The following is a 109,860-nucleotide window of genomic DNA, read 5'->3' on the forward strand; positions in this document are numbered from 1 at the left end:
TATCGGGCCGTCCGTATCCGGTCGACGCGCCTTGCTGCTGTCGGCAGTGGCCGCATCAAAACGTCTTTCCGACCGCATCGCGGTCAGCTTCGAGACCGTTCGCCCTCGCACCTATGCCGATGGCTACGCGCTCGACAAATCAACTCGTATCGGCACGCCCGTGCCCAACAGACTTTAAGGGGCTATCATGCAGCGCAAGGTCAACTTTACCGCCAATCAGCAGGTGACGCTGGAAGACTACGATAACCTCGGAAACTTCCCGCGCGAAAGTCTCGACAACGTCGTCAAGGATCTCGGCGGTTTTCCGGTTGGGCGCTATTCCGGCTTTGTCGTCGAGCAGACCGGCCAGTCTGTCGTGCGCGTCAGCGTCGGCCGGCTGTTCGCCTCGTCCGGCGCCATCTTCGGCTTCGACGCAGAAGGGGGCCAGACGCTCGATTTCCTGCAGCACCTGCCGGCCGTCTCCCAGAAGATCGCCACCGTCATCGTCTACGGCAACACGATCAACACCGATGTCGAGCCGCGCACGCAGCTGGTCGATGTCGAAAGCGAAGACATCCAGGGTGTGGAACTGGCGACCGAGAACCGCCGCCAGGCCTATGTCGATTTCATCCTCGGCCAGGAAAACGCCACGCCGCAGGCGCCGGCCATCCAGTCGAACTACATCGCTGTCGCCAATGTGCTGCTGACACCTTCCGGTGTTGCCTCGATCACCCGCATCACGGCCAACGAGGTCACGTCGATCTATGGCAACTCCGAACAGATCGCCGACCATACGCGCCGATTTGCCCAGGTCGGGCCGCAGATCGATACGCTCAAGACCGATATCTCCGGTCTTGCCGCCGCCCTGCGGGCCAAGGCCGATTTTGCGATGGTTTCGGCCATGTCTTACGACCTGGCGCGCGTCAAGGAACGTGTCGATCTGCCGGACGATCATGCCGCCTATGGCAGCGATATCTTCTGGACCGACGACGAAAGCGATACGGCGCATCCTGATTATTCGGCCCGCACCGAACAGGGGCTGCGCTTTCCGTCAGCAGCGGAGGCGGTCGTTGCTCTTGAACTCGACAATCCGATCGAAGACCGCGTCATCGTCAACAATGGCATGGCCTTGCCGAAGTTCTCGCCCATCGTCCGGTTCTCCGCTGTCGGCAAGGACGGCGAATATCCGCTGACCAACACGACACAACAGACCGTGCAGCTGGTGCAACGCACCGAAGCGCGCACCGTACGCCGCTACTCCACCACCGAAACGCAGGGCGGCTCGAATGACAGCTGGTGGAAGACAGCCGCCAGCGTCAATGGCATGTCCCAGTCGCAAGTCGGCGCGATCTTCAGGCGCAACGGCGAGCTTTACGAGGTCGTGAACTACTACACCAATTACGATCCTCTTTACGCCTATTCCTATCTGGCCGGCACCCGACAAGCCTATGAACGCGTCACGCTGAGGAAATTCACCGAAGAGACGATGTACGACTATTATACCGATCGTGTCGTCTCGACCGAGAACGTCACGGGCTCGGTGGTCGCGCAGACGATGCTCAATTCGCAGGACGGCTATCTCGTCGGCTTCAACTGGTTTTTCACCCGCAAGGCGGCGGCCGGCGATGTTCGTTACATCGTTTGCGAGATGAAGAACAACGAGCCGGACCTCAATGCCGTGCTTGTCTCCAACGTAGTGCCGCCGGCGTCGATCGCCATCTATCCCGCCAAGACGGAAGTGCGGTTTAAACCTATCTTTCAGCCGAAGGGCAAGCGTTATGCCGTGGTGCTGATGTCCAACGGCGCTCACTTTGTCGCAACCGTCTCCGGCAACAAGCTGGCACAGGGCAACATCCAGTACATGATCGACGGCAGCTGGATCCAGGGCGATCCGTCCGTCGACATGGCTTTCGAGGCTGTCTATGCCAGCTTCGCCTCGCCGATCGTGCAGGTTTCGCTCAAGGCTTTGGAACTTGCCGGCGGCATCGACAGCGTCAAACTCAATCTCGACGCTCTCATTCCTGACGGCAGCAAGCTCGATTTTGACGTGCGCGTCGGATCGAAGTGGGTGCCGATCCGCGATGCAGCGGCGCATGTGGCGCTTCTGAGTAACCTGCCGTCGATCCTGCCGATCCGGGCGAACTTTATCGGCACCACCGATGTCATGCCGGCGCTTGGTCTCGGCGAGGACCGAACCGAGGTGACGCTGTCGCGGCCGGACGAAGATCTTTGCCACATCTCCACGGTGCGCACCATGCCGGCGCCCATGGACGAGGCGACGGTTACCCTGCTGGTCGAGAACTGGGACAGTGACGATCACGACATCGATGTCGTCCTGCTCACCGGCGGCTCGTACACGACGACGGTGACGCCATCGGCGCAGATCATCCAGGCAGATCCTGCCCGTGAGAATGCGGTCAAGGTCGTGGCGAGCTTCACGTTCGGCTCTCCGGTGTCGAGCTTCAAGATCAAGATCACCGGCGAAACAGGCGGCTCGGCGCGGGTCTACCACGTCTCCGAACGCGTCGACGTCGAGTTTACCTAAAAGGAGAGCACCATGGCCAAAGCGCCGGCGAAACCCGCCAATCCGTATGACGATCTCGATGACGATGCCCGCTACCAGGTCGAGATTGCCGCCCCGTTCAAGGTCGGTCGCGCCTGGGTGCGGCCAGGCCAGAAAGTTACCCTGACCGGTCGCATCATCAAGGACAATGCCGATGGCGTCTCCGCAGTTCAGCCGCTCGATCGCTGACCAGCTCGGGTTAAAACCGTCCGGTCAGTTCGGCTACGAGGCGATCTCCCGCCTGCTGCTGATCCTCGAAAACCGCTTCAAGCCGCTGGAGTTGGCCGCAGGCTCCAGCGAGCAGGTGGCGGAGGATCTGCGCACATTCGTTCTGGGGCGTGTCAACGATATCCTTTTGCCGGCAATCCAGAAGGTGTTCACGCTGACCGAACGCGGCTTCCTGGTGGCGCGGTCGGCTTCGCCCGCAACACTTGGCAACGGCAACGTCCTGACGCTGCTGATCAACGATCCGGCCGAGCGCGACCTGTTTACCCCGGCGCCCTTCGTGGCGCTGACGCGCGCTGCGACGCCGGACGACTACGCCATTGCGCGCACCATCGCCTACGACCGCGACCACGGCGAATACCTTTGCGAGGTTGTTGCCTTCGTCGGTGAGGCTGGCCCGCATTCCGATTGGGTGATAGGCGCGCTTGCCGGCTCCACCATCGCCGGACTGACGGTGCTTGGCGATGTCATTGCAGCCCGTGCCGCGGCCGTTGCTGCCGCCGCAGTCGCCGTCCCCGCGGCGTCGACGGCCACCACAAAAGCTGCAGAGGCTGCAGCAAGCGCCCAGACCGCAGCCCAGATCGCGGCATACTTCGAGCAGCTGGAAGATGTCGATCTTCAGGAGGTGGCAAATGCGATCACCGAGGCGCAGCAGTCGCTGACCGAGGTCCAGGAACAGATCGATACCTTCCTGTCTGGCGGTGTGCCGGCGGCATCCGTCACAGAGAGCGCAACCCGTGTTTTCGTGACGCCGGCGCAACGGACCGAGATCGGTCAGCTGCGCGCGGATCTCACCACCATGGACGGCAACTTTAATGGGGGCACGTTTTGAGCCGCGCCGCCCTGCCTACAGAAGCCGTCCGCTTCACGCCCGGCTATTCCTGGCGGCTTGATCTCGACATCCGCTTCGACGGCGAGCGGCCGGATGACTGGCCGGCCTGGACGATCCGGATGCATATCTGGACGGCCGGGCAAGCCTTCACGCTGACCAACGACGCCGGCGTGACCTTCGCGGAGATCGCCGGCCTTCCCGGCGGGGCAGCCGTCATTCCCGTCATCGTCATGTCGGCCGCGCAGACAGAGGCGCTTCGCGATGTCACGGCGCCAATCCAATACCTCATCGACCTCAAGGCGCCCGAGGGTGAGGCCGAAGACTATTTTGCCGGGGCGCTGGCAAAACAACCAGGACCGCCGGCGGAGTTGCTCACATGACCAGGATCGCCGTCACCATGCAGTGCCGCAGGATCACGGCCAGTGCCGAGATCCGCCACGTCGTCACGGCCTACATGCCGCCGCTGCGCGAGGTTGTGGCGCTGCAGGTGCCGGCGCGGCGCGGGCCACCAGGGCGGCAGGGTGATCCAGGCGAGCAAGGGCCGCCAGGTACCCTGCAGAACTCTGGAACAATAATCTTTAATGGGGGTCATTTCTGATGCCGACAGTTGTAATGGATGGCGTGTTCAAGGTCACGCGACGAGCCTCTGGCGGCGCGGCCGGTGCGCCGTCATCGCTCCTGTCAGGACAGGTGGCCTACAACGAGACTGACGACACCGTTTATATCGGTTTCGGTGACGATGGTTCTGGCAACGCCACGTCCATCCGCGCATTCGCGGGCGCCGGCACGTTTGCCACGAAGGCATATGTGACCGACGCCATGTCAGAGACCGGCGCCGGCGACATGCTCAAGTCCGAGTATGATAGCGACGATAACGGCAAGGTCGATGCGGCCGACAGTGCCGACCATGTGCCGTGGAGCGGTGTCGACGGCAAACCCGGCAACGCGACCAGCAGTGTGGACGGCTTCATGTCGTCGACCGACAAGGGCAAGCTCGACGGTATCGCTTCGAACGCAAACAACTATTCCCATCCCTCCGGTGACGGCAATCTGCATGTCCCGGCGACGGGCACCGGCAACAACGGCAAGTTCCTCAAGGCCGGCGCAACGGCCGGTTCCGGCGCGTGGGACAATGTCACCAAGGCGGACGTCGGCCTCAGCAACGCCGACAACACGTCGGACGCCAACAAGCCGATTTCCGACGCCACGCAATCGGCCCTCGATGCCAAGGCGCCGCTGGCATCGCCGACCTTCACCGGTACGCCGGCGGCGCCGACTGCTTCGTCTGGGACGAGTTCGACACAGATCGCGACGACGGCGTTTGTCGCCGGCGCCATCGCGGATCTGATCGACGGTGCCCCCGGCGCCCTCGACACACTCAAGGAACTTGCCGACGAACTCGGCGACCAGGACGATGCGCTTTCGGCGCTTGTCACCACCGTCGCTGGCAAGCTGGCCAAGTCCGCCAATCTGTCTGATCTGACCGACGTCGCTGCGGCTCGCGCCAACCTTGAACTCGACAACATGGCGCAGCAGTCGTCGAGCAATGTCAGCATCAGCGGTGGCACGATCTCTAACGTCGTCTTTGACGGAGGCACATTCTGATGGGTGCTCTTCTTGTTCCCAAAGGCACCCGTTCGACGTTCAACAGCAGGGTTTCGGCCAATGCTCTCGTCGAGGGCCGGCTGTACTTTCTGACGGACGACAAGCGCCTGGTCGTCGCCACCGGCGCCAACACGTTCGTTGAAGTCCAGCCCTATGACGTCGATACGGCCAAGCTCGATCTGGCCCAGACGTTTACGGCGGCACAAAGGGCAGCGTTCGCCACGCTGACCGATGCTGCGACGGTCACGCCCAATTTTGCTTTGGCCAATGACTTCCTGTGGACGATTGCCGGCACCAGGACGCTTGCCAATCCGACAAACCTTGTGGCTGACCAGAAAGGCGCGATTATCATCACCACCTCTGGCGCCAATCGCGGCATTACCTGCGGAAGCTACTGGAAATTCGCAGGCGGTACAGCTCCGGTCCTTTCCACGGCTTCCGGCGCGGTCGATCGTCTCGACTATCATGTGATCTCTTCGACGGTCATCCACGCCAATCACGTCAAGGATTATCGCTGATGTGGACCGGATCCATGATGATGTCGGGCGGCGTTCCCATATTGCCGTATCCCGCCGTCAATTTGACGCCGGGAACCATGCCAGACGGAGAAATTGGATATTCGACCGGTGCTGGTGGTGACTATCCGGCGCGAGGATCGATTTCTGGCCAGCCAATCCCCGTTACTGGAGTGACGTTGATCGACTTCGTCCGTGAAGGGCCATCTTCGACTTGGGTGCATTTCGCTACCCCTTCGGTTGGATACGACTTCCTCTCGCTCGTGTCGGGCCGGAAGCTGTATGTAAATGGCGTCGGATATAGCCCTTCCAACCCATGGCAACTTTACGGTCCGGCTACATGGCGAGCGTACTTCCCCACCGCGGCGCTCGTCGCCGGTACCGTCTACTCCATCCAGCTCGGACCATGACCATGGCGATCACGGCAACCTATAGCACGCCCGCATCCGAATGGACGCGCAGTCTCGACTACGCTTTCAGGCAATGGTCGGCGAAAATACCCGGTAATGCTCAACTGGATGTGGCGATCGCTTTCGATCCGTCCATGCATTACCTGGCCAGCTGCCTGATGATCAACAACGTAAACCTCGGGTCGTTGGGTGGAAAGAAGGTCCTCATTCCTTCGGCTGCCGCCAAGCTGCAGGATTGGACGGGCACCGGGCGGGATTTTCTGATCACAATCAATCCGACCTATCCATGGCACTTCGGGCCGGGAAACCCGCCTGGCGCATACTGTGCGGAGAGTGTCATGACCCATGAGATCGGCCATGCCTTGTTCATGGCCGAACTCCGAGCAAACGCCGACGGCTCGAAGGCCACGCCTTACATGCTGTGGCGCGATGCCCAGCCGCCGGCCATGTTCGCAAATGACCAGCATTTCGCCGGCGGCGACAGTCTGATGACCGTGGCTCTCAATATGGGCGCTCGAAACGTCATCACGGATACCGACATGGCGGCAGCGAAAGCCTGCGGTCTGCCGATCCCCGGAGCCAGCAGGATTTACCTTGCGCCAGGTGGCAGGGTGGATGTTCCCGGCGCGATCGGCGTGTGGCTGGGGAGTTTTTCGGCCTATTCCTGCCGCACCAGCGGCATGTCGATGGTCGAAATGCCAGGCGACAACGCCCTGACTTCCGTGCAGGAGCAGCTCTACCGTCTCTATCGCGCCACCATGGGCCGGTGCCCGGACCTTGCCGGTTATCGGTTCTGGCTGGGGCAGAATATGAGCCTGCTTGCATGGACTGCGGCGTTCATGACGACGCCGGAGTTTCTGGCCAAGAACCCGGCCAATCCCGCCAGCGATCGCCCCGGCTTCGTCCGGGGCCTCTATCGCAATATTCTCGGCCGCGATCCCGAACCGGCGGGACTGCAATGGTGGATCGACAGCGACTTCGATGCGGTCGGCCTTGTCGCCAACATCGCCCTGTCAGGCGAAAACGCCATCGGCGTGCCGATGTTTACGATGTGAGGGATACGACTTCCAACAGACCGCGATGGCTTCTTTTTCTTTGAAGCAAGGCCTCCACAATCATTAGGTGATATGCAAATGTTGTACCTATGGGCGCGTTCATTCAGTTTTTTGGAAAACTTGGCAGCATCACTCTTGCTGTCGCGGCGGTCGTACTAGCTATGGCAGCTGTATCCGCTACTGAAGCCGTGTCTAACCTGTCAAGTTGGGCTGCGCTATTGGGCATGGACTGGTTGGCTGAGATTGTCCGGTATCCGGCGTTTGATTTCTGGCTCAGTGTGATTGGTTTCTGTCTAATAACTGCCGTGGTGTCTGTGCGGGTTACTTTTTGGCGCCTATCGCACTCCTTGACAGGAAGACCGTCGCACAATGTCTCGCAACCGAAGCACTCGGTAACTGGCATAAGGGGAGACGCCACACTCGCCTTGTCTGCATTCGCAGCGCTGGAGCCGGACAATCGCAGAGTAGCCATTTTTTGGACATCTCCCGTGACTGCTCAGGGTTTGAGCCTTGCCGTGGATTTTCGTCCCGCTCGAGGACCGACCACCAGAGTGGTACTGATGCATCACGTCGATGTAGTCGAGAAACAGCGCGTAAAATCATTTCTGTTCGACGCAAGTGGTCAAACATGGCGATGGGCCGGCCCTGCAAATGAGATTGTTTTGTCCGGGGCCTTAACTTGCCTACTGGTGCTTGTCGGCTCGGAAGGCGACATCGCGGCATGGCGGTTCGCTGTCGCTGATAGAGAGTTCAGAGAGGTGCCCAAGGTAATTGGCGAGAACCTCTTCTTGAGACCGCTGGATTAAATCCAAGGGTGGTCAGCCCGACCACGGCAAACTTGCCTGAAGCTGGCCAAAAAAAGAGGCGCCCGAAAGCGCCTTTAGTTTGGGCCGCCAAGATGGATCAGAGGCGGGTGACGCCGTCTTGCCGCCGGCGGCTTGCGCCGGACTGAACTGAATTCGAACTTCACATCACACCCAGCCGCCGGCGCCCGCCGAGCGGCTTTTTTGTTGCCTTACAAGGAGACCCGCGTGGCCGACCTTTCGTACTTCCATGGCGTTAAGCTTGAAGAGAGCCCGGATACGCCGGCGCTCCTGCGCCTAAGCAATTTCGGCGCTACCTACATCAACGGCACGGCTCCTGATGCGGACGCAGCTGTATTTCCCCTCGACACACCGACGCTGGTGACTTCGCTTTCCGCCGCGACCGCGCTTGGCGCAGCTGGAACTCTGCTTGCGGACCTTACGGCGTACTTCGGGGAGGGCGGTTCGCTTGCCGTGGTCAATCGTGTCGAGCACAGCGACACGCCTGCTACGCTCCAGGAAAACCTGATCGGTGACCCGGTCGAGCGCACCGGCTTGTACGGCGCTTTGCGCGCAAAGAGCCTGGGGCTGCCGCAGCCGCGCGTCATTATCACCGCGGGTGACACCGGCGCATATGTCGAGGACGGCGTTGTGTCGGTCACGGTAACGGCGGGCGGTTCGCTTTACACGAGTGCCCCGACGGTTTCGTTCTCTGGCTCTGGTGACGCAGTCGCGACTGCGACGATCAACAAGCACAAGGTCAAGTCGCTCACAATCACAAACGCTGGCGCGGACTACGCATCTGCCCCGACGATCACGATCGCGCCTCCTCCGGCTGGCGGCGTGCAGGCGACAGCAACGGCGACTGTTACTGGTGGCGCGATCACCGCAATCACCATGGGCAATAACGGCTCCGGCTATGTTGATCCTCCGACAGTCACCATCTCCGGCGGTGGCGGTTCTGGTGCAATCTTGACTGCTGTGCTCGGCGGCCCTGTTACCGCTATCACGGTCACTGAACCCGGCGAGGATTACGGCTCGACTCCGACTGTTACGCTTTCCAGCGGCGGTGGTACCGGCGCAACGGCCGTGGCCAACCTCGGCGACGTCGCCAGCCCGTTTGTTTCGGCGCTCAACACGATCTGCCCGCAGATCCGTGCCCGCGCTTACATACATGGCCCGAATACCACGAACACCGAGGCTGTTCGCTTCCGCAACACGGTCAACGGCGGTCGCATCCTGATCATCGACCCGAAGGGCTTGAAGAACGTTGACGGTACGCCCGTCCAGGTTCCAGTTGCCCCGGTCTTTGCTGGCGTGCGTTCTCGTGTCGTTGCGTCCGCCGACGGCGTTTCCGGTTCGGTGTCCAACAAGATCATCCGCACGCTCGACGGCGTGGCGCGCACGATCCAGTATCCGCAGGACTCAAACTACCTCAACGAGCGTCAGGTCTCCACGATCATCAACGAGCGCGGCGGTCTCCGGACCTGGGGTAGCAGGCTGGCCACTGACGACCCGCTTTGGGAATTCGACAGCGTCCGCGCCACGGCCGACATGATCAACGAGGCGCTTGAGGATCTGTACTTCCTCTACGTCGACCGGAAGTTCACGAAGTTCAATCTGAAAATGATGATCGAAGACGGCAATGCCGCGCTTCGAGTTTTCAAGCTGAACAACGACATCCTCGGCGGCCGCGTCTGGCTTTCGGAACTCAATACGCCCGTCCTCAACGCGCAGGGCAAGGTGTTTCTGAACGTCGAGTTCGAGCCCGTCGTCCCGATGGAACAGATTCACATCACCACCCACCGCAACATTCTCTACTTCCAGCTTCTGCTGGATGAGGTTCGCGGCGCGATTGAAAACGGCCCACTGACGCTGGCCGCATAAGGAGCCCAAACTATGGCAAGTAATCTCCCGCGGCTCCTGCTGCGCAACTGCGTCCTGTTTGTCGATCGCGAGAACAAGATCGGCCAGATCGGCGATGTCACACCGCCTGTTCCTCAAGAAAAACTTGAGGAAATGCGCAACGGCGGCATGATCAAGCCGCGCGAGGTCAAGATGGGCTACGAGAAGCTGGAATTCAGCTTCAAGATGCCTGGCTTTGACCCGCAGGTTTTGAAGCTGTTCGGCCTGAAGCCTGGCGCTGAAAACCCCTTCATGATCACCGGCGCTCTGGTCGACGAGGACGGTACGGTTCACTCCGCTGTCCTCACGATCCGCGGCTTCCTGAAGCAGGCGGATGCCGGCACCTGGAAGGGTGGCGACATGGCAGAGGCTGATTACCAAGTTGCTGTGAATTACTACAAACTCGAGATCGACGGCGAGGAAATCTACGAGATTGACGACTTCGACATCCGCGTGGGTGGCGTCTCGCAGTACGCCGACATCCGCAACGCTATGCTTGTCTAGTCGATCAGGTTGGCCCGTGCGATATCGTTCGGGCCAGCCCTGATCGCGGCATTCCGCAACGGCGTGATCGCCACGGATATATCTTTGACATCTCTTCCGAGCAGGTAAGGCATCGCACCCAGGAAAAGGGCGTGCGCATCTTGCAGTTCAAGGGTCGTCTCGCTGTAGCGGATCATGTTGCCCAAAGCCAAAGTGGCGCCAGGGAGATCAGCTTCAGCAAGCTTCGCTGCCACGCTGCGAGACCAGTCGTTTATCCAATCGGCAATCAAGGCGCCCTCCATGACCGTTCGTACAATCACTCCGGCGGCCGGCGAACTCGTCGGCCTGTCAGTCAACGCATCGTTCATATTGGTCAGTGACGCTGAGCATCTGTCAAGCAGCACGCTGTTTCTCAGTGCTGGCCAGGTGCCGAGCGGTTGCGCATCGGTGGGCTTCCACCTTGGCGACAGCGACTACGGCCGCGAGATGGTCGCGGCTGTGCGCGCCACAATCCAGCACATCAACCGACGCTGGGGACTTCTGGGCGACTGGAAGCCTCGCGAATTCGAATTCACCGGCCAAAGCGCCGCACCTTTCCGAAAGAGGAATTCCACATGAAATACACCCTTTCTTCGCCCGTTGAATTCAACGGTATTGAGTACAAAGAACTGACTTTCCGCGAGGCCACTACCGGCGATCTGATGGCGTCCGACGCCGTCAAGGGCGAGAACAGCAAGATGTTTGCAATCCTGGCTTCTATCTCCGACGTTCCGCTGCCCGCATTCAAGAAGATCAAGGTCAGCGACCTTAACAAGATCATGAAGGCCACGGCGTCTCTCATGGGGGAGCCGGAAGAGTCGACGGAAGCTGGGGCCTAGCAGCCTCCCTCGTTGCGTCGACATTGAGCACGCCGATCGATGCGATCGAGCGGTGGCCGCCTGAGAAAACGCTCTCCTATTACGAACACGCCATCGAGATCCGCAAGCTGTTTAGCGGCCAGATGCACTGACGCGAGGCGCCTATGGCCGTTTTGAAGAGTACCCTTAAGCTCTCGCTACTTGATGACGTTAGCGCACGAGCACGCCGGATTACTGGCGTGCTGAATGACCTGCAGCGACGCCAGACGGCGTTCATGACACCACTTCGCAGCGGCCTGGGCTCGCTCCTTGCTCTTGGTGCCGGATACATCGGCGTCACGAGCGGTGTGGATTCCACCGTCGGCGCGGCAATGCGCTTCGAGTCTGCATTCGCGGATGTGCGCAAAGTTGTCGATGGCACTGACCAGCAGTTGGAGTTCATACGCCAGACCATCAAGCAAATGTCGACCGAGCTTCCAATCGCCTCGGAAGACATGGCGGCGCTGTTTGCGGCAGCTGCAGAATCCGGCATCGCCACTGCGGATCTCAAAGACTTCGCCACTATGGCGGCTCGTGTAGGTATAGCTTTCGATATGAGCGCAGGCGAGGCGGGTGAATCCCTTGCCAAACTCAAGACGCAGTTGGGTCTGACGGTCGCTGAGACTGGTGACATGGCTGACGCCATCAATCACCTGTCGAACAACATGGCCAGTAAGGCCAGCGACGTGACGGACTTCATGCTTCGTGTCGGCGCGTTCACAAAGATTGGCGGCCTGGCAAAAGAACAGACCGCGGCACTCGGCAGCGCCATGATCGCGGCCGGCGCAGATCCTTCCACGGCTGCGACTGCAATGCAGAATGTCGTGAAGGCCATGACGCGCGGGGCATCGGCGAAGAAGTCGCAGAAAGCCGTAGCCAAGGCGCTCGGCCTCAATCTGCCGCAGCTTGCCAAGGACATGCAGAAGGATGCACCGTCGGCCATCAAGAAGGTGCTGGCCGCTATCGGCAAGGCGCCAAAAGACCAGCATGTAGCGCTGCTTTCCGATTTCTTCGGCGACGAGGCGAAAGCCTTTGCGCCGCTGATCGGAAATATCGGCTTGCTCGACCAGGCGCTGGATAGCGTCAACGACAAAGCGAAGTACGGCGGCTCGGCATTCCGCGAATATGTGGAGCGCGCCAATACCACGGCCAACGTGTTACAGTTGCTGCGAAACCGCGTCAACAACGCCTTTGAGAGTTTTGGCGAAAGCATGCTGCCTTCAATCAAGGAGGCGGCGCAAGGCGTCAACGATGTGCTCGATACCATGGGCGAACGCGCGACGGCCTTCGACAAGATATCGACGGCTTTCCAGGGGTTCATGCAGGGCTTTGCGCCCGACAGCAACATTCGCACGTTCATCAACGACCTCGGGGATCTGCTGTTCGGCAAGGCCGACGGAAGCGCGGCTGCTGATGCGTTGGGTCGTATCTTTGCGAAGTTTAAGCAGTGGGGTGAAGACTTTCGATATTTCTCAGATCAGGTGCGGAACAGCCCTATAGTGAAGTTTCTTGCCCCGCTGATGGAGCAAGGCTTCAAACTAATGGTCGCTTCGGTGGGTTTTGCGATTGCCGCTAGAAGCTTGCGACTTCTTGGATCTGCCCTCTACTTCCTGTCTGGGGCATCCACAGTCGCGGGCATCCTAAAGACGGTGGCTGGCATCCAGGGGGCGTTGAACGCTTCGACGGCGGCTGGTGGCCTTCAAGGCGCGGCTGCTACCAGCGGTACGGCATTTGGAACATTGTTCGCAGCTGCAGCCGGCGTTGCGATTGCCGCCGGCCTGTTGGTGACGCTCCGCGATCTTGATCCGGAGGGCAATCTTGGCGGGATCACCAAGCCTGTCGATGACTTCATTGAGAAGCATACCGGTTGGAATCCGGCGAAGGATGGATTGTCGCCGTGGGATGTTTTTGAGGGACTTGGCAAAGTCCTGCCGGGCTTTTCTGGCGTGCCAGCGATCTGGAACGATTGGTGGCCAGGTCAGAAGGAACCGTCGGCGGCTTTAACGCCTGTATCGGTGTCGGCGCAGCAGGCGATGGACAATGCCATCGGCGCAAGAAACGCCGGCATAGGTGGCTCGACGACCGACACGTTGCCCGGCAAGACCGCTGACGACCTCGGCGTCACGCAGCCTATGAAGATCGATCCCGGCTCAATTGCCGCGCTTCTGCAGCCGTCAGGCACGCAAGATGTGCGCGTAACCAACCAGCAGCCGGTCAGCGTCAACGTGTCGGCGCCAATTACCATCACGGGCGTCATGGATCCGCGCGCCGCGGCGGCAGCCGCTACCAGCGACCTGGGCGCAAAGACTAAAGCCGCAGTCGAATCCAGCCTTGGTGGTGGCGGAGGCTTTTGACATGACGCAACTTTAATGCGAGGATTCAAAATGCTTCGAGTCCTCGCATTCCTTCTTTTCGCCACGCCGGTCGTTGCCGCCGACATAAGCGGTCGTGCTTCGGTGGTGGATGGTGACACGATAGAGATCAGCGGCGAGCGCATCCGCCTCAATGGCGTTGATGCGCCCGAGTCTCGACAAACATGCACAGATGCGGTGGGCCGTGAGTACCGATGCGGCAAGGATGCGGCGTTCGCGCTTGATGAGTTCCTTGCCGCATCGCGGCCCACTATATGCGTCGCCCTCGGCAAAGACCGCTATAAGCGCGTAATCGCCGACTGCCAGCGTGCGGATGGTGCAAGCGTCAACTCCTGGCTGGTCGCCAACGGCTGGGCGCTCGATTGGGTTAAATACAGCAAAGGCCGGTACGCCTCAGAGCAACTGTCTGCAAAGGCCGATAGGCTTGGCATCTGGAGAGGTGAGTTCCAGCTGCCATGCGAATTCCGCGCGAAGGGCGGCAAGGCAAAGTGCTAGACTGACTCAGAGATTGCAGTAGGCGACGGTGTTTCCATCGCTGAAAGGAGAGTAGATTTCAATTTTCCATCCGCCTTGGAAGACACGTCCGTTTTTGCGCGCCGCGGCTGACAACTGATTGCAGATGATTTTTGCCTCTGCGCCGCGCACGTCCATTGTGATTTGAATAGCAGAATTCCAGCCCGAAACGTCGCATGGTTTAGAAGCAATACCGGACGCATCAACTGCAGCACAGATTAAGTAGGCGGCGTCTATGCTGCTCTCTGGTGTCGCGATAACCGCCGTTTCGGGAACGCTCATGTCTGGCGTCTCCTTAACCTCACATTCCCGATCGCCGCGTTTAGCCAATTTCGATATCGTGTCAGGGTAGTCTCGCAGAGGACTTTCTGAAGCCTTCGCATCGATGAGTTTTGTGCGTTTGCCGTTGACTTCACCTTTTGGTTTTCTTTTTAGCGAAGCGATTGCGTCTTGATCGATTGCGATGAGGCGATTCCCAATAGCGACGACAACTCCTTGCCATGACGGGGAGCAGTAAAGCTGCACGTCGTCGGGCTCTATGTCGGTTGGACGCATCAGCAGTTTGGTAACAGGAACCAGCTTGAAGTCATGCACTTCTGTTGTTTTCTTGCCCTTCCCAGGGACTGACAACTTAAGTTCTTGGCATACGGCGCCGCTTGCAACCAACGTCAAGCAAGCAGCCACTATCAATTTCCGCATTCCACCACCCTCCACATAACACAACCCTACCGCGCCAATGTCGGCTGCGCAAGGATCACCTATGTCCGGACAAACATCCATGATGCTCGGGCCGTTTGGCTTTGAGGCGCTAGGCTTTGGCTACGAGGGCGTCGGTCGGCGCGTACAAACTCCGTGGGCTGATATCCAGGTCGTGCAATCGCTCAATCAACAGCAGTGGACTGGCCCGACCTCCGACGAGGTGACCATTAAGGGTGTGCTCTTTCCAGTGGAATTCGGCGGGCAGGGTAGCCTCGATGGCATCATCGCAGCGGCGAGCGCCGGCGTGCCTCTTATGCTCGTATCGGGCGACGATGTTGAGGGCATCATCCATGGCACTTTCACCGTCCAATCCGTTGACGAAGACCGCAGCTACCACACGCTATTTGGCGGTGCCAGGCGCAACGCCTACTCGATTTCGTTGAAGCGCTATAGCGGCGGTCTTGGCGGAGGATCGATAGGCGCCGCCGTCTCCAGTCTCATTAATCTGCTGGGGTGATCATGCCACAAACCTACACGACCAGGCAGGGCGAAACGGTCGATCTCGTCTGCTCAAAGTTTTACGGCCGCACCCGCGACGTTACGGAATCCGTTCTTGCCGCCAATCCCGGCTTGGCCGCCTTGGGGGCCGTCCTTCCACTCGGGACACAGATCGTAATGCCGGATATCGAAGCGCGCCCAGCCGCTACTAAGCTCATCAGCCTCTGGGACTAACATGCATCCACGCATTGAAGTGACAATCGACGGCAAGGCTGTCGCAGGCGCGTTCTATGAGCGGCTGGTTTCGATCACCGTTACAGATAAGGAAGGCATAACTTCCGACACGGTCGATATCGAGCTCAACGACGGACCGCCGTCGTTCCTGGCGATCCCGCGTAAGGGCGCCATCATCGACGTTAAGCTTGGTTATGGAGCGCTGCGCAGCCTGGGCCAGTTCACGGCTGACAAGGTGACGTGCAAATGCCTGCCTTACAGCATGTCTATTTCTGGCAAGGCGGCGGACCTGCGCAGCGGCAAACTCAAGGAGCCGCAGGAGCGCCATTGGGACAAAAAGAAGCTCAAGGACATCATCGGGGAGATCGCATCTGAAAGTGGGCTCTCTGCCTCCGTGGATTCCGAGATCGGCAATTTTGAATACGAATGGCTGGCGCAGCAGGACGAATCCAACACGCAGTTCTTGCGCAGGCTTGAGAAGCGCCACAACGGGCTGTTCGCGATCAAGAACAAGAAGCTCATCTTCGCCAAGCGCGGGTCTGGCCTTTCGGCAGGCGGACTGTTTGGTGGCTCCGTTGTCGTCACGCCCGCGATAATCATCAACGGCTCGTGCTCTTTCGAGGCCAACGATCGCACGAAGTATAGCAAGGTCGTCGCCTACCACCAGGACAAGGACAAGGCTGAGCGCGTCGAGATCGAGGCCGACGCTGACGCCGATGGAGATAGCGTCTACCGCATTCCAGAGCCATTCGCCAACGTCGCAGAGGCCGACAAAGCCGCCCAGGCGAAAGCCAAAGATTTGAAGCGCGGCGAGGGCGCTGTGTCTGTCACGGTCGTCGGAGATACCGGTATTTCCGCTGGCTCGCCTCTGTTGTTTTCGGGCGTTCGTCCAGGCCTAGATGGCGCGCCATACATCATCGATACTGCCACACACACCTTCAGCAAGGCTGGATATACGACACAGATCAGCGGGAAGCTCTACGACGGCAAGTCGGGATCTGGATCGGGCTCCGGGACAGGGTCGGACGCTGCGACGAACGACAACAACCCAGCAGCCGCAGCGGAGAAGGTCGCGCCCAATACGGTCGAGGGCACTCCGGCGACGCCCACCGGCTGGGCAGCCACTGCGCGCAACGGCTCAACCGACTCGAACTGACCACCGGGCGCAAAGCGTGCCGTTGACCCTAATCTATTTCCTTCAAGAGGTATCACCATGCCCATCACGACCACGTCGAAGCGTGGACGCGCGTTCATTCGCGCCCACGAAGGCAACCCCCTGACCTGCTATCTGGACCCGGTGAAGGTGCCCACAATCGGGACCGGATTCACCATGCGCTCGGCGTCCGTCAAGCGCGCGCTGGCGAAGATCGGGATCACAAAGCTGGTGCCGGGAAAGACGAAGATCACGGCCGAGCAGTCTGATGCGATTTTCGCCGAAGTGCTCGCTGCTGAATTCGAGCCCGCCGTTGTCAAGAAGTCTCCTTCGGAGCGCGCTCAGCACCAGCTGGACGCCGCGGTGTCGGCCAACTTCAATCTCGGCGTCGGCGCCATGGATTGGGAGTGGGCCAAGCTGTGGCGCGCCGGTAAATTGTCGGAAGCTGCAGCCTATCTTGGATCCCACTACAACACGGCCGGTGGCAAGAAACTTCCCGGTTTGGTCCGTAGGCGCAAGGAAGAGGCGGCTCTGTTTGCCAAGGGCAGCTATGCGGGCATCTCCATGGCCGAGCCTGAGGGCGTCCCGCGGCAGGCAACCGAAAAGAAGCCTGCGTTGCAGGACCCGGTTGTCCGCGAGGCGCAGGAAATCCTGTCGGCGAAGGGCTTCAATCCCGGCGCGATCGACGGTTGGATGGGCCAGAAGACCAAGGATGCCCTGATCGCCTACCAGAAGGCGCACCCGCATCTCGTCGCCGACGGCATCCTCGGCCCTGCAACGCTGACGCAGCTGCGCCGTGACGCCGGCACCGCCAAGGAAGTCGTCACCAAGGCTGCATCGAGCGGCGCGGGCACTGCGCTTGTCGCATGGACTGCCGGCCTGCCATGGGGCTGGATTGCCGCCGGTGCGGTCATTCTGGCTGTCGGATACGTGGCGTACCGCAATCGCGATATCATTGCCCGCCACATCAACACTTGGCGCGGCATGGAGGCGGCTGTCTGATGCTCGCGATGCTTCTGAAGTGGGTCGCAAGCGGCCCACTCGATCGCGTGTTGACCTCGCTCGACAAATCGATCGACAACGAGACGGAGCGCCAGCGCATCGCTGGCGACGTCATCGCGCGGTATGTGACGACGGAGGCGGAAACCCGCGCCGCGGCAATGCAGTCCAGAACCTTCTGGATCATCTGGGCGTTGTTCGCGGCACCGGTTGGCATTTGGCTTGGCGCCATCTGCCTCGACAGCGTTTTCCTGTTCTCAGGCCAGATCGCCGACCTTCCGCCATCCGTAAAACCATATGCTTCCCAGATCATTGCGGCCGTGTTCGGTTCCGGTGGCGGCGTCGCCGGCATCCAGGCCATCGCCACAGCGCTGCGAGGTAAGAAATGAACATCACAACTGAGCTCGTCGGGTTCGTCCTCGCCATTATGGGCGCGGTCAGCGGCATCTGGTGGCGCATCGAAGGCAAGGTCAAAGGCGCCGAGGACAAGGCGGACAAGGCCAGCGCGGACCTGGCCGCCCACAAGCTCCATGTCGCAGAGGCCTACGCCACGAAGGCCGGCCTGTCGGAGCAGACTTCGCAAATCATGAAGGCAATCGACACGGTCGGCGTCAAGATCGACCGGACGAATGAGCGGCTGGACAATTTGATGTCGGCTAGGGTGAGGGAATAAAAAACCCGCCGAGATCATCGGCGGGTTCAAGTTTAATCCGGTAAAGCAAACTTAAACGTCGAAAGTCACGCCTACGAAATCGGCAGATGTCAGGCCACCTTGGGCAACGCCAGTAACCGTAGCAACAAGCTCAACTTCGCCTGCCGTGATCGTGTCATCAGCAGAGTCGGCATAGTAAACATAGGCATTATTGTTCTGATAAGCGACCAGGAAGCCGCTCCAGGCGCCGTTGTCGTCGATATTCAGTTCAATTTTATCGGCCGAAAGGGGGATGATAAGTCCGAAGAGATTGCCATCCGTGCGAAGGCCATTAAACAGATCGTTCGTCGAACCGGTGGAAAGATCTCCACCCGACATGCCAAATTCGAACTCAATCACTCCGAACTGAGAGCCATTCTGTATGTTGAGAGTACCATCGGTAAAAATACCTACCCTAGATGCGATCTCGCCAAAAGCGTCGGCATCAGAAGTCGTATTGGCGTTGTTGTACACGAGTTTATCATCGCCGGACGTGAAGCCGTTGATCGTGTCGCTGGAAGAGCCAACTGTGGCCAACAGAACCTGATCGGAACCAGAACCGGCACCTTCTAGTTCGATCGTGTCATGACCGGCACCACCATCAAGGAAATCGTCGCCCAAGTTGCCAAAAAGCTGATCATTGCCGTCTTCGCCATAAAGGTAGTCATTACCCTGGCCGCCGTGCAACCGGTCTTCGCCAACGCCGCCATAAAGGGTGTCATCGCCTTTATTGCCCTGAAGAACATCGTCGCCGTCGAGGCCATAGATGACATCGTCGCCGTCATTGCCATGCAGATAGTCCTTACCGGTACCGCCGTAAATCCAGTCATCGCCGGTGCCGCCAATTAGCCCCTCTCCCGAATCCATGCCGGTTCCACCGTCGCCGCCCAAAATGGTCAGTCCTCTGGAGAGGTGAGAGAAGTTGGCATTATCGATATCGCCATCACCCTTTGCCGTAATCTCAGAAATTGCGTTGAGTTGGCCATCGGTGACGGTTTCAATGTTCGCAAGAGTATCGTCGAGCTTCGCGGTGTATCCCTGGTAAAGCGCGTCATTTCTAGCGCCTTCGATAATTCCAGGGATTCTAACCAGATCCTTGACTTCGATTGAGCCGAGGTCATCGGGTCCATATGCAAGATTATATGCTGCAGGCTCTGTGCCTGGTGCGTAGTCGTAAAGCAACTGTTCAAGAGTAAAGGTGGAGACGCCGCCACCGCCACCACCACCGCCAGTGCCGGGTTCGTTACCACCTTGCTCATCCAGCAGCAACAGGATCGCCGCATCTGCATTAGCGCCTGTGCCGGGGTTTTGCGTGTCGATGGAAGCGAGATAATCGCGGCCAACTGCCGCCGCGTCAGCGCCTGCGTATGCCTCAACCTCGTTGGTCTGATCGAGATGGCTGGTGAACAGGTTGGCAGCAGCAATCTTTGCGTTGACCGTGTCGAGATCTTCGTTCTTGGCACCGTCAAGGATGGCAATCGCGATGTTGTTGATGTTCAGACGGCCGGCTTCAAGTTCGCCGACATAGAAGTCAACGCCTTCAGCTTCGCCGTCGCGCTCGAACAGAGACTGATAGATTGAGTTGATGATCTGCTCATTGGTCATGCCGGTAAAACGGCTCTGGTATTCTGTGGTAGAAGCCAGATCGCCGATTGCCGTCAGGTCGGCGCCATTGTTCGTGGCTTCATTGAAGAATGCAAGGCCGGCCGGGTCGGCCGGACGACCGAAGAGCGCGACATAAATGCCTTGGATGGTAGCCATGGTGAGATCCACTCCCTCTTTTACTCCCCCGCCGTCATGCGGGTTGACTTTAATTAAACGTAGTCGCGATCGTTAATCAATCATTAAGTTTACGATTGGTTAATATGCTTGGAGTCGAACTCGCCGGTTTGCCCCTTCGCCTTGTGTAACGACTATTTTTGGTTAGGAATTTAAAACTTTGTCTGTAGTATCGATTTCGCGTATCTCGATGGTATAGTCGCGATATATATTATGTAACCCACACGCGGAATCTAAAATGTTCTGGTATTGAGGAGGGATAATTGAACGAAGGAATCCTCAGGCGCATCGAGAAACGGATGAGTGAACTAGATCTTACTCAGTCTGAAGTGTCTAGAATTGCCGCAATCGATAGAAGTTTTCTTAAAAATTTGCGTTCATCTATAAAATCTGGCTCTCCTTATGGTATATCAGTTCTTACACTTCAGAAGCTCGCCCCGGCGCTAAAGACGACGGCGTCATGGCTTGCTGAGGGTGCCCCACATCACACTGTCAATTTAACTGCGCCAGCAATGCCCCAAAATATAACGGTGAACAAGGTGCCTGGAGCAGTCATCATAGCGGCCGGATGGACGCCCGTCTCATCTTGGGCCGCCGTTAAAGAAGGCGCAGAAATCTTTCCCATAATGTGTCAAGTGGCGCATGAAAACCAAATTCTTTTTGAAGTGCAATGCGATGATATTCGACGAGTTGCAAGTAGAGGTGACTTCTTGGTGGGAGACATCAGCGAAACAGCCAAAACCAGTCTTTCGAATGGTTCGATCGCGGTTATCGACCGCACGTCAACTGCTGGCGAAAAGGTAGCGCGGGTCGTCTGTCAGGTGAGGCGAAGACGGGACAATTTTGAACTTTGGTCACTATCGGATAAGCAGTTGCCGCTCGGGGGCTTTGCGGCTGAAGCTCTTCACAAAGGCCTTGATCAATATTCAATCTACGCCAAAGTGATTGGTGTTGTTTCAAGGCTGGGCGACCTGTGAATGTTAGACGAAATTCTGGATCGGGTAGATCGTCGATTGGATGCGGTGGGAATGACGGCCGCCGAAGCTTGCTTAAAGGCCGGTCTAAGTAGAACATTCCTAAGTCTGACACGCCGCGCCGTTAGCAAGGGTAAGGCGCATGGAGGATCTGTGACGCTTTTCCATCGATTGGCCAGTGTTTTGGATACATCTGTTGGCTGGCTAATTGATGGCTCTGGAGCAGAACAGATCACCGACAGGGCTCCTAAAATTGGAGAGCATTGCCGATCAGGGACATTGAAGTCTGCATCATGGGATGATGTCTTTGGAACGCGCGGGACCCCTTTATTGGGTTATATCCACGGCCTTCCGTTGGGGACTCAGATTTCTCTGCGTCTGGAATCGTCGCAGCTTCTAGATCTAGGCGGCGAAGGTGATATCCTACTGTGCGTTGTTTGGCGCCCCGGAGATCCGATTAGGGACCAGGAATTGTTCCTTGTCGAGAAATCTACGGTATGGGGAAAATGGAGGCGCCAATCGGTATGCAGAGCCGTAAAAACAGAAAAAGGCTTCGATGCATACTCGTTAGGCAAGAGAAGCGTAAATCGCGGTTCGCTTCATTTGTCGCAACAAAAACTGCGGGACTGTATTTTTCCTTTGGCGCGAATATCCCATACCATTAGGATTCTGTGATCGCATCTCGCTGAAAAGTGAGTTGTATACATTCCCCAACAAGTAAATCAAACCCACACTAGCCCGCCATCCCTAACCGGACGGCGGGCTTTTTTGTTTTTCGCGGGCCTGACCTGTTGACGAGCCGGTTTGCGACCGCCAGCGTCTGACCACCATCACCACACCACCACAAGAGGAGACCCGCCATGTTTAAGATTCGAAATGCGTTACTTGCTTTCGCCGTGCTGGCTGCGGCTTCGGTAGCCTTCCTCGTGCCGCCCATGATGCAGCCAGCCGTCGCCACTGTAGGCGGCGACACCGGCCTTGTAGCAACTGCCCGAGCGAAAGATACCGAAACCGCCGTAGTCAAGGTATCGCGAGGCGGCGGCCACGGCTCCGGCGTCCACATCGGGGACGGCTACATTCTCACGGCGCGACACGTCGTCGAAAACGCGAAGATGGTCAGCGTCAACGCCAAGGACGGCAAGATCAAAGCGGCCGAAGTCCTCTGGGCGAATGCCACATACGACATCGCGCTTCTGAAGGTTAAGGAGCCCGTCGTCGGATCTGCGCATCTCGACTGCCGCACCGCTGCCGTCGGGACCGAAATCATTGCAATGGGCAGCCCTATGACCATCGACTTCGTGTCTGCTTTCGGCCGCATCGCCGGCGAGCCGCGGGAGGTCATGGGGTTGAAGTCAGTGTTTGTGACCGACATCACCACCGTAATGGGACAGAGTGGCGGACCCGTGTTCGATAAGCAAGACAACCTCATCGGAATCACCGTTGCCGTCATGACCGCACCGCTGCCGTCGGGACCGGACAGATACTCGCCATCGCTCGTTGGGTTCGGCTTTGTCGTTCCGTCGTCCGCCGTTTGCAATCTGATGGCGCGGGGAGAAGTGTGATGGACGCGGCAGTTACCAACAGCACCGCCAAACTAATCGTGCTCAACACCTGCTGGGCCGCGCTTGTAGCATGGGCTTTCGTGCAGGGCTACGTCACCTTCGTCTTCACCCATGACGTCTCGGGCATTTCGTATGTAATCGCCGGCGTGCTGGCCGCGGTCCTGGCGGCGATGTTTCTGGGGCACACGCGAGTAATGCCGCACGCCAAGGTGTGGTTCGTGATGCTGGGCCTCATCGGGAATCTCATCGGCTTCGTTCTTGCTTTGCAAGGCATGCAGGCCGGGTCTCTCGGCGATGCGGCAGGCCTGCTCAAGCTGGCGACGAGCCTTATAGATGGCATGAGCGTCGCGTTCTGCTCCACGCTGGTTGGCGCTGTTGCGGCTTTGTGGATCAGCACCAACAGCTATGTCTTGCAGATGGCTGCCGGCGAATGATCCGAACCCTCATCCAAGACACGCTGATGGCAATGTTGCTTGGTGTTGTGGCGGTCGCCATTTTCATCTTGCCGTCCATCAACCCGCCCGCCGAGGCAGATCCGATAAGCCAGCCCGGAAACCTCATTGCCTCGATCTCGTGGCCGTCAGGGCCGATCGATGTCGATATCTGGGTGTCCCATGCCAATGAAAAGGCCGTTGGCTACAGCAACAAGAGCGGCAAGGTTTGGAGCCTGCTGCGTGATGACCTGGGCGAGGCGAACGACGCCACGCCGCTAAACTATGAGTCCGCGTTCACTCGCGGTCTCCCCGACGGCGAGTATGCCGTCAATGTTCGATGCTTCGGCTGCGCGAAGGTGCCGGTGCCCGTGGCGGTCGAAGTCCGGCTCGCGGAAGGCGGGATGGTCTGGGCCGGCACGGTACAGCTTGAACGTGACAAGCAGGAGCGAACCGCAATCCGCTTTCGCGTGCTCGATGGCGCAGTTGTGCAGGGCAGCGAAAGCCAGGTGTTCAAGCAGATGAAGAGGGGGGATGCGTGATGCGAGAAAAAGCAATCGAAGTTTTGAAGATTCTGGGCACGGCCCTTTTTACCTGTGGCCTCCTGATGGCCGTCTCCGACGTCATCACAAGGACGCTGTCATGACCGCCGCCATCACTCTCTGGGTCGCCCTCGTGTTCGGCATTGGCGTCATCGCTTGGTTTGGCACTCGAAAGCAGGCCATCGCCTTCTTGGTGGTTGCCATCCTGACCGCGCCGGCCGTGATTATCCCGCTCGGCCATGCAACGCCGCTTGCGCCGCCGGCCGGGCAGTACAGCGTCCTTGGCGCCAAGATCGAAATCGACACCGCCATTTACGTCTTGCTCGATGATGGTCAAGGCGAGCCGCGCCTGTATCGACTGCCATATACTTCGGCCGCCGCCAATCAACTCCAGCAGACGATGGACTCGGTGCAGTTCGGCCAGAATGGCGGCGGCTCGGTAGGCATGTCTATGGGCGAGGACGGCTCGCCCGGCTTTGCAGAGGAAGGTGTTGCGGGAACAGAGCAGCCGAAGACTGTGGACCAGCCTTTGCTGGTGACACCTTGAACCATCTGCAGTGGCACGCCGTCATTATGGCGGCCTGCTATCTGGCCATGTTCGCCGCGGTTTGTGGCGGCAGTGCCGTGGGCCTTTGGTGGCTCGGTCCCGAATATGAAGAGGATGAATAGGATGGGTGACGAAACCCCCACGCCAGAACGTTTTACGCTCAGCCAGGATAACGACAGCCATTGGTACGTGGTGCCGGTGTCTAAGCAGGAAGAATGGGATGCCTGGCTTTCCCTAAACTCAGATGATGAGCGCGCTTGGGAGCCGCCCTCATTTGCGCGTGCGACAGGTGGCTCTTACAGCCTTGTGACTTTTTCGGATCCGGAGATTGAATGATGGTGAACTGGGACGGTGCGGAAACCCGCCTCCGCAATGAATTTGCCATGGCGGCTTTGCCGAAGATCATTGCCATCAACGACAAAGTCACCGCTCACCGTGACGTGCCCTACGCCGTGGCTTTGAAGGCAGTTGCAACGCAAGCCTATGATATCGCGGACGCGATGCTCGAAGCGCGCAAGAAGGATACCTGATGCCCACACCAAGATTGACAGACGAGCTCGCTAGACAGGCAGTCGACGCCGTATCGACCTACGGATCGCAAGTTGCCGCCGCTCAGGCCCTCGGCCTGCCGCGTTGTACACTCCAGTCCCGCCTGCGCGTAGCCGCTGAGCGCGGCTTGCTCGGGCTGAAGCCCGTGCTCCCAGGATTCCGTATCGCGCAAGTGAGCAACACGCCGAACGGCGACTATGTTCAGCAGCGGCCTGAGCATGGCGCGCCCTTCGAAGTTCCGGCCGGACAGACTATCAAGGGCGTGTCTGCGCTGGTCGATGCGGATGGGCGCGAGATCGTCAAGTGGATTAAGACATCTGCTGAGACAAACCAGCAGATAGAAATCATCCGCGCCGCTGTTGACGAGTTGAAGAAGGACTTGCCCCGGATCTCGATTATGCCGGCGCCCAGACACAGCGATAGCGAGTTACTGAACCAATTCGTCGTGACGGACAGTCATTTCGGCATGCTTGCGTGGAAAGAGGAGACGGGGAGCGATTACGATTTACGGCTGGCCGAGCAGATCCTCCTGGACTGGTTCGCCGCCGCCATCGACATCTGCCCCGATGCACATACCGCTGTCTTCGCTCAGTTAGGCGACGTCATGCACCATGACAGCCTCGAGAGTGTCACCCCGGCGAACAAGCATGTTCTCGACGCGGACAGTCGACTCCAGAAGGTCATCCGCGTCGTCATTAGGGTAATGCGCCAGATCATCGACATGCTGCTCCAAAAGCATCAGCATGTGCGCGTTGTGATGGCTTCCGGCAATCATGACCCAGCGTCGTCTGCATGGCTTCGAGAGATGCTGGCGGCCATGTACGAAAACGAGCCGCGTATCTCCGTCGACAACTCACCGTCGCTCTACTACGCATATGAATGGGGTAAGACCGCGCTGTTTTACCACCATGGCCACAAACGCGGCGTCAACAATGTGGACGCGACCTTGGCCGGCACTTTCCGCGAAATGTTCGGCCGGTCCAACTACGCTTTCGCCCATGTGGGCCATCTGCATAGCGACGAAGGCCGAAAGAGCGCGTTGATGTATGTGGAGCGCCACGAAACGCTCGCCGCTCCTGACGCCTATGCTGCGGGTGGCGGCTGGTTGTCGGGCCGATCCGCTAAGGTCATCACCTATCATAAGGAATACGGCGAGGTCGCCCGGATGACACTCCGGCCCGAGATGGTCGCCGGCGCTTCGGCGCTTGTCGCAGCGAATGACAACCAGCAGGCGAGGGCGGTGGCGTAATGGTCCGAATGAACGACAATAGGTTCCGCCATCCGGTACTCAAAGAGGAAATCATCATGGTTCCCGGCATGGGCGCGCAGCGGATTGCGCTGGATCTCGCCGTCAGTACCTTCGGCCAATTGGAAAAGTACGTCCCGGCTAACGACAACCACCAAGGCGGTCGATACATCGGCCTTGCCAGACGGGAAGAAAGTCAGCCCGTCACTCGTGACGTTCCCGATCAGGAAGCGCGCCAGGGTGATTGGATGCAAACATACACCGGACGGCAATTCTGGCCGCTTGACCCACGATCCGAGGAAGTTGTTATCGACGACATCGCCCATTCGCTGAGCTTGCAATGCCGCTATGCCGGCCATTGCCGGCGCTTCTATAGCGTCGCTGAGCACAGTGTGCTGTTGGCTCGATGGTTGCGGGGCAAGTACGGCGCGATGACTGCGCTCTACGGCCTGCTGCATGACGCCAGCGAGGCTTACCTCGTGGACGTGCCGCGGCCGGTGAAGCCAAGCCTTACCGGCTACAAGGAGGTGGAGGCTAAGGTTCAAGCTGCCGTCTTCCAACGGTTCGGCCTCCCGGCTGATCTGCCCGACACTGTTCATGACGCCGATAACCGAATTATCGGGGACGAGCTCGTCAACCTCCAGCCAATGGAATGGCATGCTCGCCACTCGGATAAGCTCGGCGTCCCGATCATGCTGTGGTCGCCTGCCGAGGCAGAAGAGGAATTCATGTGGACCTTTCGAGCGCTTATGGACCAGACGGCGGATGTGCGCGGGGGCAAAGCAGGAGGGAAAGCCGCATGAGCAAGGCAAGGCGTCTGGCGCACGAACGCAGGAAAGAGACGTGGAACATCTGGCGCATCAAGTCGCCGTGGCTGCGGCTACCCGCTGCCTGGCTATTGGTTTGGATCTATGCGGCGGTGGTCTTCGGACTTGTGGTTGGTGCGGCGGTAGTGGGGGCATGCGTCGGTGCACGCGTTGGCGCACGCGAATACGTTGCCTATGCCGTTAGGGCTGTCGATGTGCGGCAGATTTTGTCCGCCATGACGAAATGGAGGGTGGCATGACCAACCAATTCTTTGTGGGCCAGCAAGTTCAGTGCATCGACGACAGCACGCTGCCAGAGCAATATCTCGAAGTGCGAAAAGGCGAGATCTACACGATCCGCTGGATCGGAATAGCGAAGGGCTACATGAACGGCGAGTATCTTGGCGTTCGCTTGTCGGGCATCCGTCGAGGTGACTGCCCGCAGTTTGGCGAGCAAGATCCGCCCTTCCGAGCCACGCGCTTCCGGCCTCTTATCAACGACCGCCTCGGCTCGCTCAGGGCGCTTTTGGTGCCTGGGCAGCCGTTGGCGCCCGCGCCAGAAGAACCGCGCAGGCAGGCGGATGTGAAGGAAAAGGAGGACGTATGACGGCGATGATTGAGAAGGTGGCGAGAGCGATCTTTGCGGCGGACTGGCCCAAGGACGACTGGGGTCGCTTCGGCGAGATGGATCACGTCCGGGAGCGCTACCGCGCAATGGCCCGCGCCGCCATCGATGCGATGAAAGAGCCATCAGAAGCGATGAGGGCAGCAGGAATGCGGCGAGGTATCGATTGGGAATACGGGAAGACCGGGCACCCAGACAATGGCCCTATTTTGCAATCAGAGGCCTCTTACATCGCCATGATCCAAGCAGCACTGGAGACAACACCATGACCTCAAACGAATCCTTTGACGCTGCCTCGATAGACGTAGCCCTCCGCCCGCTTGCGGCTGCGATTGGCCGGCCGGCAAACGACAACTACCCTCCCGTCATCGCTCTCACGGGCGTCGCCGGTAGCGGCAAGTCTACGGCGGCCGACTACCTGATCCGACATCATGGATATGAACGGGTAAAGTTCGCCACCCCCCTGAAGAACATGATGAGGGCCATCGGTTTCGGAGAGGAGGACATCGAGGGAAGCTGCAAGGAACTCAGCAATAGTCTGCTTTGTGACAAGACGCCGCGGCACGCTATGCAGACCCTCGGCTCCCAGTGGGGCCGAGACTGCATCGGCGAGGACTTCTGGGTAAATCTGTGGAAGGACGACGCGGAGCGCGTGATCCTTCGAGGTGGGCGCGTCGTCGTAGACGACTGCCGCTTCCCAAATGAGGCCTCTACAATTCGGAAGATGGGCGGTGTGATCTATAAACTTGAGGGCAGGGGTGGCATCGCCGGCACCCACGTATCGGAGGCAGGTTGCGGCATCGCTGATGCGGTCATCGAAAATGATGGCGCGCGCATTGATCTTTATGCCGGCCTGGAGCAGGCGATGATGAGGTGGGCTGCCTAATGGTCAATGCGGGAGATCGCCACGTCCGAAGACGACAGGGGCTGCGCGATCTCCCGCGATCACCTGAAGGTCGTGGTGATAAGTGGACCTTAGTAATTCACTGGGGCGACGTCAATGTCTTCTCACCAGACGAATGGCTGCCGCGACCGCTCGGCTTGTTTCCTCATTTTCTGCTTCTGCGGCTTGTCCACATCTAGCTAGCTCGGTCAGCGCATCGAAGACCTCTCGCCGTGACCAGCCGGCATTCTCCGCGGCTTCTACCAAGAGTTCGAACTCATCTTCCAACGCGCACTGACAGTCCATTGCGCGGTCTGCGTAGCCGAAAAGCACCTTCGGTCCATTGATTGGCATCTGCGTCTCCACTTCCTTCAAGAGGACGTAGAGTCGGCGGTTCCCGTGTCAATGTCGGCGCCGTGTCCAAAGCTAGCGCAATTTCCGTATGCCCATGCCCCAACCATCGAGCTCCAGTGCGCCGCCGTCCAGCACGGCACGAACCACAGCCACTCCTGGATGCTCGTTGAATGGTGGCGGCGCGTGTGCCCGGATCAGATCTTCGACTTCTCTGGCATCGAATTCCCCCTCATCCAGAATTTCCCCGTGCAGATGCATCATCACTGCGTAGGTCTCCACCGCCTCCTCCACGCTTGCGGTAATCGGTCCAACAGTGCTCGAAGCAATACCATCTAGATTCGCCGTGGCCAACATCATAGCCAAGGCTACCCCACGCTTTGCAGCCGGGGTGCTCGCACCAGTGCTCCCACAAAACCGGCCTCGCTCGCAATCTGCTTGTGTCGTCGCTTATATCCGGCTCCATTTCGGGCCTCCTGCTTCGCTCAGAGGTTGCTCGCGTCGCACTGGCGAAAGCAGTCCATTGCTGTCCGGAGCGCCGACAGCGATGTCAAAGCTCTCACCAGCCTTCGCCCTGATCAATTCGAGAAGCCAGCGCGGTCGCCCAATCCCCTCGACAGGGAGCGGTTCGGAGGGCAAGCAGCTGACGCGCCACCTGGTTGATGAAGCCGTGGGGTTGCCAAAGTCAGTTGCTTCCGTCTGTCGTCGCCACCTTCGAATTATTATCCCCATTACGCCGGTTTTCTCGGCGGCGAGGTGCAGTCGCCGACTCTCTGTCATGGGCAGCCGCACCAGTTCGCCGACCACCACTGACAAGCCGCCAAACGAAAGAGCTTCTTCCATTGAGGCGAGAACACCATCCTCATTGTCGCTCTCGCAGTGGATGACGCGGTCAGGGTGAAGACCCACCTGCGCCAAGCCTGGCGCGAATAGGTCTGGCCGAGTTAGGCACCAAACAACCGTGCCCTTGGTCCTTGCGGCAATAGACGCAGCAAGGAGCGCAGATACAGCGCCCGCGACCGCATCGGAGCCGCCACCCGCAATTTCATGAAGCGCTCCAAAGGCCAAGCCTCCGCCGGGCAAACGATCATCGATTTCTGGAACGCCGAACGGTAGCGTGGTGCGTTTCCTAGCGCTCCCGCCGGCGATCTTGTCGATCTTTTCTTGAAGCTCGTGTATGAGAGCTCGGCTGGCCGCGCCCGACATCGGAGGGGTACGCGGCGCGGATTAAGCAGCAAGCAGGTCGGCAATTTCGCCGTGCCGGGCGAGCAGGCGCGGCTCGGTCATGTCGCCTGTTTCCTCGTCGACCTGGACGGCATAGGCCGCAACGCCGGCAAAGCGGGGCGCCATTGCGCCGGCGATACGCTCGGCGCTAATGGGGTTGGACGCCTGGCGCATTTCGCCCGGAACGAGGTTGCCGCGGTTCTTGCGATACGTCATCACGATGAACTTCTCAGACATGGTCGCCTCCTTGGTTGTTCACTTTATGTTCTCATAATAAGCGAGAGAGTCAAGGAGGATTCTATGGGAATATCGATCCAGCACAGATCACCTAATGGTTGCGCTTCTGGAACATGTGCCGAACGCATTTTGCAAACTGCGGCACATTTCTGCAAACCGGCCGTAAGGCGCCAGATTGTCAAATTGCAAACAAATCAATGAAAATAAGACCTTAGGTGGTGAGAGCGCAGGGATTCGAACCCTGGACCTACTGATTAAAAGTCAGTTGCTCTACCGGCTGAGCTACGCTCTCCCACAATCGGGGCGGCGAGGCCCCTTCGGAAGTGCGCGGAACATAGGCAGGTGATTTTGCGCGGTCAACCGAAAAAATCATGGAAATCGTCTCTTTGCATGCTTTTCCTCAAGCAAACGCGAAAAGGTGATTGGCGCCGGCGATCCGGCATGGTTAGGAAGGCGCAGTGTACGTCCATCCGGAGTCGTGTTTCGTGATTGCCGATGTCTCCTTCCTGAGTGCGCTGTTTGCAGGCGCGCTGTCTTTCCTGTCTCCGTGCGTCCTGCCTCTCGTGCCGCCCTATCTTTGTTACATGGCCGGCGTTTCCGTGGAGGATTTTCGCAACGGGCAGGCGACGAAGGAGGCTGCGTTCCGGCGACATGCGGTTCTCCTGGCGGCGTTCTTCTTTACCCTCGGTTTTGCCACCGTCTTCGTGGCGCTCGGCGCCGGCGCATCGTCGATCGGCACGCTGCTGCGCCAGCATCTCGATATCCTCGCCAAGATCGGCGGCGTGATCATCATCGTCATGGGCTTGAATTTTCTGGGCGTGTTCCGGATCGGCCTTCTGGCGCGGGAGGCGCGGTTCCAGGGCGGCGGTAAGCCCGCGACATTGACGGGGGCCTATGTCATGGGCCTGGCGTTTGCCTTCGGCTGGACGCCGTGCATCGGCCCGGTGCTCGGCGCCATCCTCGGCGTTGCCGCGTCGCGTGAAACGGTAGCCGATGGCGCGATGCTGCTTGCCGTCTATTCGCTCGGCCTTGCGGTGCCGTTCTGGATAGCCGCCGGCTTTTCCGGCGCCTTCATGCGCTTCCTGACACGGTTCCGCCGGCATCTCGGCCTGGTGGAAAAGATCATGGGCGTTTTCCTTGTGCTCACCGGCCTGGCCTTCATCTTCGGGTTCGTCAGCGATGCGGCGATCTGGTTCCAGCAGACCTTTCCAATCCTGATGCAAATCGGCTAAGGCACGTCCAGACAACAATGCCGGAGCGGTCAGACCGCACCCACGATCGGAAAGCGCATGGCTGCCATTTTCGGGCTGTTGATGCCGTTCTTCGGCCTGATCCTCATCGGTTACGCCGCAGCGCGCATCACGCGCCAGCCGGCCGAGGCGCTGGGCTGGCTCAATACCTTCATCATCTACGCCGCCTTGCCGGCGCTGTTCTTCAAGCTCGTCGCCCGCACGCCGATCGAAGAGCTGACGCGGGTGGATTTCATCGCCGCCGATCTTGTCGCGACCTACCTGGTCTTTGCCGTCATCTTTGCGGCCGGGCGCTGCATGCGGAAAAATTCGTTCGCCGACAGCACCATACAGGCGTTCGCCGGCGCTTATGGCAACATTGGCTACATGGGGCCGGGGCTGGCGCTGCTGGCCTTCGGCGAGAAGGCGGCGGTGCCGGTGGCGCTGATCGTCTGCTTCGAGAACGCGCTGCATTTCATCGTCGCGCCGGCGATGATGGCGCTCGCCGGCGGCGACAAGCGGTCGCCCGGGCAACTGGCCAGCGACGTGGCGCGCAAGGTGGCGCTGCACCCCTTCATTCTTTCCTGTGCCGCTGGTTTTCTGGCTGCGGCACTCGCCTTGCCGATTCCGGCGGCCGTTCAGGGGCTGGTGGATTATCTTGCCCAGGCCGCCGCCCCGTGTGCGCTTTTCGCCATGGGGGTCACGCTGGCGCTTCGGCCGCTGAAGCGGGTGCCGGGGGAAGTCTTCTATATCGTCCCGGCAAAACTGATCGTTCACCCGCTGCTCGTCTACGGGCTTCTGACCTGGGTCGGCGGTTTCGATCCGGTGTGGGTCTCGTCGGCGGTTCTGCTCGCCGCGCTGCCCACCGCGACGAATGTCTTCGTCATCGGCCAGCAATACGGCGTCTGGCAGGAGAGGGCGTCCGCCACCATCCTCTTGACGACGGTCGCCTCCGTCGCCACCGTCTCCGTCTTTCTCTATCTTTTGAAATCCGGCCTATTGCCGCTTTAGCTTTTCCCGGAAAAACGCCGGAAGCGAGCGCAGGCCACGGCCGGGTTCGATGCCCTCGCGCATCACCAGGCCACGCAGCGGCGGCACGCCGGACAAAAGGTGCAGGCCGGCAGCCCGCATCATCTGCACCGGCAGGAAGTCGGAGAGCAGCGAGCGGTTGAGCAGGTCGACACCCGCCGTCCTCGTCATGATGTCGGCGCGCCGGCGCCGATCGAAACTGTCGCCGGCCGTCGCCGTGACCGGCGCACCCGCCTGGCCGGACAGGATCTCGGTCAACGTGATGATGTCGCGCAGCGACAGGTTGAGGCCTTGCGCGCCGATCGGCGGGAACACATGGGCGGCTTCGCCGATCAATGCCACGCGGCCCTTGCCGAAACGGTTCGCCATCATGCCCGACAACGGCCAGGTCTGCACGCTGTCCTCGACGATCACCGCGCCCAGCATCGACTGCATGCGTGCCTCGACGCGCCGGCCGAGTTCGTCGAGCGGCAATTGGCTATAGTCTGCGGCGACCTCGGGTTTGAGAACCCAGACCAGGCTGGAGCGGTTGCCGGGCAGGGGAACCTGGGTAAACGGCCCGCTCTCGGTGTGAAACTCGGTCGAAACATCGCCGTGTGGAATGCTGTGGGCAAAGTTGAGCACCAGCGCCGTCTGCGGATAGGACCAGCGGCGCACGCCGATGCCGGCGCTTTCGCGCAGCGGCGAATGGCGTCCGTCTGCACCGATGGCAAAAGCCGCGGTGATGACACGCTGGTCGCCAAGGCGCACCGTCAAATTGTCGGCGGTGATGTCGATCTCACCGGCACGGTCGGCAAACACCGTGATGTTGCCTTCCGCCGCCACCGCATCGCGCAGCACGTCGCCCAGCAGGGCATTGGGGATGTTGTAGCCGAAGGCATCCAGGCCGACTTCGCTCGAACGGAAGGCGACCGTTGGCGCGCGCAGCAGGCGATTGGTGCCGTCGACGATCTGCATCACGCAAAGCGGTGCCGCCGCGGGTTTTATGCGCGGCCACAGCGCCAGCCGTTCCATCAGCCGGATCGACTGGTCCATCAAAGCCGTGGTGCGACGATCGTCTGTTGCATGCGGCGGCGCGGCAAGGGCGACGGAACGGCCGCTGCGCGCCAGCGACAATGCGGCGATGGAGCCGGCCAGGCCGCCGCCGATCACGACGATATCGAACTCAGTCATCTTCTTTCCTTTATTGGTCCCTCGCAAACTAATGCTTTGACCTGTTGAAATCCATGGGATGAATTGGCGCAGAGGGTGAAATTGCGGTGCCGCCACGCTACGGTGGCGCAAAACGATCGGCGGACCACTGGCAACATTGCGGAAAGAATGCATATTTGCCTGGAATGCCGGTCTGCAGGCTCCGATGGGGCGGATACGGAGAGACATGAAGATTTTCAACTACAAGCGGGTGCCCTATGCCGAAATACGGGCATTTTCCGTGCATATCCTCACCGCCTCCGGCTCGTTCCTGGCCTTTCTCGGCGTCGTCGCCGCCGCGGAACATCGCTTCATCGACATGTTCTGGTGGCTCGGCCTGGCACTGCTCGTCGACGGCATCGACGGCCCGATCGCCCGCAAGGTGAAGGTCAAGGAAGTTCTGCCCAACTGGTCGGGCGATACGCTCGACAACATCATCGATTATGTCACCTACGTGCTTTTGCCGGCCTTCGCGCTCTACCAGAGCGGCATGATCGGCGAGCCATGGTCCTTTGCCGCGGCCGGCATGATCGTCGTGTCCAGCGCCATCTATTATGCCGACATGGGCATGAAGACCGACGAATATTTCTTCTCCGGCTTCCCGGTCGTCTGGAACATGGTGATCTTCACGCTGTTCGTGGTGCAGGCGAGCGCGCTGGCGGCGATGATCGTCGTGACACTCTCGGTCATCTTGACCTTCCTGCCGATCAATTTCCTGCATCCCGTGCGGGTGCAGCGGCTTCGGCCGCTCAACATGGCGCTTTTCGCCGTCTGGTCCATCCTCGGCATTGCGGCCTTGTTGATGCATTTCCAGACCCCGCTCTGGCTGAAGGTGCTCTTCTGCCTGACCGGGCTTTATCTCTATTGCATCGGGGCGGTGCTGCAGCTCTTCCCCGCCCTTGGAAAAAGGATCTGAACCGATGTCATCAAGGAAAACCAGAGCGATCGTCATGCGCCAGACCGGCGGACCGGAGGTGCTGAAGATCGAGGAGATCGACCTGCCGCCGCCGGCTGCCGGCGAGGTTCAGATCCGCCATGCGGCGGTCGGCCTGAATTTCATCGACGTCTATTTCCGCACCGGCCTCTACAAGGCGCCGTCCTTGCCCTTCGTCGTCGGCAAGGAGGGTGCCGGCACCGTGACGGCGCTTGGCGCCGGGGTGACGGATTTTGCCGTGGGCGACCGCGTCGCTTACGCCAGCTCCGACGGCGCCTACAGCGTCGAGCGCAACATCGAGACTCGTCATCTGGTGAAGGTGCCTGAGGGAATCTCGCTGGAGACGGCGGCGGCGATGATGCTCAAGGGCATGACCGTCGAGTACCTGTTGAACCGCACCTACAAGGTTGGCCCGGAAACTGTTCTGCTGTTCCATGCCGCCGCCGGCGGCGTCGGCCTGATCGCCGGCCAGTGGGCCAAGGCGCTCGGGGCAACGGTGATCGGCACGGCGGGGTCCGACGACAAGGTCAAGCTGGCGCTGCAACATGGCTACGACCACGTCATCAATTATCGCGACGACAATTTCGTCGAGCGCGTCAAGGAGATCACCGGCGGCAAGGGCGTCGATGTCGTCTACGACTCGATCGGCAAGGATACGTTCCCGCATTCGCTCGACTGCATCAGGCCGCGGGGGATGTGGGTCAGTTTCGGCAATGCTTCCGGCCCGGTCGAGGCTTTCAGCATGGGCCTGCTGTCGCAGAAGGGATCGCTCTTCGCCACCCGACCGACACTCTTCGCTTACATTGCCACGCCCGAAGAATTGAAGGCTTGTGCAGAATCGCTGTTTGCTGTTGTGCAAAGCAACAAAGTGCGTATCAATATTCCTCAAACCTATCCGCTGGCGGATGCCGGTCGGGCGCACGCGGATCTGGAAGCAAGAAAAACAAGCGGAACAACGGTGCTGATCCCCTGATAGACGGGTGGCCGGCAAGAATCTGAGGGGGCTCAGTGACGGCGAACGAAATGTCGCGATCCGATGCATTGTTGTCGGTTCGCAAGCTGACGAAGCTTTTCGGCAGCTTTGCAGCCTGCGACGGGATCGATCTGGAAATCCGCCCGGGCGAGATCCATGCGCTGCTCGGAGAAAACGGCGCGGGGAAATCCACGCTGGTGAAAATGCTGTTCGGCGTCCTGGCGCCGACCTCCGGTCAGATCCTCTGGAAGGGCGAGCCGGTGCGCATCGCCTCGCCGGGTGCCGCCCGGCGGACCGGCATCGGCATGGTGTTCCAGCATTTTTCGCTGTTCGAAGCCCTGACGGTGGCGGAAAACATCGCCCTGTCGCTCGATCCCAGGATATCGCTCGCCAAGATCGCCGAGGAAGCCGCCGTGCTGTCCCGCAATTACGGCCTGCCGCTGGACCCGAAGGCGCATGTCGCCGATCTTTCGGTCGGCGAACGCCAACGCATCGAGATCGTGCGCACCCTGCTGCAGAATCCGGAACTGATCATCCTCGACGAACCCACCTCGGTGCTGACGCCGCAGGAGGCCGACCGGCTGTTCGAAACGCTGGCAAAACTCAAGGCCGAAGGCCGATCGGTGCTCTATATCAGCCACCGGCTGGAGGAGGTGCAGCGCATCTGCGACCGCGCCACCGTCCTGCGGCATGGCAAGGTCACCGGCGCCTGCGATCCACGGGCGGAAACGCCGGCGTCTCTGGCACGCATGATGGTCGGCAGCGAGGTCGCCAACGTCACCGCCGCAGGCACGAATGCCAAGGGCGGCGTGCTGCTGGAAGCCCGCAACCTTAATGTCGCGGCGCGCACGCCTTTCGCCACCGCGCTCAAGAACATCTGTCTCACCGTCAGAAGCGGCGAAGTACTGGCGATCGCCGGTGTGGCCGGCAATGGCCAGAGCGAATTGTTCGATGCCTTGTCCGGCGAATATCCGGTTGCCGACGCCGATGCGGTGCGGATTTCCGGCAAGAATGTCGGAACGCTCGGGATCACCGCCAGACGGCTGATGGGCGCAGGTTTCGTGCCCGAGGAGCGTCACGGCCACGCCGCCGTTCCGGGCCTGCCCCTCTCCGACAACCTCGTGCTCGCCCGCAGCAAGTCCGATCGAAAAGTGTTTCTCGCCGGCGGCATCCTCGGCATCATCCGTTATGTCGCGGTTCGCCTGGCGACGAAGCGGATATCGGCGGCGATGGACGTGCGCAAGAGCGGCGACGATCCGCCGGCCGGCTCGCTATCCGGCGGCAACCTGCAGAAATTCATCGTCGGCCGCGAACTCGACCGCCAGCCCAACGTGCTGATCGTCAACCAGCCCACCTGGGGTGTCGATGCCGGTGCAGCAAGCCGCATCCGCCAGGCGCTGGTCGATCTCGCCAAGTCGGGTTCTGCCGTGCTGGTCATCAGCCAGGACCTGGACGAGATTTTCGAGGTCGCCACGGAGATCGCCGTCATCAACGAAGGGCAGTTGTCGCCGGCCTATCCGGCGCAAGGCATGACCCGTGAAAAGATCGGCCTGCTGATGGGCGGCTTCCACGGCAAGGCAGAAGAGCGTGAGGCCGCGCATGCGCATTGAACTGGAAAAGCGCGCTGGCGCCTCCACCCTGTATTCCATCCTGTCGCCGTTCATTGCGCTGGGGCTGACGGTGATCGCCGGCGGCATCATGTTTGCGATGCTCGGCAAGGATCCCGTCTCGGCGCTGTACAGCTTTTTCGTCGAGCCGCTTCTCGACATCTGGTCGCTGCACGAGATCGCCATCAAGGCGGCGCCGCTGATCCTGATCGGCGTCGGCCTTGCGGTCTGCTACCGCTCCAACAACTGGAACATCGGTGCCGAAGGCCAGTTCATCGCCGGCGCCATCATGGGCTCGATCCTGCCCGTCACCTTCTACGACTGGCATTCGCCGCTGCTGCTGCCGCTGATGATGATCATGGGCATGATCGGCGGGGCGCTGTATGCCGCCGTGCCCGCCTTCCTCAAGGCGCACATGAACACCAACGAGATCCTGACGAGCCTGATGCTGGTCTATATCGCCCAGCTCTTTCTCGACTGGCTGGTGCGCGGCCCGTGGCGCAGCCCGGATGGCCTGAATTTCCCCATCACCCGCGACTTCGTGCCGGAAGCCGTCCTGCCGGAACTGATTTCTTCCGGCCGCGCCAATCTGGGTTTCGCCTTCGCCATCATCGCCGCGGTGCTGCTCTGGCTGATGATGCGTTACACGCTCAAGGGCTTCGAGATCACCGTGCTCGGCCAGTCGGAGCGGGCAGGGCGTTTTGCCGGGTTTTCCTCGCGCCGGATGATCTGGTTTTCGATGCTCCTGTCCGGCGCGCTCGCCGGTCTCGCCGGCATCGCCGAGGTCAGCGGCGCGATCAACAAGCTGCAGCCGATCATTTCCCCGGGCTACGGTTTCACCGCCATCATCGTCGCTTTCCTCGGCCGCCTGAACCCGCTCGGCGTCATCGTTGCCGGTCTGCTGCTTGCCCTGACCTATGTCGGCGGCGAGGCGGTGCAGCTGACGCTCAGTGTTTCGGACAAGGTCACCCGCGTCTTCCAGGGCCTGCTTCTGTTTTTCGTGCTCTCCTGCGACACGCTGATCCTCTACAAGATCCGGATTGTTTTTGCCGGCAGAACCGCCGAAGACGGAGCGAACTGATGGGTATCGTCGAAGCCATCCTTCTGACCGTCATCACCGCCGCCACGCCGCTGGTGCTGGCCGCCATCGGCGAGCTGGTCACCGAGCGCTCCGGCGTCCTCAATCTTGGCGTCGAAGGCATGATGATCATGGGCGCGGCCCTGGCTTTTGCGGCAACGCAGGTGACCGGCTCACCCTATATCGGCATCCTCGCCGGCATTGTCTGCGGCGCCCTGTTTTCTCTGCTCTTCGGTTTCCTCACCCTGACGCTGGTCGCTAACCAGGTGGCGACGGGCCTCGCCCTGACCATCCTCGGCCTCGGCATCTCCGGCCAGATCGGCGAACCCTATGTCGGCATGTCCGGCATCAAGCTGCAGCCGATCGTCATCCCCGTTCTTGCCGATATCCCCTTCATCGGCCCGCTGCTGTTCAGGCAGGACCTGATCTTCTACATCTCCATCGCCCTGATCATCGGCGTGCACTGGTTCCTGTTTCACAGCCGCGCCGGCCTCAAGCTGCGTGCCATCGGCGACAGCCATGGTTCGGCGCATGCGCTCGGTATCCATGTCATCCGCACGCGTTATCTGGCGGTGATGTTCGGCGGTGCCTGTGCCGGTCTCGCCGGCGCCCAGCTGTCGCTGGTCTATACGCCGCAATGGGTGGAAAACATGTCGGCCGGCCGCGGCTGGATCGCGCTGGCGCTGGTGGTCTTCGCCTCCTGGCGGCCGGGGCGGGTGCTGGCCGGCGGTTATCTCTTCGGGGCCGTGTCGATCAGCCAGCTGCATGCCCAGGCGCTCGGGATCGGCATCCCGTCGCAGTTCCTGTCGGCTCTTCCCTATGCGGCGACAATTGTCGTACTCATTCTCATATCTCACAATCGGCGCGTGACGCTGATCAATACGCCGGCATCGCTCGGCAAGCCGTTCGTGCCCGATCGGTGAGACGAAAAGAACAACAAAATTACTCCAACCGACAGAGGTCGACATGAAAAAACTGATACTCGCCCTTGCCACATCGGCAGCCGTTCTGGGTTTTGCCGCGGCTGCAGCCGCTGAGGACAAAACCAAGATCTGCTTCATCTACGTCGGCTCCAAGACCGATGGCGGCTGGACCCAGGCCCACGACCTCGGCCGCCAGGCGCTGCAGGAAAAGTTCGGCGACAAGATCGAGACGCCGTTCCTGGAAAGCGTGCCGGAAGGCCCGGATGCGGAGCGCGCCATCGAGCGCATGGCCCGTTCCGGCTGCGCCCTGATCTTCACCACCTCGTTCGGCTTCATGGATGCGACCGTCAAGATCGCCGCGAAATTCCCGGACGTGAAGTTCGAGCATGCGACCGGCTTCAAGTCTTCGGACAACCTCGCCACCTACAATTCGCGTTTCTATGAAGGCCGCTACATCCAGGGCCAGATCGCCGCGAAGATGTCGCAGAAGGGCGTCGCCGGCTACATCGCCTCGTTCCCGATCCCGGAAGTCGTCATGGGCATCAACGCCTTCATGCACGGCGCGCAGTCGGTCAACCCCGATTTCAAGGTCAAGGTCATCTGGGCCAACACCTGGTTCGATCCCGGCAAGGAAGCCGACGCCGCCAAGGCGCTGATCGACCAGGGCGTCGATATCCTGACGCAGCACACCGACACCACCGCCCCGATGCAGGTCGCGACCGAGCGCGGCATCAAGGCATTCGGCCAGGCCTCAGACATGATCAAGGCCGGCCCGGAAACCCAGCTGACCGCTATCGTCGATACCTGGGGTGCCTACTACATCAAGCGCACCCAGGCCGTTCTCGACGGCACCTGGACGTCCGGTCAGATCTGGGACGGTCTCAAGGACGGCATCCTGACGATGGCGCCCTACACCAATATGCCCGACGACGTGAAGAAGATGGCCGAAGAAACCGAAGCCAAGATCAAGTCCGGCGAACTGCATCCGTTCACGGGTCCGATCAAGAAGCAGGACGGTTCCGATTGGCTGAAGGACGGCGAGAAGGCCGACGACGGCACGCTGCTCGGCATGAACTTCTACATCGCTGGCGTCGACGACAAGCTGCCGCAATAATGACTACCGAAAGGGCGCCAAAACGGCGCCCTTTCTTTTTGGGGACACCCGCCACCTGCCTCACCTCCGTGTCCCTGTCGAGCTTGTGTCGAAAGTCCGCCGGCCGCAAAACTCATGCATAAAATTAGAATTTCGCCTTATCTATATGTTATAAAATAATAATATTGAGTTTTTCTAATTGTAATGCATTCATTCAGGATATGACTGCAAGATTTTGTTTTCATTTTAATTATGGCGAAAGTGTTTCTTGCCACGGCGCTGTCGATGTAACGGAATATTTGAGCCCGGTTTCCGTCTGTGACTTGCCGCTAGGGCGGTTCAAAGGTTAGGGCAGAAGCCGAAAGATCAAGCGGAATTTTCGGAGATTCTCATGGAACGCAGTTGCCTTGCCGTCATCCTCGCCGCCGGTGAAAGCACCCGGATGAAATCGTCGATGTCGAAGGTGCTGCACCCGGTCGCCAACCGGCCGATGATCGCCCATGTCATGGATGTGGTGGCGCGGACCGGGATTTCCTCCGTCGCGCTGATCGTCGGCCGCAATGCCGACGAGGTGGCCAAGGCCGCCGGCATCGACGGCATCACTGTCGAGCCCTATCTGCAGAAGGAGCGCCTCGGCACCGGCAATGCCGTGCTGGCGGCACGCGAGGCGATCGGCCGCGGCTATGACGACATCCTCGTCGCGTATGGCGACGTGCCGCTGATCACCGAGGGGCCACTGCGCGCTGCCCGCGAAGGCCTTGCCGCCGGCAACGACGTCGTCGTCATCGGTTTTCACACCGACCGCCCGACCGGCTACGGCCGCCTGCTGGTGGAGAATGGCGAACTGGTTGCCATCCGCGAAGAAAAGGATGCGTCGGAAGCCGAGCGCGCCGTCACCTGGTGCAACAGCGGCCTGATGGCGATCAACGGCCGCAAGGCGCTCGACCTGCTCGGCCGGATCGGCAACGACAATGCCAAGGGCGAATTCTACCTGACGGACGTCGTCGAAATCGCCCGCTCGCTCGGCGGCCGGACGAATGCCGTCGATGCGCCGGAGGACGAACTGACCGGCTGCAACAACCGCGCCGAACTCGCCGTCATCGAACGCATGTGGCAGGAGCGCCGCCGGCACGCGATGATGCTGGCGGGCGTTTCGATGATCGCGCCGGAAACCGTCTTCCTGTCGCACGACACCACTATCGCCCAGGACGTGGTCATCGAGCCGAACGTCGTCTTCGGCCCCGGCGTCACCGTCGAGACGGGTGCCGTCATCCATGCCTTTTCGCATCTGGAGGGCGCAGATGTGAAGGCGGGCGCCACCGTCGGCCCCTTCGCGCGGCTGCGTCCGGGCACGGATCTGGCGGAAGGTGCCAAAGTCGGCAATTTCTGTGAGGTCAAGAATGCCGAGATCGGCGCGGGCGCCAAGGTGAACCACTTGACCTATATCGGCGACGCCTTCATCGGCGCCGGCAGCAATATCGGTGCGGGCACTATCACCTGCAACTATGACGGTGTGAACAAGCACATCACCCGCATCGGCGAAAACAGCTTCATCGGCTCCAACTCGGCGCTCGTCGCGCCGGTCAGCATCGGTGACGGCGCTTATGTCGCCTCCGGCAGCGTCATCACCGAGGATGTGCCGGCCGATGCGCTGGCGCTCGGCCGCGCCCGCCAGGAGACCAAGCTGGAACGGGCCAAGATCATCCGCGAGCGGGCGCTGGCCTTCAAGGCGGCAAAGAAGAAGGCGTGAGCCGGTAACGAAGCGAAATCGAAAGTGAGCGGGCCGCCGATTGCGGTTCTGCCGAAAACCGCTACTGCATAGTCCCGACATCGAAACGGATCGAAGGCCACCTTGCGTCGGCATCGACGGGATCTGCGGCAAGCGGACAAACAAACGGAGACGTTCATGTGCGGGATTGTGGGGATTGTCGGGAAGAGCCCGGTGGCGGGGCGGCTGGTCGATGCGCTGACCCGGCTGGAATATCGCGGCTATGATTCCGCCGGCGTCGCAACGCTCAACAAGGGTCGCCTGGAGCGCCGCCGCGCCGAAGGCAAGCTCTTCAACCTGCAGAAGAAGCTGGCCGACGAACCGCTCGACGGCACGATCGGCATCGCCCATACCCGCTGGGCTACCCACGGCGTTCCGAACGAGACCAATGCCCATCCGCATTTCGTCGAGGGCGTCGCCGTCGTCCACAACGGCATCATCGAGAATTTTTCCGAACTGAAGGAAGAACTGGCCGCCGCCGGCGCGCAATTCGCGACGCAGACCGACACGGAGGTGGTCGCCCACCTTCTGGCAAAGTACCGCCGCGACGGTCTCGGCCGCCGCGAGGCGATGCATGCGATGCTGCGGCGGGTGACCGGCGCCTACGCGCTGGCCGTGCTGTTCGAAGACGATCCGTCGACGATCATGGCGGCCCGCTCCGGCCCACCGCTTGCCATCGGTTATGGCCGCGGCGAGACCTATCTCGGCTCCGACGCCATCGCGCTGTCGCCCTTCACCAACGAGATCACCTATCTCATCGACGGCGACTGGGCGGTGATCGGCAGCGAAGGCGTGGCGATCTTCGACATCGACGGCAACCGCGTCTCGCGTCCGCGGCAGATCACCCAGGCCGCCGCCTACCTCATCGACAAGGGCAACCATCGCCATTTCATGGAGAAGGAAGTCTACGAGCAGCCGGAGGTGATTTCTCATGCGCTCGGCCACTATGTCGATTTCGCCTCCCATACGGTGAAGATCGAAACCGGCGCCATCGATTTCGCCAACGTCTCCAGCCTGGCGATCTCCGCCTGCGGCACGGCCTTCCTCGCCGGCTCGGTCGGCAAATACTGGTTCGAACGCTATGCCCGCCTGCCGGTCGAAATCGACGTGGCCTCGGAGTTCCGCTATCGCGAAATGCCTTTGTCGCCGAGCCAAGCGGCGTTGTTCATCTCCCAGTCGGGCGAGACCGCCGATACGCTCGCCTCGCTGCGCTACTGCAAGGACAACGGCCTGAAGATCGGCGCCGTGGTCAATGCCACGGAATCGACCATCGCCCGCGAGGCCGATGCGATCTTCCCGATCCTCGCCGGTCCGGAGATCGGCGTCGCCTCGACCAAGGCCTTCACCTGCCAGCTCGCCGTGCTCGCTTCGCTGGCGATCGGCGCGGGCCGGGCGCGCGGTACGCTCGATGCCGCCGATGAAAAAGAGCTGGTGAGACATCTGACCGAAATGCCGCGGATCATGAGCCAGGTGCTCAACCTCATCCAGCCGCAGATGGAAAGCCTGGCGCGCGACCTGTCGAAATGCAAGGACGTGCTCTATATCGGCCGCGGCACCAGCTATCCGCTCGCCATGGAAGGCGCGCTGAAGCTCAAGGAAATCTCCTACATCCATGCCGAAGGCTATGCCGCCGGCGAGTTGAAGCATGGCCCGATCGCCCTGATCGACGAGAACATGCCCGTCATCGTCATCGCGCCCCACGACCGGTTCTTCGAAAAGACGGTGTCGAACATGCAGGAAGTCGCCGCCCGCGGCGGCCGCATCATCTTCATCACCGACGGGAAGGGTGCCGCCGCCTCCAAGCTGCCGACCATGGCGACCATCGTCCTGCCCGTCGTCGACGAGATCATCTCGCCGATGATCTTCTCGCTGCCGATCCAGCTGCTGGCCTATCACACCGCCGTCTTCATGGGCACCGACGTCGACCAGCCGCGCAACCTGGCAAAATCGGTCACCGTGGAATGATGATCCGCCCGGAAAGGCCGGAGGACGTGGCGACGATCGACGCCGTCACCCGGGCGGCCTTCGCCGATCATCCTCACAGCGACCAGACGGAACACAGGATCGTCGAGCGTCTTCGCAGTTCCGGCAGCCTTGCTCTTTCGCTGGTGGCGGAGGAGGGCGAAGACATCTTCGGCCATATCGCCTTTTCCCCGGTGGAAATCGGCGACGGCATCGACGGCTGGTATGGATTGGGCCCGCTTTCGGTCACTCCGGACCGGCAAGGCGAGGGGATCGGCTCCGCCCTTGTGCGGCAGGGCCTGGCGCGGCTCGCGGAACTTGGGGGCCACGGCTGCGTTGTCATGGGCGATCCCGGCTATTACAGCCGCTTCGGCTTCGGCCACCATCACGATCTCGTGCTTGTCGATTGTGCGCCGCAATATTTCATGGGGATCGCCTTGTCAGGCCCCATGGCTTGCGGCATTGTTCGCTACAATTCGGCCTTCTACGGGTGACGCGGCAAGAGAATGATCGGCGAATGACGGAGATACCGAAAGGCGAGAACTTCGCCACCCGGCTGCGGAACAATTTTCTGACAGGCCTGATCATCTGCGCACCGATCGCCATCACCATCTGGCTGACCTGGACCTTCATCCATTGGGCCGACAGCTGGGTGAAGCCCTATATCCCGGCACGCTACAATCCCGAGAGTTACCTGAAATTCGCCGTGCCGGGTTTCGGCCTGCTGATCGCCGTCGTGTTCATCACCATCATCGGCTTCTTCGGCAAAAACCTCATCGGCCGCTCTATCGTCGATTTCGGCGAATCGATCCTCAACCGCACGCCGCTGGTGCGCACCATCTATAGCAGCCTGAAGCAGATCTTCGAGACGGTGCTGAAGGAACGGTCGAATTCCTTCAAGAAGGTCGGGCTGATCCAGTATCCAAGCCCTGGCTTGTGGTCGCTGGTGTTCATCGCCGGTGACGTGAAAGGCGAGCTTGCCAGCCGCTTCAACGCCATGGGCGAGGAAATGGTCACCGTCTTCCTGCCGCCGACGCCGGTGCCGACGGCCGGTTTCCTGCTATTCGTGCCGCGCGAAAAGGTCATCGTGCTCGACATGAGCCCAGAGGAAGGCGCCAAGCTGTTGATTTCCGGCGGTCTCGTCACCCCGGATTTCGTTGAAAAACATGCGCCGGAGGCTTTGACCGAGGTTCCCGAGCGGATCGACAACGACTGATCAGCCGGCGCGCAGGAAGCGGATCGCTTCGTCGCGGCGATGCAGATAAAGCAGGGTGCGCACCGCTTCCCCACGCGCGCTGGTCAGCTCCGGGTCTTTCTCGATCAGATAGGCGGCATCCTTGCGGGCGATCTCCAGAAGGTCGCCATGCGCTTCCAGGCTGGCGATGCGGAAGCCCGGCGTGCCCGATTGCCGCGTGCCGAGCAATTCGCCTTCGCCGCGCAGCTTCAAGTCCTCTTCGGCAATGACAAAACCGTCCTCGGTGTCGCGCAGGATCGACAGGCGCGCATGGCCGGTTTCGCTGAGCGGCCCCTTGTAGAGCAGGATGCAGGTCGATGCTTCGTCGCCGCGGCCGACGCGCCCCCTCAGCTGGTGCAGCTGGGCGAGGCCGAAGCGTTCGGCATGCTCGATGACCATGATCGTCGCATCCGGTACGTCGACGCCGACTTCCACCACCGTTGTCGCCACCAGCAGCCGCAACTCGCCGTTCTTGAAGGCAAGCATGACGGAATCCTTCTCCGTGCCGCTCATCCGCCCATGGATCAGGCCGACGTCGTTGCCAAAGGCCTGCACCAGTGTTGCATGCCGTTCCTCCGCCGACATCAGGTCGGATTCTTCCGATTCCTCCACCAGCGGGCAGATCCAGTAAGCCTTCTTGCCCTCCGCCACCGCATGCCGCAATCGCCCGACGATATCGCCGATCCGCTCGGTCGGCACGGTGATCGTCTGGATCGGCTTGCGGCCGGCCGGTTTTTCCGTGAGTTTCGACACGTCCATGTCGCCGAAGGCGGCCAGCACCAGCGTGCGCGGGATCGGCGTCGCGGTCATCACCAGCATGTGCGGCGAGATGCCCTTGGCAGTCAGCCGCAGCCGCTGGTGCACGCCGAACCGGTGCTGCTCATCGACGACGGCAAGCACGAGGTTGCGATAGTTCACCGCGTCCTGAAACAGCGCATGCGTGCCGATGACGATCTGCGCCTCGCCGCTGGCGATCCGTTCGAGGATCGCTTCGCGCTCGCGGCCCTTGGTGCGGCCGGTCAGCACCTCGACGGTGATGCCGGCCGCGTCGGCCAGTTTCGAGATCGTCGAAAAATGCTGGCGCGCCAGGATTTCCGTCGGCGCCATCAGCACCGCCTGGCCGCCGCTCTCCACCGCTGCCGCCATGGAAAGCAGCGCCACCAGCGTCTTGCCGGAACCGACATCGCCCTGCAGCAGCCGCAGCATGCGTTCGTTACCCGCCATGTCCTGCAGTATGTCCGCCACGGCTTCCGACTGGCTGCGCGTCGGCGAAAAGGGCAGGGCGGCGAGGATTTTTTCACTCAGCACGCCGGTGCCGCGCACCGGATGCCCGGCCACCTTGCGCAACCGCTGGCGCACCAGCGACAGTGACAATTGCCCCGCAAGGAACTCGTCATAGGCAAGCCGCCGCCGTGCCGGCGCCTGCGGATCGAGATCGCTTTCGTCGCACGGATCGTGCAGATCGCGAAAACTGTCGTCGACGGCCGGAAAGCCCTGTTTCTGGCACAGCGCTTCGTCGATCCATTCCGGCATTTTGGGGACACGCGTCAGCGCGGCATCGATGACCTTGCGCAGGAATTTTGCCGAAAGCCCCGCCGTCATCGGATAGATCGGCTCGACCAGCGGCAGGTTTTCCGCCTCGCCGACCTTCACTATGTAATCCGGGTGCACCATCGAGGCGCGACCGTTGAACCAGTCCACCTTGCCGCTGACCATCACCGTCTCGTCGATCGGCAGCGCCTTTTCCAGCCAGTCGCCCTTGGCGCGGAAGAAGGTCAGCGCCAGCTCCCCGGTCTCGTCGTGCAGGAAGACCCGGTAGGGCACGTTCGACTTGCCCTTCGGCGGCGCTTGGTGGCGGTCGACGCGGCCGGTGATCGTCACGATCACGCCTTGCGGCGCCATGGCGATGCCCGGCTGCTTGCGCCGGTCGATCAGCGAGCTCGGCGCGTGGAAGACGAGATCGATGACCCGCGCATCCTCGGCCGTCTCGCGCCCGAGCAGCTTGGCCAGCAGGTCGGCGAGTTTCGGGCCGACGCCGGGCAGGGAACCGACGGGAGAAAACAGGGGATCGAGCAGGGCAGGACGCATGGGGCGCAAAATGCGATGAGAAATGCACTCTTGGCAAGGCTGACAAGTGGAAAACCAGCCGCTATATAGCGGGTATCCTCTGAACGTTGCAGCCGTCCATCCGGCCGCGGCGGCAATAATGATTCGTGACGATGCCGATGATGTCCGCCGATGCGGTGCCCGGGCTTGCCTCTCACCCTGACTTCTCACCGCGTGCGGGGAGAAATGCCAGCAGGCAGATAAAGGCAATCCGCGACCTCGAAAGACACACCATCGCGCCCAACCGGAAAGACCATCCCATGACCGGCCTTAGCCGCACCAGCGCCGACCTCGAGCCCCGCCGCCGGCGGATCCTTTACCGCTGCTGGCATCGTGGCATCCGCGAGATGGACCTGGTGCTCGGCCAGTTTGCCGAAGCCGAGATCGCCGGCCTCAGCGAGGCCGAGCTCGATGCGCTGGAGGTGATCATGGCCGAAGAGGACAACGACCTGGTCAAATGGGTGACGGGAGCCACTCCGACGCCGGAGCGGTTCCGCACGCCGCTCTTCGACCGCATCGCCTCCTACCGGCCTGACTTCGATCCCGTTACGACCGCCACTCTCAGGACTGCAGAATGATCCCCGGTTTCGATCCCGAATTTCTGGCCTCGCTCGGCACGGCACTGACGGTCGGCAACGTGCCGCCCGGCATGGAGCCGTTCCTGATCGCCGAACTGGCGAAGACGGGGCGGCCAGTCGCCTACGTGCTCTCCGACGGCCAGCGCATGGCCGATATCGAGCAGATGCTGGGTTTCATCGTGCCCGATATCCCGGTGCTGACGCTGCCCGCCTGGGACTGCCTGCCCTATGACCGCGTCTCCCCCAGTGCCGATACCTCGGCCCGGCGCCTCTCGGCGCTCTCCGGGCTGATCGCGCACGCGAAAAAGCCGCATCCGGCCATCGTGCTCGTCACCGTCAACGCCATGCTGCAGAAGATGGCGCCGCGTGACGTCATCGAAAGCCTGGCTTTCTCCGCCAAGCCCGGCAACCAGATCCGCATGGACGACATCGCCGCCCGGCTGGAGCGCAACGGTTTCGACCGCGTCGCGACGGTGCGCGAGGTCGGCGAATTCGCCGTGCGCGGCGGCATTCTCGACGTTTTCGTGCCCGGCACGGAAGATCCGGTGCGCCTCGATTTCTTCGGCGATACGCTGGAATCGATCCGCACCTTCGATCCGGCCAGCCAGCGCACCACCGGCCAGGCGCGTTCGCTCAACCTAAACCCGATGAGCGAGGTGACGCTGACGCCGGATACGATCAGCCGTTTCCGCAAGAACTACCTGTCGCTGTTCGGCGCCGCCACCCGTGACGATTCGCTCTACGTCGCCGTCTCCGAGGGCCGCCGGTATGCCGGCATGGAACACTGGCTGCCGCTGTTCTACGAAAAGCTGGAAACCGTCTTCGATTACCTGAAGGGATTCCTGATCGTCACCGACCATACGGTGCGCGAGGCGGCGGAAGAACGCACAAAACTGGTCCTCGATTATTACGAGGCACGCCAGGGCGCCGGCCAGCCGGCCAAGGGCCAGATGACGCAGGGCGCGCCCTACAAGCCGGTCTCTCCCGGCCAGCTCTACCTCGAAGCAAAACTCTTCGGCCGCACGCTGGATGCCTTCGGCGCCATCCGCCTGACGCCGTTCAACGAGATCGAGGGCGAAAGCCGCAAGGTGGTGACGGTCGACGCGCATGTCGGCCCGCGCTGGGCAAAACCGGCAGCGGAAACCGGCGAAGGCGAGCGCGTCAACGTCTTCGACCTCGCGGTCAGGCATATCGGCGAGAAGCGCGCCAGGGGCAAGAAGGTGCTGGTCACCGGCTGGTCGGAAGGTTCGCTCGACCGGCTGCTGCAGGTGCTTTCGGAACATGGCCTGGAGAAGATCAAGCCGGTTGCCCGGCTGAAAGAGCTGTCGGGCTTCGGCAAGGGCGAGGCGGCATCGACGGTACTTAGCCTCGAAGCCGGTTTCGAGGCCGGCGATCTCGTCGTCATCGGCGAGCAGGACATTTTGGGCGACCGCATGGTGCGCCGCTCCAGGCGCCGCAAGCGCGGGGCGGATTTCATCTCGGAAGTCGCCGGACTCGACGAGGGCTCGATCGTCGTCCACGCCGAGCACGGCATCGGCCGTTTCGTCGGCCTGAAAACCATCGAGGCCGCCGGCGCCCCGCATGCCTGCCTCGAACTGCAATATGCCGACGACGCCAAACTGTTCCTGCCGGTCGAAAATATCGACCTCCTGTCGCGTTACGGCGGCGAGGGCACCGAGGTGCAACTCGACAAGCTGGGCGGCGGCGCCTGGCAGATGCGCAAGGCCAAGCTCAAGAAGCGCCTGCTCGACATGGCCGGCGGCCTGATCAAGATCGCCGCCGAGCGCCTGACGCGTTACGCGCCGCTGTTGACGACGCCGGAAGGTCTTTACGACGAATTCGCCGCCCGTTTCCCCTATGACGAGACGGAAGACCAGATGAACGCCATCGAGGCGGTGCGCGGCGATCTCGGCGCCGGCCGGCCGATGGATCGGCTCGTCTGCGGCGACGTCGGTTTTGGCAAGACGGAAGTGGCGCTGCGCGCCGCCTTCGTTGCGGCGATGAACGGCGTGCAGGTCGCCGTCGTCGTGCCGACGACGCTGCTCGCCCGCCAGCATTTCAAGACCTTTTCCGAACGTTTCCGCGGCCTGCCGATCCGCGTGGCGCAGGCCTCGCGCCTCGTCGGTTCCAAGGAACTGGCGCTGACCAAGAAGGAAGTGGCCGACGGCAAGACGGATGTCGTCGTCGGCACCCATGCGCTGCTCGGCGCCGGTATCAATTTCGCTAATCTCGGCCTGTTGATCATCGACGAGGAGCAACATTTCGGCGTCAAGCACAAGGAGCGGCTGAAGGAACTCAAGAGCGACGTGCATGTGCTGACGCTTTCGGCGACGCCGATCCCGCGCACGCTGCAGCTTGCCATGACCGGCGTGCGCGAACTGTCGCTGATCACCACGCCGCCGGTCGACCGCATGGCGGTGCGCACCTTCATCTCGCCCTTCGATCCGCTGGTGATCCGCGAGACGCTGATGCGCGAACATTATCGTGGCGGCCAGAGTTTTTACGTCTGCCCGCGGCTGGCCGACCTCGCAGACATCCAGGCCTTCCTGCAGTCCGACGTGCCGGAACTGAAGGTAGCGGTCGCCCACGGCCAGATGCCGGCCGGCGAGCTCGAAGACATCATGAACGCCTTCTACGACGGCAAGTACGACGTGCTGCTCTCGACCACGATCGTCGAATCCGGCCTCGACGTGCCGACGGCAAACACGCTGATCGTCCACCGCGCCGACATGTTCGGCCTGGCGCAGCTCTACCAGCTGCGCGGCCGCGTCGGCCGTTCCAAGGTGCGCGCCTTCGCGCTGTTCACCCTGCCGGTCAACAAGGTGCTGACGACACAGGCCGACCGGCGCCTCAAGGTCTTGCAGTCGCTCGATACGCTCGGCGCCGGCTTCCAGCTCGCCAGCCACGACCTCGACATCCGCGGCGCCGGCAACCTGCTGGGCGAAGAACAGTCCGGCCACATCAAGGAAGTCGGCTTCGAACTCTACCAGCAGATGCTGGAGGAGGCGGTGGCCGAGGTCAAGGGCGTCGACGAGATCGCCGATACCGGCTGGTCGCCGCAGATCTCCGTCGGCACGCCTGTGATGATCCCCGATGCCTACGTGCCCGACCTGCACCTGCGCATGGGCCTCTACCGCCGACTGGGCGAAGTGACGGAGCTTTCAGAAATCGACGGTTTCGGCGCCGAGATGATCGACCGGTTCGGCCCGATGCCGATCGAGGTGCAGCACCTGCTCAAGATCGTCTACGTGAAATCCTTGTGCCGCAAGGCCAACGTCGAAAAACTGGAGGCGGGCCCGAAGGGCATCGTCGTGCAGTTCCGCAACCGCGAATTCCCCGATCCTGCAGCGCTTGTCGGTTACATCGCCAAGCAGGGCACGATGGCGAAGATCCGCCAGGACCACAGCCTGTTCCTCAGCCGCGACCTGCCGACGCCGGAAAAGCGCCTGTCGGGCGCGGCGATGGTGATGACGCAGCTGGCCGGACTACTGGACAAGAAGGCTTGAGATTACAGGGAAGAAGACATGGCGACCTATACGGCGACGATCCGCTGGCAGCGTGACGAAACGGAACGTTTCGTCGACAACCGGTATTCTCGCGCCCATGATTGGGAATTCGACGGCGGCATCGTCGTGCCGGCGTCATCCTCCGCCCATGTCGTGCCGCTGCCGTTCTCGGTGGAGGAAGCCGTCGATCCCGAGGAGGCCTTCGTCGCCTCGCTCTCCTCGTGCCATATGTTGTGGTTCCTGTCGCTGGCAGCCAAGGCGGGATATCGGGTGGATGCCTACCGCGACGCCGCCGAAGGCGTGATGGCGAAGAACGCCGCCGGCAAGATTGCCATGACGGTCGTCACGCTCCATCCGGTGGTCAGCTTTTCCGGCGACAAGATTCCCGGCGAGGCGGAACACGAGGCGCTGCATCACGCGGCGCATGAGGCGTGCTTCATTGCCAACTCGGTGCTGACCGAGGTGCGCTGCATTCCGCGCGTCGGATGAGGTTTTAAGGGGCCATGGCCGACGCCGGCAATCAACCCATCAATCCCGCAGCATCTTCCCTTCCTCCGGCGTCACCGCCACGGCCGCCTGGCTGTCGGCAGCCGCGACCGGCGGCGGCAGGGGCGTGCCGCGCTGGCGCTCGCGGATCAGCGTCAACAGCCCGGAGCCGACGATCAGCACGATGCCGATCCAGGTGGGCATATCGATGCTGTCGCCGAAGACGAGATAACCGAGCAGGATCGCCCAGAGCATCTGGCTGTACTGGATCGGACCGATCAGGGCCGCCGGCGCATGGTTGGCCGCATACATCAAAAGCACGTTTCCGGCGGCGGCCAGCAGACCGAAGCCGGCGAGATAGACCCATTGCACGCCGCTGGGCGGCACGAAATTCGAGATCGTCAGCAGGCCGCTGATCGTCATCCAGCCGAGCACGCCGGCGCCATAGAGCGAGATATTCTTTTCCTGCGGCCCCATGGCGCGAAAAATGATGATCGAGACAGCGCCGGTGATGCCGCCGACGATGGCGCCCAGATGGCCGATCGACAGCTCGCGAAAGCCGGGGCGCAACACGACAAGAACGCCGGCAAAACCGACGAGCACCGCCGCCCAGCGCCGGATACCGACCTTCTCCTTGAGAAAGATCACCGACATGATGGTGACGAAGGACGGCAGCAGGAAGATCAGCGCGAAGGCTTCCGCCATCGAAAGATGGGTGAAGGCGGTGACGCTGCCGATGGCGCCGCCGGCCGCCGCAAAAAACCGCAGCATCCAAAGCGGCCGGTTGTTGCTGCGGAACATATCGCTCCAGCGGTCACCCTTTTTCATCAGCAGCGGCAGGGCGAGGAGCCCGAAGATCGCGCCGAAGAAGGCGGATTCATACGGCGACAACACGCCGTCGATCAGCTTGACGCTGGCATCGCTGAAGGAAAAGGCAGCAAACGCGGCAAAGGCGAACAGAACGCCCTTCAGACTGTGGTCCGGGGACACGGCAGGAAACTCCGAGAAAACGGGAGTGTCAGGCAGTCCCTTGGGATGAGGACGGCAAATTCCAGCTGACACGACGGCGTTTTATTTAGCCTTTGCCGCGCGAGTCGTCACCGCCTGTTATTGCGCCTGGGCCTTGAGCGTGGCGATTTCCCGGAGCGCCCCCGCCAGAACGTCGGGCGTCTGCGCGCCGCTGACGGCATATTGGTGCTCGAAGATGAAGAAGGGCACGCCGTTGACACCCATCTGCTTGGCCGAATCGATCTCGGTGTCGATCATTTCGCGATCGGCGTCGGAGGCGAGCAGGCGGGCGATCAGCTCCTTGTCGAGTCCGGCCTTTTCGGCGATGTCGAGCAGCACGGCGTGATCGCCGACATTCTTGCCCTCTTCGAAATTCGCCTTGAACAGCGCCGTCACCACCTTGTCCTGGATTTCGCGGCCTTCGGTATGCGCCCACAGCAGCAGGCGATGGGCGTCCATGGTGTTGGGGCCGATCTTGATGGCGGCGAAATCGAAATCGATGCCGACGTCCTTGCCCAGAGCCGTCAGGGTTTCATGGGCGCGGTCCATGTTGGCCTTGCCGCCGAGTTTTTCGGCGAGCGCCTTCTGCTGGTCGACGCCTTCCGGCGGATAGTCGGGATTGAGCTGGTACGGGCGCCAGTTGATATCGACGGCCACCTCGTCGGCCACTTCGGCCAAAGCCTTTTCCAGCCGCGCCTTGCCGAGGTAGCACCACGGGCAGACGACGTCCGAGACGATATCGATGGTAATCCGCTCCATGTGCTTGTCCTTTTTGCCGGAGAATTATCGCGATCTAGGCGTTCGGCGCTTCGGATTCAACCGGTTACCAAAAGGGAACCTTGGATTATTGCACCCGCGCGTCCCACCATGTCGGCAGCTGGTAGCCGTAGAGCGGCAGGGTTTCCGGCCGGCCGATGCGGCGGTGGCGGGCCACCCATTGTTGGCCGAGATGGTAGAGCGGCACGAAATAATGCCGGGAAATCAGCATGCGGTCGAAAGACCGTACCGCCGCCTGGAAGGTTTCGGCCGTGCGGGCGCCCAGCATGTTGGCGATCAGCCTGTCGAGATCTGGATCGGCTGTGCCGGCATAGTTTTCGCTGCCCTGCCGGTCGCGCGCCTGCGATCCCCAGCGGGAAACCTGTTCGATACCCGGCGAAAGCGACGAGGTGAAACTTTTCATCACCATATCGAAGTTGAAGCTGATGGTGCGGCTCTGGAACTGCGAATCATCGACGGTGCGCACCGAAAGCGCGATCCCCAGCGCCCGCAGCGAGCGCTGGTAGGCGAGCGCCAGCTTCTCCTGGTCGGCATTCTGGGTCATCACCTCGAAGGCAAGCTGCCGGCCGTCGGCATCGACCATAATGCCGTCCTTGATGCTGTAACCCGCCTGCTTCAGGAGATCGACCGCCTGTTTCAGCACCGCGCGGTCGCGCCCGGAGCCGTCTGTGACCGGCATGCGATAGGTGCCGTCGAGCACCGCCGGATCGATGCGGTCGGCGATGTCACCCATCATTTCCCGTTCCAGCGGACTGGCAGGCACGCCGAGATAGGAAAGGTCGGAATTCTGCCAGTAGCTCTGGGTTCGCGTATAGGCGTTTTCGAACAGGTTGCGGTTCGCCCATTCGAAATCGAACACCAGCGACAGGCCCTCGCGCACCCGGGCATCGGCAAAATAGGGGCGACGGGTATTGAAGACGAAACCCAGCATGCCGGTCGGCAGCCGCGGCTTGAAGACGTCCTTGACGATCGCGCCCGAGGTGGCGGCCGGGAAATTATAGGCCCGGTTCCAATGCCCCGGATTGCCGTCGAGATAGAGATCGATCTCCCCCTTCTTGAAGGCTTCGAACAGCGTGTTTTCCTGCAGGAAATATTCCACGGCGATCTCGTCGTAATTGTCGAATCCGACCTTGGAGGGAATATCCTTGCCCCAATAATCCGGATCGCGCACGTAGACGATCCGTTCGCCCGGCGCCACCGACTTGATGCGATAGGGTCCGGAACCGACCGGCGGCGACAGCGACGACTGGTCGAAACGCTCGACGTCGACGGCGTGTTTCGGCAGCACCGGCATGTAGGCGGCGATGATCAGCGGCGTTTCGCGATCGGCCTTGTCGTTGAAGGTGAAGCGGACGCCGTGGTCTCCGATCTTCTCCAGCCTGGCGATCGATTCCATGCGGCGGTTGAAGGGCAGGCGGCCCTTGTCGCGCAGCAGCTCGAAGGTGAAGATCACGTCTTCGGGCGTCACCGGCTGTCCGTCGGACCAGCGGGCCTTGGGATTGAGGTTGAACTGCGCAAAACTGCGCGCATCGTCCCACTCCACGGTTTCTGCCAGCAGTCCGTAGAGGCTGAAAGGCTCGTCGGCAGAGCGGGTCATCAGCGATTCGAACATCATGCTGCCGAATTGCGGATCCCACATGCCGCGCGCCGTCGTGCGCATGCTTTTCAGGATGAAGGGATTGAGGTTGTCGAAGGTGCCGACTACGCCATAGGTAATCTTTCCACCCTTCTTCACATCCGGATTGACGTAGGAGAAATGCCGGTAATCCGCCGGCAGCGCCGGTTCTCCGTGCATGGCAATGCCGTGCATCGGGGCGGCATGCAGCCATGGGGCAAGGGCGAGGCTTGTCAGGGCGGCAATGATCAGACGGCGCACGGTTTTTTCCTTCGATGTCAGTTGCCGGAAGCGGCGTTCCGGCGGGTCGTCCTGGCGAATCCACCACGCGATTATGTTAATAGTCGAGCAGCAGTGGAGGAAGATCAAAGAAATGCTGGATATCCGCCGCTGCCCGATGTAACAGGGGTTCCGGGATTACAGGGTCATCTATTTGCCTCATTTGAACGACAGGTGACGGCAGAATGAACCAAATCAGTCAGGACCGGTGGCAAGCCGTTCCGGCACCGGATTTCAGGAGACGGGTTTCGTTATGACGATCAAGGCAGACACCTTCACGCGGGCGGCGCTTTCCGCCCTTGCTCTTACCTTCGGCGCGGCGTCCATGCCCTCGACCTCGGCAGCGCAGGATGCGGCCGCCGCCGGTCAGCCGCCGCTCGGCTGGTTCAAGACCTGCAGCAAGCAGGAAGACAACGACATCTGTGCAGTGCAAAACATTCTGCGCGCCAACAGCGGCCAGATGATCACGGCCGTTGGCCTCATCACCGTTGCGGGCAAGGTCAACCGCAAGCTCTTGCAGGTTTCCGTGCCCTCCGCACGGCTCATTCCGCCGGGCGTCGTCATGCAGATCGACGGCGGCAAGGGCCAGAAGCTCGATTACGCCGTCTGCCTTCCGGACCGCTGCACGGCCGAAGTCGCGCTCACCGACGGCATGATCGCCTCGCTGAAGAAGGGTGGCGAAGTGATCTTCACCTCGATCAACTTCCGCCGCGCCCCGAACCCGATCAAGATTTCGCTCGAAGGCTTTACCGGTGCATTCGACGGCGAGGCCATGTCGGAATCGAAGCTTGCCGAAAGCCAGCGCAGCCTGGAAGAAGGCATGCAGAAAAAGGCCGAGGAAGCCCGCAAGAAGCTGGAAGAAGCCCAGAAGGCTGCAACCCAGCAGTAAGTTTCCCATCGGCAGAACAAACAGAAAGCCCGGCCATCGCGCCGGGCTTCTTTGCGTTCGGCAGTACCGATTCAGCAAGTCAGTGGGAAATATTGTATTTCGGGCGATACTGCCCGGCCTGGCCCTTTTCGAAGATCTGGCCGATCTGCGGGTTGCGCAAGGGCAGTCCGCTTTCGTCCGCCACGAGATTCTGCTCGGAAACGTAGGCGACATATTCCGTTTCGTCGTTCTCGGCCAGCAGGTGGTAGAACGGCTGGTCCTTGCTCGGACGGATTTCGGCCGGAATGGCGTTCCACCATTCTTCCGTGTTGGAAAATTCGGGGTCCACATCGAAAACGACGCCACGGAACGGGAAAATCCGATGGCGGACGACCTCGCCGATGCTGAACTTGGCGTTGCTCTGCTTCATGGTGCGTATTCCTTTCCCTGCACAATGTGGTGCCAATCGACGCCGACATCAAGAGTTATCGGACCTTGCCGTTAACAAGCTGTCACATTGCCTGCGACCGCCGCGGCAACGGCGCTGTCGCCAGGATAACGCCGCCCATGACCAAAACGATCCCTGCTGCATGATAGGTTTCGAAACTTTCGCCCAGGAAAATTGCCGCAAGCATGATCGAGATCGGCGGCATGAGATAGAGGGAAAGGCCGGCCGTCGAGGCGCCTAACACCCGCACCGCATGCTGGAAGCAGGAAAAGGCGAGCAACGAAGCGAAGACGATGATGCCGGCAATCCTGGTCCAGTCGAACAGGCTGTCGGGCAATGGCCCACCGGCCGCCGCCTCGTAGAGAGCGACGGGTGCCAGCAGCAGCGCGCCGGCAAGGCAGACCGTTCCGAACAGCGATAGCGGCGCCAGGCGCCTCACCTCCGGGCGCCGCAGCAAAAGCGAATAGGCCGCCCAGGCAATGGCGGCGGCAAGGATGCCGAGATCGCCGACGTTGAAACGGAAATGCAGCGCCGCCCGCCAGTCGCCCTTGAGCACGATGACGGTGACGCCGGCAAAGGCGATGACCATGCCGGCGATTTCCCGCCACGAAATCGGCCGCCCGCGCAGCACACGTTCCAGGAGGATGATGAACAGCGACGACGTGGTGTAGATCAGCGTCGCATTCGAGGCAGTGGTGAATTTCAGCGACCAGTACACCCCGCCGCCGCAAACGCCCATGCCGAGAAATCCGAGCAGCAGCCAGATCCCCGTGTGCCGGCGCATGAACGGCAGGCTTTCCTGCCGGTCGCGATAAACGAACGGCAGCAGGAAGAGCGCTGCCCCCGACCAGCGTAGGAACGCGGTGATGAACGGTCCGACATCGGCGCTGATGCCGCGCCCGAAAATCAGGTTGCTGGAAAAGAAGACGGCCGCAAGGATGAAGATGAGCCAATCGATGGGGCGGGCGGTGGAAGTGGTCATGTCACTGCAATGGCGGCCATGGCGGCGCAGACATGGCCGGACCGGCGGTTCGAAGGGCTAAACCATTTCCTCTTAGACCTGTGGCAACGGCTTGGGAAGAGACGGGCGCGGATGGAAGGCGAGGTTTTCGCATGATTTCAACTGTCTGCCGCAAGGTCCGGCTTGCTTGCGCCATGGCGGAAATCGCGCTACCTGACGTGGACAGGCAATTTTCCGACGGGTGACGATCGTGGCCAATCAATGGGGCAGGGATGCAGGCCCGGGTGGCAAATCCTCAGGTGCGATGGGTGTGATCTTTGCCGTCGTCATCAGCCTCGTGCTGGGTGCTGCCGGCAGCTACGCCTATATTCGATTCGGCACGCAGCCGGATACCGCAACGCTGGACGCGCTTCGCGCCGAACGCGATCAACTCAGCCAGCAGGTTGAACGCCAATCCGGCGAGCTCGACCAGATGACCGAAAAGCTGATTGCCGCAGATAGCGGCAAGGGTGATTCCGTTGGCCGTGTCGCAGCCGCCGAGCAGGCGCGCGACGAGGCGCTGGCGGCCAGCAAGGATCTGGAAGAGCAGCTGAAAGCCCTGCAGCAACTCACCGAACTGACCTCTGGCAACAGCGAGGCTTCGGATGCGCAGGCCAGACAGCTTGCAGAAAAACTGTCGGCCGCCGAAAAGGCACGCGATACCGCGCTCAAGGACAAGGCATCGGCGGAGCAGCAACTGGCCGATCTCGAAGAACTGACCAAGCTGACCACCGGCCAGGCCGATGCCTCAGGCGCGGCTCTGAAACAGCAGCTCAGCGCCGCCGAGCAGGCCCGTGACAAGGCTCTGGCCGAAAAATCCGACCTGGCGCAGCAGGTGGCCCGCCTGACGGCGCTTGCGGACGAAGCCGAAGCGGCTGCGAAGAAGGAAGGAGACGGCGCCCTCAGGGCTGCCGAGCATGCGCGCGACAAGGCGGTCGCAGACAAGGCTGCGGCAGAAAAGCAGCTTGCCGATCTGCAGGAACTGACCAAGCTCACGTCCGGAAACAACGACGCGGCAAATGCCGCGCTGTCGCAGAAGCTGGCCTCTGCCGAAACCGCCCGCGACCAGGCGCTGAAGGACAAGGCCGCCCTCGAAAAACGGATCACGGCATTACAGCAGGGAGCCGGCGGCCGGCAGGCAGCAATCGATGAAGAGTTGCAGACGCTCAAGACCAAGACCGTTCCCGGTTTACAGGCGCTTGTCGATCAGCGTCAGGCCGAACTGATCCAGGCGGACGATGCGCGCAACAAGGCACTGGAGCAGGCGAAAGCGCTGGAAAAACAGCTCGACGATGTACGGCGTGCCGTCTCCGCCCTGCAGGACGAACAAGCCAAAGGGTTCGAGGAGCGCCTGCGTCTGGAAGCGGAACTGGCCGAAGCGAAAGAGAAGCTGGCCGTGGCGGCAAAGCCGGAAACGCAGGTGACACGCTCGACTCCATCGGGGACGCCGCGCGATGCCTTCGAAGTCGAACGGGCGCTTTCCGGCGCACCCGGCCTCGATGGCCTGAGCTCCGCGGACCGGCTGACGCTGAAACAGAAGCTTGTCGCCGGCGAATGCGTCACCACGTCGCTGGAATCCGTGCTCGGAAAAGTACCGGTGATTTCACTGCGGAATCTCATCCGCGATCTCAAGAGCAGTTGCTGAGCGGAGGAAGACGAAGGATGCGCAAAGGTTTCAAGGCGTGCATCGCACTGGTGGCGATGGCATGGGCGGCATCGGATGCCACGGCGGCGGAATTCCAGCGCAACATCATGACCGGCGGCGCCAGCGGCACCTATATCCAGATCGGCCGCGACATCGCCGCGCTCGGCAAGACCTGCGGCCAGACGCTGAACGTCGTCGAAAGCGCCGGCTCGCTTGAAAACTTTGTCGGCGTGCGCAACCGTCGCAACACCCAGTTCGGTATCGTGCAAAGCGACGTGCTCGAATATCTCAAGACTTTCGAGGCCAACGATCCGGACGTGCAACAGGCGGTGCGCGGCGTGCGCATCATGTTCCCGCTCTACAATGAAGAGGTCCACATCCTGGCCCGCAAGGACATTGCCAGCGTCAAGGATCTCGCCAACCACAAGATCGCCGTCGGCAAGAAGGACAGCGGCACCTTCCTGACGTCGTCGCTCATCCTCGACATCCTGCAGGTCAAGGGCGGCGAACGCCTGCCGCTCAATCCGGACGAAGCCCTGCCGAAATTGCTCTCCGGCGAGATCGACGCCTTTTTCTACGTGGCCGGCGCCCCGGCACCACTCTTCCGCAACGAAAACATCGATCCGGCGAAATTCCATCTGCTGCCGATTACCGAGGCACCGCTTCTGGCCACCTACACACCGTCGAAGATCGAGGCCGGCACCTATTCCTTCCTCGACAAGCCGATCGACCTGATCGCCGTCAAGGCGGCGCTGATGACCTACGATTACGACGTCAAGCGCAACGCCTACCAGCGCGACAGCTGCAAGACGGTCTCGGATTTTTCCAACCTGATCCTCAACAATCTCGACACGCTTTCGCGGACCGGCCATCCGAAGTGGAAGACCGTCGATCTCACCGCGCTGCCGCCCGGCTGGCAGGTCGGCGTCTGCGTCAAGGCAGGCATGGCACTCGACTACAAGCCGTCCTGCACCACGCCGGCGACGACGACGAACAGCAACGACGGCAATGAGGAATACCTCAATCTCCTGAAGCAGCGGCTGAAGCAGCAGTAGGCGCACCAGACGGAGAGAACAGGACGGCGGCAGCGCCCCTTCCGCCATCCTCGGGCTTGTCCCGAGGATCTGCCGACGCCACCCAAGTCATTGACGATAAACGATATATCTGGCGTGCTTGGATGCTCGGCGCGAGGCCGAGCATGACGATGAAGAGATTTTGCTTCCAACAAAAAAGCGGCCCTCCTTCGAGGGCCGCCCCTTTTTTCATCAGTTGGAGCCCGCCAAGGCGGGCCCCATGCCGCGGCCTCGATCAGGCCGAGTAGTACATGTCGTATTCGACCGGATGCGGGGTCATTTCGAAACGCATGACCTCCTGCATCTTCAGCTCGATGAAGCTGTCGATCTGGTCGTCGTCGAAGACGCCGCCGGCGGTCAGGAACTTGCGGTCCTTGTCGAGGCTTTCCAGCGCTTCGCGCAAGCTGCCGCAGACGGTCGGGATCTTCTTCAGTTCCTTCGGCGGCAGGTCGTAGAGATCCTTGTCCATCGGCTTGCCGGGGTGGATCTTGTTCTTGATGCCGTCGAGGCCGGCCATCAGCATGGCAGCGAAGCCGAGATAGGGGTTCTGGGTCGGGTCCGGGAAGCGGACTTCGACGCGTTTTGCCTTCGGGTTGGAGCCGAACGGAATGCGGCAGGAGGCAGAGCGGTTGCGCGCCGAATAGGCGAGCAGAACCGGCGCTTCGTAACCCGGCACCAGACGTTTGTATGAGTTGGTGGTCGGGTTGGTGAAGGCGTTGATCGCCTTGGCATGCTTGATGATGCCGCCGATGTAATAGAGGCAGCTTTCCGACAGGCCCGCATATTCGTCGCCGGCGAAGGTCGGCTTGCCGGCCTTCCAGATCGACTGGTGAACGTGCATGCCCGAGCCGTTGTCGCCGAAGATCGGCTTCGGCATGAAGGTTGCCGTCTTGCCGTAGGCATTGGCGACCTGGTGGACGACGTATTTGTAGATCTGCATCTTGTCGGCGTTGCGCACCAGCGTGTCGAACTTGACGCCGAGCTCGTGCTGGGCGGAAGCGACTTCGTGGTGATGCTTTTCGACGACGACGCCCATCTCGGTGAGAACCGTCAGCATTTCGGAGCGCATGTCCTGCAGGCTGTCGACCGGCGGAACCGGGAAGTAACCGCCCTTGACGCGCGGACGGTGACCGAGGTTGCCGGTTTCGTAGTCGGTGTCGTCGTTGGACGGCAGTTCGGTGGAGTCGAGCTTGAAGCCGGTGTTGAACGGATCGACCTTGTACTTGACGTCGTCGAACACGAAGAATTCCGGTTCCGGACCGACGAAGACGGTATCGCCGATACCCGACGCCTTCAGGTAGGCTTCGGCCTTCTTGGCCGTGCCGCGCGGATCGCGGTTGTAGGCTTCGCCCGACACCGGATCGAGAATATCACAGAGGATGACCATGGTGGACTGCGCGAAGAACGGGTCCATGTGGACCGTCTCGGTATCCGGCATCAACACCATGTCCGACTCGTTGATGGCTTTCCAGCCGGCGATGGAAGAACCGTCGAACATGACGCCGTCGGCGAACATATCCTCGTCCACAACCGTGACGTCCATCGTCAAATGCTGCAGCTTGCCCTTCGGATCGGTGAAGCGCAGATCGACGAACTTGACGTCGTTCTCCTTGATCTGCTTCAGGATATCACTTGCGGTCGTCATTTAACATTTTCCTTGAGTGAGATGACGATTATGACCCCGTCCTGATGACGGGGCTACTATATGGCATCGATGCCGGTTTCGCCGGTACGGATGCGAATGACCTCTTCGATGTTGGAGACGAAAATCTTTCCGTCCCCAATGCGTCCGGTCTGGGCGGCATTGCGGATGGCCTCGATCACGGCCTCCGCATTTTCATCCGCCAGCACGACTTCGACTTTGACCTTCGGCAGGAAATCGACGACGTATTCCGCGCCACGATAAAGTTCCGTGTGGCCCTTCTGGCGACCGAAGCCTTTCGCTTCCGTGACGGTAATCCCCTGCAAGCCGACTTCCTGAAGGGCCTCCTTCACTTCATCGAGCTTGAAAGGCTTAATGATCGCTTCGATCTTTTTCATGAGAAAATATCTCTCCGCTTCTCCCGTTAAAGCAGGCTCCAGCCCGCTCCGCCTCGTTTATGCACATAGTGTGCCAGACCGAATGCGCATTCGACAAAAATTTGCGCCACTGCTGCCCGTTCCTCCTGTTTGTCGCCTGAATTTGAGGAAAAAACCAGCCGTCTTTGCCTATTTTTTGTTTAAATCGCTTCGATTTCCCAAGGAGTTAGAGCATAGCCGTCCAGATGAGGCAGCAAAAGCGTACCCCGGCCAGAACACAAAATAGGCAAATGCATAAAATATCGTCAAAATTATCGCCGGCTTCGATGTTGCGTTCTGCCGGATTTCGTTCCAGAGATGAAAAATGAGCGTTTCGATCGAGCATTTTCTCCTGACGCCAGCCGAGATGGGCGCCTGCGATTCCGCGGCGGAAGCCTCCGGCATCGATTCCTTCGGCCTGATGGAACGGGCAGGACAGGCGGTGGCCGCTTCGGCGCTGCGGCATTCCCCCGAAGCCTGTCGGTTCGTCGTGCTGTGCGGGCCGGGCAACAATGGCGGCGACGGTTATGTTGCCGCGCGCGCCCTGATGGAAAGCGGTGCCGAGGTCGCGGTCTTTCACCTCGGGGATCCGGCCAGTTTGAAGGGCGACGCAGCCAAGGCGAGGACATCATGCCCGGCCGCCTCGGCTTCCATCGAGGACTACCGGCCGCGGCGGGGCGACGTCGTCGTCGATGCGCTGTTCGGTGCCGGGCTGTCGCGCCCGGTTCCGCCTGTCGTAGCGGATGTCATTAAACGGGTCACAGCGGCCGGCATCGCCGTCGTGGCCGTCGACCTGCCTAGCGGCGTGTGCGGCCTGCGCGGCTTGCCGCTCGGAGCGGCTTTCCAGGCAAAGAAGACCGTCACCTTCATGACGGCGAAACCCGGCCATCGCCTGATGCCGGGGCGCAGCCTGTGCGGCGACGTGGAAATCTTCGACATCGGCATGCCGCACCGCATCGTCGAGGGGCATGCCGGCGTATTGCGGGAGAACGCGCCGGAGATCTGGAACGATCATCTACCGGAAACCGGTGTTGACGCCCACAAGTTCAGGCGCGGCCACCTGGTGGTCTTTTCGGGCGGGCCGACAACGACCGGCGCGGCGCGGCTTTCCAGCCGGGCCGGCTTCCGCATCGGCGCCGGGCTGGTGACCCTGGCGTCGCCTGCCGAGGCGCTTGCCCTCAACGCCGGGGCGCTGACATCCGTCATGCTGCGGGAGGTGGACGATAGCGCCGCGCTGACGGCATGGATCGAAGACGCCCGCCTGTCCGCCTTCGTGCTCGGACCGGGTTTTGGCATCGGCGAAAAGGCACGGCGTTTTGTCGCCGCATTGTGCGAAAGGCCGCTGGTGCTCGACGCCGACGGCATCAGTTCCTTCCGCGAAACGCCGGAGGCATTGTTCTCGCTGTTTGCCGATGGAAAAACCCGGCTGGTGCTGACGCCGCACGAGGGCGAATTTGCCCGGCTGTTTCCCGACATCGCCGCCGATGAGACCCTCGGCAAGACTGAAAAGGCGGCGCGCGCTGCCGCCCGCGCCCATGCCGTCGTCGTCTACAAGGGCGCGGATACGGTGATCGCCGCGCCCGACGGGCGCGCCGCGATCAACACCAATGCGCCGCAGTGGCTCGCCACCGCCGGCTCGGGCGACGTTCTCGCCGGCATGATCGGCGGCCTGCTGGCACAAGGCATGCCGGCCTACGAGGCCGCCTGCGCCGCCGTCTACCGCCATGGCGAGGCCGGCGCCCGCCTCGGCGAGGGCCTGACCTCAGAAGACCTTGCCGAGGCTGTCAGACGCACCTGAGACGCCTTCGACAGCAACGAAGGATCTCGACGCTTCGAGCATGTGGATAACGATGTTAAGCGAAAACAAGCAGATACAACGGCTTCCCATGCCACAGAAAAGCGAAAACACTATGCGTCCAGCTTTGAATGCGACCACTTGTTGATAAACCGTCATTCCCTCGATGACGCAGGAGGCGTTTGCAAGCGGCCTGAAGGCTACGCGTCCACCTGTCTTTGCAGCGCAATTGCCCCATGCGGCGCGTTCACTTTGCCTTCGTGGATCATGAAGGCGAAGACGTCGCGCGGTTTGGTTTCCACCTTACGGCCCTGGTCCACCAGGGGCAGGTCGTCCGGCACCTTGCCTTCAGCCCAGCGCGACAGCCGTGCGGCCCAATCCTTCATATCCTTCTCCGGATAGCAGGTCGGAATATCGTCCGAGCCCTTCTGGAGGCGCGCATAGATGAAATCGGCGGTCACGTCGGCCACCATCGGATAATCGAAATGCTCGGCGCACACCGGCGCAACGCCGTATTTGGCGAGCAGCGCCACGAATTCCGGCACCTTGAAGGAATCGTGTCGGACCTCAACCACATGCCGCAACGGCAAGCCGTCCTGCTTTTCCGGCAGAAGTTTCAGAAAAGCCTCGAAATCCTCGGGATCGAACTTTTTCGTCGGCGCGAATTGCCAGAGCAGGGGACCAAGATGATGCCCGAGTTCGCTGATGCCCGACGAGAGGAATTTCCCCATCGATTCGCCGGCTTCCGCCAGCACGCGGCGATTGGTGACGAAACGTGTCGCCTTGAGCGAGAAGATGAAGTCATCCGGAACATCGGCCGCCCACTTGGCGAAGGTCTCCGGCTTCTGCGTGGCATAATAGGTGCCGTTGACCTCGATGACCTTCAACTGGCGGCTGGCATAATTCAGTTCGTCCTTCTGCTTGAGATCGGCGGGAAAAAAATGTCCGCGCCATGGCTCGAACGTCCAGCCGCCGATGCCGACGCGGATCGTACCCGATTTGCTCATTCGTTCCTCCACGCTGGCGAGGTTCACCCCGCATCGATTGTCTTTGCCATGTCGACAATGGTCCACCCTGGCCGATAGGGGTTGGGCCGTCGACCCGTTTCATGAAAACCGAAGGCCAGATAAAGCGCGATATTCCGCTCCATCCTCGCATTCGTGTAGAGGCGCAGTTCCGGCACCGACCATTCCCGCGCCCTGGCTTCAAGCCAGTTCAAGATCGCCAGTCCCTGTCCCGTCCGCTGGAAATCCGGCGAGACCGCGATGCTGAAAAGCATGGCGTGATCCGAATGGCGCTCGACGACTGCAAGTCCGGCCACCGCGTCGTCCACTTGCCGCAACCAGACTTCGCCGCGCTCTACGCGCGGTCCATAATCCTCCGTCACCGGGATAGGCGGGTAGCCGAAAGCATCGGTGTAGGGCTGGTAGGCCGCCGCCTTCAGCGCCACGACCAACGGCACATCCGCAGCCGTTGCGAGCCGCATCGTCATTCCGCCGCCACCGCCTTCTTTGCTGGTCGCCGCTCCAGCAGCTCCTTGAGGAACTGGCCCGTATAGGAGCGCTCTTCACGTACGATCTGCTCCGGCGTGCCGACGGCGACGATCTCGCCGCCGCCATCGCCACCCTCGGGACCAAAATCGAGGATCCAGTCGGCCGTCTTGATGACCTCGAGATTGTGCTCGATGACCACGACGGAATTGCCCTGGTTGACCAGTTCCTGCAGCATTTCCAACAATTTGGCGACGTCATGGAAATGCAGGCCGGTCGTCGGCTCGTCGAGGATATAGAGCGTACGGCCGGTGGAGCGTTTGGACAGTTCCTTGGCGAGCTTGACGCGCTGCGCCTCGCCGCCCGACAGGGTGTTCGCCTGCTGGCCGACCTTGATGTAGCCAAGGCCGACATCCTTCAGCGACTGCAACTTGTCGCGCACCGCCGGCACGGCGGCGAAGAAATCGACGCCTTCTTCCACCGTCATGTCGAGAACATCGGCGATCGACTTGCTCTTGAAGGTGACGTCCAGCGTCTCGCGATTGTAACGCTTGCCATGGCAGACGTCGCAGGTGACGTAGACATCCGGCAGGAAGTGCATCTCGATCTTGATCACCCCGTCGCCCTGGCAGGCCTCGCAACGCCCCCCCTTGACGTTGAAGGAGAACCGGCCCGGCTGATAACCGCGGGCCTTGGCTTCCGGCAGGCCGGCGAACCAGTCGCGGATCGGCGTGAAGGCGCCGGTATAGGTTGCTGGGTTGGAGCGCGGTGTGCGGCCGATCGGCGACTGGTCGATGTCGATCACCTTGTCGATATGCTCGAAACCGTCGATCCGGTCGTGGTCCGCCGGATTTTCGCGCGCGCCCATGACGCGCCGCGCCGCCGACTTGTAGAGCGTCTCGATCAGGAAGGTCGACTTGCCGCCGCCGGAAACGCCGGTGACTGCCGTGAAGACGCCGAGCGGAATGGCGGCCGTGACATTCTTCAGGTTGTTACCACGGGCGCCGACGACCTTGATTTCCTTGCCCTTCTTCGGCTTGCGTCGCTCGGCCGGAACCGGCACGCCCAATTCGCCGGACAGATATTTGCCGGTCAGCGATTTCGGATTGGCCATGACCTGCTGTGGCGTGCCTTCGGCCACCACCTGTCCGCCATGCACGCCGGCGGCCGGGCCGATATCGACCACATAATCGGCCGTCAGGATGGCGTCCTCATCATGCTCGACGACGATCACGGTGTTGCCGATGTCGCGCAGGTGCTTCAGCGTATCGAGCAGCCGGGCATTGTCGCGCTGGTGCAGGCCGATCGACGGTTCGTCCAGCACGTAAAGCACGCCCGTCAGGCCGGAGCCGATCTGCGAGGCAAGCCGGATGCGCTGGCTCTCGCCGCCAGACAGCGTGCCGGAATTGCGCGACAGGCTGAGATAATCGAGGCCGACATCGTTGAGGAAGCGCAGGCGCTCGCGGATTTCCTTGAGGATGCGCACGGCGATCTCGTTCTGCTTCGCCGTCAGTTTGTCCGGCAGGATCTCGAACCAGTCGCGCGCCACCCGGATCGACATGTCGGTGACTTCGCCGATATGTAGGCGGTTGATCTTGACGGCCAGCGCTTCCGGTTTCAGGCGGTAGCCGTTGCAGGCCGGGCAGGGGGCCGCCGACATGTAACGCTCGATTTCTTCACGCGCCCAGGCGGAATCGGTCTCCTTCCAGCGGCGCTCGAGATTGGGAACGATACCCTCGAAGGTCTTTGTCGTCGTGTAGGAACGCGCGCCATCGGCATAGAGAAATTCCACCTTCTCCTCGGTGCCGTGCAGGATCGCCGCCTGCGCCGAAATCGACAGATCCGACCAGCGATCATTGAGCTTGAAACCAAAGGCTTTCCCCAGCGCTTCCAGCGTCTGGTTGTAATAGGGCGAGGTCGACTTGGCCCAGGGGGCCACCGCGCCATCCTTCAGCCTCTTGTCGTGCTCCGGCACGATCAATGCCTCGTCGATCTTCTGCAACGAGCCGAGGCCGTCACAGGACGGGCATGCGCCAAACGGGTTGTTGAACGAAAACAGCCGCGGCTCGATTTCCGGAATGGTGAAACCGGAGACCGGGCAGGCGAATTTTTCCGAAAACAGCACCCGTTCATGCGTCTCGTTCAGCGACTTGTTGGCCGAACCGCCGGCCGCCGTCTCTTCCACCGGCAGAGGTTTGTCGGCGAATTCCGCGACCGCCAGGCCATCGGCCAGCCTCAGGCTGGTCTCCAGGCTGTCCGCGAGGCGTGCAGCGATGTCGGACCGCACCACGAGGCGGTCGACGACGACGTCGATGTCGTGCTTGTATTTCTTGTCCAGCGTCGGGGCATCGGCGATCTCGTAGAACTGGCCGTCGATCTTGACGCGCTGGAACCCCTTCTTCATCAGTTCGGCGAGTTCTTTCTTGTACTCGCCCTTGCGGCCGCGGATCATCGGCGCCAGGATATAAAGACGCGCGCCCTCCTCGAAAGCGAGGATGCGGTCGACCATCTGGCTGACCGTCTGGCTTTCGATCGGCAGACCCGTTGCAGGCGAATAGGGAACGCCGACACGCGCAAACAACAGGCGCATGTAGTCGTAGATTTCCGTCACCGTGCCGACCGTCGAGCGCGGATTGCGCGAGGTGGTCTTCTGCTCGATGGAAATCGCCGGCGACAGGCCGTCGATCCGGTCGACATCCGGCTTCTGCATCATCTCCAGGAACTGCCGGGCATAGGCCGACAGGCTCTCGACGTAGCGCCGCTGGCCTTCCGCATAGATGGTATCGAAGGCGAGCGACGATTTTCCCGATCCGGAAAGACCCGTCATGACGATCAGCGAATTGCGGGGCAAGTCGAGATCGATGCTCTTGAGATTGTGTTCGCGGGCACCGCGAATGGAAAGCGATTTCAGTTCACTCATGGGGTCACTCGTATCCGGGGACAAGACCGGCGCTATCCGGTAAAGGCAGTCCTTATGTAGTCATGCCGTCGCGCGTGTCGAGGCGAAATCTGCGATTCTATTGACACGATTATAGAGATTTACTAGAACAAATAAAGAACAAAATTGCCTGTGGATTATCAAACAGGGTGAACCATCGAGGCGTTTCGATGGTTTAAGATATACGGATCAATTTTTCTCGTGAGATGCCGCAGGCAGTGCGGCAGGCAGGGTGAAGCGTATGGCTGGCAGCGTCAACAAGGTAATTCTGATTGGAAACGTGGGTGCCGACCCCGAAATCCGCCGCACGCAGGACGGCCGGCCGATCGCCAACCTGCGCATCGCAACCTCGGATACCTGGCGGGATCGAAACTCCGGGGAGCGGCGTGAAAAGACGGAATGGCATACGGTCGTCGTCTTCAACGAAGGGCTGTGCAAGGTCGTCGAGCAATATGTCAAGAAGGGCGCCAAGCTTTATATCGAAGGCGCCTTGCAGACGCGCAAGTGGCAGGATCGCGACGGTCAGGACCGCTATTCGACGGAAGTGGTGCTGCAGGGCTTCAATTCGACCCTGACCATGCTGGACGGACGCGGCGAAGGCGGCGGCGACCGCAGCTTCAGCGGCAGCAGCGGACGCCCGTCCGGCGACTTCGGCGGTGACTACGGTGGCGACGACTACGGCCAGTCGTCTTCCTCGTCGCGTGGCGCACCGGCCCGGGGCAGCTCTTCGTCCTCCTCCGGCGGCAATTTTTCGCGCGATCTCGACGACGACATCCCGTTCTGATCGACTGCTGTCCGTCGGCGGCTATCAGATCCCGAAGGCGGAACGGATGCCGTCGACGACGAATTGCGCGGCAAGGGCTGCAAGAACGACCCCAAGCAGCCGGGTGAGGATCGCCCGGCCGGTGACGCCCAGGAAACGATCGATGCGCTCGGCGATGATCAGCGTGGCGAACAGCAAGAGCGTGCAGAAGGCGATGATCAGGATCAGTTGAAACCGGTCGATTGCGCTCGGCATCGAGCCGGCGAGCAGGATCGTCGCCGAGATGGCGCCGGGGCCGGCAATCAGCGGCAAGGCCAGCGGAAACACGGCGATGTTGTGGATGTGGTCCTTGGTGATCGCCGCCTCCGAGGTCTTTTCCTTGCGCTCCTGCCGCTTCTCGAACACCATCTCGAAGGCGATCCAGAACAGAAGCAAGCCGCCGGCGATGCGGAACGCGCCGATCGAGATGCCGAGAATGCCGAGCACGCTAGCGCCGAACAGCGCGAAGACGGCAAGGATGCAGAAGGCGATCAGCGTGCCGCGGAACGCCACCTGGCGGCGCTGCTCGCGGCTCATGCCGACGGTGAGGCCGAGAAAGATCGGCGCGAGCCCCGGCGGATCCAGCGTCACCAGCAGCGTCGTCAAGGCGTTGATCAGCACGTCCATGGCAGCGGCACCCCTCTTTTTGTTCCCCTGGCGCGATTGTGCCGCCTGCGGCCGGCAAGGTCAAAGCCCTGCGACACGATTTTCGCGCTCCGGCGACGATCCGGGGCAGGGCGGCAAATGCCTGTCGCGCTGCTTGTGGCGGGCGCTGTGGTCGGCGGCGCCCCAGACCACGGTAAAATCCGCCAATTGCCTTGTTTTGGCCGCTGAAATCTGTTCACAACCGCCTGGAAAATTGGCGCCACGAGCCGGTTTCCGCTATAAAACCCCATCTGATTCCGAAACAAGATCGTGATTCAATTTGACTGAACAAACACCCCCGGGTGGCGGCAAATATCCGCCAGGCATCGAACCTATTTCCATTATGGAGGAAATGCAGCGGTCGTATCTCGATTACGCCATGAGCGTCATCGTCAGCCGCGCGCTTCCTGATGTCCGCGACGGGCTGAAGCCCGTGCATCGGCGCATCCTGTACGGCATGTCCGAACTGGGCATCGACTGGAACAAGAAATACGTCAAATGTGCGCGCGTCACTGGCGACGTGATGGGTAAATACCATCCGCACGGCAATGCGGCGATCTACGATGCGCTGGCGCGCATGGCGCAGGACTGGTCGCTCCGCCTGCCGTTGATCGACGGCCAGGGCAATTTCGGCTCGGTCGACGGCGACCCGCCGGCGGCCGAACGCTACACCGAGTGCCGCTTGCAGAAGTCGGCGCACGCGCTTTTGGACGATCTCGACAAGGAAACCGTCGATTTCCGCGACAACTACGACGGCACGCTGAACGAACCGGCAGTCCTGCCGGCGAAATTCCCCAACCTGCTGGTCAACGGCGCCGGCGGCATCGCCGTCGGCATGGCGACCAACATTCCGCCGCACAACCTGTCGGAAGTCATCAACGCCTGCATCGCGCTGATCGAAAATCCGGCGATGGAGCTGCCGGAACTGATGCAGATCATTCCCGGCCCGGATTTCCCGACCGGCGCGCTGATCCTCGGCCGCTCCGGCATCCGCTCGGCCTATGAGACCGGCCGCGGTTCGGTGATCATGCGTGGCGTCGCCCGCATCGAGCCGATGCGCGGCGACCGCGAGCAGATCATCATCTCCGAAATTCCCTACCAGGTGAACAAGGCGACGATGATCGAGAAGATGGCCGAACTGGTGCGCGAAAAGCGCATCGAGGGCATTTCCGACCTGCGCGACGAATCCGACCGCCAGGGATACCGCGTCGTCGTCGAGCTGAAGCGCGACGCCAATGCCGAGGTCATCCTCAACCAGCTCTATCGCTACACGCCGCTGCAGACCTCCTTCGGCTGCAACATGGTGGCGCTCAACGGCGGCAAGCCGGAACAGCTGACGCTGCTGGACATGCTGCGCGCTTTCGTTTCCTTCCGTGAAGAGGTCATTAGCCGGCGAACGAAATACCTGCTGCGCAAGGCGCGCGAGCGGGCGCACGTCTTGGTCGGCCTGGCGATTGCGGTGGCCAACATCGACGAAGTCATCCGCGTCATCCGCGAAGCGCCGGATCCGCAGACGGCACGCGAAACCCTCATGGAACGCCGCTGGCCGGCCGTCGAGGTCGAATCGCTGATCCGCCTGATCGACGACCCGCGCCATCGCATCAATGACGACCTCACCTACAATCTCTCAGAGGAACAGGCACGCGCCATCCTCGAGCTTCGTCTTGCCCGCCTGACGGCGCTCGGCCGCGACGAAATCGGCGACGAACTCAACAAGATCGGCGAGGAAATCAAGGAATATCTCGACATCCTGTCGTCGCGCCTGCGCATCCAGAGCATCGTCAAGGACGAACTCGGCGCCATCCGCGACGAGTTCGGCACGCCGCGCCGCACCGAGATCATCGACGGCGGCCTCGAAATGGAAGACGAGGACCTGATCGCCCGTGAGGACATGGTGGTCACGGTTTCGCACCTCGGCTACATCAAGCGCGTGCCGCTCGCCACCTACCGGGCGCAGCGCCGCGGCGGCAAGGGCCGGTCGGGCATGGCCACGCGTGACGAGGATTTCGTTACCCGGCTATTCGTTGCCAATACGCACACGCCGGTTCTGTTCTTCTCGTCCCGCGGTATCGTCTACAAGGAGAAGGTCTGGCGCCTGCCGATCGGCACGCCGCAATCGCGCGGCAAGGCGCTGATCAACATGCTGCCGCTGGAGCCCGGCGAACGCATCACCACCATCATGCCGCTGCCGGAGGACGAGGACAGCTGGGACAACCTCGACGTGATGTTCTCGACGACGCGCGGCACCGTGCGCCGCAACAAGCTGTCGGATTTCGTCCAGGTCAACCGCAACGGCAAGATCGCCATGAAGCTGGAGGAGGACGGCGACGAAATCCTCTCGGTGGAAACCTGCACAGGTCCCAACCTCGATCTCGGCCTTCCCGGCGACGACGTGCTGCTGACGACGGCGCTTGGCCAGTGCATCCGCTTCCCGGTGGACGACGTGCGCGTCTTTGCCGGCCGCAATTCGGTCGGCGTGCGCGGCATCACGCTCGGCAGCGGCGACCGCATCATCTCGATGACCATTGTCGGCCATGTCGAAGCGGAACCTTGGGAGCGCGCCGCCTATCTGAAGCGGTCTGCGGCCGAGCGTCGTGCCAGCGGCGTCGATGAGGACGATATCGCCCTCGTCGGCGAGGAGGTCTCGGAAGAGGGCCAGCTTTCCGATGAACGCTACGAATACCTGAAGGAGCGCGAACAGTTCGTGCTCACGGTTTCGGAAAAGGGTTTTGGCAAGCGGTCTTCTTCTTACGATTTCCGTACCTCGGGCCGTGGCGGCAAGGGCATTCGTGCCACCGACACGTCGAAGACCGGCGAGATCGGCGAGCTGGTCGCAGCCTTCCCGATCCTCGACGCCGACCAGATCATGCTCGTCTCCGATGGCGGCCAGCTGATCCGCGTACCGGTCGGCGGTATCCGCATCGCCAGCCGCGCCACCAAGGGCGTGACGATCTTCTCCACCGCCAAGGATGAGAAGGTGGTTTCGGTCGAGCGCATCAGCGAGCCGGAGAGCGATGAAGACAATGGATCGGACATCGAGGCCGACGGCAACGGCGGCGAAGCCGGCACCACGGCCGAATAAGCGACCTGTATTGATCCATCATGAACAGGACGGGCGGCACGAGCCGCCCGTTTTGCGTTTATGGCGGCCCTGTCAGGGCAAAGAAAAAACCGGACGGGAGGAGCCATCCGGTTTTTTGCAGAAGCGGCGGGAGGAGGTGCCGCTTTGATAAAGGGATGTGCGTCAGAAGGCGCGGTGAGCCCGCGTCAGTTCCTTCATGTCTTCGCTTTCGCGCCTGAGTTCGGAGAGGGCCGATACCACGGACGCGACGAACATCGAGCTGATCAGAGCGGCGAGTACGGTCAAAGTCAGAAACATGGATCTTTCCTTTCCTTGGTGGCCGGCGATCTCTATCGCCTTTCTTGTCGTCAATATTGACTGAGCTTGTATGAACGCGCTGTTACTTCGGTGACGCCGGTTTTAGCGACCGCGGTGCCGTTTTCGCCGTAGAGCGAGACGGTTGCCGTCAGCATGGCGCCGACCATGCACATCCAGACCAGGCTGATCATCGAAATCTTGTCGAACATGATTTTGTTTCTCTTCAGATTTTTTTGCATATCTGCTTTCCGGTAACTAAATGCGCAGGGTTAAATTTTGTTCCAGGGTCCTGGTGAGACTACCTTAACCAAAATTCGTCTTAAGCCTCTTTGAATGGCTCGTTCATCTGGCGTTCAGCTTTCTGGAGCCGCATCGGCTTACGTTGGGGGCGGGGTCCGGCAATTCCGGCGGCCAGATGGCGCCATGAAGCCGGTGTGCGCCACTCGACGCTGCAGGCCCGGTCGAAGCGGTGAAAGGCCCATTCGAGCACCAGCGATGCGGCCACCGTGGCGAGGGTCAACAACACAAGCATCGTCTTTTCGTCCCGTTTTCTTTGAGGCGCCCCGCCTCATCCCTGGCGCAATCCAACCATTTTCAGGCTGAAACAGGCTTGAATGGCGCATTCATCGGCCGTTCACCTGCAAGGCGCCGGGCCGGGGCAGGGGGAAAGCCGCAAAAGGCTTGCAGCGCCGGCTCTTCCGTGACAAAAGGCCTCGAAACCGAAAGCCGGCCGATCATGATCACAGCGTTTTATCCCGGGTCCTTCGATCCGATGACCAACGGACATCTGGACATCCTCGTGCAGGCGCTGGCGCTGACGCCGCGGGTCATCGTCGCCATCGGTGTTCATCCGGGCAAGACGCCGCTGTTTTCTTTCGAAGAGCGCGCCGATCTCATTCGCCGGTCGATCGCCGACGTGTTGCCGGAAAAGGCGGATGGCGTTTCGGTCGTCTCCTTTGGCAATCTCGTCGTCGATGCGGCGCGCGAACACGGCGCCAGCCTGCTGATCCGCGGCCTGCGCGACGGCACCGATCTCGATTACGAAATGCAGATGGCGGGGATGAACCGGCGCATGGCGCCGGATGTCCAGACCGTCTTCCTGCCGGCGGAACCGGCCTCGCGGCCCATTACCGCCACATTGGTGCGCCAGATCGCAGCCATGGGCGGGGATGTCAGCGGTTTTGTTCCTGCTACGGTTTTCCGGGCGCTCAAGGCCCGTTTTGTGTCTTGAGCCTTAGCCATACGAATGGAGCTCACATGAAATATTTTACTCTCGCCTTTGCGGCGGTTCTCTATGTCGCCTCCTTCGCCGGCGAGGTCATCGCCCAGCAGGCGCAGCATTTGCTGACCATCCAGCTCAAGGACGGCCCCGTCGTCATCGAGCTTGACCCGAAGAACGCTCCGAAGCACGTCGCCCAGATCGAGGCGCTGGCCAAGAACGGCGACTATGACAACGTCGCCTTCCACCGCGTCATCGACGGTTTCATGGCCCAGACCGGCGACGTCCAGTACGGCGACATGAACGACGGCTTCGACGCATCCGCTGCCGGCACCGGCGGTTCGAAGCTCCCCGATATCCCCGCCGAATTTTCCGACGTGCCCTTCAAGCGCGGCACCGTCGGCATGGCGCGCGCCCAGGACCCGAATTCCGCCAATTCGCAGTTCTTCATCATGTTCGCCGACGGCGATTTCCTCAACGGCCAGTACACGGTCGTCGGCAAGGTCGTTTCGGGCATGGAAAACGTCGACAATATCAAGCGTGGCGAAGGCCAGAACGGCGAAGTCAGCGATCCCGACCGGATGATCAAGGTCACCGTCGGCAAATAAACAGCGCGCCAGCGCAGCCATAAAGGAGAAAGACATGGCCGAGATCAAGGATCCCGAAAACACCCTCATCCTCGAAACCACCAAGGGCAAGGTCGTCATCCAGCTTCTGCCGGAAGTGGCGCCGGAGCATGTCGCCCGCATCAAGGAACTGGCCCGCGAAAAGGCCTATGACGGCGTGGTGTTCCACCGCGTCATCGAGGATTTCATGGCCCAGACCGGCGACGTGGAATATGGCAAGCAGGGTTCGGAAACCTTCAACCCGGGCCGGGCCGGCATGGGCGGTTCTTCCAAGCCGGACCTGAAGGCGGAATTCTCCGCAACCTCGCATACGCGCGGCACCTGCTCGATGGCCCGCTCGCAGAACCCGAACTCGGCCAACTCGCAGTTCTTCATCTGCTTCACCGACGCCCCCTGGCTGAACAAGCAATATTCGGTCTGGGGCCAGGTCATCGAAGGCATGGACAATGTCGACAAGATCAAGCGCGGCGAGCCGGTGCGCGATCCCGACTCGATCGTTTCCGCACGGGTTGCCGCCGACGCCGCAGCCTGATCTTTCTCGCCATCGCAAAACCGCCCTGCCTGTCCGGGGCGGTTTTTGCTTTTTCTCGTAGACTACGTTCTTCTAGGGATTCGCTGTCATGGCTGGAATTTTATGGGCGTTGTTCGGCATTGCCGCGGGCGCCTGCATCGCGTTTCAGGCACCGATCAATGCACAGCTCGGACGCGGCCTTGGCCTTCCCGTCGCCGCGGCGATGATCTCGTTCCTGGCCGGCGCCATCGTGCTCGGCATTATCACCGTCGTCTTCACCCGCGTCGAGGGAACGGTGCTGGATTGGCGTGCGCCGGCGCCCTGGCTGTATGTCGCCGGCGGCTGCCTCGGCGGTTTCTATGTAACCGCCGCCGTACTGCTGACGCCACGCATCGGCGCGACGGAGCTGATGGCCTTCGCCATCGCCGGCCAGCTCTGCGCCGGCCTCGTCATCGACCGATTCGGGCTGCTCGACGTTGCCGTGCGCGAAATCAGCGTCGGGCGGCTGGCGGGGGCGATGCTGCTTTGCGTCGGCGTCCTGATGATCCGGATGTTCTGAGCCATGCGCGTCGATCTCTTCGATTTCGATCTTCCGGAAGACAACATCGCGCTCAGGCCGGCCGAGCCGCGCGAAAGCGCCCGGTTGCTCGTCGTCCGGCCGGATGCAGAACCGATGCTTGCCGATCACCACGTCGGCGACCTGCCGTCCTTCCTGCGCCCGGGCGATGCGCTGGTGTTCAACGACACCAAGGTCATCCCGGCGCAGTTGGAGGGGATCCGCAGGCGCGAGGGCGCCGGCGGCCAACAGGTTTCGGCAACGCTTCACATGCGCGTGGCGCCCGACCGCTGGAAGGCTTTCGCCAAGCCCGGCAAGCGCATCAAGGTCGGAGACCGCATCAGCTTCGGCCACAACGGCGACGTTTGCCTGCTCGGCACGCTCGATGCCGCCGTCGAGGAGAAGGGCGAAGGCGGCGAAGTTACGCTGCTTTTCGATCTCTCCGGCCCGGCGCTCGACGAGGCCATCGCCATCGCCGGCCATATTCCGCTGCCGCCCTACATCGCCGCCAAGCGTCCGGACGACGACCAGGACCGGCGCGACTACCAGACCATTTATGCCCGGGAGGAGGGCGCCGTCGCGGCCCCCACCGCCGGGCTGCATTTTACCCCGAGCCTGTTCGAAACACTCGACAAGGCCGGCATCGAACGGCATTTCGTCACCCTGCATGTCGGTGCCGGCACCTTCCTGCCGGTCAAGGCAGACGATACGGCCGACCACAAGATGCACCAGGAGATCGGCACGGTCGATGCCGCGACGGCTGCTAGACTCAATGCGGTGAAGGCAAGCGGCGGGCGAATCGTCTGCGTCGGCACAACCTCGCTGCGGTTGATCGAAAGTGCGGCCGCGGATGACGGCACCATACGGCCGTGGTCCGGCGCCACCGGCATCTTCATCACCCCCGGCTACCGTTTTAAGGCGGTGGACGTGCTGATGACCAATTTCCACCTGCCGCGCTCGACGCTGTTCATGCTGGTCTCGGCCTTCAGCGGCCTGGAGACCATGCGGGCGGCCTATGCGCATGCCATCGAAACCGGCTATCGTTTTTATTCTTATGGCGATGCCAGCCTGCTTTTCCGGAAAGACTGATGAGCGAAACCTTTCAATTCAACCTGAAGAAGGTCGAAGGCAGCGCCCGCCTCGGCGAGATCACCATGCCGCGCGGCACGATCCGCACGCCGGCCTTCATGCCGGTCGGCACGGTCGGCACCGTCAAGGCGATGTATCTCGATCAGGTGCGCGACAGCGGCGCCGACATCATCCTCGGCAACACCTACCACCTGATGCTGCGGCCCGGTCCCGAACGGGTCGCCCGCCTCGGCGGCCTCCACGAGCTGATCCGCTGGCCGCATCCGATCCTTACCGACAGCGGCGGCTTCCAGGTCATGTCGCTCTCCAGCCTGCGCAAGCTAGACGAGCAGGGCGTCACCTTCAAGAGCCACGTCGACGGCTCGACGCACCATATGTCGCCGGAACGTTCGATCGAGATCCAGGGCCTGCTCGACTCGGACATCCAGATGCAGCTCGATGAATGCGTGGCGTTGCCGGCCGAACCGAAGGACATCGAGCGCGCCATGGAAATGTCGCTGCGCTGGGCCGAACGCTGCCGCGTCGCCTTCGGCGAGCAGCCGGGCAAAGCGATGTTCGGTATCGTCCAGGGCGGCGACGTGCAGGCCCTGCGCGTCCGCTCTGCCGAAGGCCTGAAGCAACTCGACCTCAAGGGGTATGCCGTCGGCGGCTTGGCGGTCGGCGAGCCGCAGCCTGTGATGCTCGACATGCTCGACATCACCCTGCCGGTGCTGCCGACGGAAAAGCCGCGTTACCTGATGGGCGTCGGCACGCCGGACGATATCCTGAAATCGGTGGCCCGCGGCATCGACATGTTCGACTGCGTCATGCCGACCCGCTCCGGCCGCCACGGGCTGGCCTTCACGCGCCGCGGCAAGGTCAACATCCGCAACGCCCGCCACGCCGAGGACAGCCGTCCGCTCGACGAGGAATCGACCTGCCCGGCAGCGCGCGACTATTCCCGCGCCTACCTGCACCATCTCGTCCGTTCCAACGAGGCGTTGGGCGGCATGCTGCTGTCGTGGAACAACCTGCATTATTACCAGGAATTGATGCAGGGGATCCGCAAGTCCATCGCCGAAGGACGTTTCCGCGATTTTTACGCCGAAACGCTGGAAAACTGGGCGCAGGGCGACATTCCCCCGCGCTGAGGCAAGACCGTCAGATACCGGTGCTCTGCGTCGTGCGGAGCATCTGCACCCCGTTGATCTTGTAGCTGCCATCGGGCTGGCGCTGCAGCTGGTAGAGCGCCGAATAATCCTTGCCTTCGGTACCGGTGATCAAGAGTTCCTGGATCACCGTCTCGCCGCCATTGATGCTTTTCGAGCGGCCGAAGGCATAATTGCCGGGGCGATAGACCGGCGTGTAGCTTTTCCGCACCATGTCGAAGAAACGATCCTTATCCGGAAAGATCGATTTGATCGTCGGCGACGCATATGAATAAGCGGCATCGGCATCGTTCTTCAGAAAGGCGGCGATCTGGCGCTCGATGATCGATTGCCCCGCCACCACGGGGTCTTCGGCAAGGGCAGCGGGCGGCACGGCAAGAAGAAGGGCACTGACGGCAAGGACTTGCGAAAGGCGCATGGTGATTCTCCTTCGACGAAGGAAGAATATTAGGACGGAATGCTTGTTTGGAAAGCGGCGCCTTCCTTTTGCCTGCTTTGCAACACGAACGCGGAACCAAATCCCGTCCTGCCAGTTCCCTTGGTCATCTAGGATGAATTGGAGAACATCATGTCTCGGTCCATGCCCGCGACGTCAGTCGCGGCAGCGGGTTTCCTGTTGACCGCTGCCTTCCCCGCCTCGGCTGCGCTCGAAAGCGACGTCGGTTTCTCACCACTGCCGGAAGTGCAGGTTTCTTACAACGACGTCACCAATACCGTGCAGAAACGGGCCGGTTGCAACGAAGTCAAGGCAACGATTCTCGTTGATGAAAACGGACGCATGGTGGCGCTGCTCTACACCACCGATCCGGAAGCGGCCTGCTAGAGTCTGGAACATTTGCCCTCTCCCCGGGTTCGGATGGGCAGTTCGAAAAAGGAGAACGACGATGCCCAGAGGCGACAAATCGAAATACACCGAGAAGCAGGAACGCAAGGCCGACCATATTGCCGAAGGTTACGAGGACCGCGGCGTTTCGGCCAAGGAGGCTGAACGTCGCGCCTGGGCGACGGTCAACAAGGACAGCGGCGGCGGCAACAAGTCCGGCTCCGGCCGCGGCCATCCCGATACCAACGCCTCGGCAAAGAAGGGTGGCAAGAAAGGCGGCGAAGCGTCTGCCAACCGGTCGCCAGCAGAACGCTCCGCCTCGGCGAAAAAAGCGGCTGCGACCCGCAAGCGCAACGAACAGCATGCAAGCCACTGACGGTTCCAAAGCATCGATGCGGACGCGCGATACGGATTCGCGCGTTTTGGCATCCGGCATTGCCTATCAGGAGCCCCACTCGCATACCTCCTCGCTGAAACGCATGCGTGACGAGGCGCAAGCGTGTGAACGTTGCGAGCTCTATCGTCATGCAACACACGTCGTCTTCGGCGAGGGAACAAAGGCAGCCTCCATCGTTCTTGTCGGTGAACAACCGGGAGACAAGGAAGATCTGGCAGCCCGCCCTTTTGTCGGCCCGGCCGGCCGACTGCTCAATGAATGCCTGTCCGAGGCAGGCATCGACCGGGCCGACTGTTACGTCACCAACGCAGTCAAACACTTCAAGTTCGAGCAACGTGGCAAGCGGCGCCTGCATTCAAAGCCGAATGCAGGAGAGGTACGCGCCTGTGCCTGGTGGCTCGGCGGCGAACTCGATATCGTCAAGCCGAAGCTTGTCGTGGCGCTTGGAGCGACGGCGCTTCTTGCCCTGCTCGGTCGATCGGTCGGTCTGATGAAGCAGCGCGGAAAGTTGCTGGAGACGCCGGCGGGGCATCCGGTTCTGGTAACCATACACCCTTCATTCCTTCTGCGTCTTCGTGCGCAGGGCGATATCGAAGCCGAACGCCGGCTCTTCGTCCAGGACCTCACGAAGGCAGTTCCGTTTCTGAAGCAGACATCCGCGCAGCACTGAACGTACGGCACGCATCCTCCATCATACCTTCGAGACCGCATCGTCTTTGCCACTTTACCACGGTTGAGACGGCGCGGTATAGGAGGGCAACCTGGGAGGACCTATCCGATGACGAAAGTGCGTGCGCTTGTTCTCGAACGCCAGCATGAACTGGCCCTGCGTGACATCGACCTGCCGATGGCGACCGGCCGCGACGAGGTGAAGATCAAGATCCACACCGTCGGCGTCTGTGGTTCGGATGTGCATTATTATACGCACGGCAAGATCGGCCCGTTCGTCGTCAACGAGCCGATGGTGCTCGGTCACGAGGCTGCGGGTACGGTCGTCGAGGTCGGGGCAGGGGTTGCCCACCTGAAAGTCGGAGACCGCGTCTGCATGGAACCCGGTATTCCCGATCCGAATTCGAAGGCGAGCCGCCTCGGCATGTACAATGTCGATCCGGCCGTGGTCTTCTGGGCGACGCCGCCGGTCCATGGCGTGTTGACACCCTATGTCGTCCATCCCGCCAACTATACCTACAAGCTCCCCGACAATGTCAGCTTTGCCGAAGGCGCCATGGTCGAACCTTTCGCGGTCGGCATGCAGGCGGCGACCAAGGCGAAAATCGTTCCTGGCGATACCGCCGTCGTTCTCGGCGCCGGCCCGATCGGCACCATGGTGGCGATTGCAGCCCTTGCCGGCGGCTGCGCCCGCGCCATCGTCGCTGATCTGGCCCAGCCGAAGCTCGATATCGCCGCGCTCTATCAGGGCGTGATCCCGGTCAACATCCGGGAAAAGAACCTCGTGGAAGAGGTCAAGGCGCTGACGGACGGATGGGGCGCCGACGTAATCTTCGAATGCTCCGGTTCGCCGAAAGCCTGGGAGACGATCATGGACCTGCCGCGCCCGGGCGGCGTCATCGTCGCAGTCGGCCTGCCGGTCAATCCGGTTGCCTTCGACGTCTCGACGGCATCCACCAAGGAGTTGCGCATCGAATCGGTGTTCCGCTACGCCCACCAGTACGAGCGCTCCATCGCGCTGCTGGGCTCCGGTCGCGTCGATCTCAAGCCGCTGATTTCCGATACGTTCGGTTTCGAGGACGCGATCAAGGCCTTCGACCGCGCCGTGGAAGCGCGGCCCAGCGACGTCAAGCTACAGATCGTCATGGAATAAACATCGCGGCCCACCCCTTGCCGCAGCAAACGCGGTAAGGGGTGGGCCGGTCGGTCACCCGACCTGATAGTGTTTCGCCACCTCTTCCAGGTGCCGGTTGGCGAAATAGACGGCTGCCTGCTTGCGCGACAAAGCTTCCCATTGCGGCGCGGCGGACAGGTCCGGCTCGATGCGTTCGGCCACCCGCGTCATCGCGCCGACCGCAGTGTCGAAGGACGGGAACCAGCCGGATCCGACCGCCGCCGAAATACCCGCCCCCAGCGCCGACGCTTCGTTCGAGAGGCTGCGCACCACCGGCAACCCGGTGGAGTCGGCAACGATCTTCAGCCACAACCGGCTGTCGGCGCCGCCGCCGATCACCAGGATCTGCTCCAGCGACAGGCCGGCCGCGCGCATCAGCTTCAGTGCCCGGGCAAATTCGAGCGTGATGGCTTCCAGCCCGGCGCGGTAGAGATGCGCCTGCGTGTGCTGCGGCCCGAGGCCGGTGAAGGTCGCCGTCGATTCGATATCCCAGTAGGGATCGAGGCAGCCCATCAGGTGCGAGCAGACGGTAACGCCTTCGGAGCCGACCGGCATCTTTAGCCCTGCTTCCTCCAGCCGGCGGAACGTCGCTTCCGACCGCCCTCCGGCAAAATTGTCGACGAACCAGTTGACGAAAAATGCACCGGCCCGCTGCACCGATTCCAGGATGTAGCCGTCGCCCGTCGGCGAGACCAGCGTCCGCCAGGCCTTGCTGATCTCCGCCGTCGGCGACCAGACGCCACCGACGACGGCCGTCCCGAGGTTGAGGTAGACGACACCGGGCTTGATCGCCCCGACGCCGAGGCCGGCGCACTGGCCGTCGCCGCCGCCGGCAAAAACCGGCGTCCCGGCCTTCAGCCCGGTTTCGGCTGCCGCCGTCTCGGTAATAGCGCCGACGCGTTCGCCCGGCCGCAGCAGCTTCGGCAGCTTTGTTGTCGGGATTTTCAGATGGTCGAGGATGGTGCGCGACCACTGCTTTTCATGGATGTCGAGAATGCCGAAGGGGTCGGCGCTGGTCCATGTCGCAGCCGAGGCTCCCGTCAGCCGCCGCGTCAGGAAGCCATGCACATCGACGATGCCGGCGGCACTGTCCAACAGCTCCGGCATATATTCCCGGTACCAGCGCAGCCGGTAGACGCAAGGGATACAATCCACCGGCTTGCCGGAGATGCGATGCATCTCATGGTCGCCGATTTCCGCCGCCATGACCTTGGTGATCTCGGCGGCCCTTCGGTCGAGCCAGAGCGTTGCCGGCGCCAGCGGCTTGCCGTCGGCATCGACGAGCGCCATGGTCTCGCGCTGGTTCGAAATGGCTATGCCGTCGATCAAGGCGGGATCGATGGCGCCGGTCACCTGCCGGATTGCCGTCACCGCCGAACGCCACCAGTCCTCGGCATTCTGCTCGGCACGCATCGCATCCGGCTGGAGGATGTCCAGCGGCGCGCGGCCTTCCGCCGCCGCCGTGCCGTCCTTTGCCCATACGATTGCCTTCACGGATTGGGTCGAGCTATCGATCCCAATCACATACCGCTCCTCCCGCGACATCCTGTCCTCCTCGTCAGACCTAGAGCAATTCCAGCAAAAGTGCGTAGCGGTTTTGCGTCCGGAATTGCGTAAAAACAAAGGGATAGAGCATTTTCGCGTTTCGGAGAAAAGCGGAAATTCTCTATTTGCCGAGCAACGCTTCTCCCGTCGCGATGTCGGTTACGAAATGGGTTGCGTAGCCACCGATCAGTGTCGCGTGGATCGCGGTGATCTTGGTTTTTCCTCCGGCAACGCAGATGCGGCTCGGCACCTGCTGCAGCTCTTCCAGCGCAAGGCCGACCATGCGATCGTCGAGATCGCCCAGCAACGGCCGGCCGGCAGCATCGATGAAGCGGCCGATGATCACGCCGACGGCGCCATGGCGGACATATTCGTCGATATCCTCCTGGCTGGCGATACCGGATGCCCGCACCGTGCTCTTCACGCCGATATCGCCGACGCCGAAGACGATCCGATCGGTGGAATGGATCAGCTCGAACTGCTTCTTCAGCACCGGCTCGTCGAGCAGCATCTCCTTGAGTTCACGCGTCGTCAGCACGGCGGGCGCCAGAAGATTGACGCAGCGCGCCTTGATGCGGCTCGACATCACCGAGGTGCAGAGTTCGGCGGAAAAATCCGGGCTTCCGGTCGAACTGCCGGTCACCTGCACGACGGTGAGATTTTCGATCGGCTGAGGCAGCGAAATCAGGTCGGCAACGGCAAGCACCGTGCGTCCCCAGGCGACCCCGATCGTATCGCCCGGCTTGATCTGCTCGGCGAGCACCCGCGCGCCCGCCTCGCCAAGCCGGTCGACCAGATGTCCATCGTCCAGCGACGGAATGATAAAAACACCGTCGAGGCCATATTTTTCGGTGAGTTTTCGCGCCAGCGTCGTCCGGCCGTTGGCTTCGCTGGAGATTCGGATCGACACGATGCCGCGCTCGCGCGCTTCCTGCAGATAGTTGACGATGGTGGCGCGCGAAACCCCGAGCCGCTTGGCGATCTCGCTCTGCGTCAGCTGGTCGGCATAATAAAGCCACGCCGCCCAGACGACGGCGTCGTCGAATTCCGTCGGCAGGTTCAGCGACCGATCCGGGGCCTGGCTCTTTTCTGAAATCATCTCGGACATGAAACGCACCTTGGCGGCAAGCGGTGGCATTTGTCAATTCCGCCTGTCTTCTGTCTTGACAAGTGCCAAGCAAGGGTGTCTTTTGTTCATCAAGAAAAAACGAGCAGGTCTAGGGATATGGAAACGGCATCGCAAACCACGCGCCGGGCCGATGCGCCGGCCGGCGGTTGGACAGCACAAATAGACGACATGGTCGCCGGCCGCTGGGTCAATCCGGAAACGGGCAAGCCCGCAAGCGTGCCTTATGAACGGATCGTCATCGAAGAGAGCCTTGACGGCGCCGAAGCCGATCTGGTTGCCAGCCTGAAGCTTGGCGAAAAATTCACCGTCGTCGCCGATGCCGATACCTGGGACGCCATGGGCTCCCGTATCGCCAAGTCGCTGAAAAGCCTCGGTCCTGTCGATACCGTCATCCTCGATCATCCGCATGCCGACATGGCGCATGTGGAGATGATGAAGGACAAGCTGAAACATTCCGAAGCCATCGTCGCCGTCGGTTCGGGCACGGTCAACGACCTCTGCAAGTTCGTTACCGGCCTCGACGGTCGCCGCTACTGTGTCTTCGGAACCGCCGGTTCGATGAACGGCTACACCTCCTCGACCGCTTCGATCACCCTCGAAAGCGGCCTCAAAGTATCCTTGCCGTCGCATACGCCGGCTGGTTTCTTTGTCGATCTCGGCGTTTCGGCCGCCGCTCCCAAGCATCTTGCCGCTGCCGGTTTTGCCGACTGCCTGGTGCGCTCCGTCGCGCAGGTAGACTGGTGGCTTTCGCACCGTCTGTTCGGAACCCTGTACAAGACGGTTCCCTACACCATCCAGGAACACGACGAGCGTGAACTCAACGCCCGTGCCGGCCTGCTGCCGAAGGGCGATGTCTCGGCCCAGGGCTATCTCTACCGTGTATTGACGCTCTGCGGCCTCGGCATTTCCTTCACCGGCATGTCGAACCACGGCTCGATGGGCGAACACCAGATCTCCCATTACATCGATTGCTTTGCCGGCGACCTGCACAAGGGCACGCTGCACGGCCAGCAGGTGGGCGCCGGCGTGCTCACCATGGGCCGCCTGCAGCAGCAGATGCTGGCGAGCGACAAGCCGCCGGTCATCAAGCAGACCCGGATCGATCGCGACGGCATGGCGAAACGCATGGGCGCCGAAGTCGCCGCGCAATGCTTTGCCGAAATCCAGCCGAAGATTTTTGACGAAAAAGGTGCGGCGGAACTCAACGCCAAGCTCGAAGCCCTGTGGCCCGAGCTGCGCCAGGAACTGCTGGCCTTCATCATCCCCATCGACGAAATGAGCCGGCTGCTTGCCGCTGCCGAAGGTCCGATGACCGGCCGCGACCTCGGCCTGCCCTCGGAATTCTACCGCGAGGCCGTCGTCCATTGCCGCGAAATGCGCAACCGCTATTCCTTCCTGGATCTCGCCGCCGATGCGGGCATCCTCGAAGAATTCGCAGCAGACGAGGTTTAAGCCATGCGCCCGGTAGCCGACATGCCGCTCGAGACCGCCGCAAATATCACGATCCTGTTTGCGGATATCGACGACACGCTGACCCATGAAGGACGGCTTCCGGGCTGCGCCTATCAGGCGCTCGAAGACCTGATGAAGGCGGGCATCGCCGTCGCACCGATCACCGGCCGCCCGGCCGGCTGGTGCGACATGATCGCCCGCATGTGGCCGGTCACCGGCGTCGTCGGCGAAAACGGTGCGTTCTATTTCTCCTACGACGAGGCGGCTCGCAAGATGCGCCGCAGCTTCGCCATTCCCGCCGAGACACGTGCGAAAGATCGCGAACGGCTGGTGTCCGTGCGCGAGCGCATTTTGCGCGAGGTGCCGGGTGCCGCCGTTTCCGCCGACCAGCTTTACCGCGAAGCGGATCTCGCCATCGATTTCTGCGAGGACGTGCCGGCCCTGCCGCGCGGTGATATCGACCGCATCAAGCAGATCTTCGAGGAGGAGGGCGGCGTCGCCAAGGTCTCGTCCATCCATGTCAACGGCTGGTTCGGCGAATACGACAAGCTGACCATGTCGAAGCGGTTTGCCCGCGAAATCCTCGATGTCGACCTCGACGCCGGGAAGGATCGCATCGTCTTCGTCGGCGACAGCCCCAACGACGCGCCGATGTTCGGCTTCTTCCCGAATGCCTGCGGTGTCGCCAACGTCCTGCATTTCCGCGGCCAGATGGAGGCGGAGCCGGCCTATGTGACGCAGAAGGAAGGCGGCTTCGGTTTCGTTGAGGTGGCCGAGCGGCTGCTGGCGGCGCGGCGCGCCAGGGCAGGTGCCGCATGACGACCCGGCGCTTCGACCTCGCAATCATCGGCGGCGGCATCAACGGCTGCGGCATCGCCCGCGATGCGGCCGGGCGAGGCCTCGGCGTTTTCCTTTGCGAGCAGGGCGACCTCGGCTCGGCGACGTCGTCGGCCTCGACAAAACTCATCCATGGCGGCCTGCGGTATCTCGAACATTACGATTTCAAGCTCGTCCGCCATGCGCTGACCGAACGCGAACGCCTCTGGGCGATTGCACCGCACATCATCTGGCCGCTGCGTTTCGTGCTGCCGCATCGCAAGGGCCTGCGCCCGGCATGGATGCTGCGGCTCGGCCTGTTCATCTACGACCATCTCGGCGGCCGCAAGATGCTGCCAGGCACCGAAACGCTCAGGCTGACCACCAATCCGCTCGGCGCGCCGCTGCACGATGTCTCGTCGGTCGGTTTCGAATATTCCGACTGCTGGGTACAGGACAATCGCCTGGTCGTGCTGAACGCCCGCGACGCCCGTTCCAAAGGCGCCGACATCCGCGTTCGCACCCGCTGCACCGAAGCCCGCCGGGAAAACGGCGAATGGCTGGTGACGGTGCAGGACACGGAAACCGGCGAACAGGAAACCATCCGCGCCCGGGCGCTCGTCAATGCTGCCGGGCCGTGGGTCGATCAGGTGTTGTCATCGACGGTCAAGCTCAAGGCGCCGGGATCTCTGCGGTTGGTGCAGGGCTCGCACATCGTCGTCGACAAGCTCTACGACCACGACCGCTGCTACATCTTCCAGAACCCGGACGGCCGGATCTTCTTCTCGATCCCCTACGAGGAAGATTTCACCCTCATCGGCACCACCGACCAGGATTTCAAGGGCGAACTGTCGAACGTCCGCGCCTCGGAGAAAGAGATCGCCTATCTCTGCGAAGCGGCATCCTCCTATTTCAGCAAGACGATCGCACCCGGCGACGTCGTCTGGAGCTATTCCGGCGTTCGCGCCCTGTTCGACAACGGCGCGGAAAACGCCCAGAAGACGACACGCGACTACGTGCTGGCCGTCGACAAGGAAAACGGCGCAGCCCCGCTGCTTTCCGTCTTCGGCGGCAAGATCACCACCTTCCGCTGCCTGGCGGAAGACGCGCTCGAACGGTTGGCGGCAATCTTTCCGGACTGGACCCGCCATGCCGGATGGACAGCCACCAAACCCTTGCCGGGCGGCGATTTTCCGGTCGGCGGCGCCGGCACGCTCGCAACGCACCTTCGGCGCGATTACCCCTTCCTAAGCGAGAAGGAAGCCCGTAGGCTGGTGAAACATTACGGCACGGACGCCCGCATCATTCTTGGCAGGGCGAAATCCGCAGCCGATCTCGGGCGCGACTTCGGAGGGTCGCTGACCGAAGCGGAAGTTCTCTTTCTCATGCAGCGCGAGTTCACGCTCTGCGCCGCGGATATCGTATGGCGCCGCACCAAGAGCGGCCTGAGGATGACAGCGCAGGAGATCGAAGCACTCGATCTCTGGATAACGGAATTACGGAAGGACATGGCGAAGCCGCTGATGAAGCAGGCGGGCTGACACGACAGCACCGGCGAAGAGTTTTCGCCGGTGCGGCAAATGCTTGAGGTACGGAATGCCGTCTAGAGAACCCCGGAGGAGGGGGCGAGACGGCAGGAGGAGGGACTGCAGGAATGGCCGTCGCACAGGTCAAACGTATCGCTATTTCGGATTCGCCGATTCCCTGGCTGGCGCCGCTCGTCGCGCTGCTGGTGGTCTTCACCATCTATCCGCTGTTCTACAATATCTGGCTGAGCTTCCACGAATATTTCCCGCGCAAGCGCGCCATCCAGTTTGTCGGCATGCAGAACTGGCAGCAACTCTGGGAAGACACCCGCTTCTGGAGTTCGCTCGGCGTCACCTTCGTCTATTTTGCCGTGGCGCTGGTCTTCGAGATCGTGCTCGGCATGGCGATCGCGCTGCTGCTCGATGCGGAATTGCCGGGTTTCGGCGGGCTGCGCGCCATCCTGTCGCTGACGCTGGTCATTCCGCCCGCCATCGCCGGCATGATGTTCCTGCTGATGGAGGACGCCCAGTTCGGGGTGCTGACCTATATACTCAACTCATTGGGATTGCTGGACAAGACGACACCGATCCTCGCCACGTCCTCCACGGCGCTGGCCGGCGTGCTGGTGGCCGAGATCTGGCAATGGACACCCTTCATGGTGCTGATCTTCATGGCCGGCCTGCGCTCGCTTCCGGCCGAGCCCTACGAAGCGGCGATGATAGACGGTGCCTCCGCCTTCCAGATGTTCCGCCGCCTGACGCTGCCGATGATGTCGAAGGTGATCGCCGTCGCCGTGCTGCTGCGTGGCATCGATCTGTTCCGTGTCTTCGACTACGTCTTCGTCATGACCTCCGGCGGGCCGGGCACGGCCACCTACACGCTGAGCCTCTATGCCTGGCAACAGACCTTCAGCTTCATCAAGTGGGGTTACGGCGCAACATTGAGCCTCGTCAGCCTGGCGATCATCATGGTGCTCGCCAATATCTTCATCCGTGTCTTCAAGGTGAGGTGGTAAGATGCACCAGAGTCGCGGTATCAGAACGCTTCGTACCATCGCCGGATGGCTCGTTGTCGGCGTCTTCTTCTTCCCGATCTATTTCTGGACGACGGTCGCTTTCCGCAACGCCAAGGATATTTTCAACTGGCCGCCGATCTTCGTCGATTTCGAGCCGACGGCGCGCAACTTCGAACAGGTCTTCGGCATATCGCTGGGTTTCGGTTTCGGTGCCCAGGAGGCGGTGACGCCGGGCGGCGGCAATTTCTACATGGCGCCGCGCCTGTGGGATTCAATCGTCATCGCCTCGATGTCGACCGTGCTTGCTATCGTCGTCGCCACGCTCGCCGCCTATTGCCTGTCGCGCATGCATTTTCGCGGACGGCATGAGTTCGTCAACTGGGTGCTGTCCACCCGCATGATGCCGCCGGTGGCCGTCGCCGTGCCGATGTTCTTCATCTTCAAGCAGTTCAGCCTGCTCGACACCTATCTCGGCGTCATCCTGGTACACGGGTTGATGAACCTGCCGCTGGCGGTGCTGCTGATGAAGAGCTTCTTCGACGACATCCCGTCCGAGATCGACGAGAGCGCGCTGCTCGACGGCGCCTCGCGCTGGACCATCTTCCGGCGCATCGTCCTGCCGATGGCCAAGGGCGGCATCGCCGCCACCGCCGTGCTCTGCTTCATCTTCTCATGGACGGAATTCCTGTTCGTGCTGACGCTGACGCAGACCAGCATCAAGACCGTTCCGGTCGTCTCCTCCACCTTCGTGACCTCGATCGGTACGGCCTGGGGGAACATGGCGGCGCTGGGTGCCGCGGCGATCGTACCTGCCTTCATCGTGATCATGCTGGTGCAGCGCCACCTGGTGCGCGGCCTGACGATGGGATCGCTGAAACAGTAATCCGCCGGACGGGACGGGAGAGCCCGCCGGCAGACCAGAGGATGAATGAACCGCGGGGAACAATGACGTTGCCCCGCATTGAGGAGGAGAGACATGAAAGACAGCATCAGAAAAGGCTATCTGGCCAACATAACGGACAAATATGTCCGCGGTCAGATGGACCGTCGCGATTTCCTGCGCTTTGCCGGCAAGCTTGGCCTCGGCGCCAGCGCCCTCGGCATGGGTTTTGGCAATCGCCCCTTCTTCGGCATGTCCAGCGCCCAGGCGCAGGAAGCCTACCAGCCTTCGCCGGATGTCATCGCCTGGCTGAAGGACGTGGGCAAGCCCTTCGCCGGCACGACGCTGAAGCTGGCAACGGAATCCACCCCGCCGTCCAATGCCATCAACTCGCAGCTCAAGAAATATTTCGAGGAAGCGACCGGCATCAAGGTCGAGATCGAAGTCTTGCCGCTGGAGCAGGTCCTGCAGAAGCTGACGCTCGACGTCGCCTCCTCGCTCGGCACCTACGACCTCTATTACATCGACCAGAGCTGGGCGGCGAGCTTCAGCCAGGACGTCTTCGATCCGCGTGAGCAGTATTCGGCCAAGGCCGACCTCGCCATGCCGAACTACAATCTCGACGACTTCCTGCCGGCGCTCGTCGACGGTATCGCCAAGTACGAGGATCGTTGGGTCGGCGTACCTTACGACATCCCGATCTTCATCATGATCTACCGCAAGGACATCTACGAGAAGCTCGGCCTCAAGGCACCGGCGACGCTCGAGGAGCTGTACACCAACTCCAAGGCCATCACCGACCAGATGGGTCCGAACACCTACGGTTATGCCGGCCAGATGAAATCGGGCCATTATGCGCTGGAATGCGAATGGACCTCGTTCCTCTGGGGCCATGGCGGCTCGATCTTCAATGCCGACAAGAAGTTCAGCGGCAATGACGAGCAGGGCATCGCAGCCCTCGACTACTACAGCAAGCTCCGGGCGATCATGCCCCCGGGCGTCGACGGCTGGACCTGGGACGGTCAGGGACAGGCGGTTGCCCAGGGCGTTGCCGCTTCCATGCTCTCCTGGGGTGAATTCTTCCCCTATTTCGACGATCCGAGCCAGACGAAGATCTCCGGTCTTTGCGAAGCCGTCGTTCCGCCGCAGCCGATCGCGCTGCGCACGGTCAAGGAAACCGGCTACGGCGAAATCCCCGGCGTCGGCCACCAGGGCGGTTCCTCGCTCGCCGTGTCGAAATATTCGAAGAACCCGGATGCAGCATGGCTGTTCATGCAGTGGGCCACCTGCGCCGATACCCAGGTGGGCATCACCGTGCTGGGCGGCGGCACCGGCCCGACGCGCTCCAGCGTCTATGACGATCCGCGCATCAAGGCCAACGCCCGCGTCGGCGCCGGCACGACCCGCCACCTGCAGGTCGTGCGCGAAACCATCGCCAACCACATGGGCTCCGAGCCGGACCTGCCGGAATGGGCACAGATCTCCTCCGACACGATCCCGGTCGGCCTCGGCAAGTATTTCGCCGGCGGCTACGGCTCGTCGAAGGAAGCCATGGACGACATCGCCGGCCAGGTCGAAGGCATCCTGAAGGGCTGATCGACAGCAAGCGTGAAGGCGGCCGGCCGGGCAGGGGCCCGGCCGGCCGTATCCAGCATAAAGGGAGAGGAGCCTCGCCCAGGGGCAGGCTCGTGAATGTCGAGGAGGAGTTCATGGACAAGAAACCGTTGGTCGCCATCACCGGCGCCAGTTCCGGCATCGGGGAATCGACGGCACGCGCCTTTTCGGCAGCCGGCCACCCGTTGCTGTTGATGGCGCGCCGGCTCGACCGGCTGAAAGCGCTCAACCTGCCGAACGCCGTCCTGCGCCAGGTGGACGTGCGCGACCGCGCCGCGATCGCCGCAGCCGTCGCCGACGCCGAAGCGGAACATGGCCCCGTCGACATGATGTTCGCCAATGCCGGCATCGCCCGTCTCGGCGATATCGCCAAGCAGCCGGCCGAAGACTGGGACGAGATGATCGACATCAACGTCAAGGGCGTGATGAACACGGTTCACGCCGTCATGAACGGCATGATCGAGCGCAAGCAGGGCACGCTGGTGATGATGAGCTCGATTGCCGGCCGCAAGGTCTATCCGGATCACACCGTCTATTGCGGCACGAAATTTTTCGTCCATGCCGTCTCCGAAAGCCTGCGGGAATATCTGGCGCCGCACGACGTGCGTGTTATCGTCTTGTCGCCCGGCATCATCGACACGGAAGTGCTGGATCACGTCAAGGACGAGACGACGCTGGCCAACTACAAGGCCAACAAATCGGCGATCGGCGGCGGCATCCCGGCCGATATCGTCGGCGACCTGATTCTCAATGCCTACCAGCTGCCGCAGCGGGCGCTCGTGCAGGAAATCGTCATCACGCCGACACGGCAGAAATACTGAGGCGCGCCGCGCCTCGGCTCTCTTGAAATAATGCAGTTATGGCGCCGGTCGGGCGCAGTGGAGCGTGTTCATGGCAACTGTGGAATATAACAGGATCGGCAAGTCCTTCGGAGCGGTCAACATCATGCGCGACGTGTCGTTTCGCATCGAGGAACACCAGTTCGTCGTGCTTCTCGGCCCCTCCGGTTGCGGCAAGACCACGCTCTTGCGCATGACCGCCGGCCTGGAAACAGTCAGCGAAGGCGACCTGATGATCGGCGGCAAGCGGGTGAACGACGTCCATCCGCGTGACCGTGACATCGCCATGGTGTTCCAGAACTACGCGCTCTATCCGACGATGAAGGTCTACGACAACATCGCCTTCAGTCTCGAAGTCGCCAAGGTGCAGACCGACGAGATCAAGCGGCGCGTCGAGGCGGCGGCCGAAGTCCTGAACCTGACGCCTTACCTGCAGCGTTATCCCAAGGAACTGTCCGGCGGCCAGCGCCAGCGTGTCGCCATGGGCCGCGCCATGGTGCGCGAACCCTCGGTGTTCCTGTTCGACGAACCGCTGTCGAACCTCGACGCCAAGCTGCGCGCCCACATGCGCACCGAGATCCGCCAGCTCCACAACCGGCTGAAAACCACCACCATCTACGTTACCCACGACCAGATCGAGGCGATGACCATGGCCGACAAGATCGTCGTCATGCGCGCCGGCAAGATCGAGCAGATCGGCTCGCCCGACGAGGTCTACGATACGCCGGCGAGCAAATATGTCGCCGATTTCATCGGCTCTGCCGCGATCAACTTCATGCCGGGCACGGTGGTGACGGGCGAGGGGCAGCCGGCGGTCGATACCCCGAACGGCCGGATCCGCGTCCTGCCCGGTGCCGCGGTCAAGCCCGGCCAGAAGGTCATCTGCGGCATCCGCCCGACCGACGCCGTCGTCAGCGACGACGGCCCGATCCGCACCAGGGCGTTGCTCGTCGAACGCATGGGCCACGACGTGCAACTCTGCACCGCCGCACCCGCCGGCCAGTTCCTCGCCATCGTCGATCGCTCGCGACCGTTCGCGGAAGGCGTTGAAGTCCGTTTCGACGCGGCCCCGGAAAAGGTGCACGTCTTCGACGCCGAAACGGAAATGCGCCTCTGAGACACGACAGGGCAGGGCGCAAAGGGCGCCTTCGCAGATCGCATGTAGCACAATCACAAGGCCACGAGATCGTCGCCTGATGCGCCGCGCTTGCATCGTCAATCCAGCGGGTTTCGCACCTCGCTCAGCCGACGGCCTCTATGAAGCTCAGATTCCCGACCCGTCGAGTTCTTCGTCATCCTTGCCCTGCCAGGCGGAAGGCAACATTATCCGATCGACGTCGGCCGCGGGCATGGGCATCCAGCATTTCAGTTCCGGCTCCGCATATTCGATAATCCGGCCTGGAGCCGAATCGGAAGAACGCCAGGCTTCTCCACCGAACTGATCGCCATTCGACCAGTAGGCGAGATCGACGGCGCCCGGCCCCTGTTCCGATGGCCGGATCGTAACGAGGATACGGCTGCCGTCCCTCGGCGCGGTTCGCATATGTCGCCAGCGGCCTGGTTCTTCCATTGTTGTCTCCTTCTCCCTGGATGCCGGAGTGTCACCTCAGACGTCGGAACGGTCAACTCGTAGTTTGCCAGAAGGTCAGCGGCCACGACGACACACCTGCTGAAACAGACGCGCGAAATTCCGCGCTTTCATCGTTCACGCCAGCCTGAGCATCGCCATGTCGCCGTTGCCGAGAGCGGCGAGATTGGCCTCGATCTTGTCGATCGGCCAGGCCCACCAGGCGAGATGAAGAAGCGCGTCGATAACGTCGCCGGGATAACGCATGCGAATAATGGACGCCGGGTTGCCTCCGACCACGGCGTAGGGCGGAACATCACGGGCAACGACCGAGGCCGCGGCGACAATCGCGCCCGCGCCAATATGCACGCCGGGCATGATCGCCGCGTCATGGCCAATCCATACGTCGTGGCCGACAACCGTGTCCTTTACCGGCAGGTCCTTGCAGCCGAAGGTCTCCGGCTTGAAGATCCGAAAAGGGTAGGTGGTGAAACCTGTCGCGAACGCCATGCCCGAGATACGGAGCCAGAATTGCGGCCGTGTCTTCCGGCTTTCCGGAATGCGTATAATAACTGAAATCACCGATCTCCATCCGCGGATGATCTATGACACTCTTCAGATAGACCGTGTCGCGATAGACGGTCCCGTCGGGCAGGGTAATGGGATGAACAGCATTTGCATCGAGAAGAGCCATGAAGAACCTTTGAACTGCCAGTCACGCGGACAAAAGCCTCGTGCCCGTGGCAATCTTTTTCGTGAGGCTAGTGTCTTCGAGCGGGTAAATCCATGTCCAGGGGGAATTCGATGTTTGTTTCAGAGGCTTTTGCGCTCAGTTCGGCAGTCTGTATCGCACTCAGTTCGATGTTCATCAACGAACTCAACGGACGCGTACCGCTGCTCCGGCTTGCACGTTGGCAGATCACGGCGGGCTTCGTGATCACGGCCTGTGCCGCCTTGGCCCTGGGAGGGTGGAGAACGCTCGAAAGCTGGCAGGTTTGGTATCTGGCAGCCTCTGGCGTCTTCGGCATCGCCATTGCCAGCACGACCTATTTCGCCGCCATCTACATTGCCGGCCCACGCCTGACGGCCTTGCTGTTCTCGCTGGCATCTCCCTTCGCGCTGATCATGGGATACGTCGCATTCGGCGAAACGATCACCGGAACTCAGGGGCTCGGCGTCGGTCTGATCCTGACGGGGATCATCATCGCGATCGGTGTTCGCCGCCGTCGCCCGCCGGCAATGATGCCATTTTCCGACGCACAACCGAACGATTCCATCGTTCCTGTGGGGCCGCCGCCGTCCTTGCTTGGAATTTCTCTCGTAATCCTCACGGCTTTTGGCCAGGCGCTTGGCAGCCTGCTGGCACGACCCGCGATGGCGTCAGGCGTCGAACCGTTCACGGCCATGGCAATTCGATCGGGATTGGCAGTGATCTTCTTCTGAGCCTTGCTTGCGCTGCCGGCGGTCCGACGGCAAGCCGCGAGCAGGTTTCACCCGGCCGATCTCGGCATTGCGATCACGGCGGCATTTTTCGGCACGGCGCTCGGCATGTCACTCCTGATGGCCGCGCTGAACACCGGAAATGTCGGGATCGTTTCGACGCTTTCTTCCATGACGCCCGTCGTCATCCTGCCGATGGTCTGGTTGAGAAGCGGCCAGATGCCACGCCTGCATGCGTGGGGCGGAGCCGCGCTCGCTGTTATCGGAACCGCATTGATCAGCGTGCATTAGCGTCGGTTTCACACTGCGGATTGCGACGGGCGAGCAGACAGGGACTGGGCATTCTAACTTTGCGACTACATAAATAAATTGCATAATCTACATTATGGAACTAAAACATATTCCAAATTCACTTCCACGCAGCCGACTGCACAACATCTTGTCGACTTAATTTCCCCAAATCCTTCATCGATAGCCATGTGACTGGAATCGCGATGCAAGTCTTCGATGACTTTTGCAATGGCGGAACAAACAGCCGGTATTCCCGTTGACGACAACAGCGGACGAAGTCAGAGGATGCAGAATTGCGAATGATTATGCTGGCGATACTGGCTGTCATGGTGGGATCGATCCTGGCCATACCGCTGCTCCAGGCCCGTGATACGGGTGCCGTCAAATCGGCCAGTGAAATGATCGAGCCATGACCTCCGAATATTCAGCCCGGCCTGCCATGGTTAATTCCGTGTATCCTCGATTTCAGGTTAATGCCGCTACTGCCTGCAAAGCGATCTTGAGCGGCACAAAACCGCGAAAAATGCGCACGAAAATGACATTTCCTAAAAATTGAATTTTTCGTCTAACCCCAATTTAAGTGCCCCGTGGCATTCAGGTCGCATGGTTCGAGAACCTAATCATTAAGCACTGATAGGGAAATCATGTCTGCCAAATCTCCGCGATCTGGAACGTGCAGCGTAATACCGGCGCTTCTCCGGAACCGGAGCGGGAACTTTGGTGTGCTGACGGCGCTTCTTTTGCCTTTGCTGATCGTCGCCGCCGGCGGTTCGGTCGATCTCGGCCGCGCCTACCTCGAAAAAACCCGCCTTCAGGGCCTTCTCGACTCGGCAACCCTGGCAGCCGTAACCAAATCCGACGACGCCAGCCAGCTCGCCGAAGCCAAGGCGATGCTCGCCAAGCAGGTCGATCCGCAAATCGACATCGACGAGTTGCTCGGCCTCTCCAAAAACCCCGATGGCAGCCTCACCGCCACCCTCGATTCGTCGGTCAAGACCCCGTTCCTCGCTCTTCTCGGCATCGAAACCTTGCCGATCAACGTCGCGTCGACGGCAATCGCCAGCCAGGCCAGCAACGGAGCCTGCGTCTATGTGCTCGGCAATGAGAACCAGGCCGTGCTGATCAATTCCGGTGCCAACGTCTATTCCGAACGATGCAGCATCCAGGTACATTCCACCGCCAATCCTGCCTATATCATGAATTCCGGCTCCAAGGTCGATACCGCCAAGTTCTGCGTCAAGGGCACGCAATACATCAAGAACGGCGGCACGCTGACCAATGTCGAGCATGGCTGCGCCGCACAGGCAGACCCCTATGCCGGCAAGCTGCCGGAACCTGTCGTACCGACGACCTGCACCACCAGTGGCGCCAGGGACGGCCAGACGATCAGCCTCAATCCCGGTGTCCATTGCGACACCACCTTCAACGGCAGCCCGACGATTACCTTCCAGCCCGGTCTGCACATCATCAAGGGCCGGATGATCGTCAACAGCAATGCGACCATCCATGCCGAAGGCGTGACATTCTACTTCCCTGACGTCAACAGCGAGCTGCGCGTCAACGGCGGTGTCAAATTCACCGGAACGGCCCCGACCAGCGGCACCTACAAAGGCATATTGATGTTCGAAAAGACCAGCAATGCCGCCAACAACGCCAGCAAGCAGCAATATATCTTCAACGGCTCGAAGGGCGAAGTGCTGGAAGGCATCATCTATCTGCCGAACAGGAACGTCACCTACAACTCGACCACCAACCAGGTTAGCCGCATCTCGCTGGTGGTCAACACCATGATCATGAATTCCGCCAACTGGCTGATGGAGCCCTATTCCGGCAGCGGCGGCAGCGGCGCTGTGGCGAACGTCCGCCTGGTAAAGTGACGCAAACCGCCCCTGCCCGGCGAAGAACAGCATGAGACCCGGCCAGCGCCGGGTCTTTCGTCTTCAGATCGTCATCGACGGCTGGCTCAGCACCAGGGTTTTGCCCTGGCGCCGCTCTTTGGCCGGGCAAGGCCGAGCGACAGCAACTCGTCGGCCAGCGATTTGCCGCCGCGGGTGAGTATCCTGAACTTGTCATCCTTTCCTTCCCCATCCTCGCCCCCGGCAGGCGCAAGGTCGAACGGGCCGGCGTTCAGGAATTCCTTCAATTTGACGGCGGCTGCAAAGCCGCGGCGGCGTTCGTCGTCGCAACCGGCCTGGTGCATGCCTGGCGCATCGATGCCGGCGAGGCGGATCTTCATGCCCCGGTGCCAGAACGTCGCGCCATCGACGACACAGTTCTTCAACCCGGTGGTGCCGCAATAGGCGAAATGCGCCTTGTAGCCCTCGCCCGCCAACGGCTCGTCGAGCTTGCGTTCCTGCGGCACCGGGATGGCTGCAACATCCTTCTGCGTTTTTGTGCCGGCACGACTTGCCTGTGGCAGCGCACGTTCCTCGACAACGGTCTTGCGGCTGATCGATGCGGTTTTTTCGGGTGACGTCTCCTTGCGCTGTTCGGCCTCCTTTTTGAAGACGACGATCTGGCTCGGCGTTTGCGGCAGCCAGTCGGTGCGGTGTTCATAGGCATAAAGCCCGCCGGCAGTCAGAACCGTCAAGGCCAGCCAGGGCCATGCGCGCTTCGACGTCCGCGGCGCCTTCGACCGGCGGCCCGTCGTCTTGCGCCGAGCCCCACCCTTTGCTTTTGCCATAACCCCGACCCTTCCTGCTTTCGGCGGGATTATGCGACTCTATGGTTTCCGAATCCTTTTCAAGGCCGCCATTTTGGCACGACCACAGAAAATGCCCGGCTGGAACCGTATCAGACGAAGAAGCCGGACAGGCCCTGCCCGGCGCTATAGGCAGCATAGACCAGCACGCCGAAATAGAGCGTCGTCGCCAGAAGGAAGAAATAGCCGGCAAGCACGGTCATCCCGTCGCGCTGCAACATGCCGATGGCCAGCAACAGGATGGCAACGCCCGGCAGCGTGTTGGAAAACGGAATCAGCCCAAGAGGGAACATCAGCAGGATGCCGCCATACATGATGGCGGCACCGTTGAGGCGGTTGGCGAGGCCGGCCATCGTCAGGAATCGCAGGCGCGGCCGCACGAAACGGTCGAGCTTGGACACCATGTCGGCCCCCTTGCGCAGCGTCGGTACCAGCTTTTCCGTCTCGATCTGGCGATTGAGCAAGCGTGCGGGCAGCCAGGGCATGCGATTGAGAATGATGGCGAGGCTGATCATGATGATCGCCGCACCAAACACCGTGCTGACGCCTGGAATGGAAACGGGAATGAGGAAGGGCAGGGTTAAAAGCGCGCACAGGAACAGGAAACCCTGCTCACCCATGGCCGTCATCAACTGACGCAGCGTTATGGTCTGCCCCTCGATGCTGGCAATCGTCCGATAGAGCGTATCGCTCATCTTTTCGGTGCTGTCGGCAAATTCAATGGTCACGTCGCGCATTCCTCGTTGAAGGCGACGAAACTAGCGAATGGAGCCTGAAAATGAAATAGTCGTGGCGCAAGCCACGGCCACAGCGCCACCGTAAACCGGTGGCGCTGTCATGGAGTCGCGATGGATTGCAAGCTCAGCGGCGGCTGAGCACACCCAGCATGTAAGCGATGCCGGCGGTGGCGATCAGCGTGAACAGCGGCTCTTCCCGCACCTTGTCGCGCGCCCGCTCCATCAGCAGGTTTGCCTCTTCCGCCGCAGCCGCCTTGGCGCCGTGGCCGAGGGCTGCAACACTTTCGGAAAGCTTGGCAAGGTCGGCGCGCAAGGTGGCGATCTGGTTGGCAAGATCGTCGGCTGCCATCTCGGCTTCTATCTTGGCGGTGGCGGTCTTCAGCTCGGCCATGGAAATCTCCCTTTGAATGCCTGTGTTAAACGCCGAGTTTGGCTTTTTGGTTCCCGCACCGCAACAGTTTCATCGTCGCAGCCGGCTGATGCGGCGCCCTGTGCTGCTTTTCACCGTACACAGCTTCATTTCCTGTGCAGATTGATTTAAGGAACGTCGATTGTTTCGCCGCAAGGGCGCGGAAATTGACACGAGGTTTGCATACCGATGCTTGAACTGCTGAGAAAGGGCGCCCGCACCTGGGTCGCCAAGGGTCTCCTCCTGCTTCTGGTCCTCTCCTTCGGCATATGGGGCGTTTCGCGTTCGATCGTTCATGATATGTCGAACAGCGTGATCAGCGTCGGCGACCAGAAGGTCTCGGCCAACGAGTTCCGCCTCGCCTATCATCGACAGGTCGCCAATCTCAGCCGCCAGTTCGGCACGGAGCTGACGCCGGAGCAGGCGCGCGCCTTCGGCATCGACCAGCAGGTCTATGCCCAGCTCGTCGCCGGCGCCGCGCTCGACCAGCTGTCGGAAGACCTGCATCTCGGCCTTTCCGAAGACCGCCTTGCGACGCTGATCGCCGAAGACCCGGCCTTCCGCGCCGTCAACGGCCAGTTCGACCGCCAGCTCTTCTCGACGCGCCTGCGCAATGCCGGCCTGCGCGAGGACGACTATATCCAGGAGCGCAGCAAGGTTGCCGTGCGCAGCCAGATCGTCGATGCCGTTTCCGACGGCTTCACGCCGCCGGCAACCCTGGTTGCCGCGCTGAAGCATTACCGTACGGAAAGCCGCGGCATCGACTACCTGCTTTTGACCAACGCCAATATCGATCCGATCAAGACCCCGGCGGACGATGTGTTGCAGAGCTGGTTCGACGGTGCCAAGGCCCGTTATCGCGCTCCGGAATACCGCAAGATCACCTTCGTGAAGCTCGAGCCCTCCGACATCGCCGCGCCCGCCGATATCACCGAGGACGCCATCAAGGAAGACTTCGAGAAGCGCAAGGAAAGCTACCGCACGCCGGAAACCCGCACCATCGAACAGCTGACCTTCACCGACAAGGAAATGGCCGATGCCGCCGCCACGGCGCTGCAGAACGGCACGACCTTCGACCAGCTGGTCACCGACCAGGGCAAGACGCCGGCCGACGTGCTGCTCGGTGATTTCACCCGTGACGGCATGGTCGATGCGGCCGTTGCCGATGCCGCCTTCGCGGTGAAGGCGAGCGGCGGCACCACGCCGGTCGTCCAGGGTTCCTTCGGCCCGGTCATCGTCCGCGTCACAAATATCCGCGCCGAGACCACCAAGACGCTGGATGACGTCAGGGAAGACATTCGCCGCGAGCTGGCGCTTGCCGCCGCAAGCCAGGAAATTCTCAACGTCCACGACCGTTTCGAAGACCTGCGTGCCTCCGGTTCGACACTGGAAGACGCCGCCAAGGAACTCAAGCTGTCGGCAGTGACCGTCAATGCCGTCGATGCCAGCGGTCTCGATCAGCAGGGCGAACAGGTCAAGGATCTTCCGGCCGCAGCATCCTTGATCTCCGATGCCTTCAAGGCCGACGTCGGCGCCGAAACGACGCCGGTGTCGCTCGGCAGCGACGGTTACGTCTGGTTCGAGGTGGACGACGTGATCGCCGAGCGCGACCGCCCGCTGACCGAAGTCCGCGAGAAGGCGCTGGCCGATTGGACCGCGGAGCAGCAGAAGGCAGCGCTTGCCGCCAAGGCCGCCAGCCTCAAGGACGAAGTCGCCAAGGGCAAGCCGCTGGCGGACCTCGCTACGGAGATGGGAATCGCCGTCGAGACAAAGACCGGCCTGCGCCGCAACAGCGACGATCCGGTTCTCGGCCGCACCGCCGTGACTGCCGCATTCGGCGGCCCGCTGGGCACCGTCGCCAATGCCGCCAGCGCCGATGGCGAAGGCCAGATCCTGCTGAAGGTCACCGAAGTCAACGAACAGCCGACCACCGACGTGCTGGCCAACGACGATGCGGAAATCAAGGCGATCGCCGGCGCTGCCGGTGACGACATCCTCGACCAGATGGTCAGCGAACTGCAGACGCAATACGGCGTCTCCATCAACCGGACGCTCGCCGAACAGGCGATGACCGTCCGATAACAGCGGGATTGGGGGAGACATGTCGCTGCTGAAACCCTTGATCGCCAAGGTGGCCAACCGCCAGGCGCTGTCCCGCGAGGAATCGCGTAACGCCTTCGACATCCTGATGTCGGGCGAGGCGACGCCCTCGCAGATCGGCGGACTGCTGATGGCCATGCGCGTGCGCGGCGAGACCGTCGACGAGATCGTCGGCGCGGTCGAGACCATGCGGGCGAAAATGTTGCGGGTCGAGGCGCCCGCCGATGCCGTCGACATCGTCGGTACCGGCGGCGACGGCACCGGCACCTACAACATCTCCACCCTCGCCTCGCTGATCGTCGCCGGTGCCGGCCTGCCGGTCGCCAAGCACGGCAACCGGGCGCTCTCCTCGAAATCCGGCGCCGCCGATGCGCTTTCGGCGCTCGGCGTCAATCTCGATATCGATGCCGAGCATATCGGCCGCTGCATCAGCGAAGCCGGCATCGGCTTCATGTTCGCCCAGATGCACCATTCGGCCATGCGCCATGTCGGCCCGAGCCGCGTCGAGCTCGGCACAAGGACGATCTTCAATCTTCTCGGTCCCCTCTCCAATCCGGCCGGCGCCAGGCGGCAACTCCTCGGCGTCTTCGCGCCGCAATGGGTCGAGCCGCTGGCCGAAGTGCTGCGCGACCTCGGCTCCGAATCGGTCTGGGTCGTGCATGGCGACGGCATGGACGAGATCACCACGACGGGCACCACCAAGGTGGCCGCCCTCGAAGACGGGAAGATCCGCCAGTTCGAACTGACGCCGGCCGATTTCGGCGTCGAAACGGCAACGCTCGCCGACCTCAAGGGCGGCGACGGCGAAGCCAATGCGGCATCCCTGCGTGCCGTACTGTCTGGCGTCCGCAACGCCTACCGCGACATCTCGCTCTGCAATGCCGCTGCGGCCCTGGTCGTCGCCGGCAAGGCATCGACCATCCGCGAGGGTATGACGCTCGCCACCCAGTCCCTGGAAAGCGGCGCCTCCGCTGCCGCGCTCGACCGCCTGGTGGCCGTGTCCAACGAAAAGGAGTGAGCGCGATGACCGACATCCTGCGCAAGATCGAAGCCTACAAGCGCGAAGAGATCGCAAGCGCCAAGACGCGCGTGCCGCTCGACGAGTTGAAGGCCATCGCCGCTGGCCAGCCCGCGCCCCGTGGCTTCCTCGACGCGGTGCGCCGCAAGCAGGCCGACGGAAAATTCGGGCTGATCGCCGAGATCAAGAAGGCAAGCCCGTCGAAGGGCTTGATCCGCCCGGATTTCGATCCGCCCGCACTCGCCGCAGCTTATGAAGCCGGTGGCGCCGCCTGTCTTTCGGTGCTGACGGACACGCCGAGCTTCCAGGGTGCCCCGGAATTCCTCACCGCCGCCCGCGCCGCCTGCAGCCTGCCGGCGCTGCGCAAGGATTTCATGTTCGATACCTACCAGGTGCATGAAGCCCGTGCCTGGGGCGCCGATTGCATCCTGCTGATCATGGCAAGCCTGTCCGACGACGATGCCCGCCGCCTGGAAGACGAAGCCTTCGCGCTTGGCATGGACGTGCTCGTCGAAGTCCACGATGCGGAAGAAATGGAACGGGCGCTGAAACTCGCCTCGCCGCTCATCGGCATCAACAACCGCAACCTGCGCACCTTCGACGTCAGCCTCACGGTCAGCGAACAACTGGCCTCGATGGTGCCGGGTGACCGGCTGCTGGTGGGCGAAAGCGGCATCTTCACCCATGCCGATTGCGAGCGGCTGCGGGCCTGCGGCATCACCACCTTCCTCGTCGGCGAGAGCCTGATGCGCAAGGACGACGTCACCGCCGCCACCCGCACCCTGCTCACCGGTGACGCCGGCACCGTGGCTGCCGCCTGATGTCGGAAGTCCGCCTTACCCATATCGGCGCCTCGGGCGAGGCGTTTATGGTCGATGTCGGCGACAAGGCCGAGACCGTGCGTGTCGCCACCGCCGAGGGATTCGTCCGCATGGCGCCGGAAACCCTGGCGCTGATCCGTGAAGGCAATGCCAAGAAGGGCGACGTCATCGGCACCGCCCGCCTCGCCGGCATCATGGCCGCCAAGCAGACGGCCAACCTCATTCCGCTCTGCCACCCGCTGATGCTCACCAAGGTGAGTGTCGACATCACCCAGGATGACACCCTGCCCGGCCTCAGGATCACGGCGACGGCAAAACTCACCGGCCGCACCGGCGTCGAGATGGAGGCGCTCACTGCCGTCTCCGTCGCGGCGCTGACCATCTACGACATGGCCAAGGCAGCCGACAAGGCCATGGAGATCGGCGGCATCCGCCTCGTCGAAAAAACCGGCGGCAAGTCGGGCGACTATCGCCTGCCGGAGGCCCTGAGATGAGCCTGCTCGCCGTCGCCGCGGCGCAGGAGCGCCTGCTCTCCAGGACCGAACCGCTAATCGACATCGAATCGGTGTCGCTGCATGCCGCCGATGGCCGCGTACTGGCGGAAGATCTCGCCGCCCGCCTGACCCAGCCGCCCTTCGACGCTTCGGCCATGGACGGTTATGCGCTGCGCAGTGGCGATGCCTCACAAATCGGCAGCGAACTAACCGTCATCGGCACGTCGTCCGCCGGCCACGCCTTTTCCGGCACGGTCGGACAAGGTGAGGCGGTGCGCATCTTCACCGGCGCTCCCGTGCCGGCCGGCGCCGATGTCGTGCTGATCCAGGAAGATGCCGAACGGCTCGACGGCAACCGCATCCGCAACAGTTTCGTGCCGATCGCCGGCCGCCACATCCGCCCGCGTGGCCAGGATTTCGCCGAAGGCGAGGTAGTGCTGAAACGCGGCACGCCGCTCGATTTTTCCAGGCTGACGGTTGCGGCGGCGATGAACCATGCCACCCTGCCCGTCTATCGCCGCCCGCTGGTCGCCGTCATCGCCACCGGTGACGAACTGGTGACGCCGGGCAATCAGCCGGGCATGGCCCAGATCGTCGCGTCCAACACTTATGGCATTTCAGCGCTCGCCCGCAATGCCGGCGCCGATATCCTCGATCTCGGCATCGTGCCCGACGACAAGCAGCAGATCACTGCTGCGATCGACCGCGCCCGCGAGGATGGCGTCGATGTCATCGTGACGCTCGGTGGCGCCTCGGTCGGCGATCACGACCTCGTCCAGTCGACCATGGTCGATGCCGGCATGCAGCTCGATTTCTGGCGTATCGCCATGCGTCCCGGCAAGCCGCTGATGGTCGGCAGCCTCGGCAACACGCATGTGCTCGGCCTGCCCGGCAATCCGGTCTCGACGCTGGTCTGCGGCCTGCTGTTCCTCGAACCCCTGCTGCGCAAGCTTTCGCACCTGCCGCCCGCAAGGCGGGAGGCAACAGCCCTTGCCGCCGCAGCCCTGCCCGCCAACGACCAGCGGCAGGATTATCTGCGCGCCAGGCTGAGCCGCGATGCCGAAGGCAACCTTCTGGCGGAAAGCTATGGCAAGCAGGATTCGTCGATGATGAAGATTTTTGCCCATTCCGATTGCCTGATCATCCGCCCGCCGCATGCCCCGGAACTGCCGGCCGGCCTGCCCTGCCCGATCCTGCTCCTGCGCCCCGGGACAGTATCCGCGGACCGCTGAAAACTCTGGCTGGAGGGGCGAAAGCCGCGCCGCAGCGCTTCCTGGCCCGCTTGGCAGGAACTATCCCCGGCATTTTCGGTTGACGACGGAAGATTTGGTGGACCGCCGGAAACAAGCGGCCCTAAATCGATTCCACGGGGAATCAGCCGGATGGGGAAGTAACGCATGCTGGAACGCACGCCGAAGCACAAGGAACTGCAGATCGGCTTCAAGATGCTGTGCGAAAAATTGCTGACGCGCGAAAGCTTCCTGATCATGGAAGCCGGCTGGAAGCAGAAGCATGGGCGCACCGCCGTCTCCACCGCCGACCTGACCATCAAGCGGCCCTCCGAGGCCGACCTGACAGTCGTCGAGGCAAAGTTCTACCGCAGCCGCCGGGTCGATCTCACCCTGTTCCGCAATGCGCTGGAAGAGCTGAAGAAACATCGCGACGCCAAGAAGGCCAAGAACGCGATGATGATCGTCACCTGCGAGATCACGCCGGCGATGCGGGCCGAAACGGAGCGCCACGGCGCCGCGCTTTGGGGCCTCGCCGACCTCCTGCTGCTCACCGCCAAGACGCCGACGCTCGCCGATACGCTTGCCGACCTGCTGCGCGAGGCCGATCCGGGCGCGGCCGGCCGCGAACTGTTTTCCGACGAGCTTCAGCAACTGGAAGAGCAGTCGCCGCGCATCAAGACCAAGAACGAGGGAGCGCGCCTGATCGCCGATCTCGACCAGGTCAAGCCGGGCCGCGAAGGCGTGAAGAAATTCGAGCAACTGTGCGACAAGGCGATCCGCTACCTGTTCGCCGACCAGTTCCAGCGCTGGAATTCGCAGCCGCATATCGACGACCGGCTGCACCGCCCCAACCTCATCGCGCGCCTCGTGCCGAAACACGAATTCTGGATCTCGCTGAGCGAGGATTTTCGATGCCGCTACGTCCTGTTCTCATTCGAAAACGACACGGAGCCGCTGGATCAGGGCGATATCCTGTCGAATGTCCGGCATCTGTCCACCGGCGCCCTGCGTACCGTGCTGGTGATCGTCTGCCGCGGCGGCCTCGACGCCGGCGCGCGGCGGGCCATGCAATCCGCCCTGCGCGAGGACGGGCATTTCATTCTGACGCTCACCTTGGCGGAGTTGAAGGACATGCTGACCGCCAAGGACGGCGGCGACGAATTCAGCGACGTGCTGATCGACCGTTCGGCAGACTTGCTGACGGACCTGACGCCGTAACAATCCCCTGAAATGCAAAAACCGGCCAACGGCCGGTTTTCAACTGCATAAAATCTTTATGATCAGATCCTCGGGCTTCACAAAAAGCCCGAAGACCCCAAAACCTATCAAACCAGCCGGCTCTGCTCCAGCGCGGCCTCGATGAAGCTCGCAAAAAGCGGATGCGGCTCCAGCGGGCGGCTCTTCAGCTCGGGGTGATACTGCACGCCGATAAACCACGGATGATCCGGATACTCGATCGTTTCCGGCAGCACGCCGTCCGGCGACATGCCGGAGAAGACGAGGCCGCAGCTTTCCAGCCGGTCCTTGTAGTCGATGTTGACTTCGTAGCGGTGGCGGTGACGCTCGGAGATGTCGGTCGAGCCGTAGATATCCGCAATCTTCGTGCCCTTCTTCAACGCCGCCTTGTAGGCGCCAAGACGCATCGTGCCGCCAAGGTCGCCGGCAGCAGAACGCTTCTGCAACTCGTTGCCCTTGACCCATTCCGTCATCAGGCCGACGACCGGCTCCTTGGTCGAGCCGAACTCGGTCGAGGATGCGGCTTCGACACCCGCCAGATTGCGGGCCGCCTCGATGACGGCCATCTGCATGCCGAAGCAGATACCGAAATAGGGCACCTTGCGTTCACGGGCAAACCGCGCCGCCAGGATCTTGCCTTCCGACCCGCGCTCGCCAAAACCGCCCGGAACGAGGATGCCGTGCACCTTTTCGAGATAGGGCGCCGGATCTTCCTTCTCGAAGACTTCCGATTCGATCCATTCGAGCTTGACCTTGATATGATTGGCGATACCGCCGTGATGCAGCGCCTCGATCAGCGACTTGTAGGCGTCCTTGAGGCCGGTGTACTTGCCGACGATGGCAATGGTCACCTCGCCTTCCGGCGTGCGGATGCGGTTGCAGACCTCTTCCCACTGCTCCAGGCGCGGCTTCGGCGCCGGCTCGATACCGAAGGCGGCCAGCACCTCGTTATCGAGGCCTTCCTTGTGATAGGCCATCGGCACGTCGTAGATGTTGGCGACGTCGAGCGCCTGGATGACGGCCGATGGCCGCACGTTGCAGAACAGCGACAGCTTGCGGCGTTCCGGTTCCGGAATTTCGCGGTCGGCGCGCACCAGCAGGATGTCGGGATGGATGCCGAGCGCCTGCAGTTCCTTGACCGAATGCTGCGTCGGCTTGGTTTTCAGCTCGCCGGCGGCCGGGATGTAAGGCATCAGCGTCAGGTGGACAAAGATCGCCGTGCCGCGCAGCAGGTCGTTCTTGACCTGGCGGATGGCTTCCATGAACGGCATCGCCTCGATGTCGCCGACGGTACCGCCGATCTCGCAGATCACGAAGTCGTAGTCTTCATTGCCTTCGGTAATGAAGTCCTTGATCTCGTTGGTCACATGCGGGATGACCTGGACGGTGGCGCCGAGATAGTCGCCGCGACGTTCCTTGTCGATGATGTTCTTGTAGATCCGGCCGGTGGTAATGTTGTCGGTCTTGGTCGCGGAGCGACCGGTAAACCGTTCATAGTGGCCGAGATCGAGGTCGGTTTCCGCACCGTCGTCGGTCACGAAGACCTCGCCGTGCTGCGTCGGGCTCATGGTGCCCGGATCGACGTTGAGATAGGGGTCGAGCTTTCTCAGGCGCACGCGGTAACCGCGTGCCTGCAAAAGAGCCCCGAGAGCCGCAGCCGCAATTCCTTTGCCAAGAGAAGAAACCACGCCGCCAGTGATGAATACATATCGCGCCATGGGAGTCACCGGTTACCTTTTCACAAACGATTCCACCAGCCCAAAAATCCATGTTGTGAATTTTTCGGGGTCTGGCAGTGGATAATCAACAAAAGAAAACCGGCAGGGTCTTTCGAGCCTGCCGGCGCTTGATCTGAGAAGTCTGTTACTGACCTGTCGGAACACCGGTTGTGTTGGTGTCCGTCGTGGTCGTCGACGTGCCGTTGCCGGTCGTCGGCTGCGCGTCACCGGTGGCCGGAACGGCACCGTCGGTGTCGGCCGCAGGCTGCTGGCCATTGGTGTTGGTCGTGCCGCCGAGCTGGTCGAGGACGCCGTTGCCCTGGCCCGTCGTGCTCTGGATACGGTCGAGGATGTCGCTCGGCCGCGATTCGTAGCGGGCGAGGATGCCCATGGCCAGCGAGGTGATGAAGAACAGCGTGGCAAGAATGGCGGTCGTGCGGGTCAGCGCATTGGCCGTGCCGCGCGCCGACATGAAACCGGAACCGCCGCCGATGCCCAGGCCACCGCCCTCGGAGCGTTGGATCAACACGACGCCGACAAGCGCCAGCACGATCATGAGGTGAACGACGATCAATACGGTCTGCATGGGTTTCCAGTCCTGCCTCTTGCGGGCAAAGTCAAAACGCGTTGGCGGCTCTTTACATGAGGCTTTCGTCTATTCCAAGCCCCCATGGCATTTTGAAGACGTCAAGCCAGCAATTCTTCGTACGCACGGTAGATGGCGAGGAAGTCCGCGGCTTTCAAGCTCGCGCCGCCGATCAATGCGCCGTCGACATTGGCGACGCCCATCAGTTCCTTGGCGTTGCCGGGTTTTACCGAGCCGCCGTAGAGGATGCGCATGGTCTTGCCCTGGTTTCCAAAGCGGGCAACCAGTTCCTTGCGCATGAAGGCATGTGCCTCCTCGATATCCTTCACGGTCGGCGTCAGGCCGGTGCCGATCGCCCAAACGGGCTCATAGGCGATAACGGTGTTTTCCGCAGTCGCCTCGTCCGGAACGGAACCGGCAAGCTGACGCTTCAGGATGTCGAGCGTCTGGCCGGCCTGGCGCTGTTCGGCCGTCTCGCCGATGCAGATGATCGCGGTCAGTTCGGCCGCATTGGCGGCAATCGCCTTGGCGCGCACCAGATGGTCGGTTTCGGCATGGTCCGTCCGCCGCTCCGAATGGCCGACGATCACATAGGTGCCGTAGCAATCGGCGATCATCTCGGCCGAAATGTCGCCCGTATGGGCGCCGGAGGCATTCTGGTGGCAATCCTGCGCGCCGATGGCGAGCGGGCTGTCGGTGCACAGCGCGGTGGCGACGTAAAGCAGGGTCGCCGGCGGGCAGATCAATGTCTCGACCTTGTCCGAGAGAGGCGAAAGGA

At 61.6% G+C, this 109,860-nt stretch carries 118 protein-coding genes, 1 tRNA gene and 1 pseudogene (1 of these 120 only partly in view); 85 read left to right on the forward strand and 35 right to left on the reverse strand.

Annotated features, from left to right (window positions below):
- The first annotated feature begins 187 nt into the window (after positions 1–187).
- The 12 genes from DEM27_RS08155 (at position 188) to DEM27_RS08205 (ending at position 10,396) form a co-directional block, all read left to right on the forward strand.
- Positions 188–2,524 carry a hypothetical protein gene (locus tag DEM27_RS08155; protein ID WP_109457739.1) on the forward strand — a complete coding sequence of 779 codons (2,337 nt, stop codon included), beginning with the start codon at positions 188–190 and terminating at the stop codon, positions 2,522–2,524.
- Between the two features lie 12 nt (positions 2,525–2,536).
- Positions 2,537–2,731, forward strand: coding sequence for a hypothetical protein (locus tag DEM27_RS08160; protein ID WP_109457740.1), 195 nt, complete (start codon positions 2,537–2,539; stop codon positions 2,729–2,731).
- A complete protein-coding gene (locus DEM27_RS08165) occupies positions 2,697–3,599 on the forward strand; it encodes a hypothetical protein (protein ID WP_109457741.1) in 903 nt (300 codons plus the stop codon). The genes DEM27_RS08160 and DEM27_RS08165 overlap by 35 nt, the downstream gene beginning before the upstream one ends.
- Positions 3,596–3,979, forward strand: coding sequence for a hypothetical protein (locus DEM27_RS08170; protein WP_109457742.1), 384 nt, complete (start codon positions 3,596–3,598; stop codon positions 3,977–3,979). The genes DEM27_RS08165 and DEM27_RS08170 overlap by 4 nt, the downstream gene beginning before the upstream one ends.
- A complete protein-coding gene (locus DEM27_RS08175; protein ID WP_109457743.1) occupies positions 3,976–4,197 on the forward strand; it encodes a hypothetical protein in 222 nt (73 codons plus the stop codon). Before DEM27_RS08170 ends, DEM27_RS08175 begins: the two co-directional genes overlap by 4 nt.
- A complete protein-coding gene (locus DEM27_RS08180; RefSeq protein WP_205908882.1) occupies positions 4,197–5,204 on the forward strand; it encodes a hypothetical protein in 1,008 nt (335 codons plus the stop codon). The genes DEM27_RS08175 and DEM27_RS08180 overlap by 1 nt, the downstream gene beginning before the upstream one ends.
- Complete coding sequence (locus tag DEM27_RS08185) at positions 5,204–5,722, forward strand: hypothetical protein (RefSeq protein WP_109457744.1); 519 nt, start codon at positions 5,204–5,206, stop codon at positions 5,720–5,722. Before DEM27_RS08180 ends, DEM27_RS08185 begins: the two co-directional genes overlap by 1 nt.
- Positions 5,722–6,129: a hypothetical protein gene (locus DEM27_RS33905; protein WP_165823372.1), complete on the forward strand. Its 408-nt coding sequence runs from the start codon at positions 5,722–5,724 to the stop codon at positions 6,127–6,129. The genes DEM27_RS08185 and DEM27_RS33905 overlap by 1 nt, the downstream gene beginning before the upstream one ends.
- Before the next feature lie 2 nt (positions 6,130–6,131).
- Positions 6,132–7,184, forward strand: coding sequence for a DUF4214 domain-containing protein (locus tag DEM27_RS08190; RefSeq protein ID WP_165823373.1), 1,053 nt, complete (start codon positions 6,132–6,134; stop codon positions 7,182–7,184).
- 89 nt (positions 7,185–7,273) lie between these two features.
- Positions 7,274–7,990, forward strand: coding sequence for a hypothetical protein (locus DEM27_RS08195; protein WP_109457746.1), 717 nt, complete (start codon positions 7,274–7,276; stop codon positions 7,988–7,990).
- Between the two features lie 225 nt (positions 7,991–8,215).
- Complete coding sequence (locus tag DEM27_RS34565) at positions 8,216–9,874, forward strand: phage tail sheath C-terminal domain-containing protein (RefSeq protein WP_109457747.1); 1,659 nt, start codon at positions 8,216–8,218, stop codon at positions 9,872–9,874.
- Between the two features lie 12 nt (positions 9,875–9,886).
- Positions 9,887–10,396: a phage major tail tube protein gene (locus DEM27_RS08205; protein WP_109457748.1), complete on the forward strand. Its 510-nt coding sequence runs from the start codon at positions 9,887–9,889 to the stop codon at positions 10,394–10,396.
- On the opposite strand, the gene DEM27_RS08210 is transcribed toward DEM27_RS08205, so the two are convergent.
- Positions 10,393–10,665: a hypothetical protein gene (locus DEM27_RS08210; protein ID WP_128755462.1), complete on the reverse strand. Its 273-nt coding sequence runs from the start codon at positions 10,663–10,665 to the stop codon at positions 10,393–10,395. The two genes, DEM27_RS08205 and DEM27_RS08210, sit on opposite strands and share 4 nt — an antisense overlap.
- 10 nt (positions 10,666–10,675) lie before the next feature.
- Between DEM27_RS08210 and DEM27_RS08215 the strand changes: the two genes are divergently transcribed.
- From DEM27_RS08215 to DEM27_RS08230, 4 genes are all read left to right on the forward strand, one after another.
- Entirely contained in the window at positions 10,676–10,993 is a 318-nt protein-coding gene (locus DEM27_RS08215) for a hypothetical protein (protein WP_109457750.1), read from the forward strand.
- Positions 10,990–11,253: a phage tail assembly protein gene (locus DEM27_RS08220; RefSeq protein WP_109457751.1), complete on the forward strand. Its 264-nt coding sequence runs from the start codon at positions 10,990–10,992 to the stop codon at positions 11,251–11,253. Before DEM27_RS08215 ends, DEM27_RS08220 begins: the two co-directional genes overlap by 4 nt.
- 218 nt (positions 11,254–11,471) lie before the next feature.
- Entirely contained in the window at positions 11,472–13,625 is a 2,154-nt protein-coding gene (locus tag DEM27_RS08225; RefSeq protein ID WP_245445732.1) for a phage tail tape measure protein, read from the forward strand.
- Positions 13,626–13,655: 30 nt separating this feature from the next.
- Positions 13,656–14,138: a thermonuclease family protein gene (locus tag DEM27_RS08230; protein WP_420028806.1), complete on the forward strand. Its 483-nt coding sequence runs from the start codon at positions 13,656–13,658 to the stop codon at positions 14,136–14,138.
- 6 nt (positions 14,139–14,144) lie between these two features.
- Here DEM27_RS08230 and DEM27_RS08235 read toward each other — a convergent pair whose 3' ends face one another.
- Positions 14,145–14,855, reverse strand: coding sequence for a hypothetical protein (locus DEM27_RS08235; protein ID WP_109457754.1), 711 nt, complete (start codon positions 14,853–14,855; stop codon positions 14,145–14,147).
- 61 nt (positions 14,856–14,916) lie between these two features.
- Here DEM27_RS08235 and DEM27_RS08240 point away from each other — a divergent pair, with 61 nt between their 5' ends.
- The 6 genes from DEM27_RS08240 to DEM27_RS08265 are packed head-to-tail and all read left to right on the forward strand — an operon-like array spanning position 14,917 to position 18,412.
- Positions 14,917–15,372, forward strand: coding sequence for a phage tail protein (locus DEM27_RS08240; protein WP_109457755.1), 456 nt, complete (start codon positions 14,917–14,919; stop codon positions 15,370–15,372).
- A 2-nt stretch (positions 15,373–15,374) separates the two neighbouring features.
- Positions 15,375–15,587, forward strand: a complete 213-nt coding sequence (locus DEM27_RS08245) for a tail protein X (protein WP_109458183.1) — start codon at positions 15,375–15,377, stop codon at positions 15,585–15,587.
- 1 nt (position 15,588) lies between these two features.
- Positions 15,589–16,743, forward strand: a complete 1,155-nt coding sequence (locus DEM27_RS08250; protein ID WP_109457756.1) for a phage late control D family protein — start codon at positions 15,589–15,591, stop codon at positions 16,741–16,743.
- A 57-nt stretch (positions 16,744–16,800) separates the two neighbouring features.
- Positions 16,801–17,742: a glycoside hydrolase family protein gene (locus tag DEM27_RS08255; protein WP_109457757.1), complete on the forward strand. Its 942-nt coding sequence runs from the start codon at positions 16,801–16,803 to the stop codon at positions 17,740–17,742.
- Positions 17,742–18,128 (forward strand): hypothetical protein, encoded by a 387-nt coding sequence (locus tag DEM27_RS08260; RefSeq protein WP_109457758.1) that lies wholly within the window; start codon positions 17,742–17,744, stop codon positions 18,126–18,128. Before DEM27_RS08255 ends, DEM27_RS08260 begins: the two co-directional genes overlap by 1 nt.
- On the forward strand, positions 18,125–18,412 hold the full coding sequence (locus DEM27_RS08265) for a hypothetical protein (RefSeq protein ID WP_109457759.1): 288 nt from the start codon (positions 18,125–18,127) through the stop codon (positions 18,410–18,412). Before DEM27_RS08260 ends, DEM27_RS08265 begins: the two co-directional genes overlap by 4 nt.
- A 51-nt stretch (positions 18,413–18,463) precedes the next feature.
- Here the strand turns inward: DEM27_RS08265 and DEM27_RS08270 are convergent, their stop codons facing one another.
- The gene (locus DEM27_RS08270; RefSeq protein WP_128755463.1) at positions 18,464–20,191 is read right to left on the reverse strand and encodes a DUF4214 domain-containing protein; all 1,728 of its coding nucleotides are present in this window, start codon (positions 20,189–20,191) and stop codon (positions 18,464–18,466) included.
- A 281-nt stretch (positions 20,192–20,472) separates the two neighbouring features.
- Between DEM27_RS08270 and DEM27_RS33525 the strand changes: the two genes are divergently transcribed.
- From DEM27_RS33525 to DEM27_RS08330, 15 genes are all read left to right on the forward strand, one after another.
- The gene (locus tag DEM27_RS33525; protein WP_128755464.1) at positions 20,473–21,186 is read left to right on the forward strand and encodes a helix-turn-helix domain-containing protein; all 714 of its coding nucleotides are present in this window, start codon (positions 20,473–20,475) and stop codon (positions 21,184–21,186) included.
- Positions 21,187–21,858, forward strand: a complete 672-nt coding sequence (locus DEM27_RS33530) for a hypothetical protein (RefSeq protein WP_128755465.1) — start codon at positions 21,187–21,189, stop codon at positions 21,856–21,858.
- A gap of 185 nt (positions 21,859–22,043) precedes the next feature.
- Positions 22,044–22,745 (forward strand): S1C family serine protease, encoded by a 702-nt coding sequence (locus DEM27_RS08275; RefSeq protein ID WP_109457761.1) that lies wholly within the window; start codon positions 22,044–22,046, stop codon positions 22,743–22,745.
- Positions 22,745–23,179 (forward strand): hypothetical protein, encoded by a 435-nt coding sequence (locus tag DEM27_RS08280; RefSeq protein WP_109457762.1) that lies wholly within the window; start codon positions 22,745–22,747, stop codon positions 23,177–23,179. Before DEM27_RS08275 ends, DEM27_RS08280 begins: the two co-directional genes overlap by 1 nt.
- Positions 23,176–23,718, forward strand: coding sequence for a hypothetical protein (locus DEM27_RS08285; RefSeq protein ID WP_205908883.1), 543 nt, complete (start codon positions 23,176–23,178; stop codon positions 23,716–23,718). Before DEM27_RS08280 ends, DEM27_RS08285 begins: the two co-directional genes overlap by 4 nt.
- Positions 23,719–23,818: 100 nt before the next feature.
- Positions 23,819–24,265 (forward strand): hypothetical protein, encoded by a 447-nt coding sequence (locus tag DEM27_RS08290; protein ID WP_109457763.1) that lies wholly within the window; start codon positions 23,819–23,821, stop codon positions 24,263–24,265.
- The gene (locus DEM27_RS34950) at positions 24,262–24,387 is read left to right on the forward strand and encodes a hypothetical protein (RefSeq protein ID WP_280954509.1); all 126 of its coding nucleotides are present in this window, start codon (positions 24,262–24,264) and stop codon (positions 24,385–24,387) included. Before DEM27_RS08290 ends, DEM27_RS34950 begins: the two co-directional genes overlap by 4 nt.
- A gap of 1 nt (position 24,388) precedes the next feature.
- A complete protein-coding gene (locus tag DEM27_RS08295) occupies positions 24,389–24,601 on the forward strand; it encodes a hypothetical protein (protein WP_109457764.1) in 213 nt (70 codons plus the stop codon).
- Positions 24,601–24,795 carry a hypothetical protein gene (locus DEM27_RS08300; RefSeq protein WP_109457765.1) on the forward strand — a complete coding sequence of 65 codons (195 nt, stop codon included), beginning with the start codon at positions 24,601–24,603 and terminating at the stop codon, positions 24,793–24,795. Before DEM27_RS08295 ends, DEM27_RS08300 begins: the two co-directional genes overlap by 1 nt.
- A complete protein-coding gene (locus DEM27_RS08305; protein ID WP_109457766.1) occupies positions 24,795–26,063 on the forward strand; it encodes an oxidoreductase in 1,269 nt (422 codons plus the stop codon). Before DEM27_RS08300 ends, DEM27_RS08305 begins: the two co-directional genes overlap by 1 nt.
- Positions 26,064–26,071: 8 nt before the next feature.
- Complete coding sequence (locus DEM27_RS08310) at positions 26,072–26,863, forward strand: hypothetical protein (RefSeq protein WP_245445734.1); 792 nt, start codon at positions 26,072–26,074, stop codon at positions 26,861–26,863.
- Positions 26,860–27,126: a hypothetical protein gene (locus tag DEM27_RS08315; protein ID WP_109457767.1), complete on the forward strand. Its 267-nt coding sequence runs from the start codon at positions 26,860–26,862 to the stop codon at positions 27,124–27,126. The genes DEM27_RS08310 and DEM27_RS08315 overlap by 4 nt, the downstream gene beginning before the upstream one ends.
- The gene (locus DEM27_RS08320; protein WP_109457768.1) at positions 27,123–27,473 is read left to right on the forward strand and encodes a hypothetical protein; all 351 of its coding nucleotides are present in this window, start codon (positions 27,123–27,125) and stop codon (positions 27,471–27,473) included. The genes DEM27_RS08315 and DEM27_RS08320 overlap by 4 nt, the downstream gene beginning before the upstream one ends.
- Positions 27,470–27,760 carry a hypothetical protein gene (locus DEM27_RS08325; RefSeq protein WP_109457769.1) on the forward strand — a complete coding sequence of 97 codons (291 nt, stop codon included), beginning with the start codon at positions 27,470–27,472 and terminating at the stop codon, positions 27,758–27,760. Before DEM27_RS08320 ends, DEM27_RS08325 begins: the two co-directional genes overlap by 4 nt.
- Positions 27,757–28,377 (forward strand): deoxynucleotide monophosphate kinase family protein, encoded by a 621-nt coding sequence (locus DEM27_RS08330; protein WP_109457770.1) that lies wholly within the window; start codon positions 27,757–27,759, stop codon positions 28,375–28,377. The genes DEM27_RS08325 and DEM27_RS08330 overlap by 4 nt, the downstream gene beginning before the upstream one ends.
- A 111-nt stretch (positions 28,378–28,488) precedes the next feature.
- Here DEM27_RS08330 and DEM27_RS08335 read toward each other — a convergent pair whose 3' ends face one another.
- The 5 genes from DEM27_RS08335 to DEM27_RS08355 all read right to left on the reverse strand — a co-directional run bounded on the left by DEM27_RS08335 (position 28,489) and on the right by DEM27_RS08355 (position 30,478).
- On the reverse strand, positions 28,489–28,728 hold the full coding sequence (locus tag DEM27_RS08335) for a hypothetical protein (RefSeq protein ID WP_109457771.1): 240 nt from the start codon (positions 28,726–28,728) through the stop codon (positions 28,489–28,491).
- A 72-nt stretch (positions 28,729–28,800) separates the two neighbouring features.
- The gene (locus tag DEM27_RS33535; RefSeq protein ID WP_165823374.1) at positions 28,801–29,007 is read right to left on the reverse strand and encodes a hypothetical protein; all 207 of its coding nucleotides are present in this window, start codon (positions 29,005–29,007) and stop codon (positions 28,801–28,803) included.
- Positions 29,008–29,175: 168 nt separating this feature from the next.
- Positions 29,176–29,931 carry an ImuA family protein gene (locus DEM27_RS34575; protein ID WP_109457773.1) on the reverse strand — a complete coding sequence of 252 codons (756 nt, stop codon included), beginning with the start codon at positions 29,929–29,931 and terminating at the stop codon, positions 29,176–29,178.
- A 21-nt stretch (positions 29,932–29,952) separates the two neighbouring features.
- On the reverse strand, positions 29,953–30,186 hold the full coding sequence (locus DEM27_RS08350; protein WP_109457774.1) for a hypothetical protein: 234 nt from the start codon (positions 30,184–30,186) through the stop codon (positions 29,953–29,955).
- A gap of 216 nt (positions 30,187–30,402) precedes the next feature.
- Positions 30,403–30,478: transfer RNA gene (locus tag DEM27_RS08355), tRNA-Lys, on the reverse strand.
- A 193-nt stretch (positions 30,479–30,671) separates the two neighbouring features.
- Here DEM27_RS08355 and DEM27_RS08360 point away from each other — a divergent pair.
- A complete protein-coding gene (locus tag DEM27_RS08360; protein WP_109458186.1) occupies positions 30,672–31,418 on the forward strand; it encodes a cytochrome c biogenesis CcdA family protein in 747 nt (248 codons plus the stop codon).
- A gap of 57 nt (positions 31,419–31,475) precedes the next feature.
- Positions 31,476–32,426, forward strand: coding sequence for an AEC family transporter (locus DEM27_RS08365; RefSeq protein ID WP_109457775.1), 951 nt, complete (start codon positions 31,476–31,478; stop codon positions 32,424–32,426).
- On the opposite strand, the gene DEM27_RS08370 is transcribed toward DEM27_RS08365, so the two are convergent.
- A complete protein-coding gene (locus tag DEM27_RS08370) occupies positions 32,412–33,617 on the reverse strand; it encodes a UbiH/UbiF family hydroxylase (protein WP_109457776.1) in 1,206 nt (401 codons plus the stop codon). The genes DEM27_RS08365 and DEM27_RS08370 overlap by 15 nt on opposite strands.
- Positions 33,618–33,822: 205 nt before the next feature.
- Between DEM27_RS08370 and pcsA the strand changes: the two genes are divergently transcribed.
- The 10 genes from pcsA to DEM27_RS08420 all read left to right on the forward strand — a co-directional run bounded on the left by pcsA (position 33,823) and on the right by DEM27_RS08420 (position 45,189).
- On the forward strand, positions 33,823–34,551 hold the full coding sequence (pcsA, locus tag DEM27_RS08375; protein WP_109457777.1) for a phosphatidylcholine synthase: 729 nt from the start codon (positions 33,823–33,825) through the stop codon (positions 34,549–34,551).
- Between the two features lie 4 nt (positions 34,552–34,555).
- Complete coding sequence (locus DEM27_RS08380) at positions 34,556–35,542, forward strand: quinone oxidoreductase family protein (protein WP_109457778.1); 987 nt, start codon at positions 34,556–34,558, stop codon at positions 35,540–35,542.
- Positions 35,543–35,592: 50 nt separating this feature from the next.
- Positions 35,593–37,152, forward strand: coding sequence for an ABC transporter ATP-binding protein (locus DEM27_RS08385; protein ID WP_109457779.1), 1,560 nt, complete (start codon positions 35,593–35,595; stop codon positions 37,150–37,152).
- Positions 37,142–38,230, forward strand: coding sequence for an ABC transporter permease (locus tag DEM27_RS08390; protein ID WP_109457780.1), 1,089 nt, complete (start codon positions 37,142–37,144; stop codon positions 38,228–38,230). Before DEM27_RS08385 ends, DEM27_RS08390 begins: the two co-directional genes overlap by 11 nt.
- On the forward strand, positions 38,230–39,150 hold the full coding sequence (locus tag DEM27_RS08395) for an ABC transporter permease (protein WP_109457781.1): 921 nt from the start codon (positions 38,230–38,232) through the stop codon (positions 39,148–39,150). The genes DEM27_RS08390 and DEM27_RS08395 overlap by 1 nt, the downstream gene beginning before the upstream one ends.
- Positions 39,151–39,193: 43 nt before the next feature.
- Positions 39,194–40,264: a BMP family ABC transporter substrate-binding protein gene (locus DEM27_RS08400; protein WP_109457782.1), complete on the forward strand. Its 1,071-nt coding sequence runs from the start codon at positions 39,194–39,196 to the stop codon at positions 40,262–40,264.
- Between the two features lie 370 nt (positions 40,265–40,634).
- On the forward strand, positions 40,635–41,993 hold the full coding sequence (glmU, locus tag DEM27_RS08405; protein WP_109457783.1) for a bifunctional UDP-N-acetylglucosamine diphosphorylase/glucosamine-1-phosphate N-acetyltransferase GlmU: 1,359 nt from the start codon (positions 40,635–40,637) through the stop codon (positions 41,991–41,993).
- A 156-nt stretch (positions 41,994–42,149) separates the two neighbouring features.
- Positions 42,150–43,976, forward strand: coding sequence for a glutamine--fructose-6-phosphate transaminase (isomerizing) (gene glmS, locus DEM27_RS08410; RefSeq protein ID WP_109457784.1), 1,827 nt, complete (start codon positions 42,150–42,152; stop codon positions 43,974–43,976).
- Positions 43,976–44,467, forward strand: coding sequence for a GNAT family N-acetyltransferase (locus DEM27_RS08415; RefSeq protein ID WP_420028810.1), 492 nt, complete (start codon positions 43,976–43,978; stop codon positions 44,465–44,467). The genes glmS and DEM27_RS08415 overlap by 1 nt, the downstream gene beginning before the upstream one ends.
- A 23-nt stretch (positions 44,468–44,490) precedes the next feature.
- The gene (locus DEM27_RS08420; protein WP_109457786.1) at positions 44,491–45,189 is read left to right on the forward strand and encodes a DUF502 domain-containing protein; all 699 of its coding nucleotides are present in this window, start codon (positions 44,491–44,493) and stop codon (positions 45,187–45,189) included.
- Here the strand turns inward: DEM27_RS08420 and recG are convergent, their stop codons facing one another.
- A complete protein-coding gene (gene recG / locus DEM27_RS08425) occupies positions 45,190–47,295 on the reverse strand; it encodes an ATP-dependent DNA helicase RecG (protein WP_109457787.1) in 2,106 nt (701 codons plus the stop codon).
- A 278-nt stretch (positions 47,296–47,573) separates the two neighbouring features.
- Between recG and DEM27_RS08430 the strand changes: the two genes are divergently transcribed.
- The 3 genes from DEM27_RS08430 to DEM27_RS08440 are packed head-to-tail and all read left to right on the forward strand — an operon-like array spanning position 47,574 to position 51,886.
- Positions 47,574–47,891 carry an FAD assembly factor SdhE gene (locus DEM27_RS08430; RefSeq protein WP_109457788.1) on the forward strand — a complete coding sequence of 106 codons (318 nt, stop codon included), beginning with the start codon at positions 47,574–47,576 and terminating at the stop codon, positions 47,889–47,891.
- Entirely contained in the window at positions 47,888–51,397 is a 3,510-nt protein-coding gene (gene mfd, locus DEM27_RS08435) for a transcription-repair coupling factor (protein ID WP_109457789.1), read from the forward strand. The genes DEM27_RS08430 and mfd overlap by 4 nt, the downstream gene beginning before the upstream one ends.
- 18 nt (positions 51,398–51,415) lie before the next feature.
- Positions 51,416–51,886 (forward strand): OsmC family protein, encoded by a 471-nt coding sequence (locus tag DEM27_RS08440; RefSeq protein WP_109457790.1) that lies wholly within the window; start codon positions 51,416–51,418, stop codon positions 51,884–51,886.
- Between the two features lie 39 nt (positions 51,887–51,925).
- Here the strand turns inward: DEM27_RS08440 and DEM27_RS08445 are convergent, their stop codons facing one another.
- From DEM27_RS08445 to DEM27_RS08455, 3 genes are all read right to left on the reverse strand, one after another.
- Positions 51,926–52,873, reverse strand: coding sequence for a DMT family transporter (locus DEM27_RS08445; protein WP_109457791.1), 948 nt, complete (start codon positions 52,871–52,873; stop codon positions 51,926–51,928).
- 117 nt (positions 52,874–52,990) lie between these two features.
- Positions 52,991–53,650 (reverse strand): DsbA family oxidoreductase, encoded by a 660-nt coding sequence (locus DEM27_RS08450; protein ID WP_109457792.1) that lies wholly within the window; start codon positions 53,648–53,650, stop codon positions 52,991–52,993.
- A gap of 85 nt (positions 53,651–53,735) precedes the next feature.
- Complete coding sequence (locus DEM27_RS08455) at positions 53,736–55,544, reverse strand: extracellular solute-binding protein (RefSeq protein ID WP_109457793.1); 1,809 nt, start codon at positions 55,542–55,544, stop codon at positions 53,736–53,738.
- Positions 55,545–55,815: 271 nt separating this feature from the next.
- Between DEM27_RS08455 and DEM27_RS08460 the strand changes: the two genes are divergently transcribed.
- Positions 55,816–56,451, forward strand: a complete 636-nt coding sequence (locus DEM27_RS08460) for an invasion associated locus B family protein (RefSeq protein ID WP_109457794.1) — start codon at positions 55,816–55,818, stop codon at positions 56,449–56,451.
- A gap of 79 nt (positions 56,452–56,530) precedes the next feature.
- Here the strand turns inward: DEM27_RS08460 and hspQ are convergent, their stop codons facing one another.
- Complete coding sequence (gene hspQ, locus DEM27_RS08465) at positions 56,531–56,860, reverse strand: heat shock protein HspQ (RefSeq protein ID WP_109457795.1); 330 nt, start codon at positions 56,858–56,860, stop codon at positions 56,531–56,533.
- Between the two features lie 82 nt (positions 56,861–56,942).
- Positions 56,943–57,860 carry a DMT family transporter gene (locus DEM27_RS08470; RefSeq protein WP_109457796.1) on the reverse strand — a complete coding sequence of 306 codons (918 nt, stop codon included), beginning with the start codon at positions 57,858–57,860 and terminating at the stop codon, positions 56,943–56,945.
- Positions 57,861–58,089: 229 nt separating this feature from the next.
- On the opposite strand from DEM27_RS08470, the gene DEM27_RS08475 reads away from it, so the two are divergent.
- Both DEM27_RS08475 and DEM27_RS08480 read left to right on the forward strand, forming a co-directional pair.
- Positions 58,090–59,523, forward strand: a complete 1,434-nt coding sequence (locus DEM27_RS08475) for a coiled-coil domain-containing protein (RefSeq protein ID WP_128755468.1) — start codon at positions 58,090–58,092, stop codon at positions 59,521–59,523.
- A 17-nt stretch (positions 59,524–59,540) separates the two neighbouring features.
- Positions 59,541–60,578, forward strand: a complete 1,038-nt coding sequence (locus DEM27_RS08480) for a TAXI family TRAP transporter solute-binding subunit (protein WP_109457798.1) — start codon at positions 59,541–59,543, stop codon at positions 60,576–60,578.
- Between the two features lie 253 nt (positions 60,579–60,831).
- On the opposite strand, the gene glnA is transcribed toward DEM27_RS08480, so the two are convergent.
- The gene (gene glnA / locus DEM27_RS08485; protein ID WP_109457799.1) at positions 60,832–62,241 is read right to left on the reverse strand and encodes a type I glutamate--ammonia ligase; all 1,410 of its coding nucleotides are present in this window, start codon (positions 62,239–62,241) and stop codon (positions 60,832–60,834) included.
- Between the two features lie 56 nt (positions 62,242–62,297).
- A complete protein-coding gene (locus DEM27_RS08490) occupies positions 62,298–62,636 on the reverse strand; it encodes a P-II family nitrogen regulator (protein ID WP_018324798.1) in 339 nt (112 codons plus the stop codon).
- A gap of 343 nt (positions 62,637–62,979) precedes the next feature.
- On the opposite strand from DEM27_RS08490, the gene DEM27_RS08495 reads away from it, so the two are divergent.
- Positions 62,980–64,452, forward strand: a complete 1,473-nt coding sequence (locus tag DEM27_RS08495; RefSeq protein ID WP_109457800.1) for an NAD(P)H-hydrate dehydratase — start codon at positions 62,980–62,982, stop codon at positions 64,450–64,452.
- 197 nt (positions 64,453–64,649) lie between these two features.
- Here DEM27_RS08495 and DEM27_RS08500 read toward each other — a convergent pair whose 3' ends face one another.
- The 3 genes from DEM27_RS08500 to uvrA are packed head-to-tail and all read right to left on the reverse strand — an operon-like array spanning position 64,650 to position 68,859.
- A complete protein-coding gene (locus DEM27_RS08500) occupies positions 64,650–65,456 on the reverse strand; it encodes a DUF72 domain-containing protein (RefSeq protein ID WP_109457801.1) in 807 nt (268 codons plus the stop codon).
- A gap of 23 nt (positions 65,457–65,479) precedes the next feature.
- Entirely contained in the window at positions 65,480–65,941 is a 462-nt protein-coding gene (locus DEM27_RS08505; protein WP_109457802.1) for a GNAT family N-acetyltransferase, read from the reverse strand.
- A complete protein-coding gene (uvrA, locus tag DEM27_RS08510) occupies positions 65,938–68,859 on the reverse strand; it encodes an excinuclease ABC subunit UvrA (protein WP_109457803.1) in 2,922 nt (973 codons plus the stop codon). The genes DEM27_RS08505 and uvrA overlap by 4 nt, the downstream gene beginning before the upstream one ends.
- Before the next feature lie 259 nt (positions 68,860–69,118).
- Here uvrA and DEM27_RS08515 point away from each other — a divergent pair, with 259 nt between their 5' ends.
- Positions 69,119–69,661, forward strand: a complete 543-nt coding sequence (locus DEM27_RS08515; protein WP_109457804.1) for a single-stranded DNA-binding protein — start codon at positions 69,119–69,121, stop codon at positions 69,659–69,661.
- Between the two features lie 24 nt (positions 69,662–69,685).
- On the opposite strand, the gene DEM27_RS08520 is transcribed toward DEM27_RS08515, so the two are convergent.
- Positions 69,686–70,306 (reverse strand): MarC family protein, encoded by a 621-nt coding sequence (locus DEM27_RS08520; RefSeq protein WP_109457805.1) that lies wholly within the window; start codon positions 70,304–70,306, stop codon positions 69,686–69,688.
- A 298-nt stretch (positions 70,307–70,604) separates the two neighbouring features.
- Here DEM27_RS08520 and gyrA point away from each other — a divergent pair, with 298 nt between their 5' ends.
- Positions 70,605–73,406 carry a DNA gyrase subunit A gene (gene gyrA, locus DEM27_RS08525; protein WP_109457806.1) on the forward strand — a complete coding sequence of 934 codons (2,802 nt, stop codon included), beginning with the start codon at positions 70,605–70,607 and terminating at the stop codon, positions 73,404–73,406.
- A 162-nt stretch (positions 73,407–73,568) separates the two neighbouring features.
- Here gyrA and DEM27_RS34955 read toward each other — a convergent pair whose 3' ends face one another.
- From DEM27_RS34955 to DEM27_RS08535, 3 genes are all read right to left on the reverse strand, one after another.
- Positions 73,569–73,703, reverse strand: coding sequence for a hypothetical protein (locus DEM27_RS34955; RefSeq protein WP_280954510.1), 135 nt, complete (start codon positions 73,701–73,703; stop codon positions 73,569–73,571).
- Positions 73,704–73,753: 50 nt separating this feature from the next.
- Positions 73,754–73,912 (reverse strand): hypothetical protein, encoded by a 159-nt coding sequence (locus tag DEM27_RS33915; RefSeq protein ID WP_165823375.1) that lies wholly within the window; start codon positions 73,910–73,912, stop codon positions 73,754–73,756.
- 110 nt (positions 73,913–74,022) lie between these two features.
- Positions 74,023–74,235 carry a hypothetical protein gene (locus tag DEM27_RS08535; protein ID WP_109457808.1) on the reverse strand — a complete coding sequence of 71 codons (213 nt, stop codon included), beginning with the start codon at positions 74,233–74,235 and terminating at the stop codon, positions 74,023–74,025.
- Between the two features lie 204 nt (positions 74,236–74,439).
- On the opposite strand from DEM27_RS08535, the gene coaD reads away from it, so the two are divergent.
- The 6 genes from coaD to tgt all read left to right on the forward strand — a co-directional run bounded on the left by coaD (position 74,440) and on the right by tgt (position 78,834).
- Positions 74,440–74,934, forward strand: coding sequence for a pantetheine-phosphate adenylyltransferase (gene coaD, locus DEM27_RS08540; RefSeq protein WP_109458187.1), 495 nt, complete (start codon positions 74,440–74,442; stop codon positions 74,932–74,934).
- Between the two features lie 26 nt (positions 74,935–74,960).
- A complete protein-coding gene (locus tag DEM27_RS08545; protein ID WP_109457809.1) occupies positions 74,961–75,530 on the forward strand; it encodes a peptidylprolyl isomerase in 570 nt (189 codons plus the stop codon).
- Positions 75,531–75,564: 34 nt separating this feature from the next.
- A complete protein-coding gene (locus DEM27_RS08550) occupies positions 75,565–76,080 on the forward strand; it encodes a peptidylprolyl isomerase (RefSeq protein WP_109457810.1) in 516 nt (171 codons plus the stop codon).
- Between the two features lie 88 nt (positions 76,081–76,168).
- Positions 76,169–76,618, forward strand: a complete 450-nt coding sequence (locus DEM27_RS08555) for a DMT family transporter (protein WP_109457811.1) — start codon at positions 76,169–76,171, stop codon at positions 76,616–76,618.
- Between the two features lie 3 nt (positions 76,619–76,621).
- Complete coding sequence (queA, locus tag DEM27_RS08560) at positions 76,622–77,704, forward strand: tRNA preQ1(34) S-adenosylmethionine ribosyltransferase-isomerase QueA (protein WP_109457812.1); 1,083 nt, start codon at positions 76,622–76,624, stop codon at positions 77,702–77,704.
- A complete protein-coding gene (gene tgt / locus DEM27_RS08565) occupies positions 77,704–78,834 on the forward strand; it encodes a tRNA guanosine(34) transglycosylase Tgt (RefSeq protein ID WP_109457813.1) in 1,131 nt (376 codons plus the stop codon). The genes queA and tgt overlap by 1 nt, the downstream gene beginning before the upstream one ends.
- 10 nt (positions 78,835–78,844) lie before the next feature.
- Here the strand turns inward: tgt and DEM27_RS08570 are convergent, their stop codons facing one another.
- A complete protein-coding gene (locus DEM27_RS08570; RefSeq protein ID WP_109457814.1) occupies positions 78,845–79,270 on the reverse strand; it encodes a DUF4864 domain-containing protein in 426 nt (141 codons plus the stop codon).
- Between the two features lie 150 nt (positions 79,271–79,420).
- On the opposite strand from DEM27_RS08570, the gene DEM27_RS08575 reads away from it, so the two are divergent.
- The 4 genes from DEM27_RS08575 to DEM27_RS08590 all read left to right on the forward strand — a co-directional run bounded on the left by DEM27_RS08575 (position 79,421) and on the right by DEM27_RS08590 (position 81,894).
- On the forward strand, positions 79,421–79,675 hold the full coding sequence (locus DEM27_RS08575; protein WP_128755469.1) for a hypothetical protein: 255 nt from the start codon (positions 79,421–79,423) through the stop codon (positions 79,673–79,675).
- 61 nt (positions 79,676–79,736) lie between these two features.
- Positions 79,737–80,051 carry a plasmid stabilization protein gene (locus DEM27_RS08580; protein ID WP_109457816.1) on the forward strand — a complete coding sequence of 105 codons (315 nt, stop codon included), beginning with the start codon at positions 79,737–79,739 and terminating at the stop codon, positions 80,049–80,051.
- A complete protein-coding gene (locus DEM27_RS08585; RefSeq protein WP_420028807.1) occupies positions 80,038–80,742 on the forward strand; it encodes a UdgX family uracil-DNA binding protein in 705 nt (234 codons plus the stop codon). The genes DEM27_RS08580 and DEM27_RS08585 overlap by 14 nt, the downstream gene beginning before the upstream one ends.
- Before the next feature lie 108 nt (positions 80,743–80,850).
- The gene (locus DEM27_RS08590) at positions 80,851–81,894 is read left to right on the forward strand and encodes an NAD(P)-dependent alcohol dehydrogenase (protein WP_109457817.1); all 1,044 of its coding nucleotides are present in this window, start codon (positions 80,851–80,853) and stop codon (positions 81,892–81,894) included.
- A gap of 54 nt (positions 81,895–81,948) precedes the next feature.
- Here the strand turns inward: DEM27_RS08590 and DEM27_RS08595 are convergent, their stop codons facing one another.
- Positions 81,949–83,439 carry an FGGY-family carbohydrate kinase gene (locus tag DEM27_RS08595; protein ID WP_245445736.1) on the reverse strand — a complete coding sequence of 497 codons (1,491 nt, stop codon included), beginning with the start codon at positions 83,437–83,439 and terminating at the stop codon, positions 81,949–81,951.
- A gap of 142 nt (positions 83,440–83,581) precedes the next feature.
- Positions 83,582–84,568 carry a sugar-binding transcriptional regulator gene (locus DEM27_RS08600; RefSeq protein ID WP_109458189.1) on the reverse strand — a complete coding sequence of 329 codons (987 nt, stop codon included), beginning with the start codon at positions 84,566–84,568 and terminating at the stop codon, positions 83,582–83,584.
- Positions 84,569–84,685: 117 nt separating this feature from the next.
- Between DEM27_RS08600 and DEM27_RS08605 the strand changes: the two genes are divergently transcribed.
- The 8 genes from DEM27_RS08605 (at position 84,686) to DEM27_RS08640 (ending at position 93,849) form a co-directional block, all read left to right on the forward strand.
- Positions 84,686–86,041 (forward strand): iron-containing alcohol dehydrogenase, encoded by a 1,356-nt coding sequence (locus tag DEM27_RS08605; RefSeq protein ID WP_109457819.1) that lies wholly within the window; start codon positions 84,686–84,688, stop codon positions 86,039–86,041.
- Positions 86,042–86,044: 3 nt separating this feature from the next.
- A complete protein-coding gene (locus tag DEM27_RS08610) occupies positions 86,045–86,860 on the forward strand; it encodes an HAD-IIB family hydrolase (protein WP_109457820.1) in 816 nt (271 codons plus the stop codon).
- On the forward strand, positions 86,857–88,398 hold the full coding sequence (gene glpD / locus DEM27_RS08615; RefSeq protein WP_109457821.1) for a glycerol-3-phosphate dehydrogenase: 1,542 nt from the start codon (positions 86,857–86,859) through the stop codon (positions 88,396–88,398). The genes DEM27_RS08610 and glpD overlap by 4 nt, the downstream gene beginning before the upstream one ends.
- 113 nt (positions 88,399–88,511) lie before the next feature.
- Complete coding sequence (locus DEM27_RS08620; protein WP_109457822.1) at positions 88,512–89,399, forward strand: carbohydrate ABC transporter permease; 888 nt, start codon at positions 88,512–88,514, stop codon at positions 89,397–89,399.
- A gap of 1 nt (position 89,400) precedes the next feature.
- On the forward strand, positions 89,401–90,282 hold the full coding sequence (locus tag DEM27_RS08625) for a carbohydrate ABC transporter permease (protein ID WP_109457823.1): 882 nt from the start codon (positions 89,401–89,403) through the stop codon (positions 90,280–90,282).
- Between the two features lie 93 nt (positions 90,283–90,375).
- Positions 90,376–91,875 (forward strand): ABC transporter substrate-binding protein, encoded by a 1,500-nt coding sequence (locus tag DEM27_RS08630; protein ID WP_109457824.1) that lies wholly within the window; start codon positions 90,376–90,378, stop codon positions 91,873–91,875.
- 113 nt (positions 91,876–91,988) lie between these two features.
- Complete coding sequence (locus tag DEM27_RS08635; protein ID WP_109457825.1) at positions 91,989–92,714, forward strand: SDR family oxidoreductase; 726 nt, start codon at positions 91,989–91,991, stop codon at positions 92,712–92,714.
- 70 nt (positions 92,715–92,784) lie between these two features.
- Positions 92,785–93,849, forward strand: coding sequence for an ABC transporter ATP-binding protein (locus tag DEM27_RS08640; RefSeq protein ID WP_109457826.1), 1,065 nt, complete (start codon positions 92,785–92,787; stop codon positions 93,847–93,849).
- A gap of 147 nt (positions 93,850–93,996) precedes the next feature.
- Here DEM27_RS08640 and DEM27_RS08645 read toward each other — a convergent pair whose 3' ends face one another.
- Complete coding sequence (locus DEM27_RS08645) at positions 93,997–94,302, reverse strand: hypothetical protein (protein ID WP_109457827.1); 306 nt, start codon at positions 94,300–94,302, stop codon at positions 93,997–93,999.
- A 135-nt stretch (positions 94,303–94,437) separates the two neighbouring features.
- Positions 94,438–94,993: pseudogene (locus DEM27_RS08650) on the reverse strand (LbetaH domain-containing protein).
- Between the two features lie 110 nt (positions 94,994–95,103).
- On the opposite strand from DEM27_RS08650, the gene DEM27_RS08655 reads away from it, so the two are divergent.
- The 3 genes from DEM27_RS08655 (at position 95,104) to DEM27_RS08665 (ending at position 97,907) form a co-directional block, all read left to right on the forward strand.
- The gene (locus DEM27_RS08655) at positions 95,104–95,742 is read left to right on the forward strand and encodes a DMT family transporter (RefSeq protein ID WP_165823376.1); all 639 of its coding nucleotides are present in this window, start codon (positions 95,104–95,106) and stop codon (positions 95,740–95,742) included.
- Between the two features lie 3 nt (positions 95,743–95,745).
- Positions 95,746–96,030 (forward strand): DMT family transporter, encoded by a 285-nt coding sequence (locus tag DEM27_RS08660; protein ID WP_109457829.1) that lies wholly within the window; start codon positions 95,746–95,748, stop codon positions 96,028–96,030.
- A 722-nt stretch (positions 96,031–96,752) separates the two neighbouring features.
- Positions 96,753–97,907, forward strand: coding sequence for a Tad domain-containing protein (locus tag DEM27_RS08665; protein ID WP_245445738.1), 1,155 nt, complete (start codon positions 96,753–96,755; stop codon positions 97,905–97,907).
- Positions 97,908–97,993: 86 nt separating this feature from the next.
- Here the strand turns inward: DEM27_RS08665 and DEM27_RS08670 are convergent, their stop codons facing one another.
- The 3 genes from DEM27_RS08670 to DEM27_RS08680 all read right to left on the reverse strand — a co-directional run bounded on the left by DEM27_RS08670 (position 97,994) and on the right by DEM27_RS08680 (position 99,859).
- Positions 97,994–98,713: a thermonuclease family protein gene (locus DEM27_RS08670; protein ID WP_109457831.1), complete on the reverse strand. Its 720-nt coding sequence runs from the start codon at positions 98,711–98,713 to the stop codon at positions 97,994–97,996.
- 110 nt (positions 98,714–98,823) lie between these two features.
- Complete coding sequence (locus DEM27_RS08675) at positions 98,824–99,459, reverse strand: exopolysaccharide biosynthesis protein (protein WP_109458190.1); 636 nt, start codon at positions 99,457–99,459, stop codon at positions 98,824–98,826.
- A gap of 133 nt (positions 99,460–99,592) precedes the next feature.
- Positions 99,593–99,859 (reverse strand): hypothetical protein, encoded by a 267-nt coding sequence (locus tag DEM27_RS08680; RefSeq protein ID WP_109457832.1) that lies wholly within the window; start codon positions 99,857–99,859, stop codon positions 99,593–99,595.
- Positions 99,860–100,066: 207 nt separating this feature from the next.
- On the opposite strand from DEM27_RS08680, the gene DEM27_RS08685 reads away from it, so the two are divergent.
- The 6 genes from DEM27_RS08685 to DEM27_RS08710 all read left to right on the forward strand — a co-directional run bounded on the left by DEM27_RS08685 (position 100,067) and on the right by DEM27_RS08710 (position 106,760).
- Entirely contained in the window at positions 100,067–101,959 is a 1,893-nt protein-coding gene (locus tag DEM27_RS08685) for a peptidylprolyl isomerase (protein ID WP_109457833.1), read from the forward strand.
- 19 nt (positions 101,960–101,978) lie between these two features.
- Positions 101,979–102,995, forward strand: a complete 1,017-nt coding sequence (trpD, locus tag DEM27_RS08690; RefSeq protein WP_109457834.1) for an anthranilate phosphoribosyltransferase — start codon at positions 101,979–101,981, stop codon at positions 102,993–102,995.
- Between the two features lie 5 nt (positions 102,996–103,000).
- Entirely contained in the window at positions 103,001–103,816 is an 816-nt protein-coding gene (trpC, locus tag DEM27_RS08695; protein WP_109457835.1) for an indole-3-glycerol phosphate synthase TrpC, read from the forward strand.
- Positions 103,816–104,310 carry a cyclic pyranopterin monophosphate synthase MoaC gene (gene moaC / locus DEM27_RS08700; protein WP_165823377.1) on the forward strand — a complete coding sequence of 165 codons (495 nt, stop codon included), beginning with the start codon at positions 103,816–103,818 and terminating at the stop codon, positions 104,308–104,310. The genes trpC and moaC overlap by 1 nt, the downstream gene beginning before the upstream one ends.
- A complete protein-coding gene (locus tag DEM27_RS08705; RefSeq protein WP_109457837.1) occupies positions 104,307–105,542 on the forward strand; it encodes a molybdopterin molybdotransferase MoeA in 1,236 nt (411 codons plus the stop codon). The genes moaC and DEM27_RS08705 overlap by 4 nt, the downstream gene beginning before the upstream one ends.
- A 165-nt stretch (positions 105,543–105,707) precedes the next feature.
- Entirely contained in the window at positions 105,708–106,760 is a 1,053-nt protein-coding gene (locus DEM27_RS08710) for a restriction endonuclease (RefSeq protein WP_109457838.1), read from the forward strand.
- 107 nt (positions 106,761–106,867) lie between these two features.
- On the opposite strand, the gene DEM27_RS08715 is transcribed toward DEM27_RS08710, so the two are convergent.
- The 3 genes from DEM27_RS08715 to tpiA form a co-directional block, all read right to left on the reverse strand.
- Entirely contained in the window at positions 106,868–108,496 is a 1,629-nt protein-coding gene (locus DEM27_RS08715; RefSeq protein WP_109457839.1) for a CTP synthase, read from the reverse strand.
- A 145-nt stretch (positions 108,497–108,641) separates the two neighbouring features.
- On the reverse strand, positions 108,642–109,082 hold the full coding sequence (gene secG / locus DEM27_RS08720) for a preprotein translocase subunit SecG (protein ID WP_245445741.1): 441 nt from the start codon (positions 109,080–109,082) through the stop codon (positions 108,642–108,644).
- 101 nt (positions 109,083–109,183) lie between these two features.
- Positions 109,184–109,860, reverse strand: partial view of a triose-phosphate isomerase gene (gene tpiA, locus DEM27_RS08725; protein WP_109458191.1) — the 3' portion only. The gene runs 94 nt beyond the window's last position; the window shows 677 of its 771 coding nt (coding positions 95–771); its start codon lies off the right edge, out of view; the stop codon is at positions 109,184–109,186.

The sequence above is a fragment of the Rhizobium album genome, from assembly GCF_003122325.1.
GTDB lineage: Bacteria > Pseudomonadota > Alphaproteobacteria > Rhizobiales > Rhizobiaceae > Metarhizobium > Metarhizobium album.

Excerpts from the sequence above, each read along its gene's own strand:
- DEM27_RS08155 (WP_109457739.1), top strand. The coding sequence starts at position 188 with ATGCAGCGCAAGGTCAACTTTACCGCCAATCAGCAGGTGACGCTGGAA.
- DEM27_RS08160 (WP_109457740.1), top strand. The coding sequence starts at position 2,537 with ATGGCCAAAGCGCCGGCGAAACCCGCCAATCCGTATGACGATCTCGAT.
- DEM27_RS08165 (WP_109457741.1), top strand. The coding sequence starts at position 2,697 with ATGGCGTCTCCGCAGTTCAGCCGCTCGATCGCTGACCAGCTCGGGTTA.
- DEM27_RS08175 (WP_109457743.1), top strand. The coding sequence starts at position 3,976 with ATGACCAGGATCGCCGTCACCATGCAGTGCCGCAGGATCACGGCCAGT.
- DEM27_RS08180 (WP_205908882.1), top strand. The coding sequence starts at position 4,197 with ATGCCGACAGTTGTAATGGATGGCGTGTTCAAGGTCACGCGACGAGCC.
- DEM27_RS08185 (WP_109457744.1), top strand. The coding sequence starts at position 5,204 with ATGGGTGCTCTTCTTGTTCCCAAAGGCACCCGTTCGACGTTCAACAGC.
- DEM27_RS33905 (WP_165823372.1), top strand. The coding sequence starts at position 5,722 with ATGTGGACCGGATCCATGATGATGTCGGGCGGCGTTCCCATATTGCCG.
- DEM27_RS08190 (WP_165823373.1), top strand. The coding sequence starts at position 6,132 with ATGGCGATCACGGCAACCTATAGCACGCCCGCATCCGAATGGACGCGC.
- DEM27_RS08195 (WP_109457746.1), top strand. The coding sequence starts at position 7,274 with ATGGGCGCGTTCATTCAGTTTTTTGGAAAACTTGGCAGCATCACTCTT.
- DEM27_RS08205 (WP_109457748.1), top strand. The coding sequence starts at position 9,887 with ATGGCAAGTAATCTCCCGCGGCTCCTGCTGCGCAACTGCGTCCTGTTT.
- DEM27_RS08215 (WP_109457750.1), top strand. The coding sequence starts at position 10,676 with ATGACCGTTCGTACAATCACTCCGGCGGCCGGCGAACTCGTCGGCCTG.
- DEM27_RS08220 (WP_109457751.1), top strand. The coding sequence starts at position 10,990 with ATGAAATACACCCTTTCTTCGCCCGTTGAATTCAACGGTATTGAGTAC.
- DEM27_RS08230 (WP_420028806.1), top strand. The coding sequence starts at position 13,656 with ATGCTTCGAGTCCTCGCATTCCTTCTTTTCGCCACGCCGGTCGTTGCC.
- DEM27_RS08235 (WP_109457754.1), bottom strand. The coding sequence starts at position 14,855 with ATGCGGAAATTGATAGTGGCTGCTTGCTTGACGTTGGTTGCAAGCGGC.
- DEM27_RS08240 (WP_109457755.1), top strand. The coding sequence starts at position 14,917 with ATGTCCGGACAAACATCCATGATGCTCGGGCCGTTTGGCTTTGAGGCG.
- DEM27_RS08245 (WP_109458183.1), top strand. The coding sequence starts at position 15,375 with ATGCCACAAACCTACACGACCAGGCAGGGCGAAACGGTCGATCTCGTC.
- DEM27_RS08250 (WP_109457756.1), top strand. The coding sequence starts at position 15,589 with ATGCATCCACGCATTGAAGTGACAATCGACGGCAAGGCTGTCGCAGGC.
- DEM27_RS08255 (WP_109457757.1), top strand. The coding sequence starts at position 16,801 with ATGCCCATCACGACCACGTCGAAGCGTGGACGCGCGTTCATTCGCGCC.
- DEM27_RS08260 (WP_109457758.1), top strand. The coding sequence starts at position 17,742 with ATGCTCGCGATGCTTCTGAAGTGGGTCGCAAGCGGCCCACTCGATCGC.
- DEM27_RS08265 (WP_109457759.1), top strand. The coding sequence starts at position 18,125 with ATGAACATCACAACTGAGCTCGTCGGGTTCGTCCTCGCCATTATGGGC.
- DEM27_RS08270 (WP_128755463.1), bottom strand. The coding sequence starts at position 20,191 with ATGGCTACCATCCAAGGCATTTATGTCGCGCTCTTCGGTCGTCCGGCC.
- DEM27_RS33530 (WP_128755465.1), top strand. The coding sequence starts at position 21,187 with ATGTTAGACGAAATTCTGGATCGGGTAGATCGTCGATTGGATGCGGTG.
- DEM27_RS08275 (WP_109457761.1), top strand. The coding sequence starts at position 22,044 with ATGTTTAAGATTCGAAATGCGTTACTTGCTTTCGCCGTGCTGGCTGCG.
- DEM27_RS08280 (WP_109457762.1), top strand. The coding sequence starts at position 22,745 with ATGGACGCGGCAGTTACCAACAGCACCGCCAAACTAATCGTGCTCAAC.
- DEM27_RS08285 (WP_205908883.1), top strand. The coding sequence starts at position 23,176 with ATGATCCGAACCCTCATCCAAGACACGCTGATGGCAATGTTGCTTGGT.
- DEM27_RS08290 (WP_109457763.1), top strand. The coding sequence starts at position 23,819 with ATGACCGCCGCCATCACTCTCTGGGTCGCCCTCGTGTTCGGCATTGGC.
- DEM27_RS08295 (WP_109457764.1), top strand. The coding sequence starts at position 24,389 with ATGGGTGACGAAACCCCCACGCCAGAACGTTTTACGCTCAGCCAGGAT.
- DEM27_RS08300 (WP_109457765.1), top strand. The coding sequence starts at position 24,601 with ATGGTGAACTGGGACGGTGCGGAAACCCGCCTCCGCAATGAATTTGCC.
- DEM27_RS08305 (WP_109457766.1), top strand. The coding sequence starts at position 24,795 with ATGCCCACACCAAGATTGACAGACGAGCTCGCTAGACAGGCAGTCGAC.
- DEM27_RS08310 (WP_245445734.1), top strand. The coding sequence starts at position 26,072 with ATGAACGACAATAGGTTCCGCCATCCGGTACTCAAAGAGGAAATCATC.
- DEM27_RS08315 (WP_109457767.1), top strand. The coding sequence starts at position 26,860 with ATGAGCAAGGCAAGGCGTCTGGCGCACGAACGCAGGAAAGAGACGTGG.
- DEM27_RS08320 (WP_109457768.1), top strand. The coding sequence starts at position 27,123 with ATGACCAACCAATTCTTTGTGGGCCAGCAAGTTCAGTGCATCGACGAC.
- DEM27_RS08325 (WP_109457769.1), top strand. The coding sequence starts at position 27,470 with ATGACGGCGATGATTGAGAAGGTGGCGAGAGCGATCTTTGCGGCGGAC.
- DEM27_RS08330 (WP_109457770.1), top strand. The coding sequence starts at position 27,757 with ATGACCTCAAACGAATCCTTTGACGCTGCCTCGATAGACGTAGCCCTC.
- DEM27_RS08335 (WP_109457771.1), bottom strand. The coding sequence starts at position 28,728 with ATGCCAATCAATGGACCGAAGGTGCTTTTCGGCTACGCAGACCGCGCA.
- DEM27_RS34575 (WP_109457773.1), bottom strand. The coding sequence starts at position 29,931 with ATGTCGGGCGCGGCCAGCCGAGCTCTCATACACGAGCTTCAAGAAAAG.
- DEM27_RS08350 (WP_109457774.1), bottom strand. The coding sequence starts at position 30,186 with ATGTCTGAGAAGTTCATCGTGATGACGTATCGCAAGAACCGCGGCAAC.
- DEM27_RS08365 (WP_109457775.1), top strand. The coding sequence starts at position 31,476 with ATGGCTGCCATTTTCGGGCTGTTGATGCCGTTCTTCGGCCTGATCCTC.
- DEM27_RS08370 (WP_109457776.1), bottom strand. The coding sequence starts at position 33,617 with ATGACTGAGTTCGATATCGTCGTGATCGGCGGCGGCCTGGCCGGCTCC.
- pcsA (WP_109457777.1), top strand. The coding sequence starts at position 33,823 with ATGAAGATTTTCAACTACAAGCGGGTGCCCTATGCCGAAATACGGGCA.
- DEM27_RS08380 (WP_109457778.1), top strand. The coding sequence starts at position 34,556 with ATGTCATCAAGGAAAACCAGAGCGATCGTCATGCGCCAGACCGGCGGA.
- DEM27_RS08385 (WP_109457779.1), top strand. The coding sequence starts at position 35,593 with ATGTCGCGATCCGATGCATTGTTGTCGGTTCGCAAGCTGACGAAGCTT.
- DEM27_RS08390 (WP_109457780.1), top strand. The coding sequence starts at position 37,142 with ATGCGCATTGAACTGGAAAAGCGCGCTGGCGCCTCCACCCTGTATTCC.
- DEM27_RS08395 (WP_109457781.1), top strand. The coding sequence starts at position 38,230 with ATGGGTATCGTCGAAGCCATCCTTCTGACCGTCATCACCGCCGCCACG.
- DEM27_RS08400 (WP_109457782.1), top strand. The coding sequence starts at position 39,194 with ATGAAAAAACTGATACTCGCCCTTGCCACATCGGCAGCCGTTCTGGGT.
- glmU (WP_109457783.1), top strand. The coding sequence starts at position 40,635 with ATGGAACGCAGTTGCCTTGCCGTCATCCTCGCCGCCGGTGAAAGCACC.
- glmS (WP_109457784.1), top strand. The coding sequence starts at position 42,150 with ATGTGCGGGATTGTGGGGATTGTCGGGAAGAGCCCGGTGGCGGGGCGG.
- DEM27_RS08415 (WP_420028810.1), top strand. The coding sequence starts at position 43,976 with ATGATCCGCCCGGAAAGGCCGGAGGACGTGGCGACGATCGACGCCGTC.
- DEM27_RS08420 (WP_109457786.1), top strand. The coding sequence starts at position 44,491 with ATGACGGAGATACCGAAAGGCGAGAACTTCGCCACCCGGCTGCGGAAC.
- recG (WP_109457787.1), bottom strand. The coding sequence starts at position 47,295 with ATGCGTCCTGCCCTGCTCGATCCCCTGTTTTCTCCCGTCGGTTCCCTG.
- DEM27_RS08430 (WP_109457788.1), top strand. The coding sequence starts at position 47,574 with ATGACCGGCCTTAGCCGCACCAGCGCCGACCTCGAGCCCCGCCGCCGG.
- mfd (WP_109457789.1), top strand. The coding sequence starts at position 47,888 with ATGATCCCCGGTTTCGATCCCGAATTTCTGGCCTCGCTCGGCACGGCA.
- DEM27_RS08440 (WP_109457790.1), top strand. The coding sequence starts at position 51,416 with ATGGCGACCTATACGGCGACGATCCGCTGGCAGCGTGACGAAACGGAA.
- DEM27_RS08450 (WP_109457792.1), bottom strand. The coding sequence starts at position 53,650 with ATGGAGCGGATTACCATCGATATCGTCTCGGACGTCGTCTGCCCGTGG.
- DEM27_RS08460 (WP_109457794.1), top strand. The coding sequence starts at position 55,816 with ATGACGATCAAGGCAGACACCTTCACGCGGGCGGCGCTTTCCGCCCTT.
- hspQ (WP_109457795.1), bottom strand. The coding sequence starts at position 56,860 with ATGAAGCAGAGCAACGCCAAGTTCAGCATCGGCGAGGTCGTCCGCCAT.
- DEM27_RS08470 (WP_109457796.1), bottom strand. The coding sequence starts at position 57,860 with ATGACCACTTCCACCGCCCGCCCCATCGATTGGCTCATCTTCATCCTT.
- DEM27_RS08480 (WP_109457798.1), top strand. The coding sequence starts at position 59,541 with ATGCGCAAAGGTTTCAAGGCGTGCATCGCACTGGTGGCGATGGCATGG.
- glnA (WP_109457799.1), bottom strand. The coding sequence starts at position 62,241 with ATGACGACCGCAAGTGATATCCTGAAGCAGATCAAGGAGAACGACGTC.
- DEM27_RS08490 (WP_018324798.1), bottom strand. The coding sequence starts at position 62,636 with ATGAAAAAGATCGAAGCGATCATTAAGCCTTTCAAGCTCGATGAAGTG.
- DEM27_RS08495 (WP_109457800.1), top strand. The coding sequence starts at position 62,980 with ATGAGCGTTTCGATCGAGCATTTTCTCCTGACGCCAGCCGAGATGGGC.
- DEM27_RS08500 (WP_109457801.1), bottom strand. The coding sequence starts at position 65,456 with ATGAGCAAATCGGGTACGATCCGCGTCGGCATCGGCGGCTGGACGTTC.
- DEM27_RS08505 (WP_109457802.1), bottom strand. The coding sequence starts at position 65,941 with ATGACGATGCGGCTCGCAACGGCTGCGGATGTGCCGTTGGTCGTGGCG.
- uvrA (WP_109457803.1), bottom strand. The coding sequence starts at position 68,859 with ATGAGTGAACTGAAATCGCTTTCCATTCGCGGTGCCCGCGAACACAAT.
- DEM27_RS08515 (WP_109457804.1), top strand. The coding sequence starts at position 69,119 with ATGGCTGGCAGCGTCAACAAGGTAATTCTGATTGGAAACGTGGGTGCC.
- DEM27_RS08520 (WP_109457805.1), bottom strand. The coding sequence starts at position 70,306 with ATGGACGTGCTGATCAACGCCTTGACGACGCTGCTGGTGACGCTGGAT.
- DEM27_RS34955 (WP_280954510.1), bottom strand. The coding sequence starts at position 73,703 with ATGTTTCTGACTTTGACCGTACTCGCCGCTCTGATCAGCTCGATGTTC.
- DEM27_RS33915 (WP_165823375.1), bottom strand. The coding sequence starts at position 73,912 with ATGTTCGACAAGATTTCGATGATCAGCCTGGTCTGGATGTGCATGGTC.
- DEM27_RS08535 (WP_109457808.1), bottom strand. The coding sequence starts at position 74,235 with ATGCTTGTGTTGTTGACCCTCGCCACGGTGGCCGCATCGCTGGTGCTC.
- coaD (WP_109458187.1), top strand. The coding sequence starts at position 74,440 with ATGATCACAGCGTTTTATCCCGGGTCCTTCGATCCGATGACCAACGGA.
- DEM27_RS08545 (WP_109457809.1), top strand. The coding sequence starts at position 74,961 with ATGAAATATTTTACTCTCGCCTTTGCGGCGGTTCTCTATGTCGCCTCC.
- DEM27_RS08550 (WP_109457810.1), top strand. The coding sequence starts at position 75,565 with ATGGCCGAGATCAAGGATCCCGAAAACACCCTCATCCTCGAAACCACC.
- DEM27_RS08555 (WP_109457811.1), top strand. The coding sequence starts at position 76,169 with ATGGCTGGAATTTTATGGGCGTTGTTCGGCATTGCCGCGGGCGCCTGC.
- queA (WP_109457812.1), top strand. The coding sequence starts at position 76,622 with ATGCGCGTCGATCTCTTCGATTTCGATCTTCCGGAAGACAACATCGCG.
- tgt (WP_109457813.1), top strand. The coding sequence starts at position 77,704 with ATGAGCGAAACCTTTCAATTCAACCTGAAGAAGGTCGAAGGCAGCGCC.
- DEM27_RS08570 (WP_109457814.1), bottom strand. The coding sequence starts at position 79,270 with ATGCGCCTTTCGCAAGTCCTTGCCGTCAGTGCCCTTCTTCTTGCCGTG.
- DEM27_RS08575 (WP_128755469.1), top strand. The coding sequence starts at position 79,421 with ATGTCTCGGTCCATGCCCGCGACGTCAGTCGCGGCAGCGGGTTTCCTG.
- DEM27_RS08580 (WP_109457816.1), top strand. The coding sequence starts at position 79,737 with ATGCCCAGAGGCGACAAATCGAAATACACCGAGAAGCAGGAACGCAAG.
- DEM27_RS08585 (WP_420028807.1), top strand. The coding sequence starts at position 80,038 with ATGCAAGCCACTGACGGTTCCAAAGCATCGATGCGGACGCGCGATACG.
- DEM27_RS08590 (WP_109457817.1), top strand. The coding sequence starts at position 80,851 with ATGACGAAAGTGCGTGCGCTTGTTCTCGAACGCCAGCATGAACTGGCC.
- DEM27_RS08600 (WP_109458189.1), bottom strand. The coding sequence starts at position 84,568 with ATGTCCGAGATGATTTCAGAAAAGAGCCAGGCCCCGGATCGGTCGCTG.
- DEM27_RS08605 (WP_109457819.1), top strand. The coding sequence starts at position 84,686 with ATGGAAACGGCATCGCAAACCACGCGCCGGGCCGATGCGCCGGCCGGC.
- DEM27_RS08610 (WP_109457820.1), top strand. The coding sequence starts at position 86,045 with ATGCGCCCGGTAGCCGACATGCCGCTCGAGACCGCCGCAAATATCACG.
- glpD (WP_109457821.1), top strand. The coding sequence starts at position 86,857 with ATGACGACCCGGCGCTTCGACCTCGCAATCATCGGCGGCGGCATCAAC.
- DEM27_RS08620 (WP_109457822.1), top strand. The coding sequence starts at position 88,512 with ATGGCCGTCGCACAGGTCAAACGTATCGCTATTTCGGATTCGCCGATT.
- DEM27_RS08625 (WP_109457823.1), top strand. The coding sequence starts at position 89,401 with ATGCACCAGAGTCGCGGTATCAGAACGCTTCGTACCATCGCCGGATGG.
- DEM27_RS08630 (WP_109457824.1), top strand. The coding sequence starts at position 90,376 with ATGAAAGACAGCATCAGAAAAGGCTATCTGGCCAACATAACGGACAAA.
- DEM27_RS08635 (WP_109457825.1), top strand. The coding sequence starts at position 91,989 with ATGGACAAGAAACCGTTGGTCGCCATCACCGGCGCCAGTTCCGGCATC.
- DEM27_RS08640 (WP_109457826.1), top strand. The coding sequence starts at position 92,785 with ATGGCAACTGTGGAATATAACAGGATCGGCAAGTCCTTCGGAGCGGTC.
- DEM27_RS08645 (WP_109457827.1), bottom strand. The coding sequence starts at position 94,302 with ATGGAAGAACCAGGCCGCTGGCGACATATGCGAACCGCGCCGAGGGAC.
- DEM27_RS08655 (WP_165823376.1), top strand. The coding sequence starts at position 95,104 with ATGTTTGTTTCAGAGGCTTTTGCGCTCAGTTCGGCAGTCTGTATCGCA.
- DEM27_RS08670 (WP_109457831.1), bottom strand. The coding sequence starts at position 98,713 with ATGGCAAAAGCAAAGGGTGGGGCTCGGCGCAAGACGACGGGCCGCCGG.
- DEM27_RS08680 (WP_109457832.1), bottom strand. The coding sequence starts at position 99,859 with ATGGCCGAGCTGAAGACCGCCACCGCCAAGATAGAAGCCGAGATGGCA.
- DEM27_RS08685 (WP_109457833.1), top strand. The coding sequence starts at position 100,067 with ATGCTTGAACTGCTGAGAAAGGGCGCCCGCACCTGGGTCGCCAAGGGT.
- trpD (WP_109457834.1), top strand. The coding sequence starts at position 101,979 with ATGTCGCTGCTGAAACCCTTGATCGCCAAGGTGGCCAACCGCCAGGCG.
- trpC (WP_109457835.1), top strand. The coding sequence starts at position 103,001 with ATGACCGACATCCTGCGCAAGATCGAAGCCTACAAGCGCGAAGAGATC.
- moaC (WP_165823377.1), top strand. The coding sequence starts at position 103,816 with ATGTCGGAAGTCCGCCTTACCCATATCGGCGCCTCGGGCGAGGCGTTT.
- DEM27_RS08705 (WP_109457837.1), top strand. The coding sequence starts at position 104,307 with ATGAGCCTGCTCGCCGTCGCCGCGGCGCAGGAGCGCCTGCTCTCCAGG.
- DEM27_RS08710 (WP_109457838.1), top strand. The coding sequence starts at position 105,708 with ATGCTGGAACGCACGCCGAAGCACAAGGAACTGCAGATCGGCTTCAAG.
- DEM27_RS08715 (WP_109457839.1), bottom strand. The coding sequence starts at position 108,496 with ATGGCGCGATATGTATTCATCACTGGCGGCGTGGTTTCTTCTCTTGGC.
- secG (WP_245445741.1), bottom strand. The coding sequence starts at position 109,082 with ATGCAGACCGTATTGATCGTCGTTCACCTCATGATCGTGCTGGCGCTT.